The organism is Microbacterium croceum (genome assembly GCF_023091245.1).
Lineage (GTDB): Bacteria > Actinomycetota > Actinomycetes > Actinomycetales > Microbacteriaceae > Microbacterium > Microbacterium croceum.
The window spans coordinates 340,906-454,150 of sequence record NZ_JAHWXN010000002.1; the positions used below are offsets into that span (position 1 = coordinate 340,906).

The following is a 113,245-nucleotide window of genomic DNA, read 5'->3' on the forward strand; positions in this document are numbered from 1 at the left end:
AGATCCCGATGCCCTGATCGGAGACCGCGATCTCGACCACGCCGCCATCCGCCTTCACTCCGACTCCGACGCGGGACCCCCGCGGGGAGTACACGATCGCATTGGCCACGAGGTTGCCGATCGCTTCGATCAGGATCTGCGCGTCGCCGCGCACCCAGGCACCGCGGTCGCCTCCACGCGTGAGATCGACGCCGGCGGAATCGGCCTGCACGACGTGGGCTTCGATGGATGCCGCGATCACTTCGTCGATGGACACGGGGTCGACGTCGGTGAGGCCGTCATCGGCCTGGAGGCGCGACAGGCTCATGATGCGTCCGGTGAGCTGGCCGAGACGCCCCGCCTCTGCGGAGATGCGGGCGGCGAAGATCCGCACCTGGGCGGGGTCGTCCGCGGCGGATTCGATGGCCTCGGCGAGCAGGCTCACCGCTCCGACCGGCGTCTTGAGCTCGTGGCTCGTGTTCGCCACGAAGTCGCGGCGCATCTGATCGAGGCGCTCCTGCTCGGTGATGTCGCGGATGATGACGAGCGCCATCCGTGCACCGATCACACTCGCCCGCGCCGAGACGAGGCGAGGGTCGAGGCTGAGCCCGCCGCGCGTGATGCGCAGCGTCTCCGTCTTCGTACCGCCCACGGCCCTGACGCTGCGCACGAGCTGCCGCAGCTCGGGATTATCGAGCGTCGCCCCGACCTCGATGCCGAAACGCGCAGCCGCGTGCGATCCGGCCAGGACCAGCCCGGAGGAGTCGACGACGCAGGCGGCATCGTCCATGCTGTCGAGCACGTCGGTCATCCCGTCCGGCACGGTGGTCGACGTCTCCAGTTCGACCTTCGCCCTTGCCCGGTACGCCCACACGATCAGGAGCGAGAACCCTACTCCGATCAGCACGCCCACGGCGAGTGCGATCAGCGCGATCTGCGGCAGGGTCATGACACCAGCGTAGAGTGCGTTCACCTGCACTCCGGCGGGTTTCCCCGCCCCTGCGGCAAGGAGAGAAGTACTATTCACGTGCTGGGCACCGTTCGTTAACCTTCGGGGCACACAATCGCATCGGGCCTGTGCGGGAGTGCAGAGCTGCTCTCGTGCGGACGACCCGCCGTCTCGCGCTGACACACAGTCGAGATTCGAATGAAAGGTTGCGCCCCAACATGCGCGAAGTCTTCCACCAGTCCCTCGAGGACCTGCAGAACCGCCTCGTGGAGATCGCCGACCTCGTCACGGTCTCGATCGACAAGGCCACCCGCGCCTTCGCCACGAGCGACGTCGCGCTGGCCGAAGAGGTGATCGCCGACGACGCGAAGATCGATGAGCTGGCTGTCGCGCTCGACGAGCAGGCGATCGAGATCCTCGCGCGACAGCAGCCGGTTGCGCGCGACCTGCGCATCGTCGTCAGCGCGCTGCGGGTGAGCGCTTCCCTCGAGCGCATGGGCGACATGTCCGAGCACATCGCGCAGCTCGCACGTCTCCGCTTCCCCGAGCGCGCCATCCCGAAGGGGCTCAAGAGCACGTTCAAGCGCATGGGCGAGCTGGACGTCGAGATCGCCCGGACCCTCAGCGAGCTGCTGCGCACGCAGGATCTGCGCCTGGCGGATGCCATCCGCAACTCCGATGACGATGTCGACGAGCTCCACGTGAACGTCTTCGACAAGGTGCTCAGCGACAACTGGAAGGGCGAAGCGACCGCGACCGTCGACGCGACCCTGGCCAGCCGCTACCACGAGCGTTTCGCCGACCACGCGGTCGCCGTCGCCAAGAAGGTCGTGTACCTCGCGACAGGCGACTGGCAGGTCGACGAGGAGGACATCGCCCTCGCCGTCGAGCAGCAGCAGGAGCTCGGGCACGCCTGACCCCTCCACTGCCGCTCCCTCTGCGTGACGAAGCCCCTCCTGATCCACACGGATCGGGAGGGGCTTCGTCTGTGAGCGAGGCTTCGACTGAGCCGACGCCGCCTACTTCTTGCCCTGCGCGGCGACCGCGGCGGCACCGGCGGCGGCGGCCTCGGGGTCGAGGTAGCGGCCGGGGCCGGTGGGCACGTTGTTCTCGTCCAGCTCGTAGACGAGCGGGATGCCGGTGGGGATGTTGAGCTCGGCGATGTCATCGTCGCTGATGCCCTCGAGGTGCTTCACGAGGCCGCGCAGCGAGTTGCCGTGTGCGGTGACGAGCACGGTCTTGCCGGCTTCGAGGTCGGGCACGATCGCGCTGTCCCAGTAGGGCAGGAGACGGTCGATGACCAGCTTGAGCGACTCGGTGCGGGGCACCTCGCCGTCGATGTCGGCGTACCGGACGTCGTGGACCTGGCTGAACTCGCTGTCGTCGTCGAGCACGGGCGGCGGCACGTCGAACGAGCGGCGCCACAGCTGGAACTGCTCCGGGCCGAACTCCTCGAGCGTCTGCGCCTTGTCCTTGCCCTGCAGGGCGCCGTAGTGGCGCTCGTTCAGACGCCAGGAGCGCGTCACGGGGATCCACAGGCGGTCGGCCGCGTCGAGCGCGATGTTGGCGGTCTGGATGGCGCGGCTGAGCAGCGAGGTGTGCAGCACGTCGGGCAGGATGCCGGCCTCGGCCAGCAGCTCGCCGCCACGGCGGGCCTCGTTCCTGCCCTGCTCGTTGAGGCGGACATCCACCCAACCGGTGAAGAGGTTCAGTTCGTTCCACTCGCTCCGGCCGTGGCGGAGCAGGATGAGGGTGCGCGTCGCAGTCATGCCGCCAGTTTATCCGTGGCGGTCCCGCGCTCGCTCGCGTGCTGGAAGGATTGACGCATGGCGTCATCTCCCCTGGGTCGTCCGACGCGCGGCACGACCGGGACCAACCGGCTGCGGCGCAATGATCGGTGGATCGCCGCGAGCGAGGCGTTCCGGCGCGCCACCGACCCGCTGGTGATCGACCTCGGCTACGGCGCGAGCGGTGTCACGGCGTTCGAGCTCGCGACCAGGCTGCGCGCCGTCCGGCCGGACGCCGAGGTGCGCGGCCTCGAGATCGACCCTGTCCGCGTCGCCACGGCCACCGCGCAGCTGGAGGAGGTGCGCGCCGGCCGCACTCCGTTCGCTTCCGACCTGCCCGTCTCGTTCGCACGCGGCGGGTTCGAGGTGCCGCTGCCGGCCGGTCGCCGCGCCGCCGTCATCCGCGCCATGAACGTGCTGCGCCAATACGACGAGGCGGATGTGGCCGACGCCTGGCAGACGGTCGCCGCACGTCTGGCACCGGGCGGCCTCCTCATCGAAGGCACCTGCGACGAGATCGGGCGCGTCTCCACCTGGATCGATGTGCGGACGGACGGCACCCCGGTGCGGTTCACGCTCTCGCTGCGGCTCGCCGAGCTCGAGCAGCCGAGCATCGTCGCCGAGCGCCTGCCGAAGGCACTGATCCATCGCAACGTCGCCGGAGAGCGCATCCATGCGCTGCTCGTCGATCTCGACCGCGAGTGGGATCGGGCGGCGTCGCTGTCGACGTTCGGGGCGACGCAGCGGTTCCTCGCCGCGGTGACGGCGCTGCGAGCACAGGGCTGGCCGATCCTCGGCGGTCGCACACGCTGGCGTCTGGGCGAGCTCACGCTGCCGTGGGATGCAGTGGCGCCTCTGCGCTGACAGGGGCGGAACCGCTCAGCGACCGCCGGTCGTGGTGCGGGGGTCCGGTGCCGCCGGACGACGCGAGAGTCGGGTGAGCCGAGGGATGTCGGCGGTGGCACCGGCATCCGCCGGCACGATGACCTGCTGGGCCGCCGCGATGTCGATGCCGTCGGCCCGCACCGTGAGGTCACCCACCGGTGTCCGACGCGACAGGATCGCGAGCGCGATCGGACCGTCCTCGTGGTGCCGCGCGGCAGACGTGATGTGCCCGACCTCGTCGTCGCCGGCGAACACGGGCGACCCGGCCGGAGGCAGCACCGCATCACTGCCGTCGAGCTGCAGCGCGGCGAGCCGGCGGGGCGGATGGCCGAGGTTGTGCACCTTCGCGACGGTCTCCTGGCCGCGGTAGCAGCCCTTGTTCAGATGCACGGCGCTGCGGAGCCAGTCAGACTCGTGCGGCAGCGACCTCTCATCGACCTCGGCAGCCCACCGCGGACGCCAGGCGGCGATGCGCAGCGCTTCGGCCGCGAGCAGTCCGGCTGCCGCCTCCGGATCGAGCGAGTCCGCGAGCGTCGACGCCTCAGCGTTCGTGAGGATGCCGACACGCCAGGCGAGCGCCGCGCCCGGATGTTCGGAGATCTCGGCGTACTGGTGACCGCCCGCCGTGACGTGCTGCCACGGATCCGCCCAGACGAGCGGCGTCCCGTTCGTCGCGAGCGCGGCCGCCACGACCGTCGCCGCGGCCGAGGCGCCGTCGACGAATCCGACCAGCGTCAGGTCGGTGCGACGTTCGACCGTCGCCTGCGTGCGGAACTTCATCCGCGTCAACCACGAGGCCAGGGCATCGGCATCACCCGCGTCGGCGATCAGCCAGGTCGAGGATCCGTCATCCATCACTCCGGCGGCGTGCTCCACGCGGCCCTGCGGATCGAGCACCAGGAGCTCGGTGCTCTCGCCGGGGGCGAGACGCCCCACCGCCTGCGAGGTGATGGAGTCGAGCCAGCTCAACCGCTCCGGGCCGGCGACCTCGATCACGGCACGGTCGTCGAGGGGCGCGATGGCGGTGCCGGCAGCGAGACAGCGCTGCTCGCGGAACGGATCTCCGAAGTGGGCGATGCCCGCGTCGTCGGAGACGGCACCGGGAATGCCGGAGAAGGCGCTCATGTCAGACCTTCGCCAGGCGCGCGGACGCGTGCGAGCGCAGCGGAGTCCCCAGGGCGGCGATGTCCCACGCCCACAGCAGGTGACCGTCGACGAGACCGTAGATCCGGGTGGCGGCACCGTAGTCCTTGCCGCCGGCACCGCGGACGATCGCATCGGAAGCCATGTCGATGCGCGGCCCCTTGATCTCGCCCAGGTACAGCTCCAGCATTCCGTCGGAATGCGCGAGCGAGACCTCGATGGGGAAGGCGCCGTTGTCGCCACGCAGCTCTTCTACGTCGTCGACCGTGCGCGGAGCAGCCACGGCCTGCGGCGGAAGCAGCGCCGGGCCCGCGTCGGCGTCACCGGCAGGACGAGAGAGACGCCAGAAGCCGATCTCGGAGACCAGCGGGAGCGACTGCTCCCCGTCTTCACCGAGAAGCGTGGCGGTGCTGGAGTAGTTCAGGAACGGCCCGCCGTCATGGCTGAAGCTCACGCGATGCGCGAACTCCCCCTGCAATCGCTCGTCACCGACGGGGAAGTCGATGACACCCGTGCCCTCCCACACGCCGATCAGCCACGAGAGCGGGGCAAGGTCTGCGGGGAGGTCGGTCGGCAGTTCGAGCACGATGCGATCAGCGCTGGCCGCGGAAGAGGTTGCGCAGAACCACGGCGGACACGAAGACGATCGCGAGGCTCGCCAGGCCCAACAGGCCGATGAAGAAGAATTCGAGCGCGATGAGGTCCATGGCCTCCACATTACCGCTCTCCGGCGACGATGTCAGCGGAGCGGCGGAGGTCACGCGGGGATCAGCGCCGCGATCCCGAACCCGACGGAGATCAAGCCCATCAGGATCAGCGCCCCGGTGACGCTGCCGGCGACCCGGAAGATGAACCCCTGGGTGCGTCCGTACCAGAGCTGCACGGCGAACGAGAGGAGCACGACTCCTCCGAACGCGACAAGCATCCAGGGGACGCGCCACTCCTCCGAGACGAAGATCCCGACCGCGACGGCAGCGAGGAAGGCCGCGATCCACACCCCGACCACGCCGATGAGCGCGTTACGCGGTGCGAGAGCTGGTTCCGACATGACTCCATTGTTGCGCATCCGCTCCCGGTATCATGGCGGCACGGCGTCAACCCGGTGCCGGTGAGGAGTGCGTGTGGCCCAGGTCCTGGTTCTGACGAACGCTCCCGCATCAGAGCAGGTGCTCCCTGCGCTCGAGCTGCTCAGCCACCGCGTGCGCCAGATCCCGGCCGAACCGTCGCAGCTGGTGAGCGCTCCGGAGTACGACCTCGTGATCGTCGACGGTCGACACGATCTGGTCGGGGCGAAGTCGCTGTGCCGCCTGCTGCGTGTCGCCGGACAGGACGCTCCGCTGCTGCTCGTCGTGACCGAGGGCGGGATGAGCGCGCTCTCCGGAGACTGGGAGATCGACGACGTCCTCCTCTCCACCGCGGGGCCCGCCGAGACCGATGCCCGCGTCCGCCTGGCTCTCGCCCGGCGCGACGATGTCGCGGAGCCGACCCGTGTGCAGGCCTCCGGCGTCACGATCGACGAGCAGTCCTACTCCGCGAAGCTACGCGGCAAGCCGCTCGACCTCACCTACAAGGAGTTCCAGCTTCTGCACTTCCTCGCCACGCACCCCTCGCGCGTCTTCACCCGCGAACAGCTGCTCAGCGAGGTGTGGGGCTACGACTACTTCGGCGGCACGAGGACGGTCGACGTGCACGTGCGACGGCTGCGGGCGAAGCTCGGCGACCAGGAGCAGATCATCGGCACCGTGCGCAACGTGGGCTACCGCTTCAACGTGTACGACGAGGATTCGGTCGCCGCTGCGGGGTAACGGAACGGCTCCGTTCACGCGCGCGTCACTTCGCGGTGATTAGATGTACCCCATGATCGATCCCGCACTCGCCGATGCCGGCCTCGGTGACGCCGAAGACGACGACTTCGACGCGAACGAGTCGCCCGATGCTCTGCTGCCCGACCACCGCTACTTCGATCGCGAGCTGAGCTGGCTGGCGTTCAACCAGCGCGTGCTCGAACTCGCGGAGGACGCATCGCTGCCCGAACTCGAGCGGGCGAACTTCCTGGCGATCTTCGCGAGCAACCTCGACGAGTTCTTCATGGTCAGAGTCGCAGGCCTCAAGCGCCGTATCATGACCGGTCTGGCCGTGCCGACGAACATCGGCCGCTCCCCCGTCGATGCTCTCGCCGACATCTCCCGCGAAGCGCACGCGCTGCAACTGCGTCATGCCGAGGCATGGACATCACAGGTACGCCCCGCACTCGCCGACGCCGGCATCGAGATGAGCTCGTGGTCGGAGCTCACCGAGTCCGAGCGATCGGCTCTGTCGGAGTACTTCCAGCTCCAGGTCTTCCCGGTGCTGATGCCCCTGGCTGTCGACCCCGCCCACCCCTTCCCGTACATCTCGGGCCTTTCGCTGAACCTCGCGATCCGCATCCGCAACGCCCGCACGGGGCGCCAGGAGTTCGCGCGTCTCAAGGTGCCGCCGATGCTCCCGCGGTTCGTCGAGGTGCCCGGCACCAGCGAGATCACGCGCTATCTGAGCCTGGAGGAGCTGATCGCGAACCACCTGGGCGATCTCTTCCCCGGCATGGAGGTGCTCGACCACCACGCCTTCCGCCTGACCCGCAACGAAGACGTCGCGATCGAGGAGGACGAGAGCGAGAACCTCATCCAGGCACTCGAGGCCGAGCTGCTCCGCCGGCGGTTCGGCCCGCCGATCCGCCTCGAGATCACGGACGACATGGATGCGGTGACACTGGAGCTGCTCGTGAAGGAGCTCGACATCACCGACCAGGAGGTCTACCGCCTCCCCGGGCCGCTCGACCTGCGCGGCCTGTTCGGGCTCTCCCGCATCGACCGCCCCGACCTGCGCTACCCGCCGCACCTGCCGACCACCGCTGTCGCCTTCCAACCCGGTGACAGCAACACCCGTGCCGACATGTTCGCGGCGATCCGCAAGTCCGATGTACTCGTGCACCACCCCTATGAGTCGTTCACCACGAGCGTGCAGGCGTTCCTCGAGCAGGCCGCCCGCGACCCTCACGTGCTGGCCATCAAGCAGACGCTCTACCGCACCTCGGGCGACAGCCCCATCGTGCAGGCCCTGATCGATGCGGCGGAGGCGGGCAAGCAGGTGCTCGCCCTGGTCGAGGTCAAGGCGCGCTTCGACGAGGCGAACAACATCGTCTGGGCGCGCAAGCTCGAGAAGGCCGGCGTGCACGTGGTGTACGGTCTGGTCGGCCTCAAGACGCACTGCAAGCTGGCTCTCGTCATCCGCGAGGAAGAGGGCACGCTGCGCCACTACTCGCACGTGGGCACCGGGAACTACAACCCGAAGACGAGCCGCATCTACGAGGACTTCGGCCTGTTCACCGCCGACGCCCAGGTCGGCAAGGACCTCACCCGCCTGTTCAACGAGCTCAGCGGCTACGCGATCGAGAAGAAGTTCAAGCGGCTTCTCGTCGCGCCCCTGCACTTGCGCAAGGGCCTGGTGCGCCAGATCGACGCTGAGCGCAAGAACGCCGAAGCCGGCAAGCCCGCCCGCATCCGCATCAAGGTGAACTCGATGGTCGACGAGGAGATCATCGACTCCCTGTACCGCGCGAGCGTGGCCGGGGTGAAGGTCGAAGTGTGGGTGCGCGGCATCTGCAGCCTGCGCACCGACCTCGACGGCATCAGCGACAACATCACTGTGCGCAGCATCCTCGGCCGCTATCTGGAGCACTCCCGTATCTTCGCGTTCGAGAACGACGGCGATCCGCAGGTGTACATCGGCAGCGCCGACATGATGCACCGCAACCTCGACCGCCGCGTCGAGGCGCTGGTGCGGGTCACCGATCCCGCGCATCTCAAGGAACTGCTGGCGTTCTTCGACCTCGCGATGGACCCGGGGACGACCTCGTGGCACCTCGGTGCCGGCGGGGTATGGGAACGCCACGCCGTGGATGCCGACGGAAAGCCCCTGCTCGACCTGCAGGATAAGACCATGGGGTTGATCCAGCGGCGCCGTCGCGCACGGGCGGTGCGATGACACTTCGACAGACCCAGGAAGCGCCTCGCGCGAAGTGGACCGACAAGGCGGTGTACGCCGCCGGTGCGGTCGTCTGGCGTCTGGTCGACGGAAAGCTGCGCATCCTGCTGATCCATCGCACGAAGTACCGCGACATCACCCTGCCCAAGGGCAAGGTCGATCCCGGCGAGATGCTCGCCGAGACAGCGGTGCGCGAGGTGTACGAGGAGACAGGCATCCGCGTCTCGCTCGGCGTTCCCGTCGGCGTGAGCCGCTACGTGATGGCCTCGCGCAAGCAGAAAGTCGTGCACTACTGGGCCGCGGAGGCCACCGACGAGGCGATCCGCGCGTCGGCCTTCGTGCCCAACCGCGAGATCGCCGCGCTCGAATGGGTGAGCGTCAAGAAGGCCAGGTCACGACTCAGCTACCCGGTCGATCTGGAGATCCTCGACTTCTTCTCCACGCTCGTCGACGACGGCGTGCTGCGCACATTCCCCGTGATCGCGCTACGGCACGCGAAGGCGCTCCCCCGGTCGGAGTGGGACGGCTCGGATGCCTCCCGCCCGCTGACCGAGCGCGGCCGCACCCAGGCCAAGTCCCTCGTCGGACCGCTCCGCGCCTTCGGCGTGCGCAAGATCATCACCAGTGACGCCGAGCGATGCGTCCGTACCGTCGCACCTCTCGCGAAGGCGCTGGGGCGCACCCCCGTGCGGACCGAGAAGATCAGCCAGGACGCCTGGGAGGACGGCACCGACGACCTCCGCTCGGTCGTCGGCCGCCGTGTGCGTGCCGGCAAGCCCGCCGTGCTGTGCAGTCACGGCCCCGTGCTGCCAGGACTCCTCTCCGAGATCTCACTCGCGACCGGCACCATCCAGGGCTCCTACCTCAGCAGCGCGTCGGACCTCGAACCGGCCGCGTTCTCGGTCGTTCACCTCTCCGCGACCAACCCCGGCTCCGGCATCATCGCGATCGAGACGCACGTCCCGAAGGTCTGACCCTCCGCCACCTCGCTCCGCAGTGCCCGCGGTATCGAGTGGTTCCGGCGACCCCAGTGGCGACAAGGAGCGCACCCCAGAGAGTCGCCCGCCGTTCACCTGCCGTTCACCTGCGCGGGAGAGTCTCGTTAACCGCCGCACATAGCGTCACTGTGTGCCCCGCACCGGGCCTCAACCCATCCACGATCGAATGGATCCACAGTGAAGATCTCCCGAATCGCTCGCATCGGCGCCATCGGCGCCGTCGCCGCCCTCGCTCTCGCCGGCTGTGCCGCGAACGAAGGCACCACCGGTTCCACAGACGCTCCCACCTCCGACGCTCCTGCCATCAGCGGCTCGCTGGTCGGCGCGGGCGCTTCCTCGCAGCAGGTCGCCATCCAGGCGTGGACCGCCGAGTTCCAGAAGACCAACCCCGACGCTCAGGTCGAGTACGACCCGCAGGGCTCCGGCGGCGGACGCGAGTCGTTCCAGCAGGGCGCGGTGAACTTCGCCGGTTCCGACCGAGCGTTCAAGACCGACGAGATCGCCGCCGGCGGCTTCGGCGCGTGCGTCGACGGTTCCGACATCATCGAGATCCCGGCATACGTCTCGCCGATCGCGATCGTCTTCTCGCTCGACGGCGTGGATGAGCTGAACCTCGACGCCAAGACCATCGCGTCGATCTTCGCGGGCAAGATCACCAAGTGGAACGACCCGGCGATCGCCGCGGACAACCCCGACGCCACGCTCCCCGACCTGGCCATCACGCCGGTCCACCGCTCGGACAAGTCGGGCACCACGGGCAACTTCACCGACTACCTCGCGCAGACCGCTGGCGATGTCTGGACCGCGGGCAGCGTCGAGGAATGGCCGTCCGACCTCGCCGGCGAGTCCGCCGAGAAGACCTCGGGTGTCGCCAACGCCGTCAAGGGCGGACAGGGACTGATCGGCTACATCGACTCCTCGCAGGCAGCCGACTTCTCGGCCGTCAACGTCAAGGTCGGCGACAACTTCGTGCCGCACTCGGCCGAGGGCGCAGCCGCGACGCTCGACGCCTCGAAGATCGAGGACGGCCGCACCGCCGGTGACCTCGCCTTCGCGATCGACCGCACCACCACCGCCGAGGGCGCCTACCCGGTGCTCCTGGTCAGCTACCTCATCGGCTGCGCCGAGTACGAGGACGAGAACGTCGCGGCGCTGACCAAGGCGTTCTTCACCACCGCGATCAGCGCCGAGGGCCAGGACGCTGCGGCGGCCAACGCCGGCAGCGCCCCGATCTCGGACGACCTGCGCACGAAGGCGCAGGCAGCGATCGACCTCATCAAGTGATCATGAGACGGTCTCCGGGATGCTGCGGCATCCCGGAGACCGTCTGCTCGCGTCAGACACCCGATCTCCCCTGAGCAGGAAGCAGCTCCCATGACAGCCACGACCGTGCCGACGCAGACGCGCATCGTCGCGAAGAAGCGCGCCGGCGACATCTGGTTCTCCGGCACGGCGGTCGCCGCCGGATCCATGATCATGATCACGCTGGCCGCGGTCGCGATCTTCCTCATCGTGCAGTCGATCCCGGCGTTCGCCGCGACCGCCGAAGACGCCTCGCTCCTCAAGACCAACTTCTGGGACTACGTGGGTCCTCTGCTGTTCGGCACGGTGTGGGCGGCCTTCCTCGCGCTCCTCCTGGCCGTGCCGCTCTCGCTGGGTGTGGCCCTGTTCATCACCCACTACGCTCCCCGACGGCTCGCCCAGGGCCTCGGCTACGTCGTCGACCTGCTCGCCGCCGTGCCGTCGGTCGTCTTCGGCCTCTGGGGCATCCTGGTGCTGGCACCGGCCGTGCAGCCGATCTACGCATGGCTGAACACGAACGCCGGGTGGATCCCCCTCTTCGGGGGCGTGGTGTCGCCCACCGGCCGTACGATCCTCACCGCCGCCATGGTGCTCGCGGTCATGGTCGTGCCCATCATCACCGCCATCTGCCGCGAGATCTTCCTGCAGACTCCGGTGCTGCACGAGGAGGCCGCCCTCGCACTCGGCGCCACTCGCTGGGAGATGGTGCGCATGGCGGTGCTGCCCTTCGGCCGCTCCGGCATCGTGTCCGCCTCCATGCTGGGCCTCGGACGCGCCCTCGGCGAGACCATGGCCGTCGCCATGGTGCTCTCGGTCAGCAAAGCCGTCACGTTCGAGCTGCTCACCTCCACGAACCCGTCCACGATCGCCGCGAACATCGCACTGACGTTCCCCGAGGCGTACCAGATCAACATCAACATCCTCATCGCGACCGGTCTGATCCTGTTCGTCGTGACGTTCGCGGTGAACGCTCTCGCACGCTGGTTCGTGAACCGCCGCAAGGAATTCTCGGGAGCGAACTGACATGACCCTGACCGCCCCCGAATCCGCTCGAGCCGTGGCCGCCTCCCGCTCGACGGCCTCCCTCAGCTCGGGTCACCTCCCCCGCTGGTCGCCGTGGGCCCTGCTCGTGCTCTCGCTCGTCGTCGGCGCCACCCCGTTCGCGATCCAGGCCCTGGCCGCCGGGTCGGAGTTCAACGTCGCCGGCTCCGTCATCCTCGGCGCCATCATCTACCTGGTCCTGATCTACGTCCTGTCGCGCATCATCGAGGGTGCACGCAAGGCCCTCGATCGGCTCGTCACCGGCGTGGTCACCGTCGCCTTCGCGATCGCGATGGTGCCACTGGTCTCCGTCGCCGTGACCGTGGTCGCCACGGGCCTCGCGCGCTTCGACGGGTTGTTCTTCTCCTCGTCGATGCGCGGGGTGCTGGGTGAAGGCGGCGGCGCCCTCCACGCCATCGTCGGAACGCTGCTGGTCACGCTCGCCGCGGCCATCATCTCGATCCCGATCGGCCTGATGACCGCCGTCTACCTGGTCGAGTACGGCAAGAACGGGCGGATGGCGCGCACCATCACCTTCCTGGTGGACGTGATGACGGGCATCCCCTCGATCGTCGCCGGTCTGTTCGCCTACGCGGTCTTCGCGCTGATCTTCGGACCGGGCGTGCGCATGGGTATCGCCGGATCCGTCGCGCTGGCGGTGCTCATGATCCCGGTGGTCGTGCGTTCGAGCGAGGAGATGCTGCGGCTCGTGCCGAACGAGCTGCGCGAGGCCTCCTACGCACTCGGCGTGCCGAAGTGGCTCACGATCGTCAAGGTGGTGCTGCCGACCTCGATCGCCGGTATCACCACGGGTATCATGCTCGCCATCTCCCGCGTGATCGGCGAGACCGCGCCGCTGCTGCTCACGGCCGGCTTCACGGACGCCATGAACTACAACCTGTTCAGCGGCCGCATGCAGACGCTGCCGGTGTTCACCTACTCGCAGTACGCGTACCAGGGCATCCCCGCCGAGGCGTATGTGGAACGTGCCTGGGCCGCCGCGCTGACCCTCATCATCATCGTCATGGTGCTCAACCTGGTCGCGCGCCTCGTCGCGAAGATCTTCGCACCCAAGACCGGCCGCTGAGCCGCAGACCCGACAAGCAAGGAAACTGCCGTGTCCAAGAGCATCGAAGTCAACGACCTGAACGTCTACTACAGCGACTTCCTCGCTGTGGAGGGCGTGTCCCTCAACATCGAACCCCGCAGCGTCACCGCGTTCATCGGCCCGTCCGGATGCGGCAAGTCGACGTTCCTGCGCACATTGAACCGCATGCACGAGGTCATCCCCGGTGCGCGCGTCGAGGGCCAGGTGCTGCTCGACGGCGACGACCTCTACGGCCCCTCCGTCGACCCGGTGACCGTGCGTCGCCAGGTGGGCATGGTGTTCCAGCGCCCGAACCCGTTCCCCACGATGTCGATCCGTGAGAACGTGCTCGCCGGCGTGAAGCTGAACAACAAGCGCATCTCGAAGTCCGACGCCGATGCGCTGGTCGAGAAGTCCCTCCAGGGAGCCAACCTCTGGAACGAGGTCAAGGACCGCCTGGAGAAGCCCGGCTCCGGCCTCTCGGGGGGACAGCAGCAGCGTCTGTGCATCGCCCGCGCGATCGCCGTCTCCCCTGACGTGCTGCTCATGGACGAGCCGTGCTCTGCCCTCGACCCGATCTCGACCTACGCGATCGAGGAGCTGATCGGCGAGCTCAAGACGGAATACACGATCGTCATCGTGACGCACAACATGCAGCAGGCCAGCCGCGTCTCCGACAAGACCGCGTTCTTCAACATCGCCGGGACAGGCAAGCCCGGCAAGCTCATCGAGTACGACGACACGACCTCGATCTTCACCACTCCGTCCGTGCAGGCGACCGAGGACTACGTCTCCGGCCGCTTCGGATGATCACGGGTTCGTGATCCGAAGGGGCTCGGGTGCTGCGGCATCCGGGCCCCTCCTGTGTGTCGGGGTGAAAACCCAGAGCATCCGTCGTACGCACGGTGTGGCACGGCGCAACGCGCCGAAGGTGAGGACGATCGTCTGGTGTTTGTGAGGCATCACTGCTCCTGCACGGCCAGCGGATGCTGCGCGCGATCCACTGAGCATGGCTACGCGGATGAAGTGGTGAGCGGTGGACGCCCATGCTCGATCCATGTCCTTCGTCCGCGCCGCAACCGCCATGCGCGCGATCGGCCGTATGGCCCGTACCTCCGAGCTGCGAGCACGCGGTGTCACCACCGCGGAGTTGGCACGGGCGGTTCGCGCCGGTGAGATCCTGAGGCTACGGCAGGGTGTGTACGCACTTCCCGATACGCCTCCTCCGATGCAGCACGCGGCGTCTCGGGGCGGAACGATCGCCTGCGCAGAAGCCGCCGCCGCGTGGGGCCTCTGGGTGCTCGAACTTCCCTCACGCCATCACGTCTGGATGGGCACCGCCGGAACTCCGCGCTCGTCCTGTGCGGAGTGCGTCGTGCATTGGGATGCCGGACGCGTCGCTGTCGGCCAGCCCGCGCCTGTGGCCAACGCGCTTCTCCAGATGGCGACGTGCTGCGGAGAGGACGCATTCTTCGCAACTCTCGAGTCAGCGCTTCGCCACTCCCTCCTCTCCCCCGCCGGTGTGCGGTGGCTGCAGCGGCATCTGCCCGTCTCGCTCCGTTGGCTCGTGTCGTTCGCCCGCGCGGACGCAGACAGCGGCCTGGAGTCGCTGATCCGGCTTCGTCTCCATCGCATCGGGATCACGGTCCGCTCACAGGTGCCCATCGACGGCGTCGGAGAGGTCGACTTCGTCATCGGCGCCCGACTGATCATCGAGGCGGACGGACGCGCGAATCACGAGCGCGAACGGGAGAGACAGAAGGACCTCCGCCGGGATGCGATCGCTGCGGCCGCGGGCTTCACCACTTTGCGATTCACGTACTCGCTCATCGTCAATGACTGGCCACTCGTGCAGAGCGCCATCGTCAGCATGATCCACCGCAAGGCACACCTCGCAGAGGCCGACCCGGGTCACAAAACGGAGAGGATGCGATCGTGACAAGGCGCGCCCAGGCACGACTCTCCGACTCCGGGACAAAAGGTCTCTGTTTCGGCGCGCCCCGGGCGCGGACTCAGTCGCGGGGTGAGAGCAGGTACGCGTTCAGCTCGGCCGTCAGTGTGTGGTCGACTGCGACATCCACGTCGTCGATCGCGGTGATCGGGGCAGCGAGGCGCACGCTCGAGACCAGCCAGGCGGCATCAGCCCTGGCGAGATCGGATGCCGGGATGCGGTCGTACCCGACCTCGAAGCCGCGATCGGCGAGGTGGTCGTACATGCTGAGCTGCGTGGTGCCGTGCAGGATGCCGCCGTTGGGGGCAGGAGTCACGAACCTATTGCCGAACCGCAGGATGAGCGAGGCCGTCGGCGCCTCCAGCACGAAGCCGTCGCTCGACAGGAAGATCGCGTCATCCGCCCCGCGCCGGTGGGCCTCCCGCAACGCAGCCATATTCACCGCGTACGACAGGGTCTTCGCACCGAGCAGCAGCCAGGGCGCCCGCTCAGCCGCACCCAGGTCGTATCCGCGGTCGAGCGTCACCACGCGGATGCCGTTCTCGCGCACTGCGCGGAAGTCCGCCGCCGGTGCGGCCGTGACCCAGGCAGTGGGGGTCGGGCCGTGCTCCACTCCCCGGCTGAGGATGAGCTTGATGACCGCCTCGCCCTCCCCGCACTGCTCCGCTGCGCTGTCGATGGCCTGGTGCCACTGGTGTGCGTTCGGCACCGGCAGGTCGCAGAGCCGCGCGGAATGCGCCAGACGCTCCAGGTGCGGCACCACCTCCTGCGCGTGTCCGTCGACCACGCCGATGGACTCGAAGACGCCGTCGCCGCGCTGTGTGCTCAACTCCCCCACGCTCAGCGCGGGTGCCGCCGCATCTACCGTGGTGAAGGTGTCGGAGTAGTCGTCGCGGACCTCATCCGCGACCACGGGATCGATCATCAATGCGAAGCGCCGGTTCATGCTCCGAGCCTAGAGGTCGGGAATAGCCACCGTGCGTCCGCGTTACAATGGAGTGGCCGGGCCGCATAACCCCGGGCTCCATTTTTCGCCGCTGCGAGCGGCCTTCCGCCGAGAGGCGTTCTTGCGGCCCGGTCTTTTCACATCCGCCCCGCTTCACGCGGCGCGCGGAGGTCTCAGCTCAGCGTTCCTGAGCGCCACAGCGTGGATGCTGCGGAAAGATCCTGAGCGTAGCTGCTCAGGCGCAGCGCCCTGGTCGTGAGCTCCGTGGCGCGCGCTGGTTCGGTCGACTCGTAGTCGTCGGCGAGGTGGGTGGCTCCGGAGGCCTGGATGCGGCAGAACGCCGCCGCACGCTCGAGCGCCACGGCGAAGTCACCCCGGAACGCGCCGCGGAGGATCGTGTCGATGAGGGCGACGAGTTCGTCCGGGTTGGCCGGCACCGGGGCCCCGGCGATCGCGGCATCGATGGAGGGCAGCTCGACGCGGCCCCGCTCGTACAGCAGCGCCGAGGTCTCGGCATCGGCATGGATGGCCAGCTGCAGCAGATACAGACGCCACAGCGCTCCCGGCAGGGTCCGCGGCGCGGCCTTCGACCACAGCTCCGCGATCTCGTCGATGCCGTGCTCGGAGGCGAACGCCACCAGACGGTCGGCGCTCACGCCGCTCTCGTCCGCGCGTACCCGGGTGAGGAGAGCGGATGCCGTGGCGTGTGCGGCACGCGTCTCCTCGGCAGGGTCGTGCGCGCCGACGATGTTGTCGAAGGCGCTGGACGGACGGCGCACGGGGCGATGGTGCTGCTCGGGCATCGCACCAGGCTACCCGGGATCGCCGACCCTCAGGCCGTGGGGATCACGATGAACGGGTCCGAGGTCGGCTTTCCCGTCGGAGAGCCTCCTTCCTGCTCGACCGTGACCGCGATGATGTCGCCGGCGTGCATATCCCCCGAGAGCGCCGCCGTGGCAGTGTTGCCCTCGACATCGAATACACCGGCCGAGATCGGAGTCTCTCCGCGCACGAACCAGAGTTCGTAGCTCTCGCCCTTGGCCGCGGCGGGAACGCCGTCGGTGACGAGCACAGCGGCACCAGCGGATGCCGACCAGTGCGCGGTCGCCGTTCCACCGTCTTCGAGCGTCACGGTCGCCTGCTGCGCATCAGCTGCGGACTGGATCTGCTCCAATGCGACGACCGCTGCGGGACGGTTGAGATAGCCGCCCAGGGCTGCAGCGCCGAATCCGATACCGACCACGAGCGCGAGGCATGCGGCGAGCGCGAAGATCGTTCTCGTCCACCGACGCGGCGCGGCGGCTCGTGGCTGCGACTCAGCGCTCTGACCGGTCGCCGCTGCTGATGGGGCATCGCTGAAGCCGGATGACTCCGCGGAGTGCGGATCGGAGTCGACATCGCGGTGCTGCGGCGTCGATGCGATCTGAGCGAGCAGTGTGGCCCGCAGGTCCAGCGGTGGGAACTCCGGTGCCGTGACGGCTTCGAGCGCCGCGACAGTCTCGATGTCGTCGTCCACGAGATCGGCCCACTCCGGATGCGCCGCGAGTGCGTCATGGAACAGACGCTGGTCGGCAGGCGACAGCGCATGCAGGGCGGCACCTGCCGCGAGTTCTGCGAAGTCCTGCTCGTTCATGCCGTCACCCCCATAGCTGCGCGGAGTCGGGTGAGCCCGTCTCGCATCCGTGTCTTGATAGTCCCCAGCGGCGCTCCCACGAGCGCCGAGATTTCGTTCTGACTGTAACCGCCGTAGTACGCGAGCACGATCGCCTCACGCTGCACGTCGGGAAGAGTCGAGAGAGCTCCGACGACCTTCTCGCCCTCGATGCCCAGTTCCACCTGCTCGGCGACACTGTCGTGCGCCACGCCGATGTCTCTCAGCCCTGCCCGCACATCACGGTCCGTGCTCGACTGCGACGCACGCACCCGATCCACGGCCCGACGATGTGCGATCGTCATCACCCATGTTCGTCCTTGACCTCTGTTCGGAGCGAAGCGGGAAGCGGATTGCCAGATCTCGAGGAAGACCTCCTGCAGCACCTCTTCACTCTGAGAGCGGTTCACGAGCACGCGCAGGATGAGCCCGAACGCGCGCGCGGAGAGCATGTCGTAGAGCGCTGCGAAGGCAGCCTGATCACCGTCGGCGATGCGCAGCAGCAGCTCGGCCGCAGCATCGCTCGCGGTCCCGTCCTCCGGGACGTCCATTCCGTCGATGACCATCTCTACAAGCATGCCGCATCTCCTCTCCGTTCCCGTGCAGCGCATCACCCGCAGGTGAAGGAGGAAATCAGCATCCGGGGCTCCCCCGCTGACACGTCTTCTCTTCGCGCCCGCGAGGGGAACGGATTGGATGAGTGTCGGATCCCGCGGAATCATGCGGATCTAGAACAAACTCGAAGTTTCTCCCATCCGTTCCCCGAGGGGCTCCGAACACAACTCGACGCCACGGAGAGGCCGTGGCTCAGTTTGAAGGAGCTCGAGATGTTCAGCACCAAGAAGAAGGTCACCGCAGCCCTCACCCTCACGCTGGCGAGCGCATTCGTGCTCTCCGCATGTTCGATGGGCAGCACCACCACGGACGAATCGTCGGCGCCGACGGCCCCCGAGACCTCGGAGTCCACGCCCGACACGATGGACCCGGCTGCCAACCTGGTCGGCCCCGGATGCGCGGCATACGCCGAAGCAGTGCCGGACGGCGCAGGATCGGTTGCCGGCATGGCCGCCGACCCGGTCGCGGTCGCCGCCTCCAACAACCCGCTGCTCAAGACGCTCACCGCAGCGGTCAGCGGTCAGCTCAACCCCGACGTCGACCTCGTCGACACGCTCAACGGCAGCGAGTTCACGGTCTTCGCACCGGTCGACGATGCCTTCGCCAAGATCGACCCCGCCACCATCGACGCGCTCAAGACCGACAGCGCCACGCTGAGCTCGATCCTGACGTACCACGTGGTGCCCGGTCAGATCGCTCCGGACGACATCGTGGGTACCCACGCCACCGTGCAGGGCGCCGACCTCGAGGTCACCGGCAGCGGAGACGAGCTGATGGTCAACGACGCCAACGTCATCTGCGGTGGAGTTCAGACCGCCAACGCGACCGTGTACCTGATCGACACGGTCCTGATGCCGCCGGCCAACTGATTCGGGCTGCCGGGAAGGGACCCCGGCACCTCGACCTCTCGTAGGTGAGGAGGCCCGCGAGAGGGCGAGAAGGGGCGTCGGTGATGCTGTTCACCGGCGCCCCTTCTGTGCGCCCTAGACTAGAGGGCGCGGGCCTCTAGCTCAGTTGGCAGAGCATCGGACTTTTAATCCGCGGGTCGTGGGTTCGAGCCCCACGGGGCCCACCAGACAGGCACTGGGATCGCGTGAGACATCGCGACCCGGTGCCTTTCCCGTTCCCGGCGGAAACCCGTCCGTCATCACGTCGTGTGACATGCTGGCGAGCACCAGCGACACCCGTTCGTGTCGCTATAGTGACGCTTGGCCTCGCGCACCGCACTCGCGCAATCTGCGTGCCACCCCAGCTCCACGCGATTCTCGGGATTCGGCAGACAGTTGTACGAAGTGCTCAGACTGTGCACTTCGTGATCATTCGAGCCCGACTGAGCATTTTTGTTGACAACGTAGTTCGGCATTGAACTCCCCAATCCGACCGCTTCGATGCGGTCAAGACACAGGCTACTAGTGACCACAGACTTTGGAGTGGAAGCTCAGACGGTGCCGCCGCACGGGGCCGACCGGCGTACCTACCAGTTGAGATTCCAGGCAACCACTAGTGAGTTGTGCAAGACATAGTCGGAGATGAACGAGAATCCCCCGCCCGCGGTCCGACGAAAGCTGAAGTTGGTGTGCATCGTTCCTTGGTTCTTCGTGCGAACACCAAGTGCGCCGACCAGAAAGAGTTGCTTCAGCAGTATGCGAAGCTCATCGTTCGAGATAAAGCCGTCCAACTCAGGCTGAAGCGCCTTCACGTTGAAGGTTCTGCTTGACAGAGCGCTGAGCGCATCAATGAGAACCGAGACCTTCTCGGAGCTAGCGCTAGGAAGCACGCGGCTCAGATTGTTGGTGATCTCACGCACGAAGTACGTCTCAGAGTAAAGCCGAACGGCCTCCTTGGCCACCTCCTGTCGCACCTGCCCACTCCCTTTGTGGAGCTGCTGCAGTTCGCGCAGGAGTGCGACAAGGTCGCGAGGTAGCAGTCGAGTGTGCGACAGGAAGTACGAGGGGATATCCACGAACGGCCCAATCCCGATGGGGTTCGCAAGGTACGCCTTTCTTACATCCCCCAATGTCAGGCCGTCGAACGAGCCAGGGATCGAAGCCTTGACCTTCGCGTTGACAAGATTCCAGAGCTCGTTGCCCGCTCCGGCGCCACCTCGGCTCCAGTCAAGCTCAACTGCGTGATCACCTAGCTTCGCTGAGTCAGTGCTCGGCACTTTCGCGAACATGTCGTGACGGATCGCGAGGAGGATGGACGCTTGGGACTGTGCCCGCAGAAGAGTGTTGATCTCATATGCCGCGTCGAGCAGCGCACCTAGTGACTCATTCTGAGTCTCCGACTGGGCGAAGAACGAGTCTAGCCCATCGATCGCGAGCAGATGCCGCGACTCAGTGCGGACCATCTCGATTGCCCGCTTGAGCAGCTCGACAAGCTGGAGAGGCGTAGCCTCGATCTCGCCACTCTCGTTCTCGTAGGTAAAAAATAGAACCGTGAATTTCACAGTGGACTTCGACCAGTCATCGAACCTGGTACGTAGGTCCTCTGGACCTATCAGTCCCGCTTTTACAAGCGATTTGTAGAACCCAGTAACCTCGACCGGATAGCTAGCTCCCTGGTCTCGCATCAGCGACGCGAAGATCCGCAGCAAGAGCAAGAACTCCCAGGCCGCGCGAGTGCTGGTCGGTCCCGGGCTTCCCCCCACTTGCAAGGCCGCAACGTCTGCCACCGGGAAGCTTGCAAGCTCCCACCGATCCAGAAAGCAGTCGTGCCTGCCGCTCCACAGCAAGTTCAGGTGCTCAATCGACGCGGTTTTGCCAGCGCCCTTGGGGCCCACGAGCACCCACCCCTCACCTCTAGCAACCCTGTAGGCGGCTTTCTCGAAGTCGTAGTAACCACTTCGGAGAAGCTCCGGCGAAACGACAGCCTCTTCCTTGGCATCGAGCCTGCCGAAATCGAGGCTTTGCATGGCAGGGTATTTCTTTGCAGTCACGGCTCCAAGTTACAGGTAGCTTATATTGCTTCGCAGCCAATACAGGTCGCGATGTCGCCGTTTAGAGTCGTGCCGCGAAGGCCTCGAACCGGTCGAGATGCCTGGCGTAGTCGGGCGGGTATAGATGCGAATAGATCGTGTCCGTCGTGACGACGCTCGCGTGGCCGAGCCACCGACTGACCTGGTAGGGCGGGAAGCCCGCGCGGGGTTCGTCGAGAAACACACCTCATTGTGACTCATAGTCCGTGAACTCATCGTCAACGCTGGCGGAGCGTTGACGTATGCCCGTCGCAGACCATCGCCGCCACTTCGGCGAGCGTTTGCGAGCGCTGCGCGCAGATCGCGGATGGTCGCAGGAGCATCTGGCACACGAGGCTTCTCTCGACAGAACGTACGTCAGCGGAGTCGAACGCGGAGTCCGAAATGTCAGCCTCGACAACATCCACAAGCTTGCGGCAGCTCTCGGCGTGTCAATCCGAGAGCTGTTCTGAGTCGCAGCATTCGACTATCCCGGCGATAACCCGTCCAACCACGCCTCACCACGGCGAACCACAGCCATACAACGGGCGTCCGAATCACTGATTTCTCTGGTGCACTTCGGGCAACGTCGGTCATCTGAGGTTTCCTGAAGACGCGCCACCCCGACGGACTTTTGATCCGCGGGTCGTGGGTTCGAGCCCCACGGGGCCCACCGCATACCGCACACCGATCGGCGGTCCCCGGAGCGCACTCCGGGTCACGCGTGAGGATCTCGCGCTTTATCACCCTCGTCGCGCACTGGCCACCCCCTTCACGGAGTGCGGCGCTGGCGGGAGAGTCTGCGCATCCACTCTCCCCTCCTGAAAGGACGACGACCATGGCGACTCTCACCGGAAACCGCGTGGCATTCCTGGCGACCGACGGCTTCGAGGACAGCGAGCTGACGAGTCCGTGGGAGGCGGTGACCGCCGCGGGTGCGAGCGCGACGCTGATCGCCCCGGCGGCGGGTAGCATCACGGGCAAGAACGGACACGAGCAGACGGTCGACCTCATCTCCGGCGACACGAGCGCCGACGAGTTCGAGGCGCTCGTACTCCCGGGCGGCGTCGTGAACGCCGACCATCTGCGCCTCGACGAGGCATCCGTCGCCCTGGCGAAGGAGTTCTTCGCGCAGCACAAGCCGGTCGGGGTGATCTGCCACGGCGCCTGGATCCTGATCGAGGCCGGCGTCGTCGATGGGCGCACTCTCACCAGCTACCCGAGCCTGAAGACCGACCTCCGCAACGCCGGTGCCGACTGGGTCGACGAGGAGGTCGTGGTCGATCAGGGCCTCGTCTCCAGCCGCACCCCCGACGATCTACCTGCCTTCAATGCGAAGGTCGTCGAGGAGATCGCCGAGGGCGAGCACACGGGACAGACCGCCTGAGCCTGGACGCGCGACTGGAGCCGTATTCAGCCGCGCGCCCGGTGACGCCGCACCGCCGCGCGGTTGGCGCAGCGAACCGAGCAGAAGCGCTGGCGCCCGTTCCGCGTCACATCGGCCACGACGTTCGTGCACGGTGACGCCTCGCAGCGGCCCAGTCGGCTCATCCCCCGAGTCACCAGGTGCAGGGAGGTGCCGAGGTTGATGATCGCCCGCAGCACGAACGGGAGGGATTGCACGTCGTCGCGGTAGTGCAGGTGCCAACCTTCGCCGTCGTGATTCGTGAGCCTCGGGTACGCGGCCGCTTCGGCGAGCTGTGCGTTGAGCAGCACGGCGCGTGCGTCATGGTCGGGCTCGTCGACGATCGCGAGCCAGTCGTCGATGACCCCACGGATCCGCGCGTGATCATCGGGCGCCGGCGGGAAGGTCATCGTCATCCCCATGTCGAGCGTGCGCTGCTCGATCGCAGCACGGTCCGCGGGCCAGTCGTTGGCGAGGGATGCCGCCAGCAGCACCGCGTACTCACCGTAAGGGTTGAGATGCATAAGGCCATTACATCACGCTGGATGCATGACTTCGTTGCATACTCTCCCGATCCCCCGCGCCTCTTCGCCGACGACACCGCATGAGCACGCCTGGATCGTCGAATCACGCCATCGCACGAGCGAGGGAACTCTGCTCTACGTGCGCTGCGCCGACTGCGGCAGCCGTCGACTGGACGTCCAGGCGCATCCGCAGCAGCCGCCCGCCGCGCTCAGCCGGGAGATCGGCACGCCATCCGTGGCGGGGGCTCCGCACGCCTAAGCGGTCAGTTCGGCGAGTTTGCGCACGGTTCGCAGATTCCTCGCCGTCCCCGCGACCCCGAGCGCCCGGTCGAGGACGGCTGTGGTGAGCTTGGTGGAGTGCACCCCGCCCTCGCCGTAGTTGATCCAGAGATCATCGCCCACGAGCACGATCTCCTCCCCCGGCACGAGCCGCTCGCGCAGTGTGTCGATCGCGCCATCCGCCGGTGGGCCCTCGAGGAACATCGCGTGCAGCAGCTTCTCGACCGGGTCGGCGAAGGGATGGGCAGCGAGCGTGTCCGCCAGGGCCTGATGCCTGCGGAGGATCACCGGGGTGTCGACCCCGAACTCCGCAGCGATCAGCTTCCGAACCCGATCGCAGGCCGCCACCGGGTCGTCAGGATGCGCGCAGATGATGTTCCCACTCGCGATGTAGGTCGACACGTCCTCGACCACCCCATCCGTGGCCAATGCCTCACGCAACTCCGCCATCGGCACACGGTTGCGCCCGCTGACATTCACGGCGCGCAACAGCAGGACACTGCGGCTCACGCCTGTGCGCTCTCGACCAGCTCCGCCCCGGCATGCGCGAGCTCGGCGAGCGCCGCCGCGCTCGACTCCGCGCCGACTCCCGCGATCAGATCTGTGACGATCCGCACGCGCACGCCGTGCGCCACGGCATCCAGGGCGGTCGCCCGCACGCAGTGATCGGTCGCGATGCCCACGACGTCGACATCCAGCACGCCAGACGCCGTCAGCACGGCACCCACCGTCTCGTCCTCGTCGGTGACGCCCTCGAACATCGAGTAGGCGGGCTTTCCCTGCCCCTTGCGCACGTGATGGGTCACCGCACCGGTCTCGAGCAGCGGGTCGTACTCCGCTCCGTCGGTTCCCGCCACGCAGTGCGCAGGCCACGTGTCCACGAAATCCGCGGCATCTGCGAAGTGGCCGCCGTTGTCGCCCTCCGGATCGTGCCAGTCGCGGGAAGCGATGATCACGCGATAGTCGCCGGCATGCGCGGCGAGGAACGCGGTGATCGCGGACGCCACGGCATCGCCGCCGGCAACAGCCAGCGCGCCGCCTTCGGTGAAGTCGTTCTGGACGTCGACGATGAGAAGTGCTCTGCTCATGATTTGAGCGTACGCCGCCGGGACGGGAAAGGCCCCGTGATGTTCTTCGCATCACGGGGCCTGTCGGAGCCGCTTGTCAGAATCGAACTGACGACCTTTTCATTACGAGTGAAATGCTCTGCCGACTGAGCTAAAGCGGCGTGCGACGGGCGAACCGGCGCGATCACCGATATTACCCTGTCTCGGTCCCGCTCGCGAATCGAGGCCGGATCACTCGCAGCGCAGGCCGTCTTCCGGGACCACGTCATCGAGCAGGAACGCCTCCACGGCGTCGTCGACGCAGACGTTGCCCTTGTTGTAGCCGGTGTGCCCTTCGCCGACGCGCGTGATGAGCACGCCTTCCTCGAGCTGGTCCGCGAGCGACTCCGACCACTCGTACGGGGTCGCCGGATCGTTCGTGGTACCCACGACCAGGATCGGCCCTGCGCCCGCGGCGGCGATCTCACCGCGCGTGCCGGTGGGCGGGTAGGGCCACACCTCGCAGGAGTCAGGACCCTCCCAGTACGGGGCGATGGTCGGCGCCCCCTCGGCGATCTTCGCCCTGGTCGCCGCTTCGGCATCGGGGTCGTCCTCGACCGGATAGTCCATGCAGTTGTACGCACGGAACGCCTCGGAGGAATTGTCGGTGTACGTTCCGCCCTCGCGCCGGTTGTAGAAGTCGGCGAGGAGGAACATCGTCGTCGGGTCGCCCTGCAGCGCCTCGTCGAGACCCTGGGTGAGGTAGCTCCAGCTGTCCTGCGAGTAGAGCGCGGCGATGATTCCGGTCATCATCGAGTCCGCGCCCATCAGGCGCCCGTCGCCGTTCTTCAGAGGTGTGCGGTCGGCGCTGGCGAGCAGCGCGCCGAGGTCGGTCATCGCCTGGTCGACGGTGCCGTTGAACGGGCATTCACCGGAATCGAGACAATCCTGCATATACGCCCTCAGCGCGGATTCGAAGCCGAGAGCCTGTGTCGCGCCGACCTCGAGGCCGGGCACGGACGGGTCGATCGCGCCGTCGAGCACCAGGCGGCCGGCCTTCTCCGGGTACAGCTGCGCGTAGGTCGCACCGAGGAACGTGCCGTATGAGTAACCCAGGTAGTTGAGCTGCGTGTCGCCCAGCACCGCGCGGATGAGATCCATGTCGCGTGCGGCGTTGATCGTCGTGATGAACGGCAGGATGCCGTCGCTGTTGGCCTCGCAAGCCTCTGCGAACGCCTTGTGCTTGTCGAGCAGTTCGGCCTCCCACTCGGCCGTCCCCCGTGTTGCGGTCGGAATGCCGTAGAGGTAGTCGTCCATCTCGGCCGCGTCGAAGCAGGTCACCGCGGTGGAGGATCCGACCCCGCGCGGATCGAAGCCGATCACGTCGTAGTTCTCGATCAGATCGGCGCCGACCGCATAGTCGAGGCTGTTGAGGATGAGGTCGACGCCGCTCGCGCCCGGTCCCCCCGGGTTCGTCAACAGTGAACCGATCGCCGTGCCCTCCGCCTGGTGGCGAACCACCGAGAGCGTGATCTCACCCGCGCCCGGATTCTCCCAGTCGAGCGGTGCCGTGACGTCGGTGCAGTCGAACCCGGTGCCGCACGCGGTCCAGGTCAGTGTCTGCGAGTAGTACGGCAACAGATCCGCTGCGACCCCGTCGGTATCAGGGGCGTTGGTGGCCGAAGGCTTCGGGTCCGCTTGCTCGGGGATCATCGCGTACAGACACCCGGAGAGGGCGACGGATGCCGCGGCGAGCCCTGCGATGATCGCTGCGGCGCGGCGGAAGCGGGAAGTCGGTCTGTTGTTCACGGTGTCCTCCCGCTCGCGATGGTCACGAGCAAGCTCTCCAGGGCCAGCAGCGGGGCGACGTTGCGCTCCAGCGACTGCCGCGTGTCGGCAAGGTGGTCAAGTACGACAAGAGTACGGGTCTCGGGCCAGGCCGCCGCCAGGGCACTCAGCTCCGGCAGCAGCTCGCGGTTGATCAGCTCGTCACCCTGCCCGAACTGCAGCATCACGACGTCGCGGTACATCGACTGCAGATCGGTCAGCACGCGATCGATGCCATCGCGCAGGCTGCGCGTCGCACGCTTCTTCTGATCGTCTTCGAGCGCCGAGAGCTGAGAGCGCAGCGCGGGGGGGACCGCCTGCCCTTCGGCGACGCCGACCATGCGCAGCAAGGACGCGCGTTCCTGCGCGTCGCGCTCCGCCGTGAGCGCCTTCGCGTCTTCGGTGGCTGCCTGGATGATGCGACCGGCCACCTCCACGGCGTCTCCGACACCACGGACCCCGATCACGGAGCGCAGCGTCTCATCCCGGCGTCGACGCGCACCCTCGTCCGTGGCGAGGCGCTGGGCCATGCCGATGTGCCGCTGTGCGTGCCGGGCGGCCTGTTCCGCGACGGCCTCATCGACTCCGGTGCGCAGGGTGATCAGCCGAGAGACGTCGGCCACATCGGGTTCGCGCAGCCGCAGCGACCGCACGCGGGAGCGGATGGTGGGCAGCAGATCGGCCTCGCTCGGCGCACATAGGATCCACACCGTGTTCTCCGGCGGCTCCTCGAGAGCCTTCAACAGGACATTCGACGTGCGCTCGACCATGCGGTCGGCGTCTTCCACCACGATCACGCGATAGCGCCCGGCCGAGGGAGCGAAGTAGGAGCGCTCGACGAGGGCGCGGGCCTCGGCGATCGTGATGATCACCTTGTCGGTGCGCAGTGCCGTGACGTCGGGATGCGTGCCGGCGAGCACCTGGCGCATCGCCGCCTCGTCGTCGGGTCGGTCCGCGATGAGCGCAGCGGCGAAGGCGTAGGCGAGGGTCGAACGCCCGGAACCGGGAGGGCCCGTGATCAGCCACGCGTGTGACAGCGCTGCGGGATCGGATGCTGCCGCGCGCAGCGTCTCGACGGCCGCGTCCTGTCCCCAGACATCGCCCCAGGGAAAAGGGAGCGCGACGGTGTGGGGCATGCACTCAGCCTAGACGGGAGCACCGACGCTCGTGGCGCGCGCGGTGTCCTCTGCAGAAGCCCGACTCAGTGCGAGGAGAGCAACTCCGCGACCCTGGCGCGTACGAGTGCCGCGATCTCGTCCGTGGAAGCCGCAGCGTCGAGCACCAGGAACCGCTCGGGTTCTGCGGCCGCGAGCGCGAGATAGGCGTCACGGACGCGTCCGTGGAACTCCGCCTTCTCCGCTTCCAGGCGGTCGAACGGCTTGTCGGCCGAGTCCAGCCGGGCACGAGCGGCCGCTGGGTCCAGGTCGAGGAGCACCGTGAGGTCGGGCAGCGCACCTTCAGCGGCCCACAGCGACAGGTCGCGGATCTCGGTGGCATCGAGCACACGCCCGGCCCCTTGGTACGCGACGGAGGAGTCGAGGTAGCGGTCTTGCAGCACCACCTCACCCCGTGCCAGCGCCGGTCGGACGACCGTGGCGACATGATGTGCTCGGTCGGCCGCATACAGCAGTGCTTCGGCGCGGGGAGCGATGTCGCCGCGGTGGTGCAACACGATGTCGCGGATCAGCTGACCGACCTCGGATCCACCGGGTTCGCGCGTGCGCACGACCGTGCACCCCTCTTCGCTCAGCCAGTCGGCCAACAGGTTCGACTGCGTGGTCTTGCCCGAGCCGTCTCCGCCTTCGAGAGTGATCCACACACCGCGACCTGAGGTCACGAGTCCGCCTTCGCGCCCGCAGCCTCGGCTTCACGCTTGGCCGCGTTGGCCGCACGCGTCGCCGCAGCCTTCTTCGCCGCCGCAGACCGCGCCGCCGACTTCGCCGCATCGGCCGGAGCCTTCGTGGCCGTCGCCTTCTTCGCCGTCGCCTTCTTGGCGGGCGCCTTCTTGGCCGGCGCCTTCTTGGCCGGCGCCTTCTTGGCCGGCGCCTTCTTGGCCGGCGCCTTCTTGGCTGCACCGCGCTTGGGCGCGGGACCCTTGGCGCGCTTGTCGGCGAGCATCTGCACGGCGATCTCGAACGTGATGTCCTCGACCTTCTGCCCGCGCGGGATGGTCACGTTCGTCTCACTGTCGGTGACGTACGCGCCGAAGCGACCGTCACGGATGCGGATCGGCTTGCCACTGACCGGATCGGAGTCGAATTCGGCGAGCGCGCTCGATGCCCGGCGCGCGCCATACTTCGGTTGCGCGTAGATCTCGAGCGCCTGTTCCAGGGTCACGTCGAAGATCTGCGACTCACTCTCGAGCGAACGGGAGTCGGTGCCCTTCTTCAGGTAGGGACCGAAACGGCCGTTCTGCGCAGTGATCTCCTCGCCCGACTCCGGGTCGGTTCCGACGACGCGAGGCAGGCTCAGCAGCTGCAGAGCGGTGTCGAGCTCGAGAGTGTCGACCGACATCGAGCGGAACAGCGACGCAGTGCGAGGCTTGGGAGCCGTCTCCTTCTTCGCGCCGCGCTTCGGCTTGGGCGCCTCGACGACCTCTCCTGTGCTCTCGTCGACTGCGGCGTCTTCGGACACCGGGTCGTTCTCTTGCACGTAGGGGCCGAAGCGGCCGTCCTTCACGACGATGATCTTGCCGTTCTCGGGGTTCTCCCCCAGCACGCGGTCTCCGGCGACCGGAGCATCGATGAGCTCCTGCGCCTTCTCCGCGGTGAGCTCATCGGGCGCGAGGTCCTCGGGGACGTTGACGATGCGCGGTTTGGCCTCGGGGTTCTCGGGATCCGCGACCTCCAGGTACGGCCCGTACTTGCCGAACCGCAGGGTCGCCGTGTCGGTGATCGGCGTCGAGTTGAGAGCGCGCGCGTCGATCTCGCCGAGGTTGTCGACCACCTGGCGCAGACCCACGTGCGAGTCAGAACCGAAGTAGAAGGACTTCAGCCATTCGACGCGGTTCTGCTCGCCGCGGGCGATGGTGTCGAGGTCGTCTTCGAGAGCAGCCGTGAAGTCGTAGTCCACGAGCTCGGCGAAGTGCTCCTCGAGCAGACGCACCACGCTGAACGCGAGCCATGTCGGCACGAGCGCCTGCCCGCGCTTGACCGCGTACCCGCGGTCGAGGATCGTCTCGGGGATCGACGCGAACGTCGACGGTCGTCCGATGCCCTTCTCCTCGAGGACCTTCACGAGCGATGCCTCGGTGTAGCGCGGCTTCGGCGTCGTCCGATGCCCCTTGGCCTCGGCGTCCTTGACGGAGAGCTCGTCACCCACGCTGACGGCAGGGAGCGACTGGTTCTCGGCGGCATCCGCGTCGCCGCGCTTCTCGTCGCGGCCCTCTTCGTAGGCCTCCAGGAAGCCCTTGAACGTGTAGACCGTTCCCGAGGCCGTGAACTCGGCCTTACGACCCGCCGCATCCACGGCGATCGTGACCGTGGTGGTCTCGTACTTCGCATCGGACATCTGGCTGGCGACCGTTCGCTTCCAGATGAGGTCGTAGAGACGCTGCTCATCGCGGTCCAGCTCGGACGCCAGCGACGCGGGAGTGCGGAAGTTGTCGCCCGAAGGGCGGATCGCCTCGTGGGCCTCCTGCGCGTTCTTGCTCTTCGACTTGTACACACGCGGCTTGAGCGGCACGGCACTGTCGCCGTAGAGCGCCACCGCCTGGCTCCGTGCCGCCTGCACCGCCTGGGTGCTCAGCGACGTCGAGTCGGTACGCATATAGGTGATGTAGCCCTTTTCATACAGGCGCTGGGCCACGCCCATGGCCTGCTTCGCCCCCATCGAGAGCTTGCGACCGGCCTCCTGCTGCATCGTGGAGGTGGTGAACGGCGCGTACGGGCTGCGTGTGCCCGGCTTGGCCTCGACCTTGGTGACCGTACCCGCACCGACGGCGTCGATCGCCTGCGCGAGCGCGGTGGCCTGGGTCTCATCGAGGATGACGACGGCCTTCTTGAGCTTTCCGCTGTCGTCGAAGTCCGTGCCGCGGGCGAGCTGTCCGCCGTCGACTCGGACGAGGCGGATCTTGAACGAGGTGCCGGTCGCCGCGGCAGCGGCGTCGACGTCCCAGTACTCGGCGGAGGTGAACGCCATGCGTTCGCGCTCACGGTCGACGATCAGACGGGTCGCAGCGGACTGCACGCGTCCGGCGGAGATACCGGTCTTGACCTTGTACCAGAGGACCGGCGACACGTCCCAGCCGTAGAGACGGTCGAGGATGCGGCGGGTCTCCTGCGCATCGACCAGGTCGTGGTCGAGCTCACGGGTGTTGCCGACGGCCGCCTGGATCGCGTCCTTGGTGATCTCATGGAAGACCATGCGCTTGACCGGGACCTTCGGCTTCAGGGTCTCGAGCAGGTGCCAGGCGATCGCCTCGCCTTCGCGGTCCTCATCAGTGGCGAGCAGGAGCTCGTCGGCGGTCTTGAGCGCACGCTTGAGCTCGGCGACGGTCTTCGTCTTGCGGTCGGACACGACGTAGTACGGGTCGAAGCCGTTGTCGATGTCGATCGAGTACTTCCCGTACGCCTGCTTATCGGCAGCCGGGATGTCCTTCTTGTCGGCGAGGTCGCGGATATGGCCGACCGAGCTGAGCACCTCGTAGCCGTCGCCGAGGTATCCCTGAATAGACCGCATCTTCGTCGGGGACTCGACGATGACGAGCTTCTTGCCTTCAGCCAAGGGTGCGTCCTTTCTTCGAAGCACACCATACACACCACTGTGCGGGTTGTTCACAGTCAGCGCCTGCTTGTTCGCGGGATCGGTGCTTCGCGCCGCCGTCAGTTCCCCTCGGGTGGCCCAGCGCGGGCTCGGGACACGGCAGCGAGTCCAGCGTACGCCGCCTGCACCTCCACGGTCGCCACGAAGCCTGTGATCGCACACCGCGTCACCGTCGCACCGGCCGCCGAAGCGACGCGCGCCGCGACCGCGCACGGCTCTTCTGCAACCGGCACCGCGCCGCTGGCCGCGTCTGCAGCGGCGAGCGCCGCGGCGTCGGCCGCACCGGCTGCACGTTGCGCGGTGACCGCGGCTCCCCCGACGACGGCGAGGCCGAGGGTGAGAGCCGCGACCGCCCCGAGCAGACCCGCGGCGACGGCAGACCCCGCCATCAGCCACCCCCGTCGAGCGCGCAGCTCCTGGCCATCAGCGGCAGCCGGATCACCCCTCCGATCTCGGCATCGGCGCTCGTCGTGGCACAGACCAGCTCGTCACCTCGCGACGACGACAGCCCTGCGCCCGGCACCGCGCCGCTGACGATCCGCGCTGCTGCGTCGTCACTCTCACCGCGGCCGAGCATCCGCGCGGCATCGGCCGCCGCATCCTGTAACGCCACCTGCCGTGCCGCCGCCCCGAGAGCTCCGGCACCGAGAGCGAGGGTGAGCACGACGACGGGAAGGGCGACGGCAAGCTCGGCAGCCACGGAACCGCGCTCCGCCTCGTGCCGCAGTGCCGTGGTGGGCCGTTCGCGCCGCGCGCGTTTCATCGGGCAGGTCACGATACGGTGAGGGCCCGGCGAACGAGATCGGTGAGGATCCCCCGCACCTCGTCCGAACGCATGATGACCACCAGCAAGCCGGCGAAGGCCACGGCGGCCATCGTCGTGATGGCGTACTCTGCGGTCGCCGCACCGCTGTCGTCTGCGAACAGCGCAGCAGCACGTCGCCGGTCCAATCTCGGAAGAGCGATCATGGTGTTCCTTCTTTCTCTGAGGATGCGTGCGCATCGGGTGATGGTTCACAAGGGAAGCGGTGTCGAGCCGAGGACGCTGAGCAGCAACGGGGCGACGCCGAGCAGGAGGAAGGCAGGCAGAGTGCACACGCCGAGGGGAAGAAGCAGTCGCGTCGACAGGCGCGCGGCACGCAGCCGGCCCTGCACCCGTGACGCATGGCGCTCCTGCGCGGCGGAGGCGCGGAGCAGTTCTGCAGCCGGGACGCCGGCGGCGCGAGAGAGATCGAGGACCGAGCGAATCCGGCGCTCAGGATCATCCCCGGAGACGGGGCTCGCCGCGACCAGGTGCAGGGCGCGGTCGATCGAGGCACCGCCGGAGACCGCGATGGCCACGAGCTCGGCCCGCATCCCCGGAGTTCCCGGGCGCGGGCGGGCGCGTCTGAGCAGTCGACGGGTCCACAGCCGCGCGACGCCGACCAGACAGAGACCGAGGAGCACGCTCGCCGCCGCCAGCGGATTGCGCACGATGACACCGACCGTATCGAACCCGAGCGCGAATCCCAGCAGGAGACCGGCGAGGGGCATCCACAGCAGCAGTCTCGCCGTCCCCGCGGGTTCGGCGAGGGCGATGCGCACGTCATCAGCGGCGGAGGCCGCATCCCGCAGGGTCTCGGCGATCATGCGCAGCACCTCGGCAAGCGGCGCGCCGACGGTGGTGGCGATCTCCCACGCGGCAGCGAGGTCGACCCACGATCCACCTTCGGCCTCGATCGCCGCGAGCAGCGGCATACCGGCGTCGAGACGCGCGACCACGGCCTGGGCGTGCACGTCGCCGGTGTCGGCGAGGTGCCGCCAGGCGACGAGGGGAACGGCACCAGCCTGCAGGAGGACCGCGAGCGTCTGCACCGACGTCGCCGCATCGACAGCCGTCGCGTCGCTCCGCGGCGCCGAGGACGCCCGCCGGATCCTGGTCACCACGGCCGCACCTCCTCGATGTCCAAGCGGTCGCCCCTCAGCTCGAAGACGCCGGCCTGGGCGATCCGACGCACACCATCGGGCGCCCGCTCGAGGTGCAGCACGATCGTGAACGCGCTGACGACCTGACGCGCGAGCGCGGTGGCATCCATCCCCGCGAGCGCTCCGAGCGCTTCGAGCCGCGCGGGCACGTCGCGAAGACCGCTCGCGTGGAGCGTTCCCGCTCCCCCGTCGTGCCCGGTGTTGAGAGCGCTCAGGAGCTCTCGCACCTCTTCTCCTCTGCATTCGCCCACGACCAGCCGATCCGGGCGCATCCTCAGCGACTCCCGCACGAGCCGGGCGAGGCTGATCTCCCCCGCACCCTCGAGATTCGCCTGTCGCGCCTCGAGCGCCACATGATGCGGATGTCGCGGACGGAGCTCGGCGACGTCCTCGATCGTCACGATGCGTTCGCCGGGTGGCGCTTCCGAGAGCAGGGCGGAGAGCAGCGTCGTCTTGCCCGTGCCCGTCCCACCCGTGATGAGGATGTTCGCTCTGCTCTCGACGAGCCCCCGCAGCCAGCGCTGCTGACGTTCATCGACTGCTCCCCTGGCGGCGAGCGCATCGAGGTCGGCGGCGTGCACGCGCGGGACCCGAATCGACAACGCCGTGCCCGCTGTGGCGATAGGCGCCAGCACCGCGTGCACCCGGATGCCGGAGGCGAGGCGCACGTCGACGCAGGCAGCCTGATCGTCAAGGTGCCTTCCGCCGAGCCCGACGAGGGCCACGGCGAGATCACGCACCTCGCGTTCCGAGGCGCTCCAACCGACGACGGGCTCAGCGCCCCTGCCTCTATCGACGAACAGACCGCGGGCTCCGTTGACGAAGATGTCGGTGACCGCCTCGTCGGCACAGTACGGGGCGAGCGGCCCGAACTCCTCGTCCACTCGCGATGCAGATGCGCACCCGCGCGGATCTGCATCGAATTCGGCGCCCCCGTGTCGGGGCTGGATGACGAAGGAATCGGCCATGCCCCGACGCTAGGAGCCGGGACCTACGCGGCGACGCCGAGATCGCAGGCCCTGTGCACAACTCCTCCCTCCGACCTCCGGTGCAGAAGGGGCATCCCCTCATGCCCCGGGAGGTGGCATGCGGCGGAGACGGAGAAGGGCGGCACCTCACGGGGGGAATGAGATGCCGCCCACGGCGTTCCACGATCGGGGGAATCGGGGCACACCAAGGCCGGAATGAGTATTCGGCTGTCGTCGAGTGTACGCAAGGCGACCGTCCTGACAAAACCCGCGGCACTACCTACTTTCGGCAGTATGCGATGTCGGAGGGCCGGACTAGATTCGCCCTGACTTGATCGTGCCCCCTCACGACCATGCCCTGACGCAAAGGAGCGCCTGCTGATGAGCAGCCAGATCGACCATCTTCTCGACGAGACGCGCAAGTTCCCGCCGTCCGAGGACTTCGTGGCCCAGTCCATCTCCTCACCGGAGCTGTACGAACGTGCCGCCGCCGACCGTGAAGCCTTCTGGGGGGAGCAGTCGCGCGAGCTGCTGCACTGGCACAAGCCGTTCACGCGGGTTCTGGACTGGTCGGCCCCGCCTTTCGCGAAGTGGTTCGACGACGGCGAGCTCAACGTCGCCTACAACTGCCTCGATCGCCACGTGGAGGCCGGCAACGGCGACCGCGTGGCCCTGCACTGGGAGGGCGAACCCGGCGATTCGCGCACGATCACATACGCCGAGCTGACCGACGAGGTCAAGCGCGTCGCAAATGTGCTCACCGACCTCGGCATCGGCCACGGCGATCGCGTCGCGATCTACCTGCCGATGATCCCCGAGGCCATCGCATCGATGCTCGCGGTGGCCCGTCTCGGCGCCATCCACTCGGTCGTGTTCGGAGGGTTCAGCGCCGACAGCCTGCGAGCCCGCATCGATGACGCCGGCGCCAAGGTCGTCATCACGGCCGACGGCGGCTATCGCAAGGGTCGCGTCTCGGCGCTCAAGCCCGCCGTCGACCAGGCGCTCGGCGATCGCGGCGACGGCGAGCAGCAGACCGTCGAGCACGTGCTGGTCGTGCGGCGCGGCGGCAACGAGGTCGATTGGGTGGAGGGTCGCGACGTGTGGTGGCACGACGCCGTTCCCGCCGCGTCCGCCGAGCACGTGGCCGAGGCGTTCCCGTCCGAGAACCCGCTGTACATCCTCTACACATCGGGCACGACAGGAAAGCCGAAGGGCATCCTGCACACGTCCGGCGGGTACCTCACCCAGGCCGCGTACTCGCACAAATATGTGTTCGATCTGCACCCCGAGACCGACGTCTTCTGGTGCACTGCCGACATCGGCTGGGTGACGGGACACTCCTACGTGGCCTACGGCCCCCTCGCGAACGGCGCCACGCAGGTGCTCTATGAAGGCACGCCGGATGCTCCGCACCCCGGTCGCTGGTGGGAGATCATCGAGAAGTACAAGGTCTCTATCTTCTACACCGCGCCGACCGCCATCCGCTCGTTCATGAAGATCGGACGCGCGGTGCCGCAGAAGTTCGACCTGTCCTCGTTGCGCCTGCTCGGATCGGTGGGCGAACCGATCAACCCCGAGGCGTGGATGTGGTACCGCGAGGTGATCGGCGGCAACAAGGCCCCGATCGTCGACACCTGGTGGCAGACAGAGACCGGCGCCATCATGGTCTCCGCCCTCCCCGGCGTGACCTCGACCAAGCCCGGCTCCGCGCAGGTCCCCCTGCCCGGCATCTCGATCGACGTCGTCGACGAGCAGGGTGCCGAGGTGGGCAACGGCAATGGCGGACTCCTCGTGATCACCGAGCCATGGCCGAGCATGCTCCGCGGCATCTGGGGCGACCCCGAGCGCTACAAGGAGACGTACTGGGAGAAGTTCGAGGACCAGGGATATTACTTCGCCGGCGACGGGGCGCGCCTCGATGACGATGGCGACCTCTGGCTGCTCGGACGGGTGGACGACGTCATGAACGTCTCGGGTCACCGCCTGTCGACTGCCGAGATCGAGTCCTCGCTGGTCGCGCACGAGGCCACGGCCGAGGCGGCCGTGGTCGGTGCGGCCGATGAGACCACCGGCCAGGCGGTCGTCGCTTTCGTGATCATCAAGGAGAGCTACCTCGCCGCGCACGATCCTGCGGGCCTCGCCCAGCTGCTCCGACTCTGGGTCGGCGAGCAGATCGGAGCCATCGCTCGTCCGCGCGACGTCTACATCGTCGGCGAGCTGCCCAAGACCCGGTCGGGAAAGATCATGCGTCGCCTGCTGCGCGATGTGGCCGAAGGCCGTGAGGTCGGCGACACCACCACACTCGCCGACACGGCGGTGATGAGCATCATCTCGGCTCAGGTGAAGTAGACCTCAACGGCGAACGGCCTCTTCCGCATCTGGAAGAGGCCGTTCGCCGTTCGACGATGATGCCGTCAGACGAGGATGAAGACGACGTCGACCTCGACCGGGCTGTCCAGCGGGAGAACCGCGACGCCGACCGCCGCCCGTGCGTGGCGCCCGGAATCACCGAAGATCTCTCCGAGCACTTCGCTGGCGCCGTTGATGACACCCGGCTGCCCCGAGAACTCCGGGGCAGAAGCCACGAACCCTCCGAGGCGCAGCACGCCGGCGATGCGGTCGACCCCGCCGGCCACATCGGCTGCTGCCGCGAGCGCATTCAGCGCACACGTGCGGGCGTATTCCTTCGCATCCTCGGCGGAGACGGCCGCACCGACCTTGCCGGTCGCGGGCAGGGCACCATCGGTGAAGGGCAGCTGCCCGGAGGTGTAGACCAGCCCACTGTGGCTGACCGCGGGCACGTAGGCCGCGACGGGCGCGGCGACGGCGGGGAGCTCGATGCCGAGCTCTGCGAGACGAGCGCTGACGGTCATGCTGCGCCGCCTTCGAACTGACGAGCTGCTTCGGCCGCGGCGGCGAGGCCCGAGCTGTTCGAGCCGTCCTGAGTCACCGGGCGCTTGAAGTAGGCGACGAGGCCACCCTCGGGGCCCTGGACGACCTGCACGAGCTCCCAGCCCTGCTTGCCCCAGTTGTTGAGGATGGCCGCCGTGTTGTGGATCAGCAGCGGCGTGGTGACGTACTCCCACGTGGTCATGGCACTCCTATCGATTCGGCGCCACCGCACCGAATCGGGCGTGCGCTCGTCAAAGCCGGTATTCAGGGAACTCCCCTACGATCAGCGTATGCCTCAAAAGAATCGCACGGTGAACGGCGTGCTCGGCGGCCTCCTCGGGGTCGTCGGTCTCAGCGCCGTCGCCGGACTCCTCGTCGCAGCCAGCGTCACCCCTGTCCTCGCGATGACGGGCGTAGCCGGGACCCAGGCCCTCACGCTGTTCGACAAGCTTCCCGAGAAGCTGAACCCCGTCACGCCGATGGAGCAGTCGACGATCTACGCGACCGACCCCGATGGCAAGGACATCGTGCTCGCGTCGTTCTACGAGCAGAACCGCATCCCGGTGACGTACGAGCACATCGCCCCGGTGCTGTACGACGCGATCCTCTCCAGTGAGGACAAGAACTTCTACAGCCACGGTGGCGTCAACCTCGGCGCCACGATCAGCGCCGTGATCGACAACCTCAAGGGCACGTCGTCTCGCGGCGCCTCGACGATCAGCCAGCAGTTCGTCAAGAACGTGCTGATCCAAGAGTGCGAGCAGGAGGTCGACACGGCCTCGGAGACCTACGCCGAAGAGCTCCAGGCCTGCTGGGAGAACGCGACCCAGGCGAAGGGCACCGACGGCATCGAGCGCAAGCTGCAGGAGATGCGCTACGCGATCCAGATCGAGAAGGACTACTCGAAGAACGACATCCTTCTCGGCTACCTCAACATCGCCAACTTCGGCGGCACGGTCTACGGCATCGAGGCCGCATCGCGCTACTACTTCTCCACGTCGTCATCGAAGTTGACCGTCGCGCAGGCCGCGACGTTGGCCGGCATCGTGCAGAACCCGAACACCTACCGCATCGACAAGCCGGGCGGCACGTACACGACCAAGGACGGCGTGGCTCACAACGGCGTCGACGACGGGTACAAGGACACGAAGGACCGCCGTCACTACGTACTGGGACGCATGCTCGCCAACGGCAAGATCACGCAGGCGCAATACGACGAAGCCGATGCCTCGGAGATCGTGCCGGCCATCAAGGAGCCGACCCAGGGCTGCGCCGCCGCGAAGGTCAACGCCTACTTCTGCCAGTACGTGAAGTCCATCATCGAGAACGACAAGGCATTCGGTGCCGAGAAGTCGGACCGCACGGAGCTCCTCCGTCGCGGTGGCCTGAAGATCTACACGAGCCTCGACTATCGCATCCAGAACGCGGCGGTCACCGTGATGAAGGACACCGTCCCCGCGAACTTCGACAACCAGGCCTTCGGTGCTGCCGGTGTCTCGATCGAGGTGGGTACGGGACGCATCCTGTCCATGACGCAGAACACGCAATTCTCTGAGACGCCGAGCGACGACATGGGAAAGACCTCCCTCGTGTTCGCCGGTGACCAGGTGCACGGCGACTCGGGCGGTTTCCCCGTGGGATCCACCTACAAGTTGTTCACCCTGATCGATTGGCTCGAGAAGGGCCATTCGGTCAATGAGGTGCTCAACGGCCGCGTGCAGACGAACATGAAGTTCACCTCGGAGGCCTGCGAAGGCGGCGGCACGCTCGTGGCCAACACCAAGGAGATCGGGAACTTCGGCGGCAGCCAGGGCTACACGAGCTCGGTCATGAACTTCACGGCGCAGTCGCTCAACAGCGGCTATTTCGCCATGGCGTCGAAGCTCGACATCTGCGACATCAACACGGTCGCCGACCGCATGGGCGTCACGCTCGCCGACGGCACGAAGGCCAACAAGGACAACCAGGCATACGACATCCTGGGTTCGAAGAACATCTCACCACTCGCCATGGCGAACGCCTACGCGACCGTCGCCAGCGGGGGCAAGTACTGCACGCCGCGCGCGATCGATCGCGTCGTCGGCCCCGACGGCGAAGAGCGCGAACTGCCCGCAGCCTCCTGCACCGAAGGGGTCATCTCTCCCGAGGTCGCAGCAACGGCGGCATACGCACTCCAGGGCGTCATGAACGGCGGAACCGGACAGAGGGCGAACCCCTACGACGGCACGCCGCTGATCGGTAAGACCGGTACGCACAATCGTTCTCAGACGATGATGATCGAGTCGAGCACGAAGGTCGCCACTGCCGTCTGGGCCGGACGTTGGGACGGCCGGGAGACCAACATCTTCAACGTGTGGGGAGGCACCGCGCTTCTGAACGAGATGCGATACCCGCTCGCCCGCGTCACCCAGGCCGCGGCCAACGCCGCATACCCCGGCGACGCCTTCCCTCGCCCGGACAACAACCTGACCCGTCGCGTGCTCACCAACGTTCCGAACGTGGTGGGCAAGACGATCGACGAAGCGACGGCGGAGCTGCAGGCCGCAGGATTCTCCGTCTCGGTCGGAGATCCGGTCGACAGCGACAAGGCGACGAACATCGTCGTGGAGCAGGATCCGTCCGGCCAGACCGCAGGCGGAAGCACCGTGACGATCTCGCCCAGCAACGGTCAAGGCGGGACAGTCCCCGATGTGACGGGGCAGAACGCGACAGCCGCCGGGGCCGCGCTCGTGGGCGCAGGGTTCAGTTCCGTCGATTTCGCGGCCTCGTGCAGCGCGCCTGGCGCCAAGGTGACGAGCACCAGCCCCGCGGCGAACTCGGCGGCGAACAAGTCCACCAAGATCTCGGTGTCGTGCTGACGGCCTCACGGTCGCCCGCCCGCCCGGCCCTCATCGCGCTCAGCGCGGTGGGGGCCGCGGGCGTGGCGGCAGCCATCTGGGGCATCGGCATCGAGCGTTACCTGTTCACGGTGCGCGAGGTGACCGCGCCTGCGCTCGCACCCGGTTCATCGCCGCTCCGCGTGCTGCACGTCTCTGACGCCCACATGGCACCGTGGCAGCACCGCAAGCAGGACTGGCTCGCCTCCCTCGCACAACTGCAACCCGACCTGGTCGTGAACACCGGCGACAACCTCGGACATGAGGAGGGGCTCGCCGGCATCCGTCGTGCCTTCGAGCCATTCGCCGGGATCCCCGGGGTCTTCGTACACGGGTCGAACGACATCAACGGCCCCGCGCCGCGCAATCCGCTGCGCTACTTCTCGGGACCCTCGAAGCGGCACCGGGAGCCCACCTTCCTCGACACGGATGCGATGGATCGCTTCTTCACGGACGACCTCGGCTGGACGGATCTCAACAACGCCGCCGCGCGTCTGACCGTCGCCGGGCACACGCTCGACCTGTTCGGCGTGAGCGATGCCCACCGTCACTGGGACAAGCTGGAGGTCCTCCCCGAAGCGATCTCGGCCCTCGGCCCGCGGGATGCCGGCACCTCAGTGCTCGGCGTCACGCATGCGCCGTATCAGCGCGTGCTGAACAGGTTCACCGACCTGGATGCGGATGCCATCTTCGGTGGCCACACGCACGGCGGACAGGTCTGCATCCCCGGTTTCGGCGCAATCGTCGCGAACTGCGACATCCCGCTGAAGCAGGCCAAGGGACTGAGCACCTGGTCGCATGGTGGTCGCACCATCCCGCTGAATGTCAGCGCAGGGTGCGGACACTCCATCTACGCCCCCGTGCGCTTCGCGTGCCGCCCCGAGGCGACGCTGCTGACGCTGACGGCACGGAGCTGATCCTGGCCCCGATTCGGTGTCGGGGACATTTCCCTGTAGACTCGGAGGGTTGCAAACGGGGTGTGGCGCAGCTTGGTAGCGCGCTTCGTTCGGGACGAAGAGGTCGCAGGTTCAAATCCTGTCACCCCGACCAGTAACACCGGAAGGCCGCCCTCAGGGGCGGCCTTCTCTGTACCGGGAACGCCACGAAAGGGAAGGCATGAGCCCGATGCTCCCCGCCCCTCGACGCCGCACGCGCGGCTGGGCGCTGGCCGTGGGCATCCCCTTCTTCGCCGGTCTCGCGATCTTGACGCTCACCCCGGCGCGCGTCGAGCGGTCGATGCCGAACCTGCTCGATCTGGTGCTCGGTGCGGCGCACCGGGTCGGCTGGGATTCACTCGATTTCACCCGCCTCGAGATCATCGCCAACGTGCTGGTGTTCGTCCCGGTGGGCGTGATCGCCTTCCTCTTCACCCCCCGCATCGTCTGGCCGGTGGCACTGCTCGTCGGGCCCGCCATCTCCCTCGCGATCGAGGGGGCCCAGCGCGTCGCGCTGCCCCACCGCGCCGCGACCCTCAGCGACGTCCTGGCGAACTCCGCCGGCGCGACCATCGGAGTCGCGATCGCTCTCGTCTGCACCCTGTTGTTCGCTCCGCGCACCGCACAGCGTGAATCTCCTAGGGTGGAAGCATCATGACCACGCCTGCTCTCGTCGCCTTCGACCTCGATGACACCCTCGCCCCGTCGAAGGGCGCGATCGACCCGCGTATCGCGACGCTGCTGCGCGCGCTGCTGCGGTCGGTCGACGTCGCCATCATCTCCGGCGGCAACGAGACGCAGTTCCGCACGCAGGTGATCGCCCAGCTCGGCGACGCGGATGCCTCCGATCTCGCTCGACTGCATCTGCTGCCCACCTGCGGCACCCGCTACCTCCGTCATGACGGCGTCGAGTTCGCGCCGGTGTACGCCCACGACCTCAGCGACGAGCAGAAGGCGGCCGCACTGACAGCGCTGCGCGAAGAAGCGGAGCGTCTGGGGCTGTGGGAGTCGGACCCGTGGGGCGAGATCCTCGAGGACCGCGGCTCCCAGATCACCTTCTCCGCGCTCGGACAGCGCGCACCGCGTGATGCGAAGCACGAGTGGGACCCCAGCGGCGCGAAGCGCGCCTCACTGCGTGACGCCGTCGCCGCCCGTCTCCCCGGCCTCGAAGTCCGCTCCGGCGGGTCGACCTCGATCGACATCACCCAGGAGGGGATCGACAAGGCGTTCGGCATGCGAGAGCTCGCCGCGCGCACCGGCATCCCGCTGACCTCGATGCTGTTCTACGGCGACCGGTTGGACGAGGGCGGCAATGACTACCCGGTGCTCGCGATGGGGGTGCCCTCCGTCGCCGTCGAAGGGTGGGAGGACACCGCAGACAAGCTCGACGCGCTGCTCAAGACGCTCTGAGTCGCCGCCCCGCCGCACACGGGCCTTAGCATGGCGTCATGGATGCCCTGCTGATCGTCATCGTCGTCGCCGCGGTCGCCAGTCTCGGATGCTGGGTGCTGTCGCTGATCACCCGGGACACGTCGTGGGTGGACCGTGCGTGGTCGATCGTCCCGGTCGTCTACGTGTGGATCTTCGTCGCGGGAGCATTCGCGAGCGGGGACGGGTCCGCCCGAGTGGTGCTGATGGGCGTCCTCGCCACCGCCTGGGGCGCCCGCCTGACGTTCAACTTCGCGCGCAAGGGCGGCTACTCCGGCGTGGAGGACTACCGTTGGGCCGTCCTGCGGGGACGCATGCGCCCGTGGCAGTTCCAGATCTTCAACGTGCTCTTCATCATCGGGTACCAGATGACGCTGCTCGTGCTGATCACGCTGCCTGCCGCCGTCGCCGCGCAGCATCCGTCCGGCCTGACCGTGTGGGATATCGTGTTCGCGCTCGCGTTCCTCGCATTCCTGGTGGGAGAGACCGTCGCCGACCAGCAGCAGTGGAACTTCCATCAGCGCAAGAAGCGCGCCGGCGGGACGCTCTCCCCCGGCTTCGCGACCTCGGGCCTGTTCCGATTCAGCCGCCACCCCAACTTCTTCTTCGAGCAGGCACAGTGGTGGGCCTTCTACGCGATCGGGGCGACCGCGGCCGTGTCGACGGGCAGCGGGGTGATCGGTGGGGCTCTGAACCCGAGCATCGTGGGCGCGTCGCTGTTGACCGAGTTGTTCATCGGTTCGACGATCTTCACCGAGTCGATCACGGCGTCGAAGTACCCCGCCTACGCCGACTACCGGCGCACCACGTCGATGCTCATCCCGTGGCCTCCGCGCAGCCGCGCGACCGCTCCGCAGTCCTGAGACCGGTCGAAGCAGCCGCGCGGGTGGCACACGATGGGATCAGCGGGCGTTCACCTTGGTGACCGCACGCGAGACCGGCACCAGGCGGGTGAGCTGCGTCACGTGGGAGGGCTCGAGCTCGGCGAGCGACGCCACCCCGAGCAGTCGCATGGTGCGCTCGATCTCGGTGCGCAGGATCGCGATGGTGCGATCGACGCCCTGTCGCCCGCCCGCCATCAGACCGTAGAGATAGGCACGGCCGATGAGCGTGAAGTCGGCACCGAGCGCGACAGCGGCCACGATGTCGGCACCGTTCATGATGCCGGTGTCGACCATCACCGTGAAGTCGTCTCCGACGGCCTGTCGCACCTCGGGCAGCAGGTGGAAGGGGATCGGCGCACGATCCAGCTGACGGCCGCCGTGGTTCGACAGCACGATACCGTCGACACCGGCGTCGCGGAGTCGGACGGAGTCCTCGACGTTCTGCACACCCTTGATGATGAGCTTCCCGGGCCAGATGTCGCGGATGACGGCGAGGTCGTCGTAGCTGATGGTCGGATCCATCGCCGCGTCCAGCAGCTCGCCCACAGTGCCGCCGGTGGTGCTGAGCGAGGCGAACTCGAGCTTCGGCGTGGTGAGGAAGTCGAACCACCACCACGGGCGCGGGATCGCGTTGATGATCGTCCCCAGCGTCAGCTGCGGCGGGATGCTGAAGCCGTTGCGCTTGTCGCGCAGACGGGCACCCGCGACCGGGGTGTCGACCGTGAACTGCAGCGTGTCGAATCCAGCGGCCGCGGCACGACGCGTGAGCTCGTACGAGATCTCGCGGTCGCGCATGACGTACAGCTGGAACCAGTTGCGCCCGGTGGGGTTGGCCGCCTTGACGCCCTCGATCGAGGTGGTGCCGAGAGTCGAGAGGGTGAACGGGATGCCGGCGGCCGCAGCAGCTCCCGCACCCGCGACCTCCCCCTCGGTCTGCATCAGCCGGGTGAAGCCCGTCGGCGCGATGCCGAACGGCAGCGCCGACGGACCGCCGAGGATGTCGACGCGGGTGTCGACATCGGGCGCGGGGCGGAGGATGCCGGGGTGGAACTCCACGTCCTGGAACGCCTGACGGGCGCGCGTCAGCGAGAGCTCGCCCTCGGCCGCGCCATCCGTGTAGTCGAACGCGGCCTTGGGCGTGCGGCGCTTCGCGATCGTGCGGAGGTCGTCGATCGTGAGCGCACCGTTCAGACGACGCGTACGTCCGTTGAGCTCTGGCTTCTTGAACTTCATCAGCTCGAGGAGTTCTGCGGGGTTGGGAACCTGGCGCTGGACCATGGCGTTCCTCTCAGTCGTGGTTCTCGGTAGCGGCTCCCCGGGACGGACTCCCGGGGTGTTCGGGTGGATCACGGGGCGGATGGCGGAAGGCGAGAACCCAGGGCGTTCTCGTAGTAGCCGGCGATGTGGGCGTGCACGAGGGCGCGCGCGGTATCGGCCTCACCCGCATCGATCGCCGCGATGAGCGCGTGATGCTCGGCGCGCAGACGCGAGGCCATTGCCGCCCAGTCGGAGATCGAGGCGGCCCCTTCCTGCACGTACGACTCGATAGAGGAGCGCAGCCCCGCCATCATCGCCGCGATGACCGCATTGCCACTCGACTCGGCGAGCGAGAGGTGCAGTTGCGCGTCGAGAGCCAGGAACTCCCCCGGTGTCAGATCAGGCCCCTCCATCGCCGCGAGCAGCTGGTGCGCTCGTGCCGTGTCACGGCCGTCAGCTGCGGCGAGGGCGGCGACCACGGCATCCTCCAGCACCAGTCGGGTCTCGACCACATCGTGCAGCGGGAAGCCCTGTGCGGCCACCTGCAGCCGCAGGAGCGCCGACATCCCCCCGGAGGGCGTCGCGATCACGATCGCGCCGGCCTGGGGTCCGGAGCCGGTGGCCGTGCGGATCAGCCCCATGACCTCGAGCACCCGCAACGCCTCACGGACGCTGGAGCGGCCGACGCCGAGCTCGGTGGCGAGGTCGCGCTCCGAGGCCAGGCGGTCGCCCGGACCGAGACGGCCGTCGAGGAGGTCGCTCTCGATGCGCTCGAGAACGAGTCGCCATGCGCGCGCCGGCTGCTCCGACATGTGGCCTCCTGTGGTCAGACCACAGAGTATCGCGTGTGGTCTGACCACGCAAACGGGACGATCCCCGCTCCACCGCGGACGCAGCTCAGGAAGAACATGAGGAAAACGGCGCGTACGCGTCGCTCCTCCGTGCGCGGCCGAACATCTTCCTGAGTTGTGCACGTGCGCGCGACGACACCGGCCAGTCGCGTGAGCTGCCGGAGAGGGCAGGAGACTCAGCCCAGGCGTCCGCCGGATTCCTCCAGGTAGCACGTACCGCACAGCGACTCATATGTCGTCAACTCGGGAGCTGCGGAGCCGTCGGCCCCCTCATCGATCGCCACCTGGTCTCCGTCGAAGACGAAACGCCCGCCGATCACGCGCCCGTTGAAGACTGCCTTGCGTCCGCAGCGGCAGATCGTCTTGAGCTCTTCGAGGGAGTGGGCGATCGCGAGCAGGCGGGCGGACCCCGGGAAGGCGTGCGTGCGGAAGTCGTTGCGGATGCCGTAGGCCATCACCGGGATGCCGTCCTCGACCGCGATCCGGAACAAGTCGTCGACCTGCGCGGGGGTGAGGAACTGCGCCTCGTCGACGAGCAGACAGGCCACATCGACGGGACCGCTGGGCAGGAGCTCTTCTTCGACGGCGCGCCCCGCGCGCTCGCGATTGCGCGCGAACAAGTGGCGTGCGTCGTCATCCGGCGCGATCAGGAAATCCACGGGGCGGGTCACTCCGAGGCGACTTGCGATCTCACCGGCGCCCTTGGTGTCGATGGCCGGCTTCGCGAGCAGCACATGCTGCCCGCGCTCCTCGTAATTGTAGGCGGCCTGGAGCAGTGCAGTGGACTTGCCCGAGTTCATCGCGCCGTAGCGGAAGTAGAGCTTGGCCACGGTCTCTCAGACGTTGATGCCGAGGGTCGCGGCCGTGGCTGCCGTCGACTCCTCCGCGCGCGCGGCGTCCGTGTTCAGCTGCTCGCCGAACGTGGGGATCAGCGCCCGCAGCTCCGGCTCCCAGCCGGGGTACTCCTCAGGGAAGCACGACTTGAGCAGGCTCAGCATGATCGGGACCGCGGTGGATGCTCCGGGCGATGCGCCCAGGAGGCCGGCGATCGATCCGTCGGCCGAGGAGACGACCTCGGTGCCGAACTGCAGGATGCCGCCCTTCTGAGGATCCTTCTTCATCACCTGGGCGCGCTGACCCGCGTCGATGAGCGTCCAGTCCTCATCCTTCGCCGTAGGCATGAAGGTGCGCAGGCTGTCGACCTTCTTCGCGTGGTTCTTCAGCAGCTCACCGATCAGATACGTGATCAGGTCGGGGTTCTTCACCGCCACCTGCAGCATCGGCAGCAGGTTGTGCGTGCGCACCTGCGAGACGATGTCGAGCATCGAGCCGTTCTTCAGGAACTTCGGGCTGAACGTCGCGAACGGGCCGAACATGAGCGAGGCCTCGCCGTCGACCACACGGGTGTCGAGATGCGGCACGGACATCGGCGGAGCGCCGACGGATGCCTGCGAGTACACCTTCGCCTGGTGCTGCGCGACGACCTGCGGGTTGGTGGTCTTGAGGAACTGGCCGCCGATCGGGAAGACACCGTACCCCTTGATCTCCGGGATGCCGGAGTTCTGGAGCAGCTTGAGCGCCCAGCCGCCGGCGCCGACGAAGACGAAGCGCGCCTTGATCTCGTTGGGCGTGCGGCCGATACGGTTGCGGTACTTGACGAGCCAGGTGCCGTCCTTCTGCTTCTTCAGACTGCGCACCTCGTGGTTCGTGCGCAGCGTGACGCCCGATGCGGTGAGGTGGTCGAAGAGCTGATGCGTGAGCGCACCGAAGTCGACATCGGTACCAGCCGGCACGCGCGTCGCTGCGAACGGCTCCCCCTTGCGACGCTGCTGCATGAGGAGCGGAGCCCACTTGTTGATGACGCGGGAGTCCTCGCTGTACTCGATACCGGCGAACAGCGGCTGCTTCTTGAGCACCTCGTAGCGCGCCTTGAGGTACGCGACATCCTTCTCACCGCGCACGAACGTCATGTGCGGTGTCGCATTGATGAACGTGGAGGGCGCGTCGAGCACGCCCCGCTCGACGAGGGATGACCAGAACTGGCGGCTCTGCTGGAACTGCTCGTTGATCGAGATGGCCTTGGCCGGGTCCAGCGGACCGTCGCCCTGCGGCATGTAGTTCAGCTCGCACAGCGCGGCGTGGCCGGTTCCCGCATTGTTCCAGGGGTTGGAGCTCTCCTGAGCCACCTCGGAGAGTCGCTCGAAGGCGACGATCTTCCACTCCGGCTGCAATTCATGCAGCAGAGTACCCAGGGTGGCGCTCATGATGCCACCACCGATCAGGACGACATCGACGGTTTCGGTCACCACAACAGTCTAGTTCGGAGGCGCTATGCCCCGGACCATCCGCGGGCTCCGTGACGCGCATCCCAATCACTGAGGCCCGATGCCACTTCTGCGGCCCGCGCACAGTTCTGCGGCCCGCTCGGCCGATCAGGGCCGCAGAACGTGAGAACGGCCGCAGAAGGTGCGGCCGTTCTCAGATCAGGCGGAGACGCTCAGGCGCTCCGCGAGGACCTCGGCGATCTGCACGGCGTTCAGCGCCGCGCCCTTGCGCAGGTTGTCGTTGCTGATGAACAGCACGAGACCCTTGCCCTCAGGGGCGGACTGGTCGGCGCGGATGCGACCGACGTAGCTCGGGTCCTTGCCCGCGGCGTACAGCGGCGTGGGGACTTCTTCGACGACCACGCCGGGAGCGACGGAGAGTACCTCTCGCGCCCGCTCGGGCGTGATGTCGCGAGCGAACTCGACGTTGATCGACAGCGAGTGCCCGGTGAAGACCGGGACGCGCACGCAGGTGCCGGCAACGCGAAGCGCGGGCAGCTCGAGGATCTTGCGGCTCTCGTTGCGGAGCTTCTTCTCCTCGTCGGTCTCGTTCTGGCCGTCATCGACGAGATTGCCCGCGAACGGGATCACGTCGAACGCGATGGGCGCGATGTACTTCTCCGGCTGCGGGAAGTCGACGGCCGAGCCGTCGTGCACCAGGCGCAGCGTGTCGCCCTGGGCGAGGACACCCTCGACCTGCCCCAGCAGCTCCTGAGCGCCGGCGAGGCCGGAGCCGGAGACGGCCTGGTAGGTCGAGACGATCAGGCGCTCGAGTCCGGCTTCGGCATCCAGAACCTTGAGCACAGGCATCGCGGCCATCGTGGTGCAGTTCGGGTTGGCGATGATGCCCTTGGGACGGTCGTCGATCGCGTGCGGGTTGACCTCGCTGACCACGAGCGGAACATCGGGGTCGTTACGCCAGGCACTGGAGTTGTCGACGACGACCGCACCGGCCTCGGCGAAACGGGGCGCGTAGGCCCGGCTCGCGGTGGCTCCGGCCGAGAACAGGGCGATGTCGATGCCGGCGGCATCCGCCGTCTCGACGTCTTCGACGATGACCGTCGATCCCCCGTATTCGATCGCGCTCCCTGCGGAACGCGACGAGGAGAACAGGCGCAGCTCCCGGATCGGGAACGACCTCTCGGCGAGAATCTCGCGCATCACGGTGCCCACCTGGCCGGTGGCGCCCACGATGGCGACGGAGAGTCCTGAGTCGGAGATGCGGGTCATGAGGTTCCTTGGCGTCGTGCAGTGCTGCGTACGAGGCGGAAGGCGCGGCGTCGGGATGCTGATGCTGCGCCTGGCGCCGATGTCAGGGTTCCGGCGAGTCTATCGCGACACGCGGGATGTGGATGGCGTGCTGACGGGCGGTGGGGCCGTCACCGGGGTAGGAGAATACGCCGGCGTAGGTCGATTCCGCCGAGTTACTCCTCCCCCGCCGCTTTCGCCTACCTCCGAGGTGGAGGATGCGGTCAGCGACCGGTGCCGGCGTGGATCGTGGCGTCGGATTCGCCGTCGAGACCGTAGGCGGTGTGCACGGTGCGAGCGGCCTCGGCGAGGTCGTCACCCCGCAGCACCACCGAGATGCGGATCTCGGAAGTCGAGATCATCTCGATGTTGATGCCACCGGCGGAGAGGGCCTCGAACAGGACGGCAGAGACCCCCGAATGCGTGCGCATTCCCGCGCCCACCACGGACAGCTTGCCGATCTGGTCGTCGTGCACCAGGTTCTGGAAGCCGACCTCGGTCTGCTCGCCCGCGAGCGCCTTCAGCGCACCAGCGGCATCGGCCTTCGGCACGGTGAAAGAGATGTCGGTGCGGCCGGTGGCCGACACGTTCTGCACGATCATGTCGACGTTGGCGCCGCTCTTCGCGACGATCTTGAAGATCTCGGCCGCCTTGCCGGGGACATCGGGCACACCGGCGACGGTGATCTTGGCCTGGCTGAAGTCGGTGGCGACGCCCGCGACGATCGGTTCTTCCATGTCTGCTCCCTCGGCTTCGCGAGGGTTCTTCATGCCCTCGCCCAGAACGTACGTACCCTCGGACGACGAGAACGTCGACCGGGCGTGAATGAGGACGCCGTGACGGCGTGCGTACTCGACGGCGCGGATGTAGAGCACCTTCGCGCCGTTGGCGGCGAGCTCGAGCATCTCCTCGCTGGAGATATGGTCGAGCTTCTGCGCCCGGGGGATCACACGCGGGTCAGCCGTGAAGATGCCGTCAACGTCGCTGTAGATCTCGCACACGTCGGCGTCGAGCGCGGCTGCGAGAGCCACGGCCGTGGTGTCGGAGCCGCCGCGGCCGAGCGTGGTGATGTCGCGGGTATCACGGTTGAAGCCCTGGAATCCGGCGACGATGACGATCGCGCCTTCGTCGAGGGCTTCGCGCAGCCGCACCGGCGTCACGTCGACGATGCGGGCGGCGCCGTGCTGCGAGTCCGTGATCATGCCGGCCTGGCTGCCCGTGAAGGAACGCGCCTCGAAGCCCATCGAGTGGATGGCCATCGCCAGCAGCGCCATCGAGATGCGCTCACCGCTCGAGAGCAGCATGTCGAGTTCGCGCGGCGCGGGGATGGGCGCGACCTCGTTGGCGAGGTCGAGCAGCTCATCCGTCGTGTCGCCCATGGCGCTGACGGCGACGACCACGTCGTGCCCGGCACGGCGTGTGTCGACGATGCGCTTGGCGACGCGCTTGATGCTCTCTGCGTTGGCGACGGACGAGCCGCCGTACTTCTGCACGATGAGGGCCACGATCACTCCCTGGGATGTCGGGCGGATTCGCCCACGCTCATTCTACGATCGGCCCATATGCCCCGGTGCGCATGTGACGCCCTCCCCACGCCTGGCGCCGAGTGCACGGGCTCTCGCCGAATGCACGGGATACAGCCTTGCGCAAGCCGTGCGTTCGGCGACGAGTCGTGCACTCGGGAGGCGCGGCGCGGATGCACGAGGGCGTCAGAGGGAAGGCGGGAGCGCCTGGGGTGAGACGGGCCGCAGTCGTCCGCCGGTGGCGGCGAACCAGCAGCCGGCGATGATGAGCGGGAAGCCGACCAGCAGACCGGGCGTGAGCGGCTCGGCCAGCACGAGCGCTCCGAGCAGGATCGCCACGACCGGGTTGACGTAGGTGAACAGGGGGGCGCGCACCGGACCCACCTCGCGGATGAGTGCGAAGAACGCCAGGAAGGCGACCGCGGTGCAGATGACCGCGAGCGCCAGCAGCGCGAAGATCGACGGCAACGTCGGGACCTCATGCTGCGTCAGGGCGCCGATGGGCAGATAGAACACGCCGATCATCAGCAACGAGAGGGTGATCGTGCCGAGAGAGGGCACAGCGCCGAGCTTGCGGGCGACGATGAACGGCGCCGTCGCGTAGAGGATCGCGACGAGCAGCACCTCACCGGCGGCGAGCAGACTCACCTCGCCTCCGAAGAGCCCGGGACCGGCGACCACGACGGCGACACCGAGGAAGCCGACGATCAGACCGATCACCCGTGACGGTCTCAACACCCCGCGGTCTCCCCCGCTGAGCGCGATCACCGCGGCGAACAGCGGAACGGTGGCCACGAGCAGCCCCGTCATACCGGAGGGCAGCGTCAGCTCGGCATGCCCGAGCAGCAGGAAGGGTCCTGCCATCTCGACAGCACCGAAGGCCAGCACCCAGGGCCAGTGCTTCCACGCCGCGCGCAGGGCGCCGCTGCGGATCGCGAACGGCAGGAGCAGGAGCGCGGCGATGAGCGTGCGACCAGCAACGATGGCCGCGGGCGAGATCGACTCGACCGCGATGCTAATGAATAGATAGGGCACGCCCCACAGCAGGGCCATCGCGCCGAACAGCAGCCACCCGCGGCGGGAGAACCCACCGCCGGCGTTCACCGCATCCCCGCGCGCTGCGACGCAACGGTTCCGGTCACAGGACGCGCCGACCTTCGAAGGCACGCCCCAGCGTGACCTCGTCGGCGTACTCCAGGTCGCCGCCCACCGGGAGCCCGGATGCGAGGCGGGAGACCGTGATCTGCATGGTGGTGAGCAGCCGGCTCAGGTAGCTGGCCGTCGCCTCGCCCTCGAGGTTCGGGTTCGTGGCGATGATGACCTCCTGCACCGTGCCGTCGGCGAGACGTGTCATCAGCTGCGCGATGCGCAGGTCGTCGGGTCCGATGCCCGCGATCGGACTGATGGCCCCACCGAGCACGTGGTACAGGCCGCGGAACTCGCGGGTGCGCTCGATCGCCGAGACGTCCTTGGCGTCTTCCACGACGCAGATCAGCGTCTGGTTGCGGCGAGGATCACGGCAGATGGCGCAGCGATCCTGCTCGGACACGTTGCCGCACACGTCGCAGAACTTCACGCGATCGCGGATGTCGCGCAGCAGCTCAGACAGGCGCGCGACATCGAAGGTCGGTGTCTGCAGGATGTGGAATGCGATGCGCTGCGCTGATTTCGGGCCGATGCCCGGAAGACGACCGAACTCGTCGATCAGTTCCTGAACGATGCCGTCGTACATCAGGCAAACCTCGTCGGGGGCTCATAGGGCTCTTCGCGCACGAACGTCGCGCCGAGCACCTGGCGGATCACGGCCTCTCCGTAGCGCTGCACTCCCCCGGCGGTGGGGGCGCGCTCGCTCACGGTCGGCGTGGGTGCGGAACGGGGCGTCGGTGGGGCGACCACACGGGGAGCGGCGCCCTGGGCCGAGGGCGAGCTGCCGCTGTGCGCAGGGTTCTGGCCGCCGCTGTGCGCAGGGTTCTGGCCGGACGAGACCGGCGCAGATGATGCACCGCGCGCGGGCGGCCCCTGCTCCTGAGGCGGCGCAGGCTCGTACGAGGGATCGTACGGCGGCTCATCGTCGAAGTAAGGCACGTCGTCGTCACCGGGAAGCGGCGGTTCTCCCCTGTCGACACCGCCATCGACAGGCGGCGCCGGCGCGGATGCGGCTGCTTCGACCTCTTCGGGCTCCTCATCGACCGGCAGCGCGGCCGTGGGGCTGCTGAGCGGCGCCTCACCTGCGGGGCCTGCGGGGATCGGAGCGACAGCCCATTCGGTGACCGCGGGCGCGGACGAGCCGTGAGACTGCGGCCGAGAGGACGTGGAGGCTGATGGCTTCGCGGTCGACGGGGCTGAGCCTCTCGACGGTGCCGAGCCTCTCGACGGGGCTGAGTCCTTCGACGGAGCTAAGTTCTTGGGAGCAGCGTCCGATGCCGAACCGGACCCTCCGGGGGCACCGGACGACCCGGCGGCGGGAAGCGGCGCAGGCAGGTACTTCACGCGCACGCCGAGCTCCTGCTCGATCGCGGTGCGCAGGTGATCGGAGGGCCCGGTACCGGGCGTGGTGCCCTTGAACTTGCCGACGTCGTGCTGGCTGGCGAACCCGATGGTGAGCACCTCGGAATCGGTGTCATAGGCCAGCGGCTGTACGGTCGTCACGACCAGCCACGACATGCGGCTGATGCTCTCGAGCCGGGTGAGGATTGCGGGCCACGCCGCCGTGACGCGCGCCAAGGTCACGGGCCCGGTCGGCGCGACGGCAGGCTCGGGTTCCGCGATGGGGGCTTCGACCTCGACCGGCACGGGAGCGGCAGCAGGCACCTCAGCGGCGGCAGCGACCGCCGGCGCCTGGGCGCCCGGCACGGGAGCGGCAGCAGGTGCCCCAGACGCAGCGGCCGCAGCGGCGGCAGGATCAGCAGCAGGTGACGGAGCGGGCGTCGCCTGGGCGACCGCAGCCGGCGGGGCCGATTGTGCCTGGGGCAGGCCTGCAGCCGTGGTGCGCGCGACGGGCGCGGCCGCGGGGGTCGAAGCCATCGCCGGTGCCGTCGCCTCTGCGGATGCTGCGGCGAGGACCCTCGCGACCATGAGCTCGAGGTGCAGGCGCGGCGAGGTCGCTCCCGACATATCGTCGAGCGCAGCGCTGACCACATCGGCGGTGCGCGACAGTCGTGCCGCACCGAAGCCCTGCGCCTGAGCGCGCATGCGCTCGAGCTCGTCATCGGCGATGCCGCGGAGCACCGCAGACGCCCCGCTGCCGACCGCTGCGATCACGATGAGGTCGCGCAGACGCTCGAGCAGATCGTCGACGAAGCGACGCGGATCCTGACCGGTCTGCACCACGCGATCGATCGCGGGGAAGGCGGCAGCCGCGTCTGCGGCGGCGAGCGCGTCGACGATCTCGTCGAGCAGGGCACCGTGGGTGTAGCCGAGAAGGGCGACGGCACGGGCGTATCCGACTGTGACCGTGGGCGAGTCCGCCGGGGCGTCGGAGCCGGCGATCAGCTGATCGAGCAACGACAGCGTGTCACGCGGAGAACCACCGCCGGCGCGGACGACGAGCGGCAGCACTCCCTGCTCCACCAGCACCCCCTCTTCGGTGCAGAGCTTCTCGACGTACTCGAGCATCGCCGCAGGCGGCACGAGCCGGAACGGGTAGTGGTGCGTGCGCGAACGGATGGTGCCGAGCACCTTCTCGGGCTCCGTGGTCGCGAAGATGAACTTCACGTGCTCCGGCGGCTCTTCGACGAGCTTGAGCAACGCGTTGAACCCCTGCGGGGTGACCATGTGCGCCTCGTCGAGGATGAAGATCTTGTACCGGTCACGGCTCGGGGCGAAGGTCGCGCGCTCACGCAGGTCGCGGGCGTCGTCGACGCCGTTGTGGCTGGCGGCGTCGATCTCGACCACATCGAGCGATCCCCCGCCCGCACGCGAGAGCTCGACGCAGCTCGGGCAGGTGCCGCACGGCACGTCGGTCGGGCCTTCCGCGCAGTTCAGGCAGCGCGCGAGGATGCGCGCAGAGGTCGTCTTTCCGCACCCGCGCGGTCCGGAGAAGAGATAGGCGTGACCGACGCGGTCGCCGCGCAAGGCCGTCATCAGTGGATCGGTCACCTGGGACTGCCCGATCATCTCGCCGAACGTCTCGGGGCGGTAGCGGCGGTAGAGGGCTGTGGTCACCTCAACAGCCTACGGCGTGCCACGGACGTTCGGCGGGCTCCGCGGTGCACCTCTCAGTCGACGGGCTCGATCACCGGGATCGCCGTCGTGATCACGGGGACGGATGCCGACAGGCGGGTGCCGTCCTCGCGACGGGCGTCCGCGAACTGCCGCAGTGTCGGGCGCCCGGGGATCAGCGGTCCCTGGTCGGCGAGCGGCACCACGACCTCGGCCTCGACCGTGGCGATGTACGCCTCGTCGCGCACCGTGAACGGCACCGGATCTCCGGAGCGCACCTGCACCCGCAGCTCGTCCTTGGTGATCGTCACCTGCACCGCGGACCCCTGCCACTGCAGCGGATACGAGAGCGAAGGCCAACCGGCAGGGAGCCTCGGGTCGAAGCTGAGCTCTCCGGCGTAGTCGCGCATGCCGCCGAAGCCGCACACCAGCGCCGTCCACACGCCACCGGCGGAGGCCACGTGCACGCCATCCGCCGCATTGTGGTGCAGGTCGTGCAGGTCGACGAACAGCGACTGCGAGAAGTACTCCAGCGCGAGGTCCTGATAGCCGACCTCGGCTGCGAGGATCGACTGCACCACGGCCGACAGCGTCGAGTCGCCGGTGGTCAGCGGGTCGTAGTAGTCGAAGTCGGCGCGCTTCTCCTCCGGCGAGAAGTGGTTGCCCTGCAGGAACAGCGCCAGCACGACATCCGCCTGCTTCAAGACCTGGAAGCGGTAGATCACCAGGGGGTGGAAGTGCAGCAGCAGCGGGCGCTGCGAGTCGGGGGTGTGCGCCAGGTCCCAGACCTCGCGCTCGAGGAACAGGGAGTCCTGCGGGTGGATGCCGAGGGCTTCGCTGTAGGGGATGAACATGGCCTCTGCCGCGCGCTCCCACGCGTCGGCCTCGCCCTCGCCCAGTCCGGTGCGCTCGACCAGCAGGGCGTAGTCCTCGGGGTAGCTCTCGGCGATCTCGCGCACGATGCGGCTGGCGTAGCGCAGGTTGTAGCGCGCCATGACGTTCGTGTAGAGGTTGTCGTTCACCACCGTCGTGTACTCGTCCGGTCCGGTCACGCCGTGGATGTGGAAGGTCTGGATGCCGTCATCCGCGCCGACCTCCTCGACCAGGCGCGAGCTGCGCCAGAAGCCCAGCGTCGCCCACAGGCGCGCGGTCTCGACCGCGACGTCCGCACCCTCCCGGCGCAGGAACTCCTCGTCGCCGGTGGCGCGCACGTACTTGCCGAGCGCGAAGCTGACGTCGGCGTTGATGTGGTACTGCGCGGTGCCGGCGGCGTAGTAGGCCGAGGCCTCCTCGCCGTTGATCGTGCGCCACGGGAACAGCGCGCCGGCCTCGTTGAGCTGCGCGGCGCGTCGGCGCGCGGCAGGCAGCATGTGCACACGGGCGCGCAGGGCGTTACGCGCCCACTGCGGCGACGTGTACGTGAGGAACGGGAGCACGTAGATCTCGGTGTCCCAGAAGTAGTGGCCGCTGTAGCCCGAGCCGGAGACGCCCTTGGCCGGCACCCCGGTGCCGTCGGCGCGCGCCGAGGCCTGGGCGAGCTGGAACAGGCACCAGCGGGTGGCCTGCTGCAGATCATCGCGCCCGCCGATCTGCACGTCGCTGCGCTCCCAGAACGCTGCCAGCCACTCCTGCTGGCGCTGGAACTGCGTCTCGACGCCCTCGACGATCACGCGGTCCAGCGACCGGCGGCAGCGGTCGACGAGCTCACGCGGCGGCACGCCGCGCGAGGTGTGGTAGCTGACGAGCTTCGTGACGTGGATCGGGACTCCGGCCTTGGCCTGCACGCGGAACACGTTCTTGGCGATGTCGGCTTCGATGAGCGTGCGGGCGTTGTACTCGTTCTCGGTCTCGATGATGTGGTCGGCCACCACAGCCACCGTCATCCCGGAATCGGCGACGTGGTACGACAGCGCTGAGCGCAGTCCGTCCTGCCAGTGCTCGGCCGGCTCCAGCACCCGGTCGGCGATCTTCTCGGCCTTGCGCGGGTCGAATCCGGCCGGCTTCTTGGCCGCGGCGGGAGTGCCGGCGTACACGCCGGCGCCGTCCTGACGGTTCAGCAGCTGGCAGCTGATCGTGACGGGGGCGTCGGAGTTCTCGACGACGACCTCGAGGCGGAGCACGGCGAGGTGGCGCTCCTCGAAACTCACGATGCGCTCGTCTCGGATGCGCACCCGCTTTCCCGACGGCGTCTCCCACACCACGATGCGCTCGAGCACGCCCGTGCGCATGTCGAGCGTGCGGCGGTACTCGCGCACATCGGCGACGTCGAACGAGATCGGCTCGTCGTCCACGTAGACGCGCATGACCTTCGCATCCGGCGCGTTGACGATGGTCTGGCCCACCTCGGCGAAGCCGTACGCCTGCTCCGCGTGGCGGATCGGCCAGGTCTCGTGCAGTCCGTTGATGAACGTGCCGTGCTCGTGCGCGCCTCTCCCCTCGATGTGGTTGCCGCGCAGGCCGAGGTAGCCGTTCCCGACGGAGAACAGCGTCTCGCCGACGCCCTCCTCGGAGTAGCGCGTCTCGACGAGACGCCACGGGTCGACGGGGAAGCGGTCGCGGTCGATCATGCGGTCTCCGTGGGGTGGTTCGGGGTGAGCGGGAGGAAGAGGGAGAGATCGTCGACGACGACGGTGGCACCGGCGGCGGTCAGAGCGTCGGCACCCGCGCCGCGATCGACGCCGATGACGTCGGCGAACCCTGCTGCGGCAGCGGAGGCCACGCCCGAGGTGGCGTCCTCCACCGCGATGCTGCGCGCAGGATCGACGCCGAGGTTCTCGGCACCGGCGCGGAACATGTCGGCCGCGGGCTTGGAGGCGAGGTTCTCGCGCTCGGCGACGACGCCGTCGACGACCACACGGAAGTAGGAGCGGAGTCCGGCGGCGCCGAGCACCTCTTCGGCGTTCTTCGAGCTCGACACCACCCCGAGCGGGACTCCGGCCTCGTGCAGGCGCTGCACGACCGCGAGCGACCCCGGATATGGGGCGATGCCCTCCGCGCGCAGCGAGGCGGCGAACGCGTCGTTCTTGCGGTTGCCGATGCCACAGATCGTCTCGGCCTCCGGCGGATCGTCGACCGCACCCCAGGGCACCTCGACGTTGCGGCTGTGCAGCAGGCTGGCCACGCCGTCGTAGCGCTTCTTGCCGTCGACGTAGTCGTAGTAGTCGGCGTCGGTGTAGGCGGGGGTGATGCCCCACTGCCCGAACACCTGGTCGAACACCACCTTCCAGGCGCGCATGTGCACCTCGGCGGTGGGTGTGAGCACGCCGTCGAGGTCGAACAGCACGCCGTCGGCGGCGAGCAGATCGGGAAGGGCTTCGGGCACAGGAGCCTCCAGGAGAAGGGGCGAAGGGTCGGCACCTCTCCGTGCCACTGTGCCAGCGTAGTTGCCGAGTGCCATCGGGGGTAACCCCTCGGATGAGCGGTTGTTCAGAGCAGCTCCGCGGTCTGTCTCGCGATCTGCAGCTCCTCATTCGTCGGCACCACGAGAACGGTCACGGCGGAGGCATCCGTGCTGATCCGGCGGATGCCGTGCGCCCGCGCCTCGTTGCGCGCGGGGTCGATCTCGACACCCGCGAATCCGAGCGTCTCCAGGGCCGCCGCGCGCACCCGCGCCGCGTTCTCCCCCACGCCGGCCGTGAACGAGATGACGTCGACACCGCCGAGCTGGGCGATGTACGCACCGGCGTAGCCGCGCAGCCGATGCACGTAGACGTCGAAGGCGAGCGTGGCCGCTTCCTCCCCCGCAGCGACGCCGGCGAGGATATCGCGCATGTCGCTGCGACCCGCCAGTCCGAGCAGCCCGCTGCGGGTGTTGAGCAGGGCGTCGAGGTCGTTGATCGTGAGACCGGCGCGGCGCGAGAGGTGCACGAGCGCGGCGGGGTCGAGGTCGCCGGAGCGCGTGCCCATGACGAGACCCTCCAGCGGGGTGAGCCCCATGGACGTCTCGACAGAACGTCCGCCGTCGATCGCGGTCACGGATGCGCCGTTGCCGAGATGGAAGACGATCTGACGCAGCTGGGCGAGGTCGCGTCCGAGATGGGCGGCGGCCGCTTCGCTCACGAACTGATGGCTGGTGCCGTGGAAGCCGTATCGGCGCACCCGGTGCTCCTTCGCCAGCGTGCTGTCGATCGCATACGTGTAGGCGGCAGGTGGCAGCGTCTGGTGGAACGCCGTGTCGAAGACCGCGACATGCGGCACCCCCCGGAAGACGGCCTTCGCCGCGAGGATGCCGGAGAGGTTGGCGGGGTTGTGCAGCGGCGCGAGCACCGAGAGCTCCTCGATCTGACGCTCCACGTCTGCATCGATCAGAGTCGGGGCGAAGAACCGGGCGCCACCGTGCACCACGCGATGTCCGACCGCGACGGGCGGGTGCGTGGCGAGCGAAGGACCGTGGTCGGCGAACTGCTCGAGCATAACCGCGAAGGCCGCGTGATGGTCGGCGATCTCGCGCTCATCGCGGTAGGTCGCATCGAGCATCGTGGGCACGGCATCCGCATCCGTCTCCGGGCGCACCGTGTGCGCGACAGGGCTCACCGGCTGACCGATGCGCTCGATGAGACCGCTGGCGAGCTCGTTCTCGCGCTCGACGTCGATCAGGCTGTACTTCAGCGACGAGGATCCGCTGTTGATCACGAGGATCGCGCTCATGCCGCCCCTCCCTGGGCCTGGATCGCGGTGATCGCGACGGTGTTGACGATGTCGTCGACCAGCGCTCCGCGCGAGAGGTCGTTGATCGGCTTGTTGAGTCCCTGCAGCACCGGCCCGATCGCCACCGCACCCGCTGAGCGCTGCACGGCCTTGTAGGTGTTGTTGCCGGTGTTGAGGTCGGGGAACACGAACACGGTCGCGCGCCCTGCGACGGCGGAGTCGGGCAGCTTGGCCTTCGCGACGGCGGCATCCGCCGCCGCGTCGTACTGGATCGGCCCCTCGACGGGCAGTTCGGGCGCCCGCTCGCGCACGAGCGCCGTGGCCTCGCGCACCTTGTCGACATCGGCGCCGGAGCCGGACTCCCCCGTCGAGTACGACAGCATCGCCACACGCGGCTCGATGCCGAACTGGCGTGCGGTGGCCGCCGACGAGATCGCGATGTCGGCCAGCTGCACGCTGGTCGGATCAGGGATCACGGCGCAGTCGCCGTAGACGAGCACCCGATCGGCGAGCGCCATCAGAAACACGCTCGAGACGACCTCCACCCCGGGCTTGGTCTTGATGATCTCGAACGACGGACGGATGGTGTGCGCCGTGGTGTGCGCGGCACCGGAGACCATGCCGTCGGCGAGTCCGAGATGCACCATCATGGTGCCGAAGTACGACACGTCGGTGACGGTGTCCGCCGCCTGCGACACCGTGATGCCCTTGTGGGCGCGGAGCCGGGCATACTCCTCTGCAAAGCGCGGCACGAGCTCCGGATCGTGCGGGCTGACGACCTGGGCACCGGAGATGTCGATCCCCAGCTCGACCGCGCGGGCACGCACGGCCTGCTCATCGCCGAGGATCGTGAGATCCGCGACCTCTCGGGCGATCAGCGTGGCCGCGGCGCGCAGGATGCGGTCGTCATCGCCCTCCGGCAGCACGATGCGCCGTCGATCGGCGCGCGCCCGCTCGATCAGGCCGTACTCGAACATCAGCGGGGTGACCACCCGGGACTCCGCGAGCCCGAGCTGTGTGGTCAGCGAGGTGTAGTCGACATGGGTCTGGAAGAGTCCGAGCGCGCGATCGTAGCGGCCTCGCGAATCCGGCGAGATGCGTCCGCGGGCACCCATCACGCGCACGGCCGTGTCGTAGGTGCCGAGGTCGGTCGCGATGATCGGCACCGTCGACGAGAAGCCGTCGAGGAGACGCACGATCGGCTCGGGCAGCGGGAAGGGGCCGTTCAGGATGATGCCGGCGACGCGCGGGAACGTGCCGGAGGCATCGGCTAGGAGCGTCGCGAGCAGCACCTCGGTGCGGTCGGCCGGGATCACCACGACCGCCTCCTCGGTGAGGCGCGGCAGCACGTTCACCATCGACATCCCCGCCACGACGATCGTCAACGCCTCGCGTCCGAGACGGTCCGCGTCGCCCTTGATCAGGCGCCCGTCGACGGCCGACAGGATGCCGCGGATCGACGGAGCGACCAGCGTGCGGTCCTCCGGGAGCGCCCACACCGGGGTCTGCTTCTGCGGACGGATGCCTCGCACGGCGGCGATGATGTCGGGCAGCGCGTCGGGGTCCGCCCTGTTGACGATGACGGCGAAGAGCTCCGCCCGTTCCGCGTCGAGCTCGGCGAGCGCGAGAGCGGCGATCTGCCCCACTGCTCCGGCGGCGCGGGCGGTGGTCGTGCCGAGCTGCTCCGCCTGGCGCTGCTGGTCGCGTCCGCTGAGCACCAGCAGCACGGGGGCGCCGAGGTTGGCGGCGATGCGGGCGTTGAACCCGAGCTCGGCGGGGCTGGCGACATCGGTGTAGTCGCTGCCGATGATCGCGACCGCGTCGCACTGCGCCTCTACGGCTTTGAAGCGCGCGACGATCGTCGACAGCGCGGCCTCCGGATCGTGGCGCACGTCGTCGTACGTGACCCCGATGCAGTCCTCGTAGTCGAGCTGCACCCCGTCGTGCGCGAGCAGCAGCTCGAGGATCTCGTCTCGCTCGGCGACCGAGCGGGCGATCGGGCGGAAGACTCCGACGCGGGGGCTGACGCGCATCAGCGCATCGAGCACTCCGAGCGCGATCGTGGACTTGCCGGTATGACCTTCGGCCGATGTGATGTAGATGCTCCGCGCCACCCCTTCAGCTTAGGCGGGTCCCACAGACGGCGCGCCGGTCAACAGCCGTGGGAGAGGCCGTCTACCACGGCGACGGCATCCGCCTCGTAGCGGGAGTAGTAGTCGCGGTCGGTGTTGATCTGCACCCGGTGGATGGCGTGCGACCGCTCCATCTGCTGCCAGTCGGGCAGCCGCGCCAGCCGGGTGAAGAACAGCGTGGCCGAGGTCGCCGGGTCCATCCGCTGCTCCACGCTCCCCCACCAGTCCTGCTGCTGGAAGAGCCCGATGCTGCTGGTGCGCGTGCCGTCGGGATTGGTGAACCCGCTGGTCTCCCAGTCGCCGTAGTCGATGTTGCGCAGGCTGCTCTCACCCATCGCCGTCATGACGCCCAGGATCTGTCCGTCGCGGCTGAGCCCGAGAGCGGACGCCGTGGTCATGATGGTGGCGGCGTTCTCCAGCTGTTCGCCCCTCCATCCCTCGATCCCCGCCTCGGGGAAGGTCCCCGGATCGTCTGCGCACACGACGACCGGATCGTGCGCGATGCGGAGCGGGATCAGCACGGCGGCCCCGACGACCGCCGCGACCACGACGCCGGAGAGAAGGATGCGCCGCCACAGCCGTCGCCGCCGCAGCCGGATCGCGGCGCGGGCGCGGACGCCCGGCTTGCGCCTGGTGGCGCGCTTCCGCGGCCGCGCGCGGCTCTTCGCGCGCGGGGCACTCATCCGCTGCGGTCCCGAAGCGTGGCTGGACCTCGGCGACGTCCGGCCACTGCCGCGACGCCTCCTCCGATCGCACCGAACAGGTGCGCCTGCCACGAGATCCCCTCGCTCACCCCCACGACGCCGGCCAGCATGGATCCGCCGTAGAGCGCGATCACGATCAGCGCCACCACGGCGTACAGGATGCGGTGCGCGACCCTGGCCGGTGCGAACACCCGCATCACGATGTAGCCGAAGTATCCGAACACGAGCCCGGAGGCTCCGACGGTGAGAGTGCCGGGGGTGTTGAACACCCAGGTGCCGAGACCGCCGATGACCGCGATGAACGCGGTGACGGCCCAGAAGCGGCGAGCGCCCTCCACCGCGACCAGGCAGCCGAGCAGGACGAACGGCAGGGAATTGGCCAGCAGATGGCCCCAGCTCGCATGCAGCAGCGGTGAGGCGACGATGCCGCCGAGACCCGCGAGGTCCCAGGAGCGCAGACCGAATCCGGAGAACGAGCCCGGCAGGATCGCGTCGGCCAGCTGGATGATCCACATCAGCGCGAGCAGGATGATCGGCGAGGCGAAACGGCTCAGCGCTGTCGGGCGCGGGGATCCGGCGGGGCTGGTCACGTCACGATCCTCGCAGTGCCGCCCCGGAGGACGCTGAAAAAGAAAGTGACCCTCCGCGCACCCAGCAGAGCCCGGTTACCCTTGCTGCGTTTCCGCCCTGGGGGAATTGGCCTGGATGCCGCCACGCGGAGAGCCGTCACCCATCCTAACCCGATGACGCCCGATGCTCCGACACGGGCCGCCGGGCATGTCTGAGCTCTGGGCAACCTGCCAGAGCGGCGCTCCGTCCAGCGGGTTACGATCGAGTAACGCGCACAGGAGCGTCAGACGCGAGAGGGACCGCATGCCCGACAACTCCCCCCTGATCACGGCCGAGCAGTTCGCGGCACAGACCTCCGCGATCCTCGGCTCGGTGGGCCAGGTGATCGACGGAAAGCCCGACGCCGTCCGCAGCGCACTGGTCTGCCTCCTCGCCGAGGGCCACCTGTTGATCGAGGACGTGCCTGGTGTCGGCAAGACCATGCTCGCCCGCGCTCTCGCCGCCAGCGTGGATGCCACGGTGCGGCGCATCCAGTTCACCCCCGACCTGCTCCCCGGCGACGTCACCGGCGTCTCGGTGTACAACCCGGTCGATCGGGAGTTCGAGTTCAAGCGCGGCGCCGTGTTCGCGCACATCGTGATCGCCGACGAGATCAACCGCTCCTCGCCCAAGACCCAGTCGGCGCTCCTGGAGGCGATGGAGGAGGGCCAGGTCACGGTCGACGGCTCCACGCACGTGCTCCCCGATCCGTTCCTGGTCGTCGCGACCCAGAACCCGCTGGAAATGGAGGGCACGTACGCTCTCCCCGAGGCGCAGCGCGACCGTTTCATGATGCGCATCTCGATGGGATACCCGGATGCCGCCGCCGAGGCCCTCATGCTGCGCCAGCGCGATGTCGTGAACCCGCTGAGCGCGGTGTCGCCGGTCGCCGATGCGACCTCGATCGCGCACCTCATCGCCTGGGGACGGTCGGTCCATGTCGCCCCCGCGCTCGAGGAATACGCGGTCGCTCTGGCCCAGGCCACCCGCTCCGACCCCAACCTGCACCTGGGCGCGAGCCCACGGGCCACCCTGCAGCTCGTCAGAGCCGCCAAGGTGTGGGCGGCGCTGGACGGACGCGACTACGTCATCCCCGACGATCTGACCGCGCTGCTGATTCCCGTGTTCGCGCATCGCCTGCTGCCCGCACGCGGAGCGCATCGCGCCGGCGCGCAGCCGGTGGAGGCGGCGCTGACGCAGATCATCGAGCGCGTACGGGTCCCCGTCGCCACCCGTTCCTGAACGAGTCGCCATGAGACGCCGTCGAGCACTGACCTTCCGCGGGGCGGGGGCGCTGATCGCCGCACTCGGCTGCGTCATCGTCGCGAACCTGGTGGGTGCGCCCATCCTGATCTACATCGGCGTGCTGCTGGCCCTGTTGACCGGATTCGCACTGATCGTCGTGCATGCGCCGCGCCGCAGCGGTACGGTCTCCCGGCAGGTCTCGACGGATCTGCTGACGGTCTCCGCGACCTCACGGGTGACTCTGCGCTTCGCGCTGCGCTCGATCCGCATCCCGCACGGGCTCTGGCACGACCTGCTGCCTGATGCCGTGTCCGGGGACTCCAGTGGCGAGTATCCGCCGGAATCGGGCCAACTCACCTATCTGATCACCGGCATCCGACGCGGCGTCTGGCCGATCGGACCGCTCATGCTGCGCACGGTCGACCCCTTCGGCCTGGCCCAGCGGGAGCAGTCGTTCGGCGACCGCCGCACGGTGACCGTCGTCCCCGAGGTGGTCGCCCTGGCCCCGCTCAGCGTCAAGGTGGGCGCCGCCGGCGGGACCGCCCAGACCTCGTCGAGCCGCCTGGGGCAGGGCAGCGACAATCTCTCCCCCCGGCACTACATCCCCGGTGACTCGATGCGTCGGATCCACTGGCGCGCGACGGCGCACCGCGGCCAGTTGATGGTGCGTCAGGAGGAGGAGGAATCGAGCCCGGATGCCCTCGTCGTGCTGGATCGCAGCAGCGCCCGCTGGGACACCCCTGGCGTGGAGGCGGATGCCGCCTTCGAAGCCGCCGTCTCGCTTTGCGCCTCTGCCGCCGTCCATCTCGCCGACGAGGGCTACGGCGTCGAGGTGATCGACAGCGCCGGACTCTCCCTGGGCATGCTGCGCGGACATGAGGATGACCGCGACGGGCTGCTGGTCGCTCTGGCCATGGTCTCTCCGCGCGGGGAGTCCCGCGATCTGGCCGCTCTGATCGGTGGCACGCCGCCCGGACCGCTCGTGTACATCACCGGACGGATCGACGAGGAGGACGCGGCTCTGCTCCGGCCATCCGGCGCGGCTGCAGCGCTGCTGTTCAGCACGACCCCGCTCGCCGGTGCGAGTGCGGCGGCGGCGCAGCGCGGCTGGACAGTGACCGCTCTCGGCGACGACGTCGCCGCGGCGTGGCAGGATGCGCTGCCCGCGCGGATCGGAGCCGGTGATGTTCCGCGCTGAGAAGGGCACGGCAGGGCCCTTACCAGCGGCGCGCCCTGCGCCCCCGTGGCATCGCGAGCATGAGGACGCGAACGGCGTGGTCGTCCCCGCCCTGCTCGCCGGGGCCGCAGGGCTCGTCGCGATGTGGCCGTACACCGCGGTCATCGAGCCGGGCGCCTGGTCCGTCACCGTCCTGGCCGTGATCGTCATGGTCGGCATCACCGGCGCGCTCCTGCGCACCTGGATGCGCCGGCGCAGCGAGTGGCTTCGCGACCTGACCACGTGCGCCGTGCAGATCGCTGTGGCCGTCGCCGTCCTGACCAGGCTCATCGCCGGCGACTCCGCGATCCTCGGGATCGTCCCCACGCCCACGACCTTCTCCGCGTTCCGCGTGCTCGCTGCAGCCGCCTGGGAGGAGATCGCCTTCGGTGCGGCTCCGCTGGAGGCGACCGCCGGCCTCGCTGCCGTGCTCGGGGCAGGCTTCGCTCTGGTCGCGATCCTGCTCGACCACCTCGTCTACCACCGGGCAGCCATCCTCGCGATCGTTCTCACCGGAACGCTCGGCGCGGTGCCGATGATCGTCACGCTGGGCGACGCGAACGTGGTGTGGTTCGTCCTCCTGGGCATCCTCGCCCTCGTGCTGCTGCGTTTCACCGCCCGTCGGCATCCGCTCGCACCGCGGCGATCGTCCACCTCGCTCGCCGCGGGTGTGGGAGTCGCCGCGCTGGCCGTGACGCTCGTGGTCGCGCCGGGCCTTCCGGTCACGGCGACCCTCGCCGGCACCGGAGCGGGCATCACCGTCGACGCCTCCCTCCGACTCGGAGACGACCTGCGCCAGCCCAACCCCGTCGAGGTGCTGACGGTGGCGACGAAGAGCGATGTCGCGCCGTATCTGCGCCTGACCACGCTGTCGCATTTCAACGGTCGGGTGTGGCAGCCCGACCGCGGCGGCCTGAACGCGCAGAGTGAAGGGTTCGGCGAACCGGAGTGGGGCGAGGACATCGCCACGAAGGACACGTCGACCTCGATCAGGGTGCTGCGGATGTCGAGCTCCTGGCTCCCGCTGCCGTACCCGGCGACCGGAGTGCAGGGCCTCGCCGACTCCTGGCGGGTGATGCCGGACAATCGCACCCTCGTGTCGCGCAACGCCGACGCCGTCGGCAACGACTACACCGTGGCCTCCACCCGCGTCTCGCCGACCCTCGAGCAGATCCGCACGATCGATGCGGCTCCGCCGGCGGCCGACGACGAGGACGCCGTCGAGTTGCCCGATGTCATCGGCGACCTCGCCGCCGAGGTCACGAAGGACGAGACGACGGACTACGACCGTCTCGTGGCACTGCAGACCTGGTTCCGCAGCTCCTTCACGTACTCGCTGGAGACGCCGGTCGAGGAGGGCTTCGACGGCACAGGCGCCGAAGCCGTCGCCCAGTTCCTCGAAGCGCGTTCGGGGTATTGCGTGCACTTCGCCGGAGCCTTCGCCCTGATGGCGCAGAGCCTCGACATGCAGACGCGGATCGTGGTGGGGTACCTCCCCGGCTCTCTCACCGACGAGAAGCGGGGCGACGAGTCGATCTTCTCGGTCAAGAGCGATCAGCTGCACTCATGGCCGGAGGTGCTGTTCCCGGGCGTCGGCTGGGTGCCCTTCGAGCCCACAGCCTCCCTCGGCGTGCCGACCGCCTTCGCCGCCGCCCCGACCGGGGGCACGGGGACCGACGGGCCGTCCGCGCCGGTGCCGACGGCCACGCCTCGAGCCGAGCAGACGACGGGGCCCGAGGCGGACCGCCCAGATGCCGGCGACAACAGCTCGTCCACCGGCACCTCGCGGGGTCTGGATCCGACACCGGTCCTGCTGACCGTCGTCGGCGCCCTCGTACTGCTGCTCCTGCCCGCCCTCGTGCGCGGCGCCGAGCGCGGGCTGCGGCTGCGGCGCGCGCGCAGCGGCGAGGCGGGAGCGGCGTGGGCCGAGCTTCGCGACACCATGATCGATCTCCGTCTGCCGGTGTCCGATGCCGACACCCCTCGCGTGCGCGGCGCAGCGCTGGTCCGTGAGTGCGGTGTCGACCCGGCGGAGATGCGGGCCCTGACCGACGCGGTCGAGCGAGCGAACTACGCGCGCCCCGGTGCCGTCGCCGAGGACCTCGCCGGACCGCTGCGCAGCGTGCTGGGTGCGATGCATGCCCGTAGCGATCGCTTCACCCGTACGAGGGCGTTGCTGGTGCCGCGGTCGCTGTTCGCGACCCGCGACGTCGACGCGGCGACGGTGGTCTGACCAGCGCCTGATCGTCGGGAGATCAGGCGGCGGCGTGCTCGGCGCAGTGCACCGCGTCGCAGTTCTCGCACACCACGGACTGCACGCGGCAGCTCACGTCGGGACAGTTCGCCGTGCGCTTGGTCGCTGCTCCGCATCCGACGCATTCTCCGATCACGGCCGTGTGATCGGAGAAGTCCACGGATCCGCGCTTGTCGAACACGTAGAGCGAGCCGTCCCAGTAGCCGTCATCGCCGTACTTCTCGCCGTAGCGGACGATGCCGCCCTCCAGCTGATAGACCTCGCCGAAGCCCCGAGCAGTCATCAGGCTCGACAGCACCTCGCAGCGGATCCCGCCGGTGCAGTAGGTCACCACCGGCTTGCCCTTGAGGTCGTCGTACGCGCCGGAGTCGAGCAGCCGCACGAAGTCACGAGTGGTCTCGGTATCGGGCACGACGGCTCCGCGGAACCGTCCGATCTGCGCCTCCAGGGCGTTGCGGCCATCGAAGAACACGACGTCGTCACCGCGTTCGTCCATCAGCGCGTGCAGTTCCTCAGGGCTGAGCCTGGTACCCCCGCCGACCACCCCGCGCTCGTCGACGCGGAGCTCGCCCGGCGCTCCGAACGACACGATCTCGTCGCGCACCTTGACGCTGAGCTTGGGGAAGTCCAGGCTCCGCCCCTCGTCATCGACGCCGGTCCCTTCGCTCCACTTGATGTCGGCATCCGCGAACGGGGCGTAGGAGCGGAACGACCGCGCCCACTTCTTGAGCGCGGGCAGGTCGCCGCCGAGGGTGCCGTTGACGCCGTCCTTCGAGAGGAGGATGCGTCCACGCAGGCCGAGCGCCTCGCCGAGGTCGCGTTGCCAGAGTCGGATGGCCTCCGGGTCAGCGAGCGGGGTGAAGGCGTAGAAGAGCACGATCTTGGGGGTTGCCACCTAGGGATCCTACGTCGTCGAGTCCCGTCGCCACTGCTCGGCGAGCACGGACGCGTCCTCGGGATCCGTGATGATGCCGGACACCTCGTCGAGCCCGACGACGGGGAATCGCGACGCGGCACCGATCTTCTCCGCGCTGCCCAGCACGTACACGTCGGCGCTCCGCGCGGCGAGCGCCCGCTTGACCACGGCATCGTCGAGGACGCCGGTGGTGAGTCCGTGATCCGGGTGGATCCCGGTGACGCCCAGGAAGAAGACGTCGGCGCCGAGGCGCGCGATCGCCTCCAGAGCCAGCGCTCCACCGGCGACGAGCGAGTGCCTGCTCAGCTCCCCGCCGACGATCAGCACGCGTGCCGGGGAGTGCTCGGCGACCGCCACAGCCACAGCGGGGCTCGGGGTGATCACGGTGAGCGAGGGGTCCTGCGGCAGCATCCGTGCCATCGCGAGCGTCGTCGTGCCCGCGTCGAGGATGATCGTCGCCCCCGGACGGATCAGTGCGACGGCCGCCCGTGCCACCCGCTCCTTGCTGTCGGTCGCGACCGTGCTGCGCTGCGCGACCGGGGCCTCGGCGGCCGGCACGGGGAGCGCCCCGCCGTACACCCGTACACACAGGCCCGCGTCGGCGAGCTCCCGGAGATCGCGGCGGATGGAATCCTCCGAGACCCCGAGGTCAGCCGCGACATCCTTGGCGACCACACGGCCGTCCGTCGCGAGGAGGGCGAGCAGATGGTCCTTGCGCTGTGCACCCAGCATTCATGCTTCTTCCTGTTATTTCACGTTTCTGCACGTTTAACGCTACAGTCTCCGACATGCAGAAGCCACTCCTGATCCTGATCGCCGGCCCCTACCGCTCCGGCACCGACGGCGACCCGGCCGCCATCGCCCGCAACCTCGCGCGGCTCGAAGAGGCGGCGGGCCCTATGCACCGCCTCGGACACATCCCGATGATCGGCGAATGGGTCGCGCTCCCCGTGCTTCGTGGTCTCGATGCCACCGAGACCGCCGACGGTGACGTGATGTACGACGTCGCCGCGCGTCTGCTGCAGCACTGCGACGGAGTCCTGCGGCTTCCCGGAGCCTCCGCCGGTGCCGACAACGACGTCGCGATCGCCCGCGAGCGCGGACTTCCCGTGTACTTCTCGATCGACGACGTCCCCGCCGCGAGCGGCGCGTAGGTGCGGACGCGCACGGCTCTTCGTTCCGCTATCGCACGTCGCTCCTCAGAAAGGAGACCCCTCCGGCGACGAGGGCCACCACGACCCAACCGGCCGTCACCAGCACCGCGATCGAGCCGTCGAGGGCATGATCCGAGGAGATCCCCAGGGCGGCGACGTCGAAGCGGAAGGCTTCGAGCATCGCGAGCAGGGGCAGATAGACGGCACCGGACTTCCAGAGCATCGCGACGAGCATCGCCGAACCCAGCGACAGCGGAACCACGAAGAGTGCGACCAGGTGCGCCCGCACGACGATCCCCCATCCCAGCCCCCAGAGACCGGATACGGCGCCGAGCGACAACGTGGCTCCGACCGCCGCCCAGTCCACCGGAATGCCGCCCATCGTCAGCCGCAGCGCCGTATGACCGCCGATGAGCGCCGCGAGAGCGACGATCGCTCCGCCGATCGCCGAAGCGGGCACCCTGGCGACAAGGGTCGCCCACCGCGGCTGCAGCATCAGGCGCTGAGCGATCACGCCGTCTCGCCGATCCACGGTGTATCGGAAGGAACCGTAGACGCCCGCGAGGATTCCTCCGTACATCGCGAGCACCGCACTGAGCGGCGCGATCAACGACTCGCGAACCTCCGGCGTCGCCCCCGTGAGATCGGGCGGGATGCTCGTCGCCAGAGAGAGCGACATCACGAATCCCGCGACCGCCATCCAGACGAGAACCCTGTCGCCCGTGAAGCTGCATGCCTGGGCGCGGAGTGCCTGGCCGATCACCCCGCCTCCTTTCGCCCGCGCAGCCAGGCGATCGCAACCAGCCCGAAGGTCCAGGCGACTCCGAGACCGAGAGCGGGCACGAACCCGAGCAGCGCGTCCTGGTATCCCGGAACGCCGAGAGCCGCCAGGACAAGACCAGGAGAGAACTTCGCGACGTCCGGCGCGGTGCGCAGCAGCGCGAACTCCACGGCCATCGGAAGAACGATGACGAGCGCCGCAGCGACGTAGTAGTTCCGTGTGATCCACCCGATGGCTCCTCCGATGAGCGCCCCGAGAACCGCGCCGATCAGCGCGCCGGCATAGATGCGCCATGCGTCCGGCGTGAGAACGAGAGCCATACCGTCGAGCCCCAGCAGCACGGTGACGCCCACCGTCCAGACAGCGAAGAGGCACACGGAGAGCGCGACCGCCACGAGGACTCCGGCTGCGAGCTTCGCGGAGAACGCGCGCGCGAAGCCGACCGCCGTGAGCGTCCTGTCGATCGACGTGTAGTAGCACTCGCGGGTGACGCCGTACGCCCCGACGAACGCCGCCGAGATCGCCACCCAGGCGAGCGGCTCCAGAAGTCGAACGGTGGCCGACCCCGGTTCGACGCCGGCGAGGTCGAACCGTGAGCCGTCCGAGACCAGCACGAAGAGAGGCATGAGCACCGCGACGAGGTAGACCGCCAGGACGGAGAACCCGCTCACGCAGCGCAGGACCTCGCTCCGGATCGCGTTCCTCATGCGGATGCTCCTTCCACGAGGTCGAAGTATCTGCTCTCCAGCGAGTCCGCCCCACCCGTGACGAGGTCTTCGAGCCGACCAGCGAAGAGGGCGCGCTGTTTGATGACGACCACCTCATCCACGACCTGTTCCAGCTCCGGGAGCTGGTGACTGGCGATCAGGACGGTGCCGCCGCGTTCCGCGTAACTGCGGAGGAACCGGCGAAGCCAGCGGATGCCGTCAGGGTCCAGACCGTTCGCCGGCTCGTCGAGGATGAGGGTCCGGGGAGAGCCGATGAGGGCAGCGGCCAGCCCGAGCCGCTGCGCCATCCCCGTCGAGAACGTCTTCACCCGACGGCGGGCATCGGCGGCGAGGCCCACCTCTTCGAGCACCTCTTCGGTACGGCCGCGTGCTGCCCCCGCGGCGAGCCGGCAGATCTCGAGGTGTCGCCTCGCCGTGATCCCGCCCTCGAAACCGAACCCGTCCATGTGGACGCCGACGTGCGTCGCCGGGTTGTCGAGTGCGGAGAACGGCGACCCGTGGATGAGGCACTCACCGCTGGTCGGCTCCAGCAGTCCGACGAGCGCACGGAGCGTCGTCGACTTGCCCGCACCGTTCGGACCGAGAAGGCCCACGATCGACCCGCGCGGTACCGCGAAGGACAGCTCTTCGACGGCCGTCCGCTGACCGAACCTCTTCGTGAGCCCTCTCACCTCGATCGCATTCTCATTCGCTTTCCGGTTCATGGTGATTCCTCTTCCTCCTGGCCCTGAAACGTTGAAAGGGGTGACACCACACCTGTCGCCCAGAGCATCTGCCATAGGTTTCCTGTACCGTTCTCGACCCGCGCCTGCCCTGTCACCGGCAACCTCCCGTGCGCGGCGGACACCTGCACCTCGGCGACGACCGCCGCGGGCACCGACGCATAGTCCGCCGTGATGGGGAACAACGCATCGAGCGGAACCGTCGTCTTCGCAGGCGGCAGCGGGTGCGCCGTGCCTTCACCGAGCTGCTCGTTGAAGAGGATGCCGTTGCTCATCAGGCTGACTCGGGCCCCCTCCGGCACCGTCACGTCGGACATGTCGCCTGCATGCACGAGGACGACTCGGTCACCCGACGTGGTGAATCCGAAAGTGGTCGACATCGGCACGGAGATCGCGGCTCCTGCGATCGCGACACCCACGATCGCAGCGGCGCCGACGGCCACGAATCGGAGTCGCGAGACTCCCGATCTGAGCACGCGGTGCAGCGACTTCGAGACATGCACGACGCCGGCGAGGACGACGACGACCTCCAATGCGACGACGAGCATTCCGAGGAGCGGACCACCGCCGGCGAGCGCGCGATTCACGCGGACGACCGCGAACAGCACCAGCACGATCGGTGCGACGAGGCTCGCCAGGCCGAACGGCACGCTCCACCACGTGTTCATGCTCTTGTTCCCCCGGTGACCGCCGAACAGTAGGCGAGTCAGGAGGTCCGCAGCGTCACGCATCGTACGCCGTCGGAGGTTCGGTTCATCCAGAGCGCTCATCAGCGCGATGTATCCGTCGAACCGCACGAACGGGATCAGGTTCACGACGACGACGATGGCGCACGCGAGACCGAGGACCAGCAGAGTTCGACGCAGCTCCTGAGAAGGAACGAGGAGCGCTGCGCTCAGTGCTATGGCACCGAGCGCGGCGTGCACGGCAGGACCCGCCAGTGCGATCGCGACACGCTGCCTGCGGTCCGGGAGGCGCCAGCCGTCCGTCACATCCACGAAGAACGCCGGCGCGAGGTACAACAGCATGAAGCCTGCGCGTCTGGCTCTGCCGCCGAACCTGGTGAGTGCGGCTCCGTGCGCACCTTCGTGCAGCAGGGTGATGAGAAAGAGGGCTGCGACGACGGCCACGACATCGACGAGCGGCATCGGCGTGGTGACGGCTTCTCGCAGCTCACTCACCTGGACGGCTGCAGCGAGGGCCCCTGCGACCACCAGAGCGCCCATCGACACCAGAACTGCTCGGGGAGAGAGGGGTCGGAGCAGGGCATCGAGTCGGCCGAAGACGACAGGGGCGCGAAGCGTCGCGACCTGCAACGTGAATGGCGGCCGATAGGTGATCCGACCGGGTGGACGCCTTGAGTCCCCGGCCAGCAGCCCACGGAGTTGGAAGCGTCTGGCCAGCTCGAGAAAGCTCTCCAGGGTCTCGGATGCCGCGAAGTCCCGATGCAGATCTCGAAGAGAGGTCTCGCCGTTCATGGCCGTGAGCAGATCGACGACGGAGCGGGAGACCCGCGAAGACGGCACTCCATGGAGCATGGCGATCCAGAGCGTCTGGTCGGCTCCTTCCTCGAAAGCGACGCCGGGCGCGAGCAGCGGACGGTCCTCGGCCGTGAGAGCGGGTGAGGAGCGAGAGTCTCGTCGGCGGGTGAACCTACTGGGTGGCATCGTCGTCCATCACGCTCGAGCGTCCTGCCCAACTCGTGGTCAGGAGCAGGATGTCCTGTCCGCGATGAGTGCGGACGGGAGAGACGATGGGAGAGACGAAGCCGGCGGCGACGAGCTCACGTGAGAGAACCTCATGACTGAGCACCCGCAGACGACTTGTGAGCACCGTCACCTCACCTCCACTCCGGAGGTCGGCGGCACGGATCCAGTTGACCAGCCTGACAGCACCGCCTTCCTCTCGCTGTTGCACGAAGAGGTAGGTCTCGTCTCCGTCCGGTCCGGGGACTCGGACCTCTTCCTCTCGTGAGAGGGCCAGGCTCTGCGCCGACGCGCCCGCCGCGACGGTGAACGCGAAGACGCCTCCGACAGCGAGGTGGCGTCGCACGTTCGCGTACAGAAGCGATCTGCCGTCGCTGTCGAGCAGCGTGATGGATGTCGCGCCGATGATGACCAGCTCGTATCGCTGCCCGAGCGCGATGTCTCGCATGTCGGCCACGATGCACTCGAGCAGCGGATGGTGCGGCAGTGCGCGACGAAGGTGCGACAGCATGTCGTCGGAGAGATCGACCGCGGTCACCCGCTTGCCCGACCTCACCAGGGGGATCGTCAATCTCCCACTCCCCGCCGCGAGATCGAGGATCGGCCCCTCGGTTCCCCTCGCGAGCCCCAGCATCTCTCTGATCTCCGCGCGGTCCGAGCCGACCAGCCGCTCGTAGAAGTCAGTGCCTGCTCCCTCATACAGATCCAGCTCTCTGGCAACCGCACCCGCCTCTCGGAGCCTCGCCGAGACGGCGTCGGTGATAGAACCTGACATCACGCATCACCTCTCACTCACACGTCACAGGGTGCGGGCGCGCTGTACCCGCCCGCACCCCTCGGTTAGGTCGCGATGGCTGCCGCACCGCCGATGATGGCGATGATGTAGCTCGCGTGCTCCCACCACTCGAGTGGGGCATCGATGTGTTCGAGTTCCACGAACTCGAGCGACTCTGTCTGCAATTCACACCTCCTCGGTGCACCCTGCGAATCCTGCTCCTACGTCAGAGCGAGGATCCCGATGATCACGCCCACGGCGAAGCCCCGCATCCAGTCGGTGGCGTCGTCCGGCGCTTCCATGTCCTCGAGTTCTGTGAACTCGAGCGTCGGCATTGCGACTTGCATATTCACCTCCTCTGTGGGGGTCTTCTCCTGCGATGGGTCACGTCGCCGCGGCGGCGCCGACCCCGATGAGCACGAGTGCCCCGATCACGCCCTGATAGAAGCTCTCCCAACTGGGAGCATCCATGTCCTCCAGTTCCTGGAACCGGATTCGCTGTTCGTCATCTCTGTTCATTTCCTCACCTCCTTCGCGCTGGTCGTCGAAAGTCGGTGGATGCAGCCCCGGCGAGCTGACTCCAGCGGGAGTCACGAAGGACGTCCCGGAAGTCCTCTTCGACGAGACCGGGGAGCATCGGATAGCGGTGCCCCCACCGCTTCTGCGTGGCGAGCGCGATCGCGCCGAACTCGTGAGCGGTCGGCCGCCGTGGAAGAGAGATCTCCCACTGGTCGATCAATGCGGAGATCCCGCGGGATGGATCGAGAGGCAGCACCAATACCCCTGCGGCTTCTCGCCAGAATCTCTCAAGGCTCGCGTGGTCTCCCCACCGCGCGTCTCCTGCACAGATACGACGCCAGATCGGGGCGATGACCGCAACGGTGGCGACCATCTTGCGAACCCCCAGTGCGAAGGCGACTTCGTTGGCGACGTACCAGTGCCTGGCACTGTAGGGGTCCTCCCCGCGTAGCGCCGCAGAGCGCTGCGTCAGGGCGCTCAGACGCGCGAGACGCAACCGAGCGGCAGGAGACGCCGTGTCCCGGGCGGCGGTGCTGAGCAACGCTCTGCCGATGGCGACTGCATCGCTGTCTCCTCTGCGGCTCCTTCGCGAACTCGTCGCGGCGCCGGCGAGACGGAGGAATGCCTCCAGCGCGCCTTCTCTGACGGCAGTGGGCGAGAGAGTCATCAGGTTGTCGGAGTCGATGACGGCGTGGCGCGGTCTCAGGGATCTCCCGCAGACAAGGCGGTAGCCGTATTCGTTCTTGAGGATGGCGACGCTGTTCGTCTCCGACGACGTGCCGAGCGTGGTCGGCACGGCGACGATGTCGACCGGTGGTGGAGCATCGGGCAGGAAGACCAGCGCTGACTTCGACGCGCGTGCGATGACGTAGTCGAGCACCCCTCCAGGAGCGAGCGCGAGAGCCGCGATCTTGCTGGCATCCAGAACGCTCCCTCCGCCGATCGCCACGATCACGTTCGGCGGTCGTCGAGCGATCTCGGCGGCGAGCTCGACGACCGTCGTCACGTCCACAGCACGAGCATCCACCTCGATCGTCCTGACGCCGCGACCGGGGAGAGCGGGGATGGCGACCCCCGAGTCCGCGATCACGAGGGTCTCGCGCCCTTCCGCGAACTGCGTCGACAACCGGGGCGCGACCCCCTGCCCGTGCCAGAGCGTCGGAACCCGTGCGGCGAATGCGGATCTCATGCTGACGCCTCCTGTATCTGCGACAGGCCGGCGCGCACGGCAGACTCGACGGCGAGGAGCTCGTCCGCACGGAAGCCGTACGCCGGGATCAGTTCGATGGCGCTGGGGCCCGGCTGCACGAGGACACCGTGCTGTGCGATGGCCGAGACGACACGAAGGACCTCGGCAGCAGACAACCGACCTCCGTCCCCGTCGCGCAGGCCGAGCCCGACGAAGCACCCCTTGCCGGTGACCTCCTGCACGACGCCGTCCGACGTCAGACGAGCGGCCAGGCGTGCGAGCTCTTCTCCGAGTTCGCGGGTGGTCGACAGCACGTCGATGCGATGCAGTTCCTGGATCACCGCGAGGATGGCCGACGCACACACCGGAGTCCCCGCCTGAGTCTCACCATGAACGAAGGTCCAGGCGCCGCGCACGAACGCGGAGGCGACGCGGGGCCCGACGAGGACTGCGGCGGCGCTCGCTGCACCGTTCGTCAGCGCCTTCGAGACGATGAGGGCGTCCGGGGCAGCAGCCCAGTCGTCGGTGGCGAACATGGTTCCGGTCCGCCCGAATCCCGTCGCCACCTCATCGGCGACGACCAGAAAGCCATACTCTTCCCGGAGCGCGAGAAGGCGGGATGTGAACGCGCTCGACAGCGCATGCGCTCCACTTCCCAGAACAGGCTCCACGACCACCGACGCCACCCGAGAGCCTTCCCGTCGCAGCAGCGTCTCCAGCTCATCGCCCTCATCGCTGTGCGAGACATGCCGCACAGATCTGCGATCCACGCCGTAGACGGCCTGGAGCAGGTCGTCGCCGCTCAGCGCGTGGCTACCGTACATGGTGCCGTGGTAGCTGCCCCGGAGACCGACGACGAGAGAACGGGACCCGGCGCCCTTCTGCGACCAGTACTGCCGCGCGAGCTTCATCGCGAGGTCGTTCGCAGCGCCGCCCGACGTGGAGAAGATGACCCGGCTGTACCGGTTCGGGTTCGCGAGGTCGATGAGCGCTTCCGCCGCCCGTTCCGCGTATCGGTGCGGTGCGCGGAACAGGGAGAGGTAGGACGCGTCGCGCGTCGCCCTGTGCACGGCATCGGTGACAGCCGGATTGCCGAAGCCGAGGGGCACGTTCCACAGGCCGCTGGTCGCGCACAGACGAGTTGACCCATCGGCGAACTCAACGCGATTTCCTTCGGCGCCGACAGCGACCTGTTCCGGCGTGAAGGTGGCGTCCGCAGGGAGCATCGACGTCCACAGGGCGTGCGGAGCGCTCACTCCGCGATACCCGTCGTCCGGGATTCCCTCGCAGCGGCTCTGCCGACATGGATGCTCAACGCGCTGACCGCATCGCGGCACAGGGCACCGGCAGCGGAGGCCGTCATCCCCAGTCGCCGGGCGACCCGCTCTGTCGCGACCTCGTGAGAGCGGGAGGTCTGCACCGCAGCGACGACGGTGGCCGTCAACGGAGAGAGCAGTTGGCGGCGCAGCGTGGTGACGTCGGCGAGCACGACACCGTCTGGAGTCTCCAGCAGGAACGGATCAGCGGGCAGCGGTTCGGCATCCGCCCGGCCATCGTCGAGGGGCGACCATCCGAATCCCCCGATCCGGGCCGAGCCGTTCGCCAGGCGGAGCATCTTCATGAGGTCGGTCGCATGGAGGTATCGTCCGACCCCGTCGCGATCAGCCAGGTCCGCGGCGATCGTCGTGATCGACGCAGCGCCTGCCCACGCCGCGATCTGCGGCAGCGGCGCCGTGATCGCGGACCGCAGGTCATCGATGCTGCCGATGACCTCGCCCCGGACGCCGACGCTGACACGACCATCGGCGCGGACCCTGATGGCGCTCGGAGTCGCGATTCTCTGGGGGTTCGCAAGAGCGCCGCGATGCGCGAGAATCACGCGCGGATCAAGCAAGGCGGAGGGGAACACTCCTGTTCGACGAGCGAGTCGCGCATCGTCGAGGAAGGCCTGCCAGCTGGCGGCGTCGGGGAAGCACACTGCCGTGGGTCCGATGATCTGGACGAACTCGGCTGCGACATAGTCCTGGAGCTCGACACCGCGGTCGCCGAGGAACAGCTCATCGCCGATCTCGGTGAGCGCGCCGCTGTAATGGACGGCGGTTGCGGCGCCGCGGATCGGTTCGCTTCCGTCCGGCAGAAGAACCACATCGCCTTCGACTGCCACCTCGTCGATCGGCGCCGCATTCGCACCGCTCTCGACGAGGAACACCCGCGTATACGTCTGAGGCTCCCCGATGATCCACTCGCGGAGCGCACGGGCACCGACGCGCTCCGCGAACGCCTCGCCCTGCGTGGCTGCGTCGATCGAGCTCGCCTGCATATTCTCCCCCAGGTTCATCCGGTGCCACACGACACTCACATGTACTCGAATGAGGCTAAACAGCAGTCAATCGAAATGCAATATTCTTCACTTCGATGGAGACCTCGAGCGGGAAGCGTCGGGTCACGAGCACTCCGCGCGATCGGATAGACTGTTCAGGTTGTTCCCTGGTGACGTGTCCGAGCGGCCGAAGGAGCACGCTTGGAAAGCGTGTGTTGTGCAAGCAACCGCGGGTTCGAATCCCGCCGTCACCGCCACACAGGAAAAGGAGAAGGGCCCCGCTCACGCGGGGCCCTTCTCCTTTTCTTCCCAACCGGTCAGTTCGGGATGGGCTCGTCTCCGGTGAAGGTGACCGTCACCGAGGCGAGAACGGCAGACGAGGCGGGGTCGATCACCCGCACCACGTAGGGAGTGAGGTCGGTCACCAGCGGTGTCTGCGTCTGGAACCAGAAGTTCGGCATCGCCGTGTCGAGCCGGTAGGTCGCACTGGAGGTGAAGTCCCCTGACACGTGGACGATGTTCACGCTCTGATCGAACAGACCCCAGTCCGTCGTCGTCGCCGGGATCCACTCGATCGTCACGACCTCGGGCAGTGGGCCGGAGAGCGCGAAGTCGACGCGATAGTCCCGGAAGGAGCCATCGTCACCGTTTCGGTTCACGGTGAAGTCGAGAAGGGCGGCCGGTCCACTGGCGGCCGCCAACGGTGCACTCACCGCGACCGCGATCACCGGCGCCGACCACACCGCCGCCGCAAGTACCGTACGACGCGAGACGGAGCCCTCGCCGATCCTGTCCGTAGTGCTCTTCGTCATACCGGTCCTCTGCTCGGCGAGAATTGTCAGAAACCGAGCCTACTAGCCACGCGCCACGCGGGTTCCACGAAAGCGGGGCCCTCCTTCGTCTCTCCTGAGCCGTGAACAGGGCAGCCCGAATCCGGAGACTCTCAGTCCGCGAAGCGCACGCCGAAGCTCTGTCCGCCGGGAGCCGTCGGCAGCGGCCGCATGCCCAGCCGCTCGTAGAACGCGGCCGCACCGGTGTTGTTCGGATCCATGCCGAGGTGGAGCCCGGTGACCCCGCGGCTGGTCAGCTCGGCGAAGAGCGTCTCGATCAGGCGACGCCCGAGACCCTGCCCCTGCGTCTCCGGCAGCAGATCGATGTGGAGGTGCGCGGGGTACTCCCCCGCATTCGGCTCCCTGCCGGGACCACGACCGTACGCGTAGGCGAGCATCCGCTCCTCGCGCGTGGCGGGGTCGGCGGGCTGTGGGAAGCGGTCGTGGAATGCCGGCCACCACTCGTCACGGAACCACTGTTCGAAGGCGTCGGTGTCGTCCGTCGCGACGATATAGCCGATCACGCGCTCATCGTCGGACTCGACCACCCACGCCAGATCCGGGTGCCGCTGCGCGTAGGGCACGGCGAAGAGGTCGCCCCAGAGACGATCGTCGGAGAAGATCCCGGTCGCGTCTCCCCCTGCGTCCGCTGTCTTCACGCACACCTCGTACAGGGCGTCGCGGTCGGCGGGACGGTACGGGCGGATGCGTGACACGGCGGGCTCCTCGCAGGGGTCGGAAGCCCTCAGCCTATCGCCGGTTCCGCGCTCTCCCGCCGCTGCAGCACCCACGGCAGCAGCCAGGCGCCGAGTACGAGGACGACCCCGGCGCCGACCAGCGCTCCGCCGAGCGTGTCCGTCGCCCAGTGGACGGAGAGGATGGTGCGCGACAGCGCCATGACCAGGATCCAGACCGCTCCGCCGATGGCGATCCACACACGCGGGAACACCAGCCAGAGCACCAGGGCGATCGTCGCGGCGTTCGCGGTATGCCCGGAGGGGAACGACCCGAAGTCGCTGACCACCAGCATGTCCTCCGGGCGCGCGCGCCCGAAGAGCTGCTTGAGCAGCTGCACCGCTCCGGCGCTGGCGGCGAAGCAGATCGCGGCGAACACAGCGGTGCGCCAGCGACGGGCGAGCAGGAACGCGACGATCACGAGCAGCGGCACCACGAAGACCGCGATCCATCCGCCGCCGATCTCGTTGGTGAGGCGGGCCACCGCGAGCATCCAGTCGGCGCGATGGGCGGCGATCGTGGCGTTCCACCACACGTCGACGCCCGGAGGCTCGGTCAGACCGAAGACGACGGCCGCACCGAGGGCGGTGGCCAGCGCCAGGAAACCCGCGCCCCACCAGAGCATCGTCGATCGGTTCATCGTCCCATTCTGGCGGACGACGCCTGTGGACTCAGGGAGTGAGCATCCCCACGGTGCGTGGGCGCACGATCAGCCACAGCGAGAGGATGCCGATCGCGGCGCATCCGACCATCACCGAGGCCATGGTGGTGGCGGTGATACCCGCATCCTTCGAGATCCAGCCGACCACGGGCGAGATGAGTCCGGCGACGCCGAAGTTCGTCGCGCCGAGGATGGAAGCCGCAGTTCCGGCCGCCTTCCCATGACGGTCGAGCGCCAGCACCTGCACGTTCGGGAACGTGAACCCGCAGGCGGTCATGAACACGAACAGCGGCACGACCGTGCCCCACAACCCGAGACCGAGCTGGTCGGCGACCACGATCGCGACTCCGGCGATCAGCAGCACCGCGGTCGAGTACGCCATGACCCACTGCGGGCCGAAGCGCGCCGCCAGCCGCGAAGCCGTCTGCACCCCCAGCACGACGCCGAGCGAGTTGACGGCGAACAGCAACCCGTACTGCTGCGCGTTCAGCCCGTGCGTCTGCTGGAACAGGAAGGGCGAGGCCGACAGGTACGAGAACAGTCCGGAGAACGTCATCCCGCCGATGATGAGCACACCGATGAAGACCCGGTCCGAGAGCACGGAGCGATAGCGCTGCAGCACCGTCGACCCGCCGCGCTCCTGCCGTCGGGCGACCGGCAGCGTCTCCGGGATGAACAGGATCGTCGAGAGCAGCATGAGCACGCCGTAGGCCGCGAGCACCACGAAGATCCCGCGCCAGGGCATGAGGGTGAGCAGCCACGACCCGATCAGCGGCGCCACGACCGGCGCCACACCCGACACGAGGGCGAGGCGCGAGAGCATGACCACGAGACGGCGCCCGCCGAACAGGTCGCGCACGATGGCCATCGCCACGACACCTCCGGCCGCGGCCCCCATGCCCATGAGCACGCGGGCCACGCTGAGCAGTTCGAGCGTGGGCGCGAAGGCGGCCCCGACGCTGGCGAGCACGTGCACCGCGGTGACGACGATCAGCGGGATGCGGCGGCCGACCTTGTCGCTGAGGGGCCCGACCACGAGCTGACCGATCGCGAAGCCGATCATCGTCCCGGTGAGGGTGAGCTGGATCGCCGCGGCGGTGGTCTGGAAGTCCTCCTCCAGCACCGGGAAGGCGGGGAGGTAGAGGTCGATCGTGAACGGTCCCAGCGCCGTCAGCGCGCCGAGCAGCAGGATGTAGAGGATCCGCCGCCGATTCGGGATCGAGTCGCCGGGGTGCAGCATGATCGGCGCGGTCGCCGGATTCGATCCGAGGGTGCGGATGGCCCCCGTCGCCGTCGAGGCGCGGATCGCACCGGTCGTGGTCGGGATGCTCGTGCGCTCGGGCTGGGGAACCGTCGGCGAGGAGTCGGTGCGGGGGGCGTCGGACACGAAGGTCCTTCCGGAAATCGAGGGTGTCAGTCGAATCGATTCGACCTAGGGGAATCATCCATGTTACCGCCGTCACGGCATCGCCCGCCCGCTGCACGCACGAAGAAGCACCTCCCCGAGGAGAGGTGCTTCTTCGTGCCCGCAGCGGGCGGAGGTCAGCGGGAGAGGCGCGCGAGCCCCTGCTCGAGATCCGCGATCAAGTCGGACACGTCTTCGATGCCGACCGACAGCCGCACGATGTTCTCGGGCACGGCGAGCTCGGTGCCGCGCACCGAGGCGTGCGTCATGTCCGGCGGGTAGCCGATGAGCGACTCCACCCCGCCGAGCGACTCCGCGAGCTGGAAGAGCTCGGTGGACTCCGCGAACGCCCGGGCGGCGTCGGCACCGGCGGCGAGGCCGAGCGACAGCATGCCGCCGAACCCGCTCATCTGCGACGCCGCGATCTCGTGCCCGGGGTGCGAGGCCAGACCGGGGTAGAAGACCTGCGCGAACTCCGGGCGTTCAGCCGCCCACTCCGCGATCGCCTGCGCGTTCTCGGAGTGCTGGCGCATGCGCACCGACAGCGTCTTGATGCCGCGGGTGGTGAGCCAGGCGTCGAGCGGCGCCGACACGGCGCCCACCGCGAACTGCTGGAACTTCACCTGGTCGGAGAAGCGGTCGTCGCCGAAGACGACGGCTCCCCCGAGCACGTCGGAGTGGCCGCCGAGGTACTTCGTGGTGGAGTGCACGACGAGGTCGGCGCCGAGGGCGAGGGGCTGCTGCAGCGCGGGCGAGGCGAAGGTGTTGTCGACGACCAGGATCACGCCGGCGGCGTGCGCCAGCTCGGCGACGGTCGCGATGTCGACGACCTTGAGCAGCGGGTTGCTGGGGGTCTCGAGCCAGATGATCTTCGTCTCGGGGCGGAGCGCGGCGCGGATCGCGTCGAGGTCGCCGAGCTCGACGGTGGTCGTCTCGATGCCCCACATCGCATACACCTTCGTGAACAGCCGGTAGGTGCCGCCGTACACATCGTTGCCGAGCAGCACGTGATCACCGGGCTTCAGGATGCCCCGCAGCAGCGCATCCTCGGCTGACAGCCCCGAGGCGAACGAGAGCGCGCTCGCACCCCCCTCGAGAGCAGCCAACTGGGTCTCGAGCGAAGAACGCGTCGGGTTGCCCGAACGGTTGTACTCGTACCCCTCGCGCAACCCGCCGATGCCGTCCTGGACGTGCGTGGAGGCCTGGTAGATCGGCGGGATGATGGCGCCGGTCGTCGGGTCGGGCGCTTGGCCTGCGTGGATGGCTCGGGTGGCGAAGGCGTGGTCGGACATCTCCCCAGCCTACGACCGGCCTCCCCCGAGGTCGGCCCCCTGTTACGTCGCGCGTCCGCTCAGGGCGGTGCGCCGTCAGCGCGACAGGTACGCGAGCAGGTCCTGTCGGGTGAGCACCGTGTGCGGCTTGCCGTCTTCGGTCACCAGCAGCGCGTCGACATCCGCGAGCGCGGCGCGTGCCTGAGCGATCGGGGCATGGATGCCGATCAACGGCAGCCGCTCCCCCGTGTGCGCGCCGACGGCGTCGGTCGGCTTCGCCTCACCGCGGAAAAGCAGATCCAGCAGGCCCTTCTCATCGACCGTGCCGACGACCTCGCCCATCATGACCGGGGGTTCGGCGCTGAGCACGACGAGCTGCGACACGTCGTACTCGGTCATCATCCCGATCACCTCGAGCACGGTGTCGGTCGGATGCGCGTGCACGAGGTCCGGGATGCCTGCGCCTCGGCGGGTCGTGCGGGCCGCGACCACATCCGCCACGGTCTCGCCCTCCTCGATGTCGCTGAAGCCGTAGGAGCGCATCCAGCCGTCGTTGAAGATCTTGCTGAGGTAGCCGCGCCCGCCGTCGGGCAGCAGCACGACCATGACGGCATCCGCGGGAAGCTCCTTCGCGATCCGCAGCGCTCCGACGACGGCCATGCCGCTGGAACCGCCGACGAGGATGCCCTCCTCGCGTGCCAAGCGCCGGGTCATGGCGAACGACTCGGCATCTCCTACGGCCACGATCTCGTGCGGCACGCTCGGGTCGTAGGTGCCGGGCCAGATGTCCTCGCCGACACCTTCGACCAGATAGGGGCGTCCGGTGCCGCCGCTGTAGACGCTGCCCTCGGGGTCGACGCCGATGATGCGCACCCGGTCGTCAGACACCTCGCGCAGGTAGCGCCCCGTGCCGGTGATCGTGCCGCCGGTGCCGACGCCCGCCACGAAGTGCGTCACGGCGCCGTCGGTGTCGCGCCAGATCTCCGGACCCGTGGTCTCGTAGTGGCTGCGGGGCCCGTTCGGGTTCTCGTACTGGTTCGGCTTGAACGCACCAGGGATCTCGCGGGCGAGCCGATCACTCACGCTGTAATACGACTCCGGGCTGTCTGCCGGAACGGACGTGGGCGTCACCACGACGTCGGCCCCGTACGCCCGCAACACGTCGTTCTTGTCCTCGGCGACCTTGTCGGGCACCACGAAGACGCACTTGTAGCCGCGCTGCTGCGCGACCAGCGCGAGTCCGACCCCGGTATTGCCACTGGTCGGCTCGACGATCGTGCCACCCGGCTTCAGGTGCCCCTCGGCTTCGGCGGCATCGATGATGCGCGATGCGATGCGGTCCTTCGCGGAGCCGCCGGGGTTCAGGTACTCCAGCTTCACGAGGACCGTGCAGGCGACGCCCTCGGTGACACGGTGGAGCTTCACGAGAGGCGTGTCGCCGACGAGGTCGACGATGGAGTCTGCGTACTTCATGGTTTCAGGGTACGTGCGCGGATGCCGCGACCGGGCGTGTGTTGCACCCGATCGCGGCATCCGTGTTCGACGGCCGCGGAGCCCGACGGAGGATCAGCCCTTCGTCGACCCGGCCAGCAGACCTCGGACGAAGTACCGCTGGAGCGAGAAGAACACGATCAGCGGAACGAGGATCGACACGAAGGCGCCGGCGGTGAGCAGGTACCAGCCCTCGCCGCGACCGGTGATCTCGGCGAGCACCTTCGTGATCGGCGAGGCCGCTCCGTCGGCGAACACCAACGCCACGAGCAGGTCGTTCCAGACCCAGAGGAACTGGAAGATGGCGACGGATGCGATGGCGGGCATCGTCAGCGGCAGCACGACGCGGAAGAAGATCTGCCCGCGGGAGGCACCGTCGACGCGTGCCGCCTCGATGATCTCTCCCGGGATCTCCGACATGAAGTTGTGCAGCAGGTAGATCGCCAGCGGCAACGCGAACATCGTGTGGGCGAACCAGACCTGCGCATAGCCGCCGGCGACATCGAGTCCCAGAGTCACCTGCAGTCCGAACAGGTTGATCCCCCGCGAGAACGACGACAGCAGCGGGACGAGTGCCATCTGGATCGGCACGATCTGCAGCGCGAACACGAAGATGAACAGCGCGTTGCGCCCCTTGAACTCGATCCACGAGAACGCGTAGGCCGCCATCGCCGCGATCATCAACGGGATGATCGTCGCGGGGATCGTGATCACGATGGAGTTGAAGAACGACTGCAGGATCGTCAGCTGCGTGGTGCCGGATTGCAGCACGGCCACATAGTTGTCGAGGGTCACCTGCGGGTTGGCGAAGAACGTCCACCAGCCACTGGAATCGATCGCATCCCTGTCGCGGAACGACGAGATGAACAACCCGAGCGTCGGGACGGTCCAGACGACCGCGATGAGGATCGCGGCGACGCTGGCCCACGGCCTGCTGAGACGCTTGCGCACGCGACCGGCGGAGGCATCGAGCCGCCCCCCGGTCGTGAGCGCCCGGGTGGAGGTGCCGAGTTCTGACTTCACGGTATCGGTCATCGGATCTCCCGCTGCTTCTTGATCTGGCGCGCGTTGTAGATGACGATCGGCAGCACCAGGATGAACAGGATGACGGAGAGCGCCGCACTGCGTCCCGCCTCGAACTTGGAGAACTGCGTGTACATCTCATTCGCGAGAACCGATGTGCCGTAGTTTCCACCCGTCATGGTCCGAACGATGTCGAAGACCTTCAGAGAGGCGATCGAGATCGTGGTGAGCACGACGATGAGCGCCGGCCGGATCGACGGCACGGTCACCGAACGGAAGCGCTCCCAGGCGTTGGCGCCGTCGAGCTCCGCCGCCTCGAGCAGCTCCTGCGGCACGCCCTTGATGGATGCCGAGAGCACGACCATCGCGAAACCGGTCTGCACCCAGATCAGCACCACGATCAGAGCGAGGTTGTTCCACGGGCCGTTCAGCAGGAACTGCTGCGGCTCTCCACCGAACCAGACCAGGATCTGGTTCAGCAGGCCGATCTGCTCGAACTCAGGTCCGCGGTAGGCGTAGACGAAGCGCCAGATGATGCTGGCACCCACGAACGAGATCGCCATCGGCATGAAGACCAGGAGCTTGTAGACCTTCTCGCCGCGGGTCTTGTCGATGAAGACCGCGTAGGCGAGGCCGATCAGCGTGGACAGCGTCGGGACGAGCAGGACCCAGACGATCGTGTTGATCACAGATGTGACGCCGTCGGACTGCGTGAAGATCCAGAGATAGTTCGACAGGCCGACGAATTCGCTGCCCGTCGAGTTCCAGAACGACGCGTACACGGTCTGGATGGACGGGAGGATGAGTCCGGCCAACAGGAGCAGCATCGCCGGAGCCATGAATGCGACGAGCTGGATGAGATACCCCGCACCGTCGCGGGAACGATAGTCGAGGAAGAAGAACAGTGCGCCGACGAGGACCGCGACTCCCATCGCCCAGTAATAGGAGTTGAAGAACCACATCACGGCGAGCGGGATCAGCAGGCACATCGCCAGCCGCACCCAGGTGTAGAGCGCGCCCCTGCGCGGCGCGATATCGACGAGAAGCAGGATGATCGCCACGACCACCGCGAATGCGATGACAACGGCGACGGCTTGGAGGATCGGCGGGAGTGCACCGATCCATTGGAAGAACTGAGTCGCGTTCACGGAATCCCCTTCATGAGACGGCTGATCAGCGGACCGTGCGACGATGCACGGCCCGGGTGTGAGAAGGAGGGCCGCCCCGCGGGGCGGCCCTCCTCATCGGATCAGTTGGAGGGCCAACCGGTCTGGATCTGCGCCAGAACGTCGTCCGTCGACGTCCCGTTGATCCAGGCGACCATCCCCTTCCAGAAGGTTCCCGAACCCACCGCGCCAGGCATCTGGTCGGAGCCGTCGAAGCGGAAGGTCACGGAGTCGTCCTGAAGGAGCTTGATCGACTCCTGCAGGATCGGGTTCTCGACGGCGTCGATGTTGACGCCCTTGTTCGCGGAGGTCACGCCACCGAGTGCCAGACGGCTGTCAGCCCACTCGGGGCTGGAGAGGTACTCCAGGACCTTCTGCGTCGCCTCGGAGTCGCTGAACGCGCCGACGATCTCGCCACCACCCGTGATGAAGGTCTCGTCCGGGCTCTTGCTCGGCAGCAGGAACGCCCACACATCGCCGTCCTCGGCGATGTTCGTGCCCTCGGGGAAGAAGCCGGAGAGGAAGGACGCCTGGTGCGTCAGGGCGCAGTCGCCCTTGGCCAGGGCCGGTGCCACGTCACCGAATGCGGTCGAGTTGATCGAACGCACGTCGCCGAAGCCGGCGTTGACGTAGGCCGGGTCGAGCAGGATCTCACCGGTGGCGTCGAACGCCGCCTTGATCTGCGGGTCGGTGAACGGGATCTCGTTCTTGACCCACTGGTCGTAGACGTCGGCGCCGGCGTTGCGCAGCACGAGATCTTCGATCCAGTCGGTGCCGGGCCAGCCGGTCGCCACGCCCGACTCGAAGCCGGCGCACCACGGTGCCTTGCCGCTCTTCTCCTGAATCGTCTTCGTGAGCGTCAGCAGCTCCTCCCAGCTCGTGGGCTCCTCGACGCCCCACTCCTTGAACTTGGTCGGCGAGTACCAGACCCAGCCCTTGACGCTCGCCATGAGCGGTGCGCCGTAGAAGGTGCCGTCGTAGGTGCCGAAGTCGACCCATCCCTGGGTCCACCCCTCCTCCGCGTTCTTCTTCACGGCATCCGGAGCGGGCTTCAGCAGGTCACGCGACGCGTAGTCGGCGAACAGGCCCGGCTGCGGGAAGATGGCGATGTCGGGCGGATTGCCGCCCTGTGCGCGGGTGCCGAGCTGCGTCTCGAAGTCCTGGCTGCCCTCGTACTTGATGTCGATGCCGTTCTCCTTCTCGAAGTCAGCCCACGACTTCTGGAGGAGCTTCGCCTCATCGTCGACGATCGTGCCGTAGATGGTGACCGTCTTGTCACCGCCGCCGCCGGTGCCACCACCCGAGGGGGCACCGCCCGGAGCACCGCACCCTGCGATCGCGATGCCTGCGACCCCCAGCAGAGCGAGCGGCGCGAGCCGCCTGGAACGCTGCGAAAGACCCATGTGATTCTCCTCTTCGAGTTCACGGCCCCTACCTCGTCCGACGCCACCCCCGGCGTCGTTCGGGAACCGATTCCAGGTAAACCTACTGGCCTTCCACACCCGCGCACAATGGCGAAACATCACAAGCTCGCAACCTTTCGAGATGCTCGAACGACGGAGATGGGAGCGCTCCCGTGATTGATGTGTGGAACCGGTTTCTTTCAGAGCCTGGAACAGCTACCATGACATCCGCGAGCCGCCTTCGGCGCATCGCTCGGCGCGCAGGCGCCGCCTGGTCGAGGAGGACCGATGAGCACGATCGCTGACGTCGCCGCGCGGGCAGGCGTGTCGAAGGCGACAGCGAGCCGTGCCCTCAGCGGACGCGGCTACGTATCGGAGGCGACGCGCCTGCGCGTGGCCGACGCCGCGGACGCCCTCGCCTACGTCGCGCACTCCTCCGCCACGAGTCTCGCCACCGGGCGCACACAGACCGTCGGCGTCGTCATGCCTCCAGTCGATCGCTGGTTCTTCGCCGAACTGCTCGCCGGCATCCAGGAGTCGCTGTTCGCACTGGACTACGACCTCTCGCTCTACGGCGTCCCCGAAGGATCGGAAACCAGGGAGCGCCTGTTCGAGAGCGTGCTGCCCCGCCGCCGCTTCGACGGCATCATCGCGGTGGGCATCCAGCCGAGTGCGCGCGAGCTCGAGCGCCTGCAGCGCACCGGACGCCCCCTTGTGAGCGTCGGGCCATACAGTGCGGGGTCCAGCTCCATCTCGATCGACGACACCGCGGCGGCACGGATCGCCACCGAGCACCTCATCGAACTCGGCCACAGGGACATCGCCTTCGTCGGCGGCTCGACAGACTCCGGAGAGCTGAGCTTCGGCGACGCGCGTCGGCTCGACGGCTACCACGGGGCATTGCATGCGGCGGGGCTCTCGGCGCATGCCAGGGTCGCCGGCGCCACCCCGACCATGCCGGGCGGATATGCCGCCGCCGCGGGACTGCTGGGCGACCGGCGGCGGCGCCCGACCGCGATCGTGGGCGTGTGCGATGAAGCCGCGATCGGTGCGGTGATCGCCGCCAGACGCCTCGGCATCGCGGTACCGACCGAGCTCAGCGTGGTCGGCATCGATGATCACGAGCACGCCGAGATGTTCGCCCTGACGACGATCGGGCAGTCCCCGCGCGAACAGGGGCATGAGGCGGTGCGACTGCTGACACTGCGGATGAAGGACCACGATGCGCCGCTCGAACACGTGGCCGCGGCATCCGCTCTGGTGGTGCGCAGCTCCACGGCTCCGCCGCGCTGACCGCAGGGCCGGCCCCGGAGACGCACGAAGGCCCCGGGGCGAACCCGGGGCCTTCGGTGAAGCGATGAGACGCCGGGTCGATGCGTTGACGCGTCGACCCGGAGACGATTACTTGAGGGTAACCGTGGCGCCTGCCTCTTCGAGAGCAGCCTTGGCCTTCTCGGCGGCTTCCTTGGTTGCGCCCTCGAGCACAGCCTTCGGGGCACCGTCGACGACAGCCTTGGCCTCGCCGAGGCCGAGCGAGGTGAGCTCGCGGACCGTCTTGATGACCTGGATCTTCTTGTCTCCAGCAGCCTCGAGGACGACGTCGAAGGAATCCTTCTCCTCGACCTCTTCCGCAGCGCCTCCACCTGCGCCGGCAACGGCGACGGGGGCAGCAGCGGTGACCTCGAACTTCTCCTCGAACGCCTTGACGAAGTCGTTGAGCTCGACGAGGGTCAGGCCGGCGAACTGCTCGAGCAGCTCCTCAGTGGTGAGCTTAGCCATGATGTATCTCCTAGATAGATGGGGTTAGTAGACGAGATCGCCGGTCGCTTACGCGGCCTCTGCGGTCTCCAGCTTTTCGCGAAGAGCATCGATGGTGGCCGCAGCCTTGCCCATCGTCGCCTTCATCATGCCCGCAGCCTTCGCCAGCAGAACCTCACGGCTCTCGAGCGCGGCGTACTTGTTGACCTCGTCGGCAGAGAGGGCGTTGCCCTCGAAGATGCCGGCCTTGATCACGAGAAGCGGGTTGGCCTTGGCGAAGTCACGAAGAGCCTTGGCAGTGGCGACGAAGTCACCGTGCACGAAAGCGACAGCCGACGGACCCTTGAGGTCGTCATCCAGCGCAGTGATGCCGGCCTTGTTGGCGGCGATCTTGGTCAGCGTGTTCTTCACCACGGCGTACTCAGCGTCCTGACGGATGCTGTTGCGCAGCTCCTTGAGCTGGGCAACCGTCAGACCGCGGTACTCGGTCAGCAGAACGGCGGACGAGTTCTCGAATGACTTCGTGAGCTCGGCAACCGATGCATCCTTCTGCGCCATGGTCACTCCTTGGTGTGTACGAGGCGCCCCACGGTGGTGAGGCGCCGACCCCGACCGCCTGCAAAAGAAAAAGCTCCGGCGCAAGCGCACGGAGCTTCAGAAGTTCGTGACACCTGCGCGGGCCCCTGCGATGCAGAGTTTCAATCTCCGTGCACTTGCGCGCACGACGATGACCAGCGGTCTTCGGTTGCTCCCAGCGTACCCCACCCGCTCCCCTCCCCCCAAATCCCCGCCTCGCCCGCCCCCGCCCCCGCCGCCGAGGCCCATCACCCGCGTCGAGACCCATCGGTAATGATGTGTCCGCTGATGGGTCTCGACGGAAACGGTGGGTCTCGGGTCAGGGAAGGAGGCCAAAGGATGCCAAGCGCGCCCCGAGACGTTCTGCGGAGACGATGTGCGACGATTCCCAGCGCACGATGCGCCAGCCCGTAACCCCACGAATCGCGTCCTCCCTGCGCTTCTCCGCCAGGAGGATCTCGTCCATCGAACGCCCGCCGCGCTTCTCTTCATCGAGGTACTTGCCGAGCCCGTCGAACTCTCCGAACGCGCGCGCCTTCGGAAATGCGAAGTCCGTCCAGTAGTCCTCGCCGTCCGGGCCGATCACGTGATTCTGCAGCCCGAGACCCGTGAAGCCGAGCCGGTGCAGTTGCAGCCGACTGACGCTCTCTCCAGGCAACTGGGCTCGGCCGTCGGCGAAAGCGATCACACGCCGAGCGCGGCGGATGCCGCGCGTGGAAACACCTGCGGCGCGGTCGAGCAACCTGTCGCGCCACGCGGCCGCGAGCACGTGATCCTGATGTTGATCGCGCACGGCGAAGCGACGCAGCGCCGCATCTGCACTCGCGACGGCGGCCTCGGACGTCATCCGCTGCGCGAGGTCGAGTACGGTTCGCTCCACGGACGTGCAGCGTAGGCCGTTCACCTCGACCACGTCGTCGGCGGCGACGCGCAAGGCGTGTCGAGCGGCGCCCGCTCGAACTCGGCTATGACTGGTGCCTCCGACGAGGGTGTGCACCACAGCCGGCGCCGAACGATACAGCGGCAGCCCGTGGATGACAGCCGCTGACTCGAAGCAGAAGGGTGGTGCCGCGTACGACGAGTCGTGGTGCACGGCGACGACTGCCAGAAGATGCCGCCCCTCGTTCCAGAGCCCTTGCCACTCCGTGGCGTCGACGTACCAGCCGCGCCGGATCCGGATCAGCTCACCGGATGCCACCGCGTCCAGCACCCTGCGATCTGTCGATCCGGACTCGCGCAGCTGAGTCCGCGAGCGGAGCATCCGCTTCGCATCCTCGATCGTGATGGCTCTCGGCATCCGACCATCCTGACCACACCCGCTGGTGGCTCGCGCAGACAGATCTCCGCGCGGTGGGCAACGGTTCCGAAACGCGTGTCGTGCAGGAGGAGTGCACGCACAGCCGCCTCACCCAGACCCACCATCCGCGCCAGAACCCATCATGCGCGACATCGCGGGCGATGGGCCTGGGCAAGTGCGATGGGTCTGGGGGCAGGAGCGGGTGGAGGTGGGGGTGGGGAGCGGCGACGAGACCAGGCGGACGGCGGCGTGTATGGGGAGCAGGGTCCGTGGGCGGGGTTAGGGTCGAGGAGTGAATCAGGATCTCGCCGCACGCATCGTCGCGGACTCCCGCGACCGCGTTGCGTGGCTGCGAGCGCGATCCCGGGGCATCACCGCGACCGACGTCGCGGGGCTCACCAGCGAACGCTCGATCGCCCGTGCTGCCGACGCCAAGCTCGGCGGCGGCCCGCGGTTCGGCGGCAACGCCTACACCGACCATGGTCGGCGTCGCGAGCCCGAGATCGCCGCCTGGGTCGCCGCGACCCACGGCATCCTCCCCTCCTCTGCGCTGTTCCGGGCCGAGGTCGAGCACCGCCACCTCGCGACCCCCGATGGCATCGCCGTCGATGCCGACGGCCGCGTCAAGCTCGCCGAGATCAAGACGACCAACAAGCCCTTCCGGGGCATCCCTCGCACCTACCTTCGCCAGATCTGGTGGCAGCAGCACGTGCTCGGCGCCGAGCGCACCCTGTTCGTCTGGGAGGAGCACGTCGACTTCGCCCCGATCCACGACGAGCCCCGGTGCGTGTGGATCGACCGCGACGACAAGGAGATCGCGAAGCTGGTCGGGCTCGCGACCGACCTCATCGACGAGCTCTACCGCCGCACCACCGGACAGCAGATCCCGACGCGGATCGCGGATGCCACGGCTGCCGCGGCGGCGAGTCGACGCGAGCACCTGCGCGAGCGCGACGCGTTCCGCGCCCTGGCTCTGGCCGACTGACGCCGAGCCTCCTCGGGTGGGCGCCCGCGACACATCGTCATGCAGCCGTGAACGTGCACGTGGTCGCCCCACCCGCGAGAAGAGCGGCGTACGTGACCGTGATCTTCACCTTGGTCGGCGAGCGCCAGGTGACACCTCCGGCCGTGACCCACGTCGTGCCGAAATAGACGACGTACTGCCCGCCGGTGAGGACGAAGCCCAGTCCGCCGAGGAGCCCGTCGAGCACGCCCTTGCTCACCACGGTGGTGTACACGCCGGCCGTCGCGGTTCCCGGTGTCAGGATCGATCCGCCCGAGCCGTCAGCGGCTGAGGTGAGGTACACGTTGAGGGCGGTGGTGGGCGGGTAGCCGGTCGGCGTGGTGGGCCACCGCCACTTGATCGTCAATGCCGTGCCACCGAGGATCGTGCTCAACGGGTTCGGGCAGGTCAGTCCGCCGGGCAACGGCTCCACGGCCGGCGGCAGCAACGCCAGCGCGGTGACCGTCGCTCCCGCGTACTCCTCGTCGGCGAAGGCCGCGTCGGTGTCCTGCACGGGCGGAGCCACGGCGAGACCCAGCAGCAGTGCCAGCCCCGCCGTACCGGCGAGCATCCGTCGCCCGGTCACCCGCATCATGGGGTCTCCTTCTCGTCGCGCACAGGTCGCCGTCGATGATCGAGCACCAGCGCGGCCCCGGTCGCGACCAGCAGCGCGCCGCCTCCGAACGCCACCGAGACGATGGGCGGGAGCCCCGTCGTGGCGAGTCCGCCGCCGGGTCCGACGACCGCCGACTCCCCCGCACCCTGCGCGTGCACACGGACGTCCGTGGCACCGCCTTCGTCGTCGGCATCCAGCGTGATCGCGAGCCGCAGATGCGCGACCTCGGTGTCGGCCATCTCGGCGAGCGCGAACTCGGCCCCGTCGCGCGGGATGCTCCACGCCGTACGCAGTTCCGTCGCGCCGCCGGGGCAGACGTCGGCCTCCCACTCCCGCAGGCAGAGCGAGGCGTCGAGAGTCAGCGGCGCGTCTCCCCTCGCGCTGACCGCGATGCGGACTGTGCCGGGGTCAGGAGCATCCGCACTGATCGTGACATCCCACTGCACCGGCTCGCCGGGCCGCAGGCGGGATGCCGCGTCCCAGTCGGCCACCGATACCAACCGGAGCACGTCGCCCTGGATCACCTGCGTGGTGGGCGACGCCCAGGCCGCTGTCGGCACCGCGAGCGCACTCCCCGCGGCTCCCACGGTGAGCGCGGAGAGCACGGCGACGAACCGGCGGCTGATCATCGCCCGCGCCCGCCCCTCTCCCGCCGTTCCGACCGCTCGCTCCGCTCGGACGGCTCCGCCCGCGGCCAGAAGGCCCAGACGACCAGCGTCGTAGCGGCCAGGGTGAGCGCGCCGAGCACATACGGGTTCCCCATCCCGACGATCGCCGTGGCGATGCCGGGGATCGAGAACAGCACGATGCGCACCGACGTCGCGGTGTACGGGAACGGATCATCGTCGGCGTTGGCGTCTCCGCGCATCGTGATGATGCGCTCATCGGCCGTCGCGCCCTGCTCGACCGAGGTGACGCGGTGCGTGATCGGGAGCGCATCCACCCGGTCGACCGTGACGACGTCGCCGATCGCGATGTCGGAGGCCGGCACGCGCTGGACGACGGCGACCGACCCCGCGGGGATCGTGGGCGACATCGACCCGGTGCGGAACATGATCAGCGTGATCTGCGCGGTGAAGGCGAGCACCACCAGCACGATGCAGAGCACGCCACCCACCGCTGCGATCCAGAGCAGCGCATCCGCGATGAGTCGTCCGGGATGCCGGCGTCTGCCGGACGGGGTCGGCGCGGCGGTCACGGTGCCGGGCGCGTCGGACGAAGGCGCCTGCTCCCGCAGACTCCGTCTCGTCATCGGCGTCGTCATCTCGGCCCTCTCGTCCTCTGCTGCGCGAGCGCGACGCTCACGGTGCTGCCGCCGTGCCGAGCACCTGCCAGGTGAGCGTGGTGCTGGCCCCCTGCACGGTGTTGTCCGCCGCTGCCTGGAGGGTCACCGCGATGCAGTAGTTCACGGTCGATCCCCCGTTGGCCGATATCGCCTGGGTCGCCGTGCCGTTCGTCGCCAGCACGGAGAGGTCGGGAACCACCGACGTCCCGGCCGCGTAGCTGGTAGAGGTGCACGCGGTCGCCGCAGGGATCGTGCGCACCCCGTACCGCAGGTACACCGCGAGTCCGGTGGCCGACGGCGTCACCGCGTTCCACTGCAGATTCCCCGCCACCGACGGACTCGCCGTCTTGACGCTGAACAGCGCATACGTGGTCGCCCCCGGGACCATCGACGACGGGGTCGCCGCGAACGTCAGCGACGCGGGTGCCCCCGCGGTCGCATGACTGGCGAACGTCGAGCCGTCGGCTGCGCCCACGATGTCGAAGCGCCCGGCGGTGAAGGTCGCCGAGCCGTACTCTGAGTCGTTCCAGGCAGCGAGCGTCGCCCCCGCGCCGATGCCGAGCACGAGCCCGCCCGCGAGGACGGCTCGTATGCGGCGGGAGCGGATGCGCTTCGCCTCCCGCACGCTTCGGCGGGTGTTCACGGTGCGCTCAGTTCGTCGACGTCGCGGTGAACTCCCACGTGGCCGTCGTGGTGAGTCCCTGCTCCAGGTTCGCATCCGCGGTCACCGCGAAGCAGAGTTGCACCGCGGCTCCTGCCGTCGTCGCATCCGCGCCCTCCAGAAGCGTGACGGTCGTCGTGCCGGTCTGCGCGTCGAGCGTCGCTCCCGTCGCGATCGGCGTGCCGGTCGCGGATGCGGCGTTGCACGTCGCGCCCGGTGCGAGCTGGTAGATCGCGTACGAGAGGTGGTCGGAGTTCGAGCTGGCGGCCGCATCGGCTTCCGTGCCCGCGGCGACGAGGTCGGCTCCGGTGGTGGTTCCTGCGGCGAGACGCACCCAGAATCCGGCGTAGACGGAATCGCCCGGCGACATGCTGTCGACCACGCCGGTCGGAAGCGTGAAGGCGAGGGTGGCCGCGGTGTCGCCGTCATCCACGTTGTGATCGCTGTAGTTCGCGTTGCCGGTGCTCGACCCCTCCAGGTTGAACGTGCCTGCCGTGAACGTGCCGGCGGCGAACTCGGAGTCGTTCCACGCGGCGAGCACGGCGACGACGCCGACCCCGAGCACGAGCCCGCCCGCGAGCACGGCGAGCGCCTTGCGCTGATTCTGCTTCGTGACCATGATCAGTTCCCCCTCAGGAATCCATCGACCGTGCGAAACGCCTGGGAATGGTCGCCCCTCAGAGACCTGCGTATACAGCCGGACTCAATCCTCGCCAGACGAATCGGCCGCCGACAAGGCGATTCTGCGCAGGAAGGGCACTCTTTGCGCGCAGTCGGTCACAACCTCATCACGGAGATGGTTGACAGACGTCAACCAGATATCTATAGTTGACGAAGTTCAACTACCTTGTGGGCGCCAGCGCCGTCGCCACCACACCTGCGACTCACACGAAGGACCCCGCATGACCACGGACTCCCCCGTCAAGATGACGCATCGCCAGGTGCTCGAAGCCCTCACCGGGCTCCTGCTCGGCATGTTCGTCTCGATGATCGCCACCACGGTGGTCTCGACGTCGATGCCGGTCATCGTTCACGACCTGGGCGGCGACCAGGCCGCCTACACCTGGGTCATCACGGCCACCCTGCTCACCACCGCCATCTCGACGCCGATCTGGGGCAAGCTCGCCGACCTGTTCAACCGCAAGCTGCTCATCCAGCTCGCCATCATCGTCTTCGTCGGCGCCACGGCAGCGGCCGGCTTCGCGCAGGACACCGATACCCTGATCGCATTCCGCGCCATCCAGGGCATCGGCGGTGGTGGTCTCGCAGCCCTCAGCCAGGTCATCATGGCCGACATCATCAGCCCCCGTGAGCGTGGCAGGTACATGGGTCTGTTCGGTGCCGTGATGGCCGTCGCCACGGTCGGCGGCCCGCTTCTGGGCGGATGGATCACGGATGCCGCGAACTGGCGCTGGAACTTCTTCGTCGCGCTGCCGTTCGCGATCGCCGCGCTGATCATCCTGCAGAAGACCCTGCACATCAGCACCGAACGCACGAGCAAGGCGTCGATCGACTACGCCGGGATCGTGCTGCTGTCGACCGCGGTATCGTTGCTGCTCATCTGGATCACGAACGCCGGCTCGACCTTCGACTGGTGGGGGATCGAGACCATCCTCATGGTGGGTGGAGCGGTCGTCGCGACCGTGGTCTTCATCATCGTCGAGCTCAAGGTGCGTGAGCCCCTCATCCCGCTCTCACTGTTCCGCGGTCGCACGTTCACGCTCTCGGTCATCGCGTCGATCTCGATCGGTGTGGCGATGTTCGGCACCTCGGTCTACCTCGCGCAGTACATGCAGCTGTCCCGCGGCGCCTCCCCGACCGAGGCCGGCCTGATGACCCTGCCGATGATGGCGGGGCTGCTGATCTCGTCGATGGTGGTCGGTCAGCTGGTGACCCGCTTCGGCAAGTGGAAGGGCTACCTGATCCTCGGCTCCGTGCTGCTGATCGCCGGCTCCAGCCTCCTGTCGACCCTGCACTACGACACCGACTTCCTGCTGGTCTCGGTGTACATGTTCCTCACCGGAGCCGGCGTCGGCATGACGATGCAGAACCTCGTGCTCATCGTGCAGAATGTGGCGAAGCCGAGCGAGATGGGCGTCGCGAGCTCAGGAGTGACGTTCTTCCGCAGCCTCGGCGGCACCATCGGCGTCTCGGTCATGGGCGCCGTGCTGGCGAACTCGCTCACGTCGCTGTTCTCCGACGGCAAGGAGCGCATCGGTGCGGCGATCGCCGAGCTCGGCGCCAAGGGAACGGATGTCGCCGCGCAGCTCTCCAGCGGCACGATCCCCGAGGTCCGACTGCTGCCGGAGCCCGTGCGGTCGATCATCGAGGACTTCTACGCCCAGGCGATCTCGCACGCGTTCCTGATCGGCATCCCGCTCGCGGTGATCAGCCTCGTCGCGATCCTGTTCCTGCCGAACCGTCCGCTCACGACCATGACGACGACGGAGCGCGCTCAGGCCGACGCGGCGAAGGCCGAGTCCGATCGCGCTGAGACCGGCAGCCCGGTCGACGAGGCGGCCGATGTCGCGATCGCCGACGCCGCCGCCCTTTCCGGGGTGCCGACCGGCACCGTCACGACGGGTTCGAGCGATGACCGTCGCTGAACACTCCTCCGATTCCCCCGAGGCGCGGGCCGCCGCGGTCCGCGCCCTCGAGGCGGAGTTCGGTGAGCTGATCACCCACTTCCGTCGACTCATCCTCGAGAACGCCAATCGGGTGAGCCCCGGCATGCTCCCCGGCGCCTACAAGGCGCTCACCACGATCGCGCGCTGCGAGCAGGTGACGGCCTCGGCGCTGGCCGAACGGATGCTGATGGACAAGGGACAGGTGAGCCGCACCGTCCGCGAGTTGGAGGACCTGGGTCTCGTCGAGAGATCTCCCGACCCAAGCGATGGCCGTTCCTCGCTGCTGCGGCTGACCGCGCTCGGCACCGAACGGCTCGCCGCGGCTCGCGCCCCCCAGGAGGGGATGCTGATGAGCGCCCTCCACGAGTGGAGCCTCACCGACATCGACAACCTCACCCGCTTGCTGCACGCTCTCGCCTCCGGGGTGACGCCCGGGTAGTTCCCTCGGCGCCCCCGTCCCGCGGCGCGGATGCACGCAGCTAGGGGCGCAGGACAGTGCGTGCCTCGACGGCCACCTCGGCGGCGATGGTGTCGAGCAGGGCGGAGCGCAGGTTCCACTGCTGCCAGTACAGCGCGGTCCGCACCGCCGGTCCCCCGAGTCGCACGAGACCGGCGGAGCCCTGCGGGAACGGCAGCATCCCCCAGCCGAGCCCGAGCTCGACCGCGAGCGCGTAGTCATGGGATGCCGGAACGTAGTGGCGCGGCACGCCTTGATGCGGCACCCCCCGCTCCCGCAGCCACTCGTGTTGGAGCGTGTCACGTCGGTCGAAGTCGACGAAGGGAGCCTGCGCCAGGGAGTCAGCCGTCGCCCCGTACGGGAACCAGCGGTCGGCGAAGGCGGGCGCGGCGACCGCTTCGTACTCGAGCACCCCGAGCGGGGTGACCGAGCATCCGGCGACCGCCACGCTCTCACTCGTCACCGCCGCCATCACGGTGCCGGACTCGAGCAGCCGCGCGGTGAAGTTCTGGTCGTCGCGATGCAGGTCGAAGTCGATGTCGTGCTGCGCCGACAACCGAGCGAGCGGGGCGAGGAACCACGTCGCCATCGAGTCGGCGTTCACGGCGAGCGGCACGGTGATGCGCCGCCCGCCGCCCTCGTCGTCCAGGCCGACCCCGGCGAGGGCGTCGTGCTCCAGGAGCGCGATCTGTCGAGCCAGCCGCACGACCGCCTCCCCTGCTTCCGTCAGCCGCGCCGGCTTGCTGCGCACGAGGAGGATGCGGCCGAGCTGCTGCTCGAGCGTCTTGAGCCGCTGACTCACCGCCGAGGGGGTGATGCGCAGCAGTCGGGATGCCGCATCGAGCGTGCCCTCATCGGCGACTGCGGCGACGGTGGCTGCCAGTTCGGGATCGATCCTCACATAAGCCATGCTAATGGTTCGGTAGGAATCCTCGCTGGTGTTGATGTTCTCCCGTTCCTACTCTGGAGACATGCTCTCCGTTCTCGCAGGCCTCGGCCTGGGCCTCTCGCTGATCGTCGCCATCGGCGCACAGAACGTCTTCGTGCTCCGCCAGGGCATCCGGCGGGAGCACGTGCTCGCGGTCGTCATCATCTGCGCTGCCTCCGATGCCGTGCTGATCGTCGCCGGCGTCGCCGGACTCGGCTACGTGATCTCCGCCGCCCCCTGGTTGGTGGTGGTCGCGCGCGGGGCGGGCGCCGTCTTCCTGCTCGCGTACGGGCTGCTGGCGGCCCGTCGCGCGTGGAGGGGCACCGGCGAGGCGCTGCAGGTCGAAGCCGAGGAGGACGCCGTCGCCCAGGCACCGGGGACCACGCTCACCCGCAGCCGCACGCGCACTCCCCTCGCCCCGGTGATCCTCACGGTCCTGGCCCTCACCTGGCTCAACCCGCACGTGTATCTCGACACGGTGCTCATGCTCGGCTCGATCGCGGCGACGCACGGCGAGGAGCGCTGGCTCTTCGCCGCCGGAGCAGTCACGGCGAGCATCCTGTGGTTCACCGCGCTCGGATTCGGCGCGCGTTATCTGGGTCGCTGGCTGCGCACGCCGCTGTCGTGGCGCATCCTCGACGCCGTGATCGCCGTCGTGATGATCGCGATCGCCGTGAGCCTGGTGCTGCCGGTCCTGACCGCCTGAGCGCTCAGCCGTCGATCCCCGTGAGGAGGGAGCTCAGATCCCGTCGAGCGGGCGGAGGATACGGGTGAGGAAGCGCTGCGTGCGCTCGTGCTGCGGCGCCGTGAAGACCTGCTCCGGCGTCCCCTGCTCGACCACCACGCCGCCGTCCATGAACAGCACATGGTCAGCGGCCTCACGGGCGAAGCTCAGCTCGTGCGTGACGACGGCCATGGTCCAGCCCTCGTCGGCGAGCTCCTTGATGACGACGAGCACATCACCCACGAGCTCGGGGTCGAGCGCGCTGGTCGGCTCATCGAACAGCAACAGGTCCGGCTTCAACGCGAGTGCGCGGACGATGCCCACGCGCTGCTGCTGGCCGCCCGAGAGCTGGTGCGGACGAGCATCCGCCTTGTCGCTCAGGCCGACCCGATCCAGCAGCGCCAGCGCCTCGGCGACCACCTCGTCCTTCGGACGGCCCTGAACGCGCCAGGGTCCCTCGATGACGTTCTCCAGCACCGTGAAGTGCGGAAAGAGGTTGTGATGCTGGAACACCATGGCCGAGCGGTCGCGCAGGGCGAAGCGCTCCTTCTGCGCCGGACGGGTCGCGAAGTCGATCTCCGGGCCGCCTTCGACCGAGATCACCCCGGCATCCGGGGTCTCCAGGCCGTTGAGCGAACGGAGCACGGTCGTCTTCCCCGAACCGCTGGGGCCGATCAGCACGACGACCTCGCCACGGTGCAGCGTCAGATCGATGCCGCGCAGCACCTCGTTCGAGCCGAAGCTCTTGTGCAGTCCGCGGGCGGTGAGCAGGGGTTCGGCGGGGCTAGTTCGCGACACGGCTGTCCAGCCTCCTCTCCAAGAAGCTCTGGCCGGTCGACAGCACCAGGCAGAACACCCAGTACACGAGCGCCGCCGTCAGATAGACGACCATGAACTGATAGGTCGATGCGGCGATCTGCTGCGACACCTTGAACAATTCGGTGACCAGGATCAGCGACGCCAACGAGGTGTCCTTCACGAGCGAGATGAAGGTGTTCGACAGCGGCGGCACCGAGACGCGCGCGGCCTGCGGCAGGATGACCCGGGTCAGCGTACGCGTGCGGCCCATGCCCACCGTGTAGGCGGCCTCCCACTGACCCTGCGGTACCGAGATGATCGCGGCACGGATGACCTCGGCCGCGTATCCGCCGACGTTCAGCGAGAACGCGATGATCGCGCACGGCCAGGGGTCGATCGTGACGCCGATGGACGGGAGCCCGTAGAAGATCACGAACAGCTGCACCAGGAGCGGTGTGCCGCGGATGATCGAGATGTAGACGCGCGCGATGCCGGAGACGACGGACCGCGTCGAGATGCGCATGAGCGCGACCCCGAGCGCGATGAGCAGCCCCAGCGCGAACGAACTCAGCGCCAGCGGGATGGTGCCGATCAGCCCGCCGAAGGCGATCGGTCCCACCGACGCGAGGAACAGCTCCCAGGGCGACATCGACTACTCGGTGACGTCGGCGCCGAAGTACTTCTTGCTGATCTCCGCCAGGGTGCCGTCAGCGCGGAGCTCGTCGAGAGCACCGTCGACCGCGTCGACCAGGCTCTGCTTGTCCTTGGTGAAGACGAAGGCCTGCTTCCCGGCGTCCTCGGTCTCGGCGGCGATCTTCAGACCCGTCGGGCCATCCGTCTTCTCGTAGTCGAGGAAGGTGAGCTTGTCGTTGATGGTCGCATCCACGCGTCCCTGGCGCAGCAGCGTGACGGCCTGCGCCCATCCCTCGACGCCCTGGACCTTCGCGCCGGACTCCACCGCGAGGTCGTTCCAGTTGCTGGTCAGCGACTGCGCCGTGGTCTTGCCGTCGAGGTCGGCGAAGGAGGTGATCGAGTCGTCGTCGTCCGCGACCACGATCACCCCGGGCGACACCGTGTACGGGGCGCTGAAGAGATAGGCGGCTTCCCGCTCGTCGTTGATCGTGACCTGGTTGGCGATCACGTCGAAGCGCCCGGCGTCGAGGCCTGCGAAGATCGCATCCCACTGCGTCTCCTCGAACTTCACCTCGAGGTCGAGCTTGTCGGCGACCGCCTGGATGATCTCGACGTCGAACCCGGTCAGCTCGCCGCTGCCGCCGTCGTCGTGGAAGCTGAACGGGCGGTACGTGCCCTCGGTCGCGACCGTGAGCGTGCCGTCGGAGACGAGGCCGAAGTCGGACGACGCGGAGCTGTCGCTGCCACTCGACGACTGCGGGGCGCTGGATCCGCTGCAGGCGGTGAGAGCCGCAGCGGTGAGGACGAGAGCTGTGACGGCGATGAAGCGACGAGACATGGGCGGACCCTCCTGGGGGTGCGGATCGCGCGAATGCTGTGGCACGCGATTGTTGGACTCATCACAGTATGCGGTGCGCTCGCGGACTCCGCATCGCATGACGCCGAGTTTCACCATCCGGACCACCGTGAACGCAGAAGTGCCCCCGGGCGGACCCGGGGGCACTTCGGAGAGTCAGACTCAGATGGCGTTGACGTCCAGCGGGATGCCGGGGCCGAACGTGGTCGACACCGCACCCTTCTGGATGTAACGGCCCTTGGAGCTCGACGGCTTGAGGCGGACGATCTCCTCGAGAGCGGCGTCGATGTTCTCGTTCAGCTGCTCGGCGGTGAAGGAGGCCTTGCCCACGACGAAGTGCACGTTGGCGTGCTTGTCGACGCGGAACTCGATCTTTCCGCCCTTGATCTCCTCGACGGCCTTGGCCGTGTTCGGGGTCACGGTGCCGGTCTTCGGGTTCGGCATCAGGCCACGCGGACCCAGGACCTTTCCGAGACGACCGACCTGGCCCATGAGCTCAGGGGTGGAGACGGCCGCGTCGAACGCGGTCCAGCCGCCGGCGACCTTCTCGATGAGCTCGGCGCCGCCGACCTCATCTGCACCTGCGGCGATCGCTGCCTCGGCCGCGGGGCCGGTGGCGAACACGATGACGCGGGCGGTCTTGCCGGTTCCGTGGGGCAGGATGACGGTGCCGCGCACCATCTGGTCTGCCTTGCGGGGATCGACGGCGAGCTTCAGCGCGACCTCGACGGTCGAGTCGAACTTCGCCGAACCGGTCTCCTTCGCCAGGGCGACAGCCTCAGCGGGAGTGTAGAAACGGTCTGCCTCGATCTTCTCGACGGCAGCCTTGTAAGCCTTGGACTTCGTAGCCATGATTATTCTCCTCAGCCCTCGACCGTGATGCCCATGGAACGGGCGGTGCCGGCGATGATCTTCGAGGCGGCCTCGATGTCGTTCGCGTTCAGGTCGGCCTGCTTGGTCTCGGCGATCTGACGGACCTGGTCCTTGGTGATCTTCGCGACCTTGACCGTGTGCGGGGTCGCAGAGCCCTTGGCCACGCCTGCGGCCTTCTTGATGAGCTCCGCAGCCGGCGGGGTCTTCAGGACGAAGGTGAAGCTGCGGTCCTCGTAGACGGTGATCTCGACGGGGATGACGTTGCCGCGCTGCGACTCGGTCGCGGCGTTGTACGCCTTGCAGAACTCCATGATGTTGACGCCATGCTGACCGAGCGCGGGGCCGATCGGCGGCGCCGGGTTGGCTGCACCGGCGTTGATCTGAAGCTTGATCAGGCCGGTCACCTTCTTCTTCGGTGCCATTCTCTTTCCTTTCATCGAATCGGATGCCGGAGCATCCGCTTCTCCCACAGATCCGGCATCTCCGGACCGTGGTCGTCTCTGCGCACGCCGAAGCGGCACACAAACCACGTAAGTCTACCTGATCCTGCCGTGCAGCACGAACGCCGCATCGCTCCGAGCCGAGGGGTCAGAACACGCCGCATGCGCCCGACGTGCTGCGGCGTGTTCTGACCCCTCGCAAGAGAGGGAGCGCACGCAAGAACGGCCGCCCCCGGAGGGACGGCCGTTCTCGTGAAGAGTGTGTCAGATCATCTTCGTGACCTGGTCGAACGACAGCTCGACCGGGGTCTCGCGCTCGAACAGGGAGACGAGCACAGTGAGCTTGCCGCTCTCGGGCTTGATCTCGCTGATCGAACCGGGCAGACCCGCGAACGAGCCTTCCTTGATCGTGATGGTCTCGCCGACCTCGAAGTCGACCTCGGCCGGGAGGGGACGGGCCACGGCCACGCCGCCCTTCGACGCGATGTTCTTCGCGGTGGGGAGGTCCTTGACCTCGACGAGGGACTTCAGCATGTTGAAGGCCTCTTCGAAGCGCAGCGGCGTCGGGTTGTGGGCGTTGCCCACGAAGCCGGTGACGCCGGGAGTGTGACGCACGACCGACCAGGTGTCTTCCGTGAGCTCCATGCGCACGAGCACGTAGCCCGGGATGCGCACGCGGGTGACCATCTTGCGCTGGCCGTTCTTGATCTCGACGACGTCCTCCATCGGGACCTCGACCTGGTAGATCTCGTCCTCGACCTCGAGCGTCGACTTGCGCTGCTCGATGTTCGCCTTGACCTTGCGCTCGAAACCGGCGTAGGAGTGGATGACGTACCACTTGCCCGGGAGCATGCGGAGGTCCATGCGGAAGGCCTCGTACGGGTCTTCCTCCGCGTCCTCGTCGTCAGCACCGGGTTCGGGACCGTCGTAGGGGGTGACCTCCTCGGCCGCAGCGGCCTCCTGGTCAGCCGTCTCTTCGGCCACCGCATCGTTCAGGACCTCAGCGGCGGCCTCAGACTCAGCCGCTTCGTCCAGGTTGAGAGCGTCGTTCACGATCGCGTCCGCCTCCGGGTCTTCGATGACGATGTCGTCATCGGTGTCAGTGTCTTCTTCATCGCCGTCTTCGTCCTCGATGTGCAGAGCGACGTGCTCTGCCGAGGTCACGGAGAATTCTTCTGCGGCGAGGACGTTGCCCTCCTGGGCCTCGTCCTCCTCGCTGGACTGCTCAGCCGCGGTCGCCCAGTCGGCGTCGTCGGAATATCGTTCAGACACGTTGTTTCTTCTCCATAGCTGCGGCGCGAGCCGCGGGCATCATCAGCCGGGGATTCCGAAAACCCAGTGCGTCACGAATGCGAACAGAGTGTCCAAGCCGTAGACGATGCCCATCACGATCAGAACGAAGACGAGCACCACCCCGGTGAACTTGAACAGCTCCTTGCGAGTCGGGGTGACGACCTTGCGGAGCTCGGAGATGACCTGGCGGATGAACAGGGCGATGCCCCCGAAGAACCGGGAGAAGGGGTTGCCCTTCTTCTCGCGGGTGGCGCCAGCCGCGACGACCTCGCCGCGCGGTTCGTCCTGATCCATCCTGAATGTACCTTTCGTGTGTCAGCGTTGCGCTGACGCGCAGGGCGGACAGGAATCGAACCTGCAACCTGCGGTTTTGGAGACCGCTGCTCTGCCAATTGAGCTACCGCCCTAGAGACCGTGTGGCCTCGGGGGTGTTCCCTCCACTCTGCCACCGATTCCAGGATCGTGGATCCCAGGCACGGCGAAAGAATGCAGAAAACAACTGCCACATCAGTGTACGGCATCCGCCCGCTGCTGCCGAACCGAGGCGTACGCGCGTGTTGTTGTTAGGCTCGGCGAGCGGATGCATCAGGAGGGAGCGCCGGTGAGCGCTGAAGTACAGCAGTTCCAGGTGGATCTGCGCGGTGTCGTCGACCTGCTCAGCAGGCACATCTACTCCAGTCCACGCGTGTACCTGCGAGAACTCCTGCAGAACGCGCGCGACGCCATCACCGCCCGACGCGAGGTCGATGGCGGGGGCGGACACATCCGAATCACCCCGCTGACCGCCGAGAACGGCGAGTTCGTGCTGCGCGATGACGGCGTCGGCCTCACCGCGTCCGAAGTCGCCGACCTCCTGGCGACCGTGGGCCGCAGCTCCAAGCGCGACATCTTCGACCTCCCCCGCAGCGACTACCTCGGCCAGTTCGGCATCGGGCTGCTGAGCTGCTTCATGGTCGCCGACACCATCATCATCCGCTCCCGCAGCGCGCACGGCGGCGCCTCGGTCGAGTGGACGGGCAGCTCCGACGGCACCTTCCAGGTCGCCGAGATCGACGAGGAGCTGCCGATCGGCACCAGCGTGCACCTCGCGCCCCGCTTCGACGCCGACGAGCTGCTGCGCCCCGCCGCGGTGCATGAGCTCGCGACGACCTTCGGCGAATTCCTTCCGGTGCGCGTCACGATCGATGCCCCCGGCGACGACATCGAGATCACCCGCACCCCGCCGTTCCTCGACGTCGCGGACGACATCGACGCGGCGGTGGGCTACGGGCGCTCGCTGCTCGGCGCCGGTCCGCTCGACGTCATCGAGCTCAGCGAGCCGGCCACCGGTACGCGCGGCCTGGCGTACGTGCTCCCCTATGCGCCTCCTCCGGGTGCACGCCAGACGACGCGCATGTACCTCGGACGGATGCTGCTCTCGGAGCGCGTCGACGATGTGCTGCCCGACTGGGCGTTCTTCGTACGAGCCGTCGTCGACTCGACCGGCCTCGCCCCCACCGCCAGCAGGGAGTCGCTGGTCGACGATGCCGCGCTGGAGCGGGTGCGCGAGCAGCTCGGCGCCGGCATCCGCCGCTGGGTGCTCGAGCTGGGACTGCGCGAACCGCACCGCCTGGCGCAGTTCGTCGCGATCCACGAGGTCGGGCTCAAGTCGCTCGTGCGCCATGACCCGGAGCTCGCGCAGTTCATCACACGCTGGCTGACGCTGGAGACCACGCACGGCACGATCCGCATCGGCGACCTCGTGGAGCGCTACCCGCACGTGCGCTACGCCGCATCCGTCGACGAGTTCCGTCAGGTCGCGGGCATCTCCCCCTCGTCCGAGGTGCTCATCAACGGCGGCTACCTGTTCGACGCCGACCTGGTGCGGATGCTGCCGGAGCTCTACCCGAACGTCACGATCGAGCAGGTCGATGTCACCGGCGAGCTCGACCGCCTCGACCCGCCGCCACTCGACGACCGCGACGCCGCCGTCGCCCTGGAAGCCCGTGCCGGCGCGGTGCTCGCATCCGCCGACTGCTCCGTCGTGGTGCGCTCGATCGACCGACCGGAGCTGTCGGCTCTCTACGTCGCCGACCCCGAGGTGTTGCGCGCGATCGACCGCACGCGCACCAAGGGCATCACCGGCGCGCTGTGGGGTGGTGTGCTCGACAAGATCGATCAGACCCGCTCGCTCGGCCGCGACGACGACCTGCGCGCGCGACTGTGCCTGAACTGGAGCAACCGCGTCGTGCGGGCGCTGGTGCGCGTGCAGGATGACGCCGTGTTCGCCCGCACTCTGCAGCTGCTCTACATCCAGGCCCTCCTCGCGGGTCACCATCCGCTCACCGACGCCGACCGCGGTCTGATGACCACCGCGCTCAGCGATCTCGTCTCGCTCTCAGCCGGCGTCGAAGGGGACACCATCCCCTTCGACGAGACCCGCTGAGCCCCCACGTACCGACCCATCGAAGGGACCCGTCCATGGCACGTCCGAAGAAGCGCTTCCAGCAGCTGCTCGAAGAGATCGACCGCACCCCGTGGGGTCCTGCCGAGCAGGCTCTCGTCTCGGAGGCCGTCGCCCTGGCGCAGGAGATCGGCGACGAGCGGCTCGAGTACGAGGCGCGCATGCGGCAGACCGCGTCGGCGAACATGAACGGCGCGACCGACGTCATGCTGAACTCCTTCGCCTGGTGCCTCGCGCACTATGACGCCGACCCGCAGCGCTTCCCGAGCGACCTCGACTACGGCGGCGCCGACCTGATGTGGCAGTTCAAATGGATGGCCTCGTCTCTGCGCTCCTCCCCCGCGTTCTCGCAGGAGCAGATCGTCGCAGTACTCGACGACATGGAGTCCCACTATCGTGCCGCCGGTCTCGGCCTGAGCGGCGTGCTGACAGCGCGTTTCGAAGACGCCTGGGATGCCGGGCGGATCGAGGATGCCGAGGCGCTGCGCGTGCAGCTCGAGGCCACTCCGCGCGACGAGCACAGCCACTGCGACGCGTGCGGACGTAGCCAGTTCGCGGGCTTCTTCGCCGAGACGGGCCGGGATGCCGACGCCATCCGCCTGGTCGAGGAGATGATCGAGGGCGGCTTCTCCTGTGGTGAGGAGCCGGAGCACGCCCTGTCGCGCGTGCTGCTGCCCTATCTGCGCGCCGGCCGCGGCGAGGAGGCGAAGACCGCGCACCTGCGCAGCTACCGCCTCGCCAAGGACAACCCCGACAACCTCCGCATCGTCGCCAACAACATCGTGTTCGCGGCAGTGACCGGCAATGAGGCGCGCGCGCTGACGATGGTCGAGCGGCACATCTCCTGGCTCGCGCACGATGGGCTCAACGTCGACGCGCACTTCGCCGCGCTGGCGGCCTTCGCGTTCGCCCTCGACCGCGTCACCGCGGCGGGCCATGGCGCCACCCCGGTGCGCGGCGCCGATGCCCCCGCACTGGAGCAGTTCTTCGGCGCCCCCGACGGCGCCTGGACGGCGCAGGAGCTCGCGGCGACCGCCTGGGCCACCGCCGAGCGCATCGGAGCGGAGTTCGACCACCGTGACGGGACAGACGGTCACGCGCGAGCCCTCGGACGGATGCGGGCGCTGGCGGCCGAGCGGTACGACGTGCCGATCCGCTCCGATGCCTTCGTGGCGACGCCTGCGGCCACGAGCCCGGTCGACGCCGACGGCTGGTTCGACCGCGCGATGGAGCTCGCGCAGTACGGCGCCGAGCACGAGACGCTCGAGGCCCTCCCCCGCGCGAGCGGTGTGGAGGACCCCTACAAGCGCGCGCAGCTGCTGTCGATGCGCATCGGCATCCTGGTGGCGCTCGACCGCGCCGCGGAGGCGGCTGAGTTGCTCCCCGAGCGTGTGGCCGCTCTGCGCGAGGCCGGGAAGGACGTGCAGGCCAGGCTCGAGGAGCGTCTGGGGTTGGCCACCTTCGGCCTCAACACCCCGGAGACCACCGCGGATCTCGAGGACGCCCTCGCCGACGCCGCGTCGCTGCCCGCCTGGTCGCGTGGCGACCTCGCAATCAGCCGCGCGTCGCTGCATCTGCAGTCCGATGAGCCGGACGCGGCACTCGACCTGGCGGAGCACGCCGCACGTGCCTTCGCCGAAGCGGAGGACACCCGCCTGTCGAACACGACCACGCTCATCGCCATCCACGCCGTTCTCAGCAAGGGCGACATGGAGTCGGGCGCCTCCCTGCTCGATCGGTTCCTGGCGCAGGATGACCTCAGCATCGGCCACCGCGCCCAGGCCCTGCAGACGCGCGCCCGCCTACGTGGCGGCGCCGACGCCTACGTGGACGGCGCGACGGATGCCGATGAGGCCTGCCGCCTGCTCGCCGGACTCGGTGCCACCCGGGCCCTCGCCGCGGCCCACCTGCTCGCCGGCGCACTCTGGGAGGACGCCGGGCAGCCCGAGAAGTCCCTCGCCCGCTACCGGGTGACCGCACGACTCGTCGCCCAGGAGGGTGGCGACATCGCCGGGGCGAACTTCCGTCTGGCGCGCGCCATGCTCGCGGTCGGCGACGCCGAGGAAGCCGCTGAGCTGTTCGGAACCGTGCTCGAGCAGGAGGAGCAGGCCGAAGTCCCCGCGGCCTCCCGCGCCATGACGGCGTCGATGCTGGCACGCGCGCTCACCGGCGCGGGCGAGTACGGCCAGGCCGTGGGCGCCTTCGGCTACGCGGCGACCCTGTACGGCGAGGCCGAGGAGCACGCCGACCAGGCGATCTCGATGACCGAGCAGGCGAAGATCCTCGCCCGTTTCGATGAGAACGACGACGCCCTCACGCTGCTGGAGTCGGCCGCAGAGATCGTGCGCCGTGCGCCTGATGCCATCGGCGCACGTGTGGAAGTGCTGCACAACCTCGGACAGGTCTACGGCGGACGACAGGACGAGCGCGCATTCGCGCTGTTCGACGAGGTCACCGCGCTCGCACAGGAGCACGAGGCGCAGTGGCTGCTCGCCGACGTCACCGACTCGCGCGGTCGGGCGCTGGCCGAGATCGGCCGCATCGACGAAGCGGTCGCCGCCGCCTTGACCGCCGCCGATGCCTTCGCGGAGATCGGTGACACCGGAGCGGCAGGCGGGTCGGAGTTGTTCGTCGCGCGCCTGCTCGCCGGAAATGACCGCGCGGGCGATGCCGTGGCCGTGTACCGCAGCGCGCTCGAGCACGGCGCCGACCACCCTCCTCTGCGCCAGGTCGCCGGGCTCGAGCTCGGCAACACGCTCGAAGCGCTCGGCCGTCACGGCGAGGCCGCCGAGGTGCGCGCGCTCATCGAGAGCTGAGCGCGCGCCGGCGGCGGGCTCAGAACAGCTGACGCCAGTTCGCGCGGGCGAGATCGAGCAGCTCGTCGCCGCGCCCCGACATGACCGTGCGGATGGCGTAGAGCGCGAAGCCCTTCACCTGCGCGGCCTCGATCGCGGGCGGCATCGACAGCTCCTGCCGCTCGGTGACGACGTCGAGCAGGGCAGGGCCGTCGTGGGCGAGCACCTCGCGGACGGCATCCGGCAGGTCCTCGCTGCGCTCGACGCGACGCGCGAAGATGCCCATGGCCTCGGCGATCGCGGCGAAGCTCGGGTTCTTCAGATCGGTGCCGTACGTGACGAATCCGGCGGCCTTCATCTCCAGCTCCACGAAGTTGAGCGAGGAGTTGTTCACCACGATCGTCTTGACCGGCAGATCGTTCTGCGTCAGGGTGATGAGCTCGCCGAGCATCATCGCGAGTCCTCCGTCGCCGGCGAGAGCGACCACCTGACGGTCCGGATGCGCGACCTGCGCCCCGATCCCGTGCAGCAGCGCGTTCGCCATCGAGCCGTGCGTGAACGAGCCGATAAGGCGCCGATGCTCGCTCATCTTCAAGTACCGTGCGGCCCAGACCGTGGGCGAACCGACATCCGCCGTGAAGATCGCGTCGTCCGCGGCCTGCTCGTTCAGCAGCCGCGCGAGATACTGCGGGTGGATCGGACGCCCGGCCTTGGTCGGCACCGCGAGGTCGTCGAGCTTCGCCCTGGTCTTGCGGTAATGGGCGGTCGAGTCGTCGAGGTGGGAGCGGTCCTGCCTCTCGGCCAGTCGCGGCAGGAGCGCCTCGGCGGTCGCGCGGACGTCGCCGACCAGCCCCAGATCGAGCGGATGCCGCTTGCCGAGCTGAGAGCCCCGGATGTCGACCTGGATGGTCGTGGCGTGCTCCGGGTAGAACTGCTCGTACGGGAAGTCGCTGCCCAGCACGAGCAGCGCATCCGCCGCCTCCATCGCCCGGTAGCCGGAGGCGAAGCCGAGCAGCCCGGTCATCCCGACGTCGAAGGGGTTGTCGTACTCGATGAACTCCTTGCCGCGGAGTGCATGCACGATCGGTGCGCCCAGCCGGTCGGCCAGCGCGAGGACCTCGTCATGCGCGCCTTCGACTCCCGCGCCGGCGAGGATCGTGACCTTCTTGGCCGCGTTCAGCAGCGTCGCCGCCTGCTCGAGCTCCGGTCCGCTGGGCACGATCACCGGACGAGCGCGCTCGATGACCACGGCACGGTCGTCGGCGATCTCGGCCAACGCCACATCACCGGGGATCACGAGCACCGCAACCCCGCGCTGCTCGATAGCGGCGCGCATCGCGATCTCCAGCAGCCGCGGCATCTGCTTCGGGTCTGCGACGTACTCCACGTACACGCTGCACTCGCGGAAGAGTTCCTGCGGATGCGTCTCCTGGAAGTACCCGGTGCCGATCTCGCTGGTCGGGATGTGCGCGGCGATCGCGAGCACGGGTACGCGCGAGCGGTTCGCGTCATAGAGGCCGTTGATGAGGTGCAGGTTGCCCGGTCCACAGGAGCCGGCGACGACCGCGAGATCGCCCGTGGTGGCGGCATCCGCTGCGGCGGCGAACGCTGCAGCCTCCTCGTGCCGCACATGCACCCAGCGGATCGTGCCGTCCTTGCGGAGCGCATCCGTGAATCCGTTGAGGGAATCGCCGGGAAGGCCGTAGACACGGTCGATCCCGTTGGCGTGCAGAGTCTTGACGATGTTCTCAGCGACATTGGCCATGCTTCGACCCTACGCCCGGCTCGGCCCGCACCGCCCGCCCGCACCGCCCGCCCGCACCGCCCGACTCCGTGAGGGGTCAAGACACGCCCCGTCGCCCGTGGTGCGCGCGGCGTGTTCTGACCCCTCACATCATGCAGCAGCGAGCATTCGGCGGATGCGACGCACGAGCGCCTCGGGATCATCGAAGTCTCGTCGCGTCACCGTCGTGTAGCGGTAGCCGAGGGCCTCCAGCTCAGCCCGCCGGATCTGATCTCGGCTCCACTGGTCGGGGTCTCTGTGGTGATCGCCGTCGTACTCGATGATCAGCCCGAGGTCGCGGTAGAGCATGTCGACACGGGCGACGAATCGGGGGCCGTCCCAGATCTCGACGTTGCACTCCGGGGCAGGCAGTCCGGCATCGATCAGGATCAGGCGCAGCATCGACTCCCGCGGCGATTCGGCGCCCTCATCGGCGAGCTCCAGCGATCGCTCCCGCGCGCGGGAACCACGCCCGCCTCGGAACCTCTCGTGCATGTCTGCGAGCTCGGCGATCGATGCCATCGGTCGTCGGCGGCTGATGAGCGCATCCGTCAGCGCGAGCAGGTGTGACGGGGTCAATGTGCGCGAGACGTCGATCCACGTGCGAGCCGGCGATAGCAGCGCCACACCACTCTCGAACCGGATGTCGCCGTCGTCGACAGCGAGACGGTGGCCGACCACACCGTCGCGGCGCACTCTCGTCTCGTGCTGCGGAACGCCGATGCGTGGCGTCGCCCAGGCATCGGTGTCGACGACGGTCGGAAGCGGAAGCCGCCACACCGCGGCGGCGGTGATACCGCAGACGAAGGCGTGAGCGGGTACCGCGTCGAACAGCAGCCGCAGCCGCTCCGCATCCGCTAGCGCTTCTCGCGCCCGCGTCCCGTGGAACGGACTGCTCAGATCCTTCGCGCGCAGGCGTTTGCAGGCGACGCCGTGCACGAACGCCTCCGCGACGGTGAAGGCGGCAGGGAGCTGGTCAGGAAGCGGGGCTGGACGCATCCGCTGATCGTGCCCTCGCCCACATGCGCCGGGTGACCCGTTCTCCGGCATCCGTGCATAACGCGTCCTGCGGCCGCTTTGGGCAGACCAGGTGAGGAGCCCGACGCGGCCACTGCACCTCGGAGGGGTCAAGACACGCCGCAGGGCCGCGGCCCGCTGCGGCGTGTCTTGACCCCTCACCTCGGCGTGAGCACGCGGGGACGCGTCGCACACGAAAGCGCCGCCTCCCCGGTCGGGAGGCGGCGCTATCTGGCCCCTCGACGCGCGGATGAGCGCGAGGAGGCGCGAAGGCTCAGCCGATGCGGATGAGCTTGCGGTTCACGAACTC

112 protein-coding genes, 5 tRNA genes and 1 other RNA gene (2 of these 118 running past the window's edge) are annotated in these 113,245 nt (G+C 68.3%); 34 read left to right on the top strand and 84 right to left on the bottom strand.

Annotation, left to right across the window (positions count from 1 at the left end; genetic code table 11):
• Positions 1-928, bottom strand: partial view of a sensor histidine kinase gene (locus KZC51_RS15665; protein ID WP_247630955.1) — the 5' portion only. The gene continues 293 nt to the left of window position 1, outside the view; 928 of the gene's 1,221 nt are visible here — the first part of the coding sequence; its start codon is at positions 926-928; its stop codon lies beyond the left edge, outside the window.
• A 218-nt stretch (positions 929-1,146) separates the two neighbouring features.
• On the opposite strand from KZC51_RS15665, the gene phoU reads away from it, so the two are divergent.
• A complete protein-coding gene (gene phoU / locus KZC51_RS15670) occupies positions 1,147-1,845 on the top strand; it encodes a phosphate signaling complex protein PhoU (RefSeq protein ID WP_247630956.1) in 699 nt (232 codons plus the stop codon).
• A gap of 102 nt (positions 1,846-1,947) precedes the next feature.
• On the opposite strand, the gene KZC51_RS15675 is transcribed toward phoU, so the two are convergent.
• Complete coding sequence (locus tag KZC51_RS15675) at positions 1,948-2,697, bottom strand: phosphoglyceromutase (protein ID WP_247630957.1); 750 nt, start codon at positions 2,695-2,697, stop codon at positions 1,948-1,950.
• A 57-nt stretch (positions 2,698-2,754) separates the two neighbouring features.
• On the opposite strand from KZC51_RS15675, the gene KZC51_RS15680 reads away from it, so the two are divergent.
• The gene (locus tag KZC51_RS15680; RefSeq protein ID WP_247630958.1) at positions 2,755-3,579 is read left to right on the top strand and encodes a class I SAM-dependent methyltransferase; all 825 of its coding nucleotides are present in this window, start codon (positions 2,755-2,757) and stop codon (positions 3,577-3,579) included.
• Positions 3,580-3,594: 15 nt separating this feature from the next.
• On the opposite strand, the gene ygfZ is transcribed toward KZC51_RS15680, so the two are convergent.
• Genes ygfZ through KZC51_RS15700 form a run of 4 tightly spaced genes read right to left on the bottom strand, consistent with a single transcriptional unit; the run spans position 3,595 to position 5,791 of the window.
• On the bottom strand, positions 3,595-4,725 hold the full coding sequence (ygfZ, locus tag KZC51_RS15685) for a CAF17-like 4Fe-4S cluster assembly/insertion protein YgfZ (RefSeq protein ID WP_247630959.1): 1,131 nt from the start codon (positions 4,723-4,725) through the stop codon (positions 3,595-3,597).
• 1 nt (position 4,726) lies between these two features.
• Positions 4,727-5,329: a heme-binding beta-barrel domain-containing protein gene (locus KZC51_RS15690; protein ID WP_247630960.1), complete on the bottom strand. Its 603-nt coding sequence runs from the start codon at positions 5,327-5,329 to the stop codon at positions 4,727-4,729.
• A gap of 7 nt (positions 5,330-5,336) precedes the next feature.
• A complete protein-coding gene (locus KZC51_RS15695) occupies positions 5,337-5,504 on the bottom strand; it encodes a hypothetical protein (protein ID WP_247631317.1) in 168 nt (55 codons plus the stop codon).
• A complete protein-coding gene (locus KZC51_RS15700; protein WP_247630961.1) occupies positions 5,501-5,791 on the bottom strand; it encodes a hypothetical protein in 291 nt (96 codons plus the stop codon). Before KZC51_RS15700 ends, KZC51_RS15695 begins: the two co-directional genes overlap by 4 nt.
• A 73-nt stretch (positions 5,792-5,864) precedes the next feature.
• Here KZC51_RS15700 and KZC51_RS15705 point away from each other — a divergent pair, with 73 nt between their 5' ends.
• From KZC51_RS15705 to KZC51_RS15740, 8 genes are all read left to right on the top strand, one after another.
• Positions 5,865-6,548 (top strand): winged helix-turn-helix transcriptional regulator, encoded by a 684-nt coding sequence (locus KZC51_RS15705; protein WP_247630962.1) that lies wholly within the window; start codon positions 5,865-5,867, stop codon positions 6,546-6,548.
• 52 nt (positions 6,549-6,600) lie between these two features.
• A complete protein-coding gene (locus KZC51_RS15710; protein WP_247630963.1) occupies positions 6,601-8,766 on the top strand; it encodes an RNA degradosome polyphosphate kinase in 2,166 nt (721 codons plus the stop codon).
• On the top strand, positions 8,763-9,740 hold the full coding sequence (locus KZC51_RS15715; RefSeq protein WP_247630964.1) for an NUDIX hydrolase: 978 nt from the start codon (positions 8,763-8,765) through the stop codon (positions 9,738-9,740). Before KZC51_RS15710 ends, KZC51_RS15715 begins: the two co-directional genes overlap by 4 nt.
• A gap of 201 nt (positions 9,741-9,941) precedes the next feature.
• Positions 9,942-11,048 (top strand): phosphate ABC transporter substrate-binding protein PstS, encoded by a 1,107-nt coding sequence (pstS, locus tag KZC51_RS15720; RefSeq protein WP_247630965.1) that lies wholly within the window; start codon positions 9,942-9,944, stop codon positions 11,046-11,048.
• A 90-nt stretch (positions 11,049-11,138) separates the two neighbouring features.
• Positions 11,139-12,089 (top strand): phosphate ABC transporter permease subunit PstC, encoded by a 951-nt coding sequence (pstC, locus tag KZC51_RS15725; RefSeq protein WP_247630966.1) that lies wholly within the window; start codon positions 11,139-11,141, stop codon positions 12,087-12,089.
• Between the two features lies 1 nt (position 12,090).
• Positions 12,091-13,194 (top strand): phosphate ABC transporter permease PstA, encoded by a 1,104-nt coding sequence (pstA, locus tag KZC51_RS15730; protein ID WP_247630967.1) that lies wholly within the window; start codon positions 12,091-12,093, stop codon positions 13,192-13,194.
• 30 nt (positions 13,195-13,224) lie between these two features.
• Positions 13,225-14,004, top strand: a complete 780-nt coding sequence (pstB, locus tag KZC51_RS15735) for a phosphate ABC transporter ATP-binding protein PstB (protein ID WP_247630968.1) — start codon at positions 13,225-13,227, stop codon at positions 14,002-14,004.
• Between the two features lie 247 nt (positions 14,005-14,251).
• Positions 14,252-15,133, top strand: a complete 882-nt coding sequence (locus KZC51_RS15740) for a type IV toxin-antitoxin system AbiEi family antitoxin domain-containing protein (protein ID WP_247630969.1) — start codon at positions 14,252-14,254, stop codon at positions 15,131-15,133.
• 73 nt (positions 15,134-15,206) lie between these two features.
• Here KZC51_RS15740 and KZC51_RS15745 read toward each other — a convergent pair whose 3' ends face one another.
• The 4 genes from KZC51_RS15745 to sigK all read right to left on the bottom strand — a co-directional run bounded on the left by KZC51_RS15745 (position 15,207) and on the right by sigK (position 18,320).
• Positions 15,207-16,091: an aminodeoxychorismate lyase gene (locus tag KZC51_RS15745; RefSeq protein WP_247630970.1), complete on the bottom strand. Its 885-nt coding sequence runs from the start codon at positions 16,089-16,091 to the stop codon at positions 15,207-15,209.
• 173 nt (positions 16,092-16,264) lie between these two features.
• Positions 16,265-16,894 carry a DNA-directed RNA polymerase subunit beta gene (locus tag KZC51_RS15750; protein WP_247630971.1) on the bottom strand — a complete coding sequence of 210 codons (630 nt, stop codon included), beginning with the start codon at positions 16,892-16,894 and terminating at the stop codon, positions 16,265-16,267.
• A 29-nt stretch (positions 16,895-16,923) separates the two neighbouring features.
• On the bottom strand, positions 16,924-17,724 hold the full coding sequence (locus tag KZC51_RS15755) for an anti-sigma factor (protein WP_247630972.1): 801 nt from the start codon (positions 17,722-17,724) through the stop codon (positions 16,924-16,926).
• A complete protein-coding gene (gene sigK, locus KZC51_RS15760) occupies positions 17,721-18,320 on the bottom strand; it encodes an ECF RNA polymerase sigma factor SigK (RefSeq protein WP_247630973.1) in 600 nt (199 codons plus the stop codon). The genes KZC51_RS15755 and sigK overlap by 4 nt, the downstream gene beginning before the upstream one ends.
• Positions 18,321-18,569: 249 nt before the next feature.
• Here sigK and KZC51_RS15765 point away from each other — a divergent pair, with 249 nt between their 5' ends.
• Together KZC51_RS15765 and KZC51_RS15770 are read left to right on the top strand one after the other, a co-directional pair.
• Entirely contained in the window at positions 18,570-19,226 is a 657-nt protein-coding gene (locus tag KZC51_RS15765) for a fasciclin domain-containing protein (protein ID WP_247630974.1), read from the top strand.
• A 130-nt stretch (positions 19,227-19,356) separates the two neighbouring features.
• Positions 19,357-19,432, top strand: a tRNA-Lys gene (locus KZC51_RS15770).
• Between the two features lie 399 nt (positions 19,433-19,831).
• Here KZC51_RS15770 and KZC51_RS15775 read toward each other — a convergent pair.
• Complete coding sequence (locus KZC51_RS15775; protein WP_247630975.1) at positions 19,832-21,295, bottom strand: P-loop ATPase, Sll1717 family; 1,464 nt, start codon at positions 21,293-21,295, stop codon at positions 19,832-19,834.
• A 281-nt stretch (positions 21,296-21,576) separates the two neighbouring features.
• Here KZC51_RS15775 and KZC51_RS15780 point away from each other — a divergent pair, with 281 nt between their 5' ends.
• Both KZC51_RS15780 and KZC51_RS15785 read left to right on the top strand, forming a co-directional pair.
• Complete coding sequence (locus tag KZC51_RS15780; RefSeq protein ID WP_247630976.1) at positions 21,577-21,786, top strand: helix-turn-helix domain-containing protein; 210 nt, start codon at positions 21,577-21,579, stop codon at positions 21,784-21,786.
• A gap of 365 nt (positions 21,787-22,151) precedes the next feature.
• Positions 22,152-22,700, top strand: a complete 549-nt coding sequence (locus KZC51_RS15785) for a type 1 glutamine amidotransferase domain-containing protein (RefSeq protein WP_247630977.1) — start codon at positions 22,152-22,154, stop codon at positions 22,698-22,700.
• 26 nt (positions 22,701-22,726) lie between these two features.
• Here the strand turns inward: KZC51_RS15785 and KZC51_RS15790 are convergent, their stop codons facing one another.
• Complete coding sequence (locus KZC51_RS15790) at positions 22,727-23,242, bottom strand: CGNR zinc finger domain-containing protein (protein ID WP_247630978.1); 516 nt, start codon at positions 23,240-23,242, stop codon at positions 22,727-22,729.
• A 25-nt stretch (positions 23,243-23,267) separates the two neighbouring features.
• On the opposite strand from KZC51_RS15790, the gene KZC51_RS15795 reads away from it, so the two are divergent.
• Positions 23,268-23,501 (top strand): hypothetical protein, encoded by a 234-nt coding sequence (locus tag KZC51_RS15795; protein ID WP_247630979.1) that lies wholly within the window; start codon positions 23,268-23,270, stop codon positions 23,499-23,501.
• Here the strand turns inward: KZC51_RS15795 and KZC51_RS15800 are convergent.
• The 12 genes from KZC51_RS15800 to KZC51_RS15855 all read right to left on the bottom strand — a co-directional run bounded on the left by KZC51_RS15800 (position 23,498) and on the right by KZC51_RS15855 (position 34,091).
• Entirely contained in the window at positions 23,498-24,031 is a 534-nt protein-coding gene (locus KZC51_RS15800) for a DUF1697 domain-containing protein (protein WP_247630980.1), read from the bottom strand. The genes KZC51_RS15795 and KZC51_RS15800 overlap by 4 nt on opposite strands.
• Complete coding sequence (locus tag KZC51_RS15805; RefSeq protein ID WP_247630981.1) at positions 24,028-24,609, bottom strand: isochorismatase family protein; 582 nt, start codon at positions 24,607-24,609, stop codon at positions 24,028-24,030. The genes KZC51_RS15800 and KZC51_RS15805 overlap by 4 nt, the downstream gene beginning before the upstream one ends.
• Before the next feature lie 67 nt (positions 24,610-24,676).
• Positions 24,677-24,749, bottom strand: a tRNA-Thr gene (locus tag KZC51_RS15810).
• Positions 24,750-24,819: 70 nt separating this feature from the next.
• Positions 24,820-26,376, bottom strand: coding sequence for an alpha/beta hydrolase (locus tag KZC51_RS15815; RefSeq protein WP_247630982.1), 1,557 nt, complete (start codon positions 26,374-26,376; stop codon positions 24,820-24,822).
• Positions 26,373-27,530: a DNA polymerase III subunit delta' gene (locus KZC51_RS15820; protein ID WP_247630983.1), complete on the bottom strand. Its 1,158-nt coding sequence runs from the start codon at positions 27,528-27,530 to the stop codon at positions 26,373-26,375. Before KZC51_RS15820 ends, KZC51_RS15815 begins: the two co-directional genes overlap by 4 nt.
• A 65-nt stretch (positions 27,531-27,595) precedes the next feature.
• The gene (gene tmk, locus KZC51_RS15825) at positions 27,596-28,231 is read right to left on the bottom strand and encodes a dTMP kinase (protein ID WP_247630984.1); all 636 of its coding nucleotides are present in this window, start codon (positions 28,229-28,231) and stop codon (positions 27,596-27,598) included.
• Entirely contained in the window at positions 28,228-31,119 is a 2,892-nt protein-coding gene (gene topA / locus KZC51_RS15830; RefSeq protein ID WP_247630985.1) for a type I DNA topoisomerase, read from the bottom strand. Before topA ends, tmk begins: the two co-directional genes overlap by 4 nt.
• 98 nt (positions 31,120-31,217) lie before the next feature.
• On the bottom strand, positions 31,218-31,547 hold the full coding sequence (locus KZC51_RS15835) for a helicase (protein WP_247630986.1): 330 nt from the start codon (positions 31,545-31,547) through the stop codon (positions 31,218-31,220).
• A complete protein-coding gene (locus KZC51_RS15840; RefSeq protein ID WP_247630987.1) occupies positions 31,547-31,921 on the bottom strand; it encodes a TadE family type IV pilus minor pilin in 375 nt (124 codons plus the stop codon). The genes KZC51_RS15835 and KZC51_RS15840 overlap by 1 nt, the downstream gene beginning before the upstream one ends.
• An 8-nt stretch (positions 31,922-31,929) precedes the next feature.
• Positions 31,930-32,127: a DUF4244 domain-containing protein gene (locus KZC51_RS15845; protein ID WP_247630988.1), complete on the bottom strand. Its 198-nt coding sequence runs from the start codon at positions 32,125-32,127 to the stop codon at positions 31,930-31,932.
• A 45-nt stretch (positions 32,128-32,172) separates the two neighbouring features.
• Positions 32,173-33,084 (bottom strand): type II secretion system F family protein, encoded by a 912-nt coding sequence (locus tag KZC51_RS15850; RefSeq protein WP_247630989.1) that lies wholly within the window; start codon positions 33,082-33,084, stop codon positions 32,173-32,175.
• A complete protein-coding gene (locus KZC51_RS15855; protein ID WP_247630990.1) occupies positions 33,078-34,091 on the bottom strand; it encodes a TadA family conjugal transfer-associated ATPase in 1,014 nt (337 codons plus the stop codon). The genes KZC51_RS15850 and KZC51_RS15855 overlap by 7 nt, the downstream gene beginning before the upstream one ends.
• Positions 34,092-34,472: 381 nt before the next feature.
• Here KZC51_RS15855 and acs point away from each other — a divergent pair, with 381 nt between their 5' ends.
• Entirely contained in the window at positions 34,473-36,440 is a 1,968-nt protein-coding gene (acs, locus tag KZC51_RS15860; protein ID WP_247630991.1) for an acetate--CoA ligase, read from the top strand.
• Positions 36,441-36,505: 65 nt separating this feature from the next.
• Here the strand turns inward: acs and KZC51_RS15865 are convergent, their stop codons facing one another.
• Positions 36,506-36,964: a RidA family protein gene (locus KZC51_RS15865; protein ID WP_247630992.1), complete on the bottom strand. Its 459-nt coding sequence runs from the start codon at positions 36,962-36,964 to the stop codon at positions 36,506-36,508.
• Complete coding sequence (gene sp36 / locus KZC51_RS15870) at positions 36,961-37,185, bottom strand: Sp36 family protein (RefSeq protein ID WP_247630993.1); 225 nt, start codon at positions 37,183-37,185, stop codon at positions 36,961-36,963. Before sp36 ends, KZC51_RS15865 begins: the two co-directional genes overlap by 4 nt.
• Positions 37,186-37,273: 88 nt before the next feature.
• Between sp36 and KZC51_RS15875 the strand changes: the two genes are divergently transcribed.
• From KZC51_RS15875 to KZC51_RS15900, 6 genes are all read left to right on the top strand, one after another.
• Positions 37,274-39,841, top strand: a complete 2,568-nt coding sequence (locus KZC51_RS15875; RefSeq protein WP_247630994.1) for a transglycosylase domain-containing protein — start codon at positions 37,274-37,276, stop codon at positions 39,839-39,841.
• The gene (locus KZC51_RS15880; protein ID WP_247630995.1) at positions 39,835-40,776 is read left to right on the top strand and encodes a metallophosphoesterase; all 942 of its coding nucleotides are present in this window, start codon (positions 39,835-39,837) and stop codon (positions 40,774-40,776) included. Before KZC51_RS15875 ends, KZC51_RS15880 begins: the two co-directional genes overlap by 7 nt.
• A 56-nt stretch (positions 40,777-40,832) precedes the next feature.
• Positions 40,833-40,909: transfer RNA gene (locus tag KZC51_RS15885), tRNA-Pro, on the top strand.
• Between the two features lie 66 nt (positions 40,910-40,975).
• Positions 40,976-41,452 (top strand): VanZ family protein, encoded by a 477-nt coding sequence (locus KZC51_RS15890; RefSeq protein ID WP_247630996.1) that lies wholly within the window; start codon positions 40,976-40,978, stop codon positions 41,450-41,452.
• Positions 41,449-42,204, top strand: coding sequence for an HAD-IIB family hydrolase (locus KZC51_RS15895; protein WP_247630997.1), 756 nt, complete (start codon positions 41,449-41,451; stop codon positions 42,202-42,204). Before KZC51_RS15890 ends, KZC51_RS15895 begins: the two co-directional genes overlap by 4 nt.
• 38 nt (positions 42,205-42,242) lie before the next feature.
• On the top strand, positions 42,243-43,085 hold the full coding sequence (locus KZC51_RS15900) for a DUF1295 domain-containing protein (protein WP_247630998.1): 843 nt from the start codon (positions 42,243-42,245) through the stop codon (positions 43,083-43,085).
• Positions 43,086-43,124: 39 nt separating this feature from the next.
• On the opposite strand, the gene KZC51_RS15905 is transcribed toward KZC51_RS15900, so the two are convergent.
• From KZC51_RS15905 to ffs, 16 genes are all read right to left on the bottom strand, one after another.
• Positions 43,125-44,384, bottom strand: coding sequence for an alpha-hydroxy acid oxidase (locus tag KZC51_RS15905; RefSeq protein ID WP_247630999.1), 1,260 nt, complete (start codon positions 44,382-44,384; stop codon positions 43,125-43,127).
• A gap of 68 nt (positions 44,385-44,452) precedes the next feature.
• On the bottom strand, positions 44,453-45,175 hold the full coding sequence (locus KZC51_RS15910) for a FadR/GntR family transcriptional regulator (protein WP_247631000.1): 723 nt from the start codon (positions 45,173-45,175) through the stop codon (positions 44,453-44,455).
• Between the two features lie 215 nt (positions 45,176-45,390).
• A complete protein-coding gene (locus tag KZC51_RS15915) occupies positions 45,391-46,044 on the bottom strand; it encodes a thymidine kinase (RefSeq protein ID WP_247631001.1) in 654 nt (217 codons plus the stop codon).
• Positions 46,045-46,050: 6 nt separating this feature from the next.
• Positions 46,051-47,520, bottom strand: a complete 1,470-nt coding sequence (locus tag KZC51_RS15920; protein WP_247631002.1) for a malate:quinone oxidoreductase — start codon at positions 47,518-47,520, stop codon at positions 46,051-46,053.
• Between the two features lie 177 nt (positions 47,521-47,697).
• Positions 47,698-48,768, bottom strand: a complete 1,071-nt coding sequence (locus KZC51_RS15925; RefSeq protein WP_247631003.1) for an aspartate-semialdehyde dehydrogenase — start codon at positions 48,766-48,768, stop codon at positions 47,698-47,700.
• 242 nt (positions 48,769-49,010) lie between these two features.
• Complete coding sequence (locus tag KZC51_RS15930) at positions 49,011-50,291, bottom strand: aspartate kinase (RefSeq protein ID WP_247631004.1); 1,281 nt, start codon at positions 50,289-50,291, stop codon at positions 49,011-49,013.
• Between the two features lie 204 nt (positions 50,292-50,495).
• Positions 50,496-51,413: a DMT family transporter gene (locus tag KZC51_RS15935; RefSeq protein ID WP_247631005.1), complete on the bottom strand. Its 918-nt coding sequence runs from the start codon at positions 51,411-51,413 to the stop codon at positions 50,496-50,498.
• A 34-nt stretch (positions 51,414-51,447) separates the two neighbouring features.
• Complete coding sequence (gene recR / locus KZC51_RS15940) at positions 51,448-52,041, bottom strand: recombination mediator RecR (RefSeq protein WP_247631006.1); 594 nt, start codon at positions 52,039-52,041, stop codon at positions 51,448-51,450.
• The gene (locus KZC51_RS15945) at positions 52,041-54,473 is read right to left on the bottom strand and encodes a DNA polymerase III subunit gamma and tau (protein ID WP_247631007.1); all 2,433 of its coding nucleotides are present in this window, start codon (positions 54,471-54,473) and stop codon (positions 52,041-52,043) included. The genes recR and KZC51_RS15945 overlap by 1 nt, the downstream gene beginning before the upstream one ends.
• 53 nt (positions 54,474-54,526) lie before the next feature.
• Positions 54,527-57,037 (bottom strand): glycoside hydrolase family 65 protein, encoded by a 2,511-nt coding sequence (locus KZC51_RS15950; protein ID WP_247631008.1) that lies wholly within the window; start codon positions 57,035-57,037, stop codon positions 54,527-54,529.
• On the bottom strand, positions 57,034-57,792 hold the full coding sequence (locus KZC51_RS15955) for an HAD family hydrolase (RefSeq protein ID WP_247631009.1): 759 nt from the start codon (positions 57,790-57,792) through the stop codon (positions 57,034-57,036). Before KZC51_RS15955 ends, KZC51_RS15950 begins: the two co-directional genes overlap by 4 nt.
• 104 nt (positions 57,793-57,896) lie before the next feature.
• Positions 57,897-59,117 carry an acetate/propionate family kinase gene (locus KZC51_RS15960; RefSeq protein WP_247631010.1) on the bottom strand — a complete coding sequence of 407 codons (1,221 nt, stop codon included), beginning with the start codon at positions 59,115-59,117 and terminating at the stop codon, positions 57,897-57,899.
• Entirely contained in the window at positions 59,114-61,231 is a 2,118-nt protein-coding gene (gene pta / locus KZC51_RS15965; protein WP_247631011.1) for a phosphate acetyltransferase, read from the bottom strand. Before pta ends, KZC51_RS15960 begins: the two co-directional genes overlap by 4 nt.
• Positions 61,232-61,269: 38 nt before the next feature.
• Positions 61,270-61,932, bottom strand: a complete 663-nt coding sequence (locus KZC51_RS15970) for a hypothetical protein (RefSeq protein WP_247631012.1) — start codon at positions 61,930-61,932, stop codon at positions 61,270-61,272.
• Positions 61,929-62,543, bottom strand: coding sequence for a rhomboid family intramembrane serine protease (locus KZC51_RS15975; protein WP_247631013.1), 615 nt, complete (start codon positions 62,541-62,543; stop codon positions 61,929-61,931). The genes KZC51_RS15970 and KZC51_RS15975 overlap by 4 nt, the downstream gene beginning before the upstream one ends.
• Positions 62,544-62,584: 41 nt before the next feature.
• An RNA gene (ffs, locus tag KZC51_RS15980) (signal recognition particle sRNA small type) lies at positions 62,585-62,681 on the bottom strand.
• A 145-nt stretch (positions 62,682-62,826) separates the two neighbouring features.
• Between ffs and KZC51_RS15985 the strand changes: the two genes are divergently transcribed.
• From KZC51_RS15985 to KZC51_RS15995, 3 genes are read left to right on the top strand one after another with little or no spacing between them, the layout of a single operon-like run.
• Entirely contained in the window at positions 62,827-63,804 is a 978-nt protein-coding gene (locus tag KZC51_RS15985; protein ID WP_247631014.1) for an AAA family ATPase, read from the top strand.
• Positions 63,805-63,814: 10 nt separating this feature from the next.
• On the top strand, positions 63,815-65,005 hold the full coding sequence (locus KZC51_RS15990) for a DUF58 domain-containing protein (RefSeq protein WP_247631015.1): 1,191 nt from the start codon (positions 63,815-63,817) through the stop codon (positions 65,003-65,005).
• Entirely contained in the window at positions 64,992-67,256 is a 2,265-nt protein-coding gene (locus KZC51_RS15995) for a transglutaminase TgpA family protein (RefSeq protein WP_247631016.1), read from the top strand. Before KZC51_RS15990 ends, KZC51_RS15995 begins: the two co-directional genes overlap by 14 nt.
• 22 nt (positions 67,257-67,278) lie before the next feature.
• Here the strand turns inward: KZC51_RS15995 and trhO are convergent, their stop codons facing one another.
• Together trhO and KZC51_RS16005 are read right to left on the bottom strand one after the other, a co-directional pair.
• On the bottom strand, positions 67,279-68,172 hold the full coding sequence (gene trhO / locus KZC51_RS16000; RefSeq protein WP_247631017.1) for an oxygen-dependent tRNA uridine(34) hydroxylase TrhO: 894 nt from the start codon (positions 68,170-68,172) through the stop codon (positions 67,279-67,281).
• 9 nt (positions 68,173-68,181) lie between these two features.
• Complete coding sequence (locus KZC51_RS16005; protein ID WP_247631018.1) at positions 68,182-68,925, bottom strand: DeoR/GlpR family DNA-binding transcription regulator; 744 nt, start codon at positions 68,923-68,925, stop codon at positions 68,182-68,184.
• Between the two features lie 56 nt (positions 68,926-68,981).
• Here KZC51_RS16005 and KZC51_RS16010 point away from each other — a divergent pair, with 56 nt between their 5' ends.
• Complete coding sequence (locus KZC51_RS16010) at positions 68,982-69,347, top strand: DUF4406 domain-containing protein (RefSeq protein WP_247631019.1); 366 nt, start codon at positions 68,982-68,984, stop codon at positions 69,345-69,347.
• Between the two features lie 28 nt (positions 69,348-69,375).
• On the opposite strand, the gene KZC51_RS16015 is transcribed toward KZC51_RS16010, so the two are convergent.
• The 11 genes from KZC51_RS16015 to mpaB form a co-directional block, all read right to left on the bottom strand.
• Positions 69,376-70,110 (bottom strand): hypothetical protein, encoded by a 735-nt coding sequence (locus KZC51_RS16015; protein WP_247631020.1) that lies wholly within the window; start codon positions 70,108-70,110, stop codon positions 69,376-69,378.
• Complete coding sequence (locus tag KZC51_RS16020; RefSeq protein ID WP_247631021.1) at positions 70,107-70,835, bottom strand: ABC transporter permease; 729 nt, start codon at positions 70,833-70,835, stop codon at positions 70,107-70,109. Before KZC51_RS16020 ends, KZC51_RS16015 begins: the two co-directional genes overlap by 4 nt.
• Entirely contained in the window at positions 70,832-71,560 is a 729-nt protein-coding gene (locus KZC51_RS16025; protein ID WP_247631022.1) for an ATP-binding cassette domain-containing protein, read from the bottom strand. Before KZC51_RS16025 ends, KZC51_RS16020 begins: the two co-directional genes overlap by 4 nt.
• Positions 71,557-73,245 (bottom strand): daptide biosynthesis intramembrane metalloprotease, encoded by a 1,689-nt coding sequence (mpaP, locus tag KZC51_RS16030; RefSeq protein WP_247631023.1) that lies wholly within the window; start codon positions 73,243-73,245, stop codon positions 71,557-71,559. Before mpaP ends, KZC51_RS16025 begins: the two co-directional genes overlap by 4 nt.
• Positions 73,232-74,059 carry a daptide-type RiPP biosynthesis methyltransferase gene (gene mpaM / locus KZC51_RS16035; RefSeq protein WP_247631024.1) on the bottom strand — a complete coding sequence of 276 codons (828 nt, stop codon included), beginning with the start codon at positions 74,057-74,059 and terminating at the stop codon, positions 73,232-73,234. The genes mpaP and mpaM overlap by 14 nt, the downstream gene beginning before the upstream one ends.
• Before the next feature lie 65 nt (positions 74,060-74,124).
• The gene (gene mpaA3, locus KZC51_RS17900) at positions 74,125-74,244 is read right to left on the bottom strand and encodes an MpaA3 family daptide-type RiPP (protein ID WP_308194315.1); all 120 of its coding nucleotides are present in this window, start codon (positions 74,242-74,244) and stop codon (positions 74,125-74,127) included.
• 36 nt (positions 74,245-74,280) lie between these two features.
• Positions 74,281-74,406: an MpaA2 family daptide-type RiPP gene (gene mpaA2, locus KZC51_RS17765; RefSeq protein WP_281732148.1), complete on the bottom strand. Its 126-nt coding sequence runs from the start codon at positions 74,404-74,406 to the stop codon at positions 74,281-74,283.
• 37 nt (positions 74,407-74,443) lie between these two features.
• Positions 74,444-74,578, bottom strand: a complete 135-nt coding sequence (gene mpaA1 / locus KZC51_RS17770) for an MpaA1 family daptide-type RiPP (RefSeq protein WP_281732149.1) — start codon at positions 74,576-74,578, stop codon at positions 74,444-74,446.
• 4 nt (positions 74,579-74,582) lie between these two features.
• Complete coding sequence (gene mpaC / locus KZC51_RS16040) at positions 74,583-75,767, bottom strand: daptide-type RiPP biosynthesis dehydogenase (protein ID WP_247631025.1); 1,185 nt, start codon at positions 75,765-75,767, stop codon at positions 74,583-74,585.
• Positions 75,764-77,023, bottom strand: coding sequence for a daptide-type RiPP biosynthesis aminotransferase (gene mpaD / locus KZC51_RS16045; RefSeq protein WP_247631026.1), 1,260 nt, complete (start codon positions 77,021-77,023; stop codon positions 75,764-75,766). Before mpaD ends, mpaC begins: the two co-directional genes overlap by 4 nt.
• On the bottom strand, positions 77,020-78,126 hold the full coding sequence (gene mpaB / locus KZC51_RS16050; RefSeq protein ID WP_247631027.1) for a daptide biosynthesis RiPP recognition protein: 1,107 nt from the start codon (positions 78,124-78,126) through the stop codon (positions 77,020-77,022). The genes mpaD and mpaB overlap by 4 nt, the downstream gene beginning before the upstream one ends.
• Positions 78,127-78,256: 130 nt before the next feature.
• On the opposite strand from mpaB, the gene KZC51_RS16055 reads away from it, so the two are divergent.
• Positions 78,257-78,344: transfer RNA gene (locus KZC51_RS16055), tRNA-Ser, on the top strand.
• A gap of 60 nt (positions 78,345-78,404) precedes the next feature.
• Here the strand turns inward: KZC51_RS16055 and KZC51_RS16060 are convergent.
• The 9 genes from KZC51_RS16060 to KZC51_RS16100 all read right to left on the bottom strand — a co-directional run bounded on the left by KZC51_RS16060 (position 78,405) and on the right by KZC51_RS16100 (position 88,072).
• A complete protein-coding gene (locus tag KZC51_RS16060; RefSeq protein ID WP_247631028.1) occupies positions 78,405-78,899 on the bottom strand; it encodes a hypothetical protein in 495 nt (164 codons plus the stop codon).
• A gap of 131 nt (positions 78,900-79,030) precedes the next feature.
• A complete protein-coding gene (locus tag KZC51_RS16065) occupies positions 79,031-79,633 on the bottom strand; it encodes a GNAT family N-acetyltransferase (RefSeq protein ID WP_247631029.1) in 603 nt (200 codons plus the stop codon).
• 29 nt (positions 79,634-79,662) lie between these two features.
• Positions 79,663-80,292, bottom strand: coding sequence for a phosphatase PAP2 family protein (locus tag KZC51_RS16070; RefSeq protein WP_247631030.1), 630 nt, complete (start codon positions 80,290-80,292; stop codon positions 79,663-79,665).
• A 31-nt stretch (positions 80,293-80,323) separates the two neighbouring features.
• On the bottom strand, positions 80,324-81,700 hold the full coding sequence (locus KZC51_RS16075) for a multidrug effflux MFS transporter (RefSeq protein WP_372491804.1): 1,377 nt from the start codon (positions 81,698-81,700) through the stop codon (positions 80,324-80,326).
• Positions 81,701-81,855: 155 nt separating this feature from the next.
• Positions 81,856-83,010 carry a cystathionine gamma-synthase gene (locus KZC51_RS16080; RefSeq protein WP_247631031.1) on the bottom strand — a complete coding sequence of 385 codons (1,155 nt, stop codon included), beginning with the start codon at positions 83,008-83,010 and terminating at the stop codon, positions 81,856-81,858.
• Positions 83,011-83,085: 75 nt separating this feature from the next.
• Positions 83,086-84,462 (bottom strand): cystathionine beta-synthase, encoded by a 1,377-nt coding sequence (locus KZC51_RS16085; protein WP_247631032.1) that lies wholly within the window; start codon positions 84,460-84,462, stop codon positions 83,086-83,088.
• A gap of 93 nt (positions 84,463-84,555) precedes the next feature.
• Positions 84,556-85,515 carry a carbohydrate ABC transporter permease gene (locus KZC51_RS16090; RefSeq protein ID WP_247631033.1) on the bottom strand — a complete coding sequence of 320 codons (960 nt, stop codon included), beginning with the start codon at positions 85,513-85,515 and terminating at the stop codon, positions 84,556-84,558.
• The gene (locus KZC51_RS16095; protein WP_247631034.1) at positions 85,512-86,651 is read right to left on the bottom strand and encodes a carbohydrate ABC transporter permease; all 1,140 of its coding nucleotides are present in this window, start codon (positions 86,649-86,651) and stop codon (positions 85,512-85,514) included. The genes KZC51_RS16090 and KZC51_RS16095 overlap by 4 nt, the downstream gene beginning before the upstream one ends.
• A gap of 101 nt (positions 86,652-86,752) precedes the next feature.
• Positions 86,753-88,072: an ABC transporter substrate-binding protein gene (locus KZC51_RS16100; protein ID WP_247631035.1), complete on the bottom strand. Its 1,320-nt coding sequence runs from the start codon at positions 88,070-88,072 to the stop codon at positions 86,753-86,755.
• Positions 88,073-88,360: 288 nt separating this feature from the next.
• Between KZC51_RS16100 and KZC51_RS16105 the strand changes: the two genes are divergently transcribed.
• The gene (locus KZC51_RS16105) at positions 88,361-89,365 is read left to right on the top strand and encodes a LacI family DNA-binding transcriptional regulator (RefSeq protein ID WP_247631036.1); all 1,005 of its coding nucleotides are present in this window, start codon (positions 88,361-88,363) and stop codon (positions 89,363-89,365) included.
• 108 nt (positions 89,366-89,473) lie between these two features.
• Here KZC51_RS16105 and rplL read toward each other — a convergent pair whose 3' ends face one another.
• The 3 genes from rplL to KZC51_RS16120 form a co-directional block, all read right to left on the bottom strand.
• Entirely contained in the window at positions 89,474-89,851 is a 378-nt protein-coding gene (gene rplL / locus KZC51_RS16110; RefSeq protein WP_141871027.1) for a 50S ribosomal protein L7/L12, read from the bottom strand.
• Positions 89,852-89,899: 48 nt separating this feature from the next.
• A complete protein-coding gene (gene rplJ / locus KZC51_RS16115) occupies positions 89,900-90,388 on the bottom strand; it encodes a 50S ribosomal protein L10 (RefSeq protein ID WP_141871026.1) in 489 nt (162 codons plus the stop codon).
• A gap of 337 nt (positions 90,389-90,725) precedes the next feature.
• Positions 90,726-91,703, bottom strand: a complete 978-nt coding sequence (locus tag KZC51_RS16120) for a type IV toxin-antitoxin system AbiEi family antitoxin (protein WP_247631037.1) — start codon at positions 91,701-91,703, stop codon at positions 90,726-90,728.
• Positions 91,704-91,995: 292 nt separating this feature from the next.
• Here KZC51_RS16120 and KZC51_RS16125 point away from each other — a divergent pair, with 292 nt between their 5' ends.
• Positions 91,996-92,688: a YqaJ viral recombinase family protein gene (locus tag KZC51_RS16125; protein WP_247631038.1), complete on the top strand. Its 693-nt coding sequence runs from the start codon at positions 91,996-91,998 to the stop codon at positions 92,686-92,688.
• A 37-nt stretch (positions 92,689-92,725) separates the two neighbouring features.
• Here the strand turns inward: KZC51_RS16125 and KZC51_RS16130 are convergent, their stop codons facing one another.
• From KZC51_RS16130 to KZC51_RS16150, 5 genes are read right to left on the bottom strand one after another with little or no spacing between them, the layout of a single operon-like run.
• Positions 92,726-93,301 carry a hypothetical protein gene (locus KZC51_RS16130; RefSeq protein WP_247631039.1) on the bottom strand — a complete coding sequence of 192 codons (576 nt, stop codon included), beginning with the start codon at positions 93,299-93,301 and terminating at the stop codon, positions 92,726-92,728.
• On the bottom strand, positions 93,298-93,951 hold the full coding sequence (locus KZC51_RS16135) for a hypothetical protein (protein WP_247631040.1): 654 nt from the start codon (positions 93,949-93,951) through the stop codon (positions 93,298-93,300). The genes KZC51_RS16130 and KZC51_RS16135 overlap by 4 nt, the downstream gene beginning before the upstream one ends.
• Positions 93,948-94,574: a signal peptidase I gene (locus KZC51_RS16140; protein WP_247631041.1), complete on the bottom strand. Its 627-nt coding sequence runs from the start codon at positions 94,572-94,574 to the stop codon at positions 93,948-93,950. The genes KZC51_RS16135 and KZC51_RS16140 overlap by 4 nt, the downstream gene beginning before the upstream one ends.
• Before the next feature lie 49 nt (positions 94,575-94,623).
• On the bottom strand, positions 94,624-95,250 hold the full coding sequence (locus tag KZC51_RS16145; protein WP_247631042.1) for a SipW-dependent-type signal peptide-containing protein: 627 nt from the start codon (positions 95,248-95,250) through the stop codon (positions 94,624-94,626).
• 7 nt (positions 95,251-95,257) lie between these two features.
• Positions 95,258-95,887, bottom strand: coding sequence for a SipW-dependent-type signal peptide-containing protein (locus tag KZC51_RS16150; protein WP_247631043.1), 630 nt, complete (start codon positions 95,885-95,887; stop codon positions 95,258-95,260).
• Between the two features lie 283 nt (positions 95,888-96,170).
• Between KZC51_RS16150 and KZC51_RS16155 the strand changes: the two genes are divergently transcribed.
• Both KZC51_RS16155 and KZC51_RS16160 read left to right on the top strand, forming a co-directional pair.
• Positions 96,171-97,874, top strand: coding sequence for an MDR family MFS transporter (locus KZC51_RS16155; RefSeq protein ID WP_247631044.1), 1,704 nt, complete (start codon positions 96,171-96,173; stop codon positions 97,872-97,874).
• On the top strand, positions 97,861-98,334 hold the full coding sequence (locus KZC51_RS16160) for a MarR family winged helix-turn-helix transcriptional regulator (RefSeq protein ID WP_247631045.1): 474 nt from the start codon (positions 97,861-97,863) through the stop codon (positions 98,332-98,334). The genes KZC51_RS16155 and KZC51_RS16160 overlap by 14 nt, the downstream gene beginning before the upstream one ends.
• A gap of 40 nt (positions 98,335-98,374) precedes the next feature.
• Here the strand turns inward: KZC51_RS16160 and KZC51_RS16165 are convergent, their stop codons facing one another.
• Positions 98,375-99,253, bottom strand: a complete 879-nt coding sequence (locus KZC51_RS16165; RefSeq protein ID WP_247631046.1) for a LysR family transcriptional regulator ArgP — start codon at positions 99,251-99,253, stop codon at positions 98,375-98,377.
• 70 nt (positions 99,254-99,323) lie between these two features.
• Between KZC51_RS16165 and KZC51_RS16170 the strand changes: the two genes are divergently transcribed.
• Positions 99,324-99,986, top strand: coding sequence for a LysE/ArgO family amino acid transporter (locus KZC51_RS16170; RefSeq protein WP_247631047.1), 663 nt, complete (start codon positions 99,324-99,326; stop codon positions 99,984-99,986).
• Positions 99,987-100,019: 33 nt separating this feature from the next.
• On the opposite strand, the gene KZC51_RS16175 is transcribed toward KZC51_RS16170, so the two are convergent.
• From KZC51_RS16175 to KZC51_RS16210, 8 genes are all read right to left on the bottom strand, one after another.
• Complete coding sequence (locus tag KZC51_RS16175; protein ID WP_308194316.1) at positions 100,020-100,802, bottom strand: amino acid ABC transporter ATP-binding protein; 783 nt, start codon at positions 100,800-100,802, stop codon at positions 100,020-100,022.
• Positions 100,789-101,451 (bottom strand): amino acid ABC transporter permease, encoded by a 663-nt coding sequence (locus KZC51_RS16180; protein ID WP_247631048.1) that lies wholly within the window; start codon positions 101,449-101,451, stop codon positions 100,789-100,791. The genes KZC51_RS16175 and KZC51_RS16180 overlap by 14 nt, the downstream gene beginning before the upstream one ends.
• Before the next feature lie 3 nt (positions 101,452-101,454).
• On the bottom strand, positions 101,455-102,273 hold the full coding sequence (locus KZC51_RS16185) for an amino acid ABC transporter substrate-binding protein (protein WP_247631049.1): 819 nt from the start codon (positions 102,271-102,273) through the stop codon (positions 101,455-101,457).
• Positions 102,274-102,453: 180 nt separating this feature from the next.
• Positions 102,454-103,143 (bottom strand): 50S ribosomal protein L1, encoded by a 690-nt coding sequence (gene rplA / locus KZC51_RS16190; RefSeq protein WP_247631050.1) that lies wholly within the window; start codon positions 103,141-103,143, stop codon positions 102,454-102,456.
• Positions 103,144-103,154: 11 nt separating this feature from the next.
• Positions 103,155-103,586, bottom strand: coding sequence for a 50S ribosomal protein L11 (rplK, locus tag KZC51_RS16195; RefSeq protein ID WP_247631051.1), 432 nt, complete (start codon positions 103,584-103,586; stop codon positions 103,155-103,157).
• Positions 103,587-103,868: 282 nt separating this feature from the next.
• On the bottom strand, positions 103,869-104,876 hold the full coding sequence (nusG, locus tag KZC51_RS16200; RefSeq protein ID WP_247631052.1) for a transcription termination/antitermination protein NusG: 1,008 nt from the start codon (positions 104,874-104,876) through the stop codon (positions 103,869-103,871).
• Between the two features lie 42 nt (positions 104,877-104,918).
• Positions 104,919-105,191, bottom strand: a complete 273-nt coding sequence (gene secE, locus KZC51_RS16205) for a preprotein translocase subunit SecE (RefSeq protein ID WP_141871008.1) — start codon at positions 105,189-105,191, stop codon at positions 104,919-104,921.
• 40 nt (positions 105,192-105,231) lie between these two features.
• Positions 105,232-105,304: transfer RNA gene (locus KZC51_RS16210), tRNA-Trp, on the bottom strand.
• 173 nt (positions 105,305-105,477) lie between these two features.
• Here KZC51_RS16210 and KZC51_RS16215 point away from each other — a divergent pair.
• Together KZC51_RS16215 and KZC51_RS16220 are read left to right on the top strand one after the other, a co-directional pair.
• Positions 105,478-107,322, top strand: coding sequence for an HSP90 family protein (locus KZC51_RS16215; RefSeq protein ID WP_247631053.1), 1,845 nt, complete (start codon positions 105,478-105,480; stop codon positions 107,320-107,322).
• A 35-nt stretch (positions 107,323-107,357) separates the two neighbouring features.
• Positions 107,358-110,156: a tetratricopeptide repeat protein gene (locus tag KZC51_RS16220; protein WP_247631054.1), complete on the top strand. Its 2,799-nt coding sequence runs from the start codon at positions 107,358-107,360 to the stop codon at positions 110,154-110,156.
• A gap of 19 nt (positions 110,157-110,175) precedes the next feature.
• On the opposite strand, the gene poxB is transcribed toward KZC51_RS16220, so the two are convergent.
• From poxB to KZC51_RS16235, 3 genes are all read right to left on the bottom strand, one after another.
• Complete coding sequence (poxB, locus tag KZC51_RS16225) at positions 110,176-111,900, bottom strand: ubiquinone-dependent pyruvate dehydrogenase (RefSeq protein WP_247631055.1); 1,725 nt, start codon at positions 111,898-111,900, stop codon at positions 110,176-110,178.
• Positions 111,901-112,029: 129 nt separating this feature from the next.
• Positions 112,030-112,917, bottom strand: coding sequence for an endonuclease domain-containing protein (locus tag KZC51_RS16230; RefSeq protein ID WP_247631056.1), 888 nt, complete (start codon positions 112,915-112,917; stop codon positions 112,030-112,032).
• A gap of 292 nt (positions 112,918-113,209) precedes the next feature.
• Positions 113,210-113,245: the final stretch of an NAD-dependent succinate-semialdehyde dehydrogenase gene (locus KZC51_RS16235; RefSeq protein WP_247631057.1), read on the bottom strand. Its footprint extends 1,329 nt past the window's final position; only the last 36 of its 1,365 coding nucleotides appear in the window; its start codon lies off the right edge, out of view; it ends in the stop codon at positions 113,210-113,212.

Excerpts from the sequence above, each read along its gene's own strand:
- phoU (WP_247630956.1), top strand. The coding sequence starts at position 1,147 with ATGCGCGAAGTCTTCCACCAGTCCCTCGAGGACCTGCAGAACCGCCTC.
- KZC51_RS15675 (WP_247630957.1), bottom strand. The coding sequence starts at position 2,697 with ATGACTGCGACGCGCACCCTCATCCTGCTCCGCCACGGCCGGAGCGAG.
- KZC51_RS15680 (WP_247630958.1), top strand. The coding sequence starts at position 2,755 with ATGGCGTCATCTCCCCTGGGTCGTCCGACGCGCGGCACGACCGGGACC.
- ygfZ (WP_247630959.1), bottom strand. The coding sequence starts at position 4,725 with ATGAGCGCCTTCTCCGGCATTCCCGGTGCCGTCTCCGACGACGCGGGC.
- KZC51_RS15700 (WP_247630961.1), bottom strand. The coding sequence starts at position 5,791 with ATGTCGGAACCAGCTCTCGCACCGCGTAACGCGCTCATCGGCGTGGTC.
- KZC51_RS15710 (WP_247630963.1), top strand. The coding sequence starts at position 6,601 with ATGATCGATCCCGCACTCGCCGATGCCGGCCTCGGTGACGCCGAAGAC.
- KZC51_RS15715 (WP_247630964.1), top strand. The coding sequence starts at position 8,763 with ATGACACTTCGACAGACCCAGGAAGCGCCTCGCGCGAAGTGGACCGAC.
- pstC (WP_247630966.1), top strand. The coding sequence starts at position 11,139 with ATGACAGCCACGACCGTGCCGACGCAGACGCGCATCGTCGCGAAGAAG.
- pstA (WP_247630967.1), top strand. The coding sequence starts at position 12,091 with ATGACCCTGACCGCCCCCGAATCCGCTCGAGCCGTGGCCGCCTCCCGC.
- KZC51_RS15740 (WP_247630969.1), top strand. The coding sequence starts at position 14,252 with ATGTCCTTCGTCCGCGCCGCAACCGCCATGCGCGCGATCGGCCGTATG.
- KZC51_RS15745 (WP_247630970.1), bottom strand. The coding sequence starts at position 16,091 with ATGAACCGGCGCTTCGCATTGATGATCGATCCCGTGGTCGCGGATGAG.
- KZC51_RS15750 (WP_247630971.1), bottom strand. The coding sequence starts at position 16,894 with ATGCCCGAGCAGCACCATCGCCCCGTGCGCCGTCCGTCCAGCGCCTTC.
- KZC51_RS15755 (WP_247630972.1), bottom strand. The coding sequence starts at position 17,724 with ATGAACGAGCAGGACTTCGCAGAACTCGCGGCAGGTGCCGCCCTGCAT.
- sigK (WP_247630973.1), bottom strand. The coding sequence starts at position 18,320 with ATGCTTGTAGAGATGGTCATCGACGGAATGGACGTCCCGGAGGACGGG.
- KZC51_RS15765 (WP_247630974.1), top strand. The coding sequence starts at position 18,570 with ATGTTCAGCACCAAGAAGAAGGTCACCGCAGCCCTCACCCTCACGCTG.
- KZC51_RS15780 (WP_247630976.1), top strand. The coding sequence starts at position 21,577 with ATGCCCGTCGCAGACCATCGCCGCCACTTCGGCGAGCGTTTGCGAGCG.
- KZC51_RS15785 (WP_247630977.1), top strand. The coding sequence starts at position 22,152 with ATGGCGACTCTCACCGGAAACCGCGTGGCATTCCTGGCGACCGACGGC.
- KZC51_RS15790 (WP_247630978.1), bottom strand. The coding sequence starts at position 23,242 with ATGCATCTCAACCCTTACGGTGAGTACGCGGTGCTGCTGGCGGCATCC.
- KZC51_RS15795 (WP_247630979.1), top strand. The coding sequence starts at position 23,268 with ATGACTTCGTTGCATACTCTCCCGATCCCCCGCGCCTCTTCGCCGACG.
- KZC51_RS15805 (WP_247630981.1), bottom strand. The coding sequence starts at position 24,609 with ATGAGCAGAGCACTTCTCATCGTCGACGTCCAGAACGACTTCACCGAA.
- KZC51_RS15820 (WP_247630983.1), bottom strand. The coding sequence starts at position 27,530 with ATGCCCCACACCGTCGCGCTCCCTTTTCCCTGGGGCGATGTCTGGGGA.
- KZC51_RS15835 (WP_247630986.1), bottom strand. The coding sequence starts at position 31,547 with ATGGCGGGGTCTGCCGTCGCCGCGGGTCTGCTCGGGGCGGTCGCGGCT.
- KZC51_RS15840 (WP_247630987.1), bottom strand. The coding sequence starts at position 31,921 with ATGAAACGCGCGCGGCGCGAACGGCCCACCACGGCACTGCGGCACGAG.
- KZC51_RS15845 (WP_247630988.1), bottom strand. The coding sequence starts at position 32,127 with ATGATCGCTCTTCCGAGATTGGACCGGCGACGTGCTGCTGCGCTGTTC.
- KZC51_RS15855 (WP_247630990.1), bottom strand. The coding sequence starts at position 34,091 with ATGGCCGATTCCTTCGTCATCCAGCCCCGACACGGGGGCGCCGAATTC.
- acs (WP_247630991.1), top strand. The coding sequence starts at position 34,473 with ATGAGCAGCCAGATCGACCATCTTCTCGACGAGACGCGCAAGTTCCCG.
- KZC51_RS15865 (WP_247630992.1), bottom strand. The coding sequence starts at position 36,964 with ATGACCGTCAGCGCTCGTCTCGCAGAGCTCGGCATCGAGCTCCCCGCC.
- sp36 (WP_247630993.1), bottom strand. The coding sequence starts at position 37,185 with ATGACCACGTGGGAGTACGTCACCACGCCGCTGCTGATCCACAACACG.
- KZC51_RS15875 (WP_247630994.1), top strand. The coding sequence starts at position 37,274 with ATGCCTCAAAAGAATCGCACGGTGAACGGCGTGCTCGGCGGCCTCCTC.
- KZC51_RS15890 (WP_247630996.1), top strand. The coding sequence starts at position 40,976 with ATGAGCCCGATGCTCCCCGCCCCTCGACGCCGCACGCGCGGCTGGGCG.
- KZC51_RS15895 (WP_247630997.1), top strand. The coding sequence starts at position 41,449 with ATGACCACGCCTGCTCTCGTCGCCTTCGACCTCGATGACACCCTCGCC.
- KZC51_RS15900 (WP_247630998.1), top strand. The coding sequence starts at position 42,243 with ATGGATGCCCTGCTGATCGTCATCGTCGTCGCCGCGGTCGCCAGTCTC.
- KZC51_RS15905 (WP_247630999.1), bottom strand. The coding sequence starts at position 44,384 with ATGGTCCAGCGCCAGGTTCCCAACCCCGCAGAACTCCTCGAGCTGATG.
- KZC51_RS15910 (WP_247631000.1), bottom strand. The coding sequence starts at position 45,175 with ATGTCGGAGCAGCCGGCGCGCGCATGGCGACTCGTTCTCGAGCGCATC.
- KZC51_RS15925 (WP_247631003.1), bottom strand. The coding sequence starts at position 48,768 with ATGACCCGCATCTCCGACTCAGGACTCTCCGTCGCCATCGTGGGCGCC.
- recR (WP_247631006.1), bottom strand. The coding sequence starts at position 52,041 with ATGTACGACGGCATCGTTCAGGAACTGATCGACGAGTTCGGTCGTCTT.
- KZC51_RS15950 (WP_247631008.1), bottom strand. The coding sequence starts at position 57,037 with ATGATCGACCGCGACCGCTTCCCCGTCGACCCGTGGCGTCTCGTCGAG.
- KZC51_RS15960 (WP_247631010.1), bottom strand. The coding sequence starts at position 59,117 with ATGAGCGCGATCCTCGTGATCAACAGCGGATCCTCGTCGCTGAAGTAC.
- KZC51_RS15970 (WP_247631012.1), bottom strand. The coding sequence starts at position 61,932 with ATGAGTGCCCCGCGCGCGAAGAGCCGCGCGCGGCCGCGGAAGCGCGCC.
- KZC51_RS15985 (WP_247631014.1), top strand. The coding sequence starts at position 62,827 with ATGCCCGACAACTCCCCCCTGATCACGGCCGAGCAGTTCGCGGCACAG.
- KZC51_RS15990 (WP_247631015.1), top strand. The coding sequence starts at position 63,815 with ATGAGACGCCGTCGAGCACTGACCTTCCGCGGGGCGGGGGCGCTGATC.
- KZC51_RS15995 (WP_247631016.1), top strand. The coding sequence starts at position 64,992 with ATGTTCCGCGCTGAGAAGGGCACGGCAGGGCCCTTACCAGCGGCGCGC.
- KZC51_RS16005 (WP_247631018.1), bottom strand. The coding sequence starts at position 68,925 with ATGCTGGGTGCACAGCGCAAGGACCATCTGCTCGCCCTCCTCGCGACG.
- KZC51_RS16010 (WP_247631019.1), top strand. The coding sequence starts at position 68,982 with ATGCAGAAGCCACTCCTGATCCTGATCGCCGGCCCCTACCGCTCCGGC.
- KZC51_RS16020 (WP_247631021.1), bottom strand. The coding sequence starts at position 70,835 with ATGAGGAACGCGATCCGGAGCGAGGTCCTGCGCTGCGTGAGCGGGTTC.
- KZC51_RS16025 (WP_247631022.1), bottom strand. The coding sequence starts at position 71,560 with ATGAACCGGAAAGCGAATGAGAATGCGATCGAGGTGAGAGGGCTCACG.
- mpaP (WP_247631023.1), bottom strand. The coding sequence starts at position 73,245 with ATGCCACCCAGTAGGTTCACCCGCCGACGAGACTCTCGCTCCTCACCC.
- mpaM (WP_247631024.1), bottom strand. The coding sequence starts at position 74,059 with ATGTCAGGTTCTATCACCGACGCCGTCTCGGCGAGGCTCCGAGAGGCG.
- mpaA2 (WP_281732148.1), bottom strand. The coding sequence starts at position 74,406 with ATGCAAGTCGCAATGCCGACGCTCGAGTTCACAGAACTCGAGGACATG.
- mpaA1 (WP_281732149.1), bottom strand. The coding sequence starts at position 74,578 with ATGAACAGAGATGACGAACAGCGAATCCGGTTCCAGGAACTGGAGGAC.
- mpaC (WP_247631025.1), bottom strand. The coding sequence starts at position 75,767 with ATGAGATCCGCATTCGCCGCACGGGTTCCGACGCTCTGGCACGGGCAG.
- KZC51_RS16060 (WP_247631028.1), bottom strand. The coding sequence starts at position 78,899 with ATGACGAAGAGCACTACGGACAGGATCGGCGAGGGCTCCGTCTCGCGT.
- KZC51_RS16070 (WP_247631030.1), bottom strand. The coding sequence starts at position 80,292 with ATGAACCGATCGACGATGCTCTGGTGGGGCGCGGGTTTCCTGGCGCTG.
- KZC51_RS16080 (WP_247631031.1), bottom strand. The coding sequence starts at position 83,010 with ATGTCCGACCACGCCTTCGCCACCCGAGCCATCCACGCAGGCCAAGCG.
- KZC51_RS16085 (WP_247631032.1), bottom strand. The coding sequence starts at position 84,462 with ATGAAGTACGCAGACTCCATCGTCGACCTCGTCGGCGACACGCCTCTC.
- KZC51_RS16090 (WP_247631033.1), bottom strand. The coding sequence starts at position 85,515 with ATGACCGATACCGTGAAGTCAGAACTCGGCACCTCCACCCGGGCGCTC.
- KZC51_RS16100 (WP_247631035.1), bottom strand. The coding sequence starts at position 88,072 with ATGGGTCTTTCGCAGCGTTCCAGGCGGCTCGCGCCGCTCGCTCTGCTG.
- KZC51_RS16105 (WP_247631036.1), top strand. The coding sequence starts at position 88,361 with ATGAGCACGATCGCTGACGTCGCCGCGCGGGCAGGCGTGTCGAAGGCG.
- rplL (WP_141871027.1), bottom strand. The coding sequence starts at position 89,851 with ATGGCTAAGCTCACCACTGAGGAGCTGCTCGAGCAGTTCGCCGGCCTG.
- rplJ (WP_141871026.1), bottom strand. The coding sequence starts at position 90,388 with ATGGCGCAGAAGGATGCATCGGTTGCCGAGCTCACGAAGTCATTCGAG.
- KZC51_RS16120 (WP_247631037.1), bottom strand. The coding sequence starts at position 91,703 with ATGCCGAGAGCCATCACGATCGAGGATGCGAAGCGGATGCTCCGCTCG.
- KZC51_RS16130 (WP_247631039.1), bottom strand. The coding sequence starts at position 93,301 with ATGATGCGGGTGACCGGGCGACGGATGCTCGCCGGTACGGCGGGGCTG.
- KZC51_RS16135 (WP_247631040.1), bottom strand. The coding sequence starts at position 93,951 with ATGATCAGCCGCCGGTTCGTCGCCGTGCTCTCCGCGCTCACCGTGGGA.
- KZC51_RS16140 (WP_247631041.1), bottom strand. The coding sequence starts at position 94,574 with ATGACGAGACGGAGTCTGCGGGAGCAGGCGCCTTCGTCCGACGCGCCC.
- KZC51_RS16150 (WP_247631043.1), bottom strand. The coding sequence starts at position 95,887 with ATGGTCACGAAGCAGAATCAGCGCAAGGCGCTCGCCGTGCTCGCGGGC.
- KZC51_RS16155 (WP_247631044.1), top strand. The coding sequence starts at position 96,171 with ATGACCACGGACTCCCCCGTCAAGATGACGCATCGCCAGGTGCTCGAA.
- KZC51_RS16160 (WP_247631045.1), top strand. The coding sequence starts at position 97,861 with ATGACCGTCGCTGAACACTCCTCCGATTCCCCCGAGGCGCGGGCCGCC.
- KZC51_RS16170 (WP_247631047.1), top strand. The coding sequence starts at position 99,324 with ATGCTCTCCGTTCTCGCAGGCCTCGGCCTGGGCCTCTCGCTGATCGTC.
- KZC51_RS16180 (WP_247631048.1), bottom strand. The coding sequence starts at position 101,451 with ATGTCGCCCTGGGAGCTGTTCCTCGCGTCGGTGGGACCGATCGCCTTC.
- KZC51_RS16185 (WP_247631049.1), bottom strand. The coding sequence starts at position 102,273 with ATGTCTCGTCGCTTCATCGCCGTCACAGCTCTCGTCCTCACCGCTGCG.
- rplA (WP_247631050.1), bottom strand. The coding sequence starts at position 103,143 with ATGGCTACGAAGTCCAAGGCTTACAAGGCTGCCGTCGAGAAGATCGAG.
- rplK (WP_247631051.1), bottom strand. The coding sequence starts at position 103,586 with ATGGCACCGAAGAAGAAGGTGACCGGCCTGATCAAGCTTCAGATCAAC.
- secE (WP_141871008.1), bottom strand. The coding sequence starts at position 105,191 with ATGGATCAGGACGAACCGCGCGGCGAGGTCGTCGCGGCTGGCGCCACC.
- KZC51_RS16215 (WP_247631053.1), top strand. The coding sequence starts at position 105,478 with ATGCATCAGGAGGGAGCGCCGGTGAGCGCTGAAGTACAGCAGTTCCAG.
- KZC51_RS16220 (WP_247631054.1), top strand. The coding sequence starts at position 107,358 with ATGGCACGTCCGAAGAAGCGCTTCCAGCAGCTGCTCGAAGAGATCGAC.
- poxB (WP_247631055.1), bottom strand. The coding sequence starts at position 111,900 with ATGGCCAATGTCGCTGAGAACATCGTCAAGACTCTGCACGCCAACGGG.
- KZC51_RS16230 (WP_247631056.1), bottom strand. The coding sequence starts at position 112,917 with ATGCGTCCAGCCCCGCTTCCTGACCAGCTCCCTGCCGCCTTCACCGTC.